Origin of the sequence: Citrobacter sp. ANG330 (assembly GCF_047467925.1) — a bacterium.
GTDB classification, from domain to species: domain Bacteria; phylum Pseudomonadota; class Gammaproteobacteria; order Enterobacterales; family Enterobacteriaceae; genus Citrobacter_A; species Citrobacter_A amalonaticus_G.
Map to the genome: position 1 here is coordinate 229,169 of NZ_JASJUI010000003.1, position 115,343 is coordinate 344,511.

Here is a 115,343-nt window from a genome sequence, read left to right on the forward strand (position 1 = left end):
GCCCGTCGCTCAACAGGCCGCGCACCATCCCCGACAGCGGTGCCTTGATTTCGGTTTCGCCAATCCAGGCAATCACCTCTCCCTCTTCCACCAGATCGCCTAATTTTACTCTGGCGCGCATGATGCCTGCGGCGGGTGCACGAATCACCCGTCGTGCGGTATGCCCCATGATATTGCCAGGTATCCCGGTATTTTCCTGCGCGCAACCGGCGTAAATCACCTGTCCCAGCCAGTGCCCACGATTCGTTTCAATCACTGCATGACAGTCTTCGCCCGCAGTAAACCCAGGGCCCAGCGCAATGGTCACGGGAGCCATATCTTTGCGCGTCCCCAGATTTTGTTTTGCCAGAATCGCATCCACCACGCAGACGGGTTTCAGTGCGTCAATCAGCGAACCTGCGGGATCGACCAGAATCGGGATAAAACCACGTTCGGCTAACGCCGCTGCTTCGGCCGACGAGGTGGCCAGCCGGGCCGTCACACCTTCCACGATCATTTCGCCATCAAAGACTGCCTGTGCGAACGCAACGCTGCGGCGAATGACGGTTGGTTTTTCCACTTCCAGCATGATCACTTTGAAACCGGCATGGAACAGTCGCAGCGCCACGCCGCTGGCGATATCTCCCGCGCCACGAATCACCACCCGCTGATGGCCGGACGGATGCGCGGCGCGCATCATCAGCCCGCCTGGCGCATTATTTTTGACCTGTAAGATCTCCGCCAGTACGCTGATGGCAATCTCCTGCGGGGTTTCGGCGCCAATGTTGTAACCCACCGGCGCATGCAGGCGGGCAATGTGCTCTTCACCGACGCCCTTCTCCCGCAACTGACGCATAAACAGCTGCACTTTGCGACGGCTTGCCAGCAAACCCAACCACGCGACAGGCTGCTCGATCAATTTGTCCAGCGCTTCCCGATCCTGATTGTTCGTCGCGATAAGCACAAAGTTGTCCGGACGGATCGCCAGCGCATCCACTGCCGCAGTAAAGGAATCGGCATGTAACAATTGCACCGAGGGAGGAAAAGCGTCCGGATTGACGCTCTCGCGATACACATCCGCCACCGCAATATCAAACCCTAACAGCGCCGCACTCTGGGCAATCGCCCGGTTCACATGCCCGCCGCCGATTAACACCAGTCGCGGGCGCAGGCCGTGCACGCTGATGAAAACCGACATCGCGCCGCCGCAATCCGAGCCGACGGCATCCGCGCCGTTGCGGGCCATCCGGCCATGAAACATGCGCGGCTTTCTCTCCTGTAACGCCAGCAGCGCCTCATCGATCACCTTGCGCTCCACCATGCCTCCGCCGATAGTCCCGACGATAGACCCATCCTGATGAACCAGCATCTGTGCCGAATGGCGGGGCGTGGAACCCCGGCTATCGACAATTTGCGCCAGCGCAAAGGGGCGGTTTTGCTCTTCAAGTTTTGCAGCCTCTGTGAAAATATTCATACAGACCTCAATGGATATCCTTTCAGTAACCCGGTGTCTCCGGCGTCGCTATCTCACAAATCTGCGCGCGATTGCGGGTGTCTCCTGTGCATTCCCCAGCCAGATAGCCTGCACATCACCGTCTGATAACGGCTGGATGAGCTCACTTTCATCAATGGCATTCTCAGATTGAGAAACACGATTGAGAAACCAGACGCGTCGGCTGGCTGGCGGGGCATTTTTAAAAGCCCCCTGTGGATGCTGAACCAGGCGAATAAGCGCCTTCAGCGATAAGGGAGCCCCTTCCGTCAGGCCTGTCATCCCGGCGAACTGCGGCCAGCGATGCACCAGCTTTGCCCCCACGCGTTTCCCCAGCAGGTGTCCCCCCATCACGGCAATCACGCAGCAACTGCTTTCAGGTATGCAAGGTTCGTGCTCATCTGGCGCTTTAAGCGGCATTCCACGGGCGCCGTCTGCCTCGACGAGAACCACGTCACATTCTGATCGTCTGGCTAAGGCATCGATGACGTCGGGTGAGAAACCACGCGCTTTTCCCAATGGCGCTTTCCACGACCGAAAGCAGGTTATGATGGGTTGCATTAATACGTGATACGGCAGCCCGGCGGGATCCCGACAGAAAAGGGTCGGCCAGGACTGATCAGGCAGAAACATATGCGTCGTCGTGGTGATAAATACCCGTCGACCGGATAACTGAAAGAGATGAGCGAGCCAGAAAAGCGTACTGGTTTTTCCACCCGCACCGACAATGGAAATAACCGTTGGTCGTTTCTGTGCACCTAAATCAAAGAATAAAGAAGTATCACCCAATATACTCATAAGCCTCTCTGAAGTGACACAACGTCTAATAGACATTATGGAATCGCCATGCCCGTCGTCGACTGTATAATTACTGCTGCTGGGTTATCATCCAGAATGGTAAAATGGAAAATGATGTTACCCTGGCGCGGGGGGACAATTCTTGATGCAAGTATCAAAAACGCGCTGCAATTCTGTAACAGAGTAATATTGGTTTCCGGTTACCGCGCCACGGAGATACATAATCGCTATGCACATCAGCCGAATATTATTATTACGTACAATCCGGATTATGCTCAGGGCTTATTTACGTCAATTAAAGCTGGCGCGGCCGCCGTGCACAGCGAGTACTGCTTCATCACGCACGGTGACATGCCTGAACTGAATAACGATATTTTCCGTAAAATCTGGGCATTACGCAACGATAACGCACTTATCCCTTGCTATCAGGGCCAACCCGGCCATCCTATATTACTTTCCAAAAAATGCCTGTTGCAGGCCATCTCGCAACCGGATGTCAGCAGTATGCGTCAGGCATTACTGCGCGGGAAACATAATATCATTGAAATAAACGATGCCCGAATCACTCTGGACATTGATACACCAGAGGATTTTATCAATGCGCAAAATCGACACAGATAAATAGTAAATACGGAGTTAAACGATTGCGTTCAAATATTCTCTGATTCATTTTTCACTTATCATAATGATAAGCGAACGCCATTTTTGAGAAAACAGAATGCGATGATGAAATACCTTATCGCAATACCTCTCCCGGCTGATTTCCATTCTCATTTAGCGTTTGTGAGATATTTCACAAAGCGGACTTAAGATTAGAAGCGCCTCACAAAATTATATTTTTATGGCTCTGCTTTGTCAGAGTGGTGCGAATGTTGCTCTATTTCTCCAAACCGCCGGTTTTATCAGTGCCGGTCAACCAATGACATTTATGAACACGCGCACCTTCCGGTTGTCTTGCCACGACCTGAAGGAAGCCGAGTCAAGCTAAGGAGAGGGGTATGGGGGATATAATGCGTCCGATTCCGTTTGAGGAACTTTTGACGCGCCTATTTGATGAATATCAACAGCAGCGCTCGATCTTTGGTATTCCTGAGCAGCAGTTCTATTCACCGGAAAAAGGCAAATCGATAAGCGTATTCGGTGAAACCTGTGCCACCCCCGTCGGCCCCGCCGCCGGCCCGCACACCCAGCTCGCACAAAATATCATCACCTCCTGGCTGACCGGAGGCCGGTTTATTGAACTCAAAACAGTGCAAATTCTCGATCGGCTCGAACTGGAAAAACCCTGTATTGATGCCGAAGATGAGTGCTTCAATACCGAATGGTCGACGGAATTTACCCTGCTGAAAGCATGGGATGAGTATCTTAAAGCCTGGTTCGCCCTGCATTTGCTGGAGCAACTGCTGCAACCATCAGGTACCGATACCGGTAAGTCGTTCATTTTTAATATGAGCGTCGGCTATAACCTTGACGGCATCAGGCAACCGCCCATGCAGGAGTTCATCAACAACATGATGGACGCTTCGGCGCATCCTAAATTTGCGCAGTACCGCGACACGCTACAGCGATGGCTGCACGATGAGACATTCCTCGCGCGCCACGGGTTGAACGACCATCGGGAACGTCTACAGGCGCTGCCGGGGCGCATTCCCGCAAAACTGGTGCAGGGCGTCACGCTCTCCACGATGCACGGTTGCCCACCGCACGAAATCGAAGCCATCTGCCGCTACATGCTGGAAGAAAAAGGGCTGAATACCTTTGTGAAGCTGAATCCGACGCTGCTGGGCTACTCACGCGTACGTGAAATTCTGGACAGCTGTGGCTTCGGTTATATCGGCTTAAAAGAGGAGTCATTTGAGCACGATCTTAAGCTCACCCAGGCGCTGGAAATGTTGCAGCGCTTAATGGCGCTGGCAAAAGAAAAGTCGCTGGGTTTTGGCGTAAAACTCACCAACACCCTTGGCACCGTCAATAACAAAGGTGCACTGCCCGGTGAAGAGATGTATATGTCTGGCAGGGCGCTGTTCCCACTTTCGATTAACGTGGCTGCGGTGCTTTCCCGGGCGTTTAACGGCCAATTACCCATCTCCTATTCCGGCGGCGCCAGCCAGTTGACCATCCGCGATATCTTTGACACCGGCATTCGTCCGATCACCATGGCGACCGACCTGTTAAAGCCAGGCGGTTACCTGCGACTCAGCGCCTGTATGCGCGAGCTGGAGTCCTCGGATGCGTGGGGAATGGCGCATGTCGATGTCGAACGTTTGAATCGACTGGCGGAAGAGGCCGTCACGATGGCCTACACCCAAAAACACTGGAAACCTGAAGAACGCATTGACGTAGCCGACAGCTTGCCGCTGACCGACTGCTACGTCGCCCCGTGTATTACGGCTTGCGCCATCAAACAGGACATTCCGGAGTATATTCGTCTGCTGGGCGAGCAGCGTTATGCCGACGCGCTGGAGCTTATCTATCAGCGAAACGCCCTTCCCGCAATCACCGGTCATATCTGCGATCACCAGTGCCAGTACAACTGTACCCGTCTGGACTATGACAGCGCCCTGAACATCCGTGAACTGAAAAAAGTGGCGCTGGAAAAGGGTTGGGATGAATACAAACAGCGCTGGCACAAACCTGCAGGCTCGGGCTCACGTCATCCGGTTGCAGTCATCGGAGCGGGCCCGGCCGGGCTTGCGGCTGGTTACTTCCTTGCTCGCGCCGGGCATCCAGTGACGCTATTTGAACGCGAAGCCAACGCGGGCGGCGTGGTGAAAAATATCATTCCTCAGTTCCGTATTCCGGCAGAACTCATCCAGCACGATATCGATTTTGTCGCCGATCACGGTGTGAAATTCGAATATGGCTGTGCGCCTGATCTGACCGTACAGGGCCTGAAAGATCAGGGGTTCTACTACGTACTGATCGCAACCGGTACGGATAAAAACAGCGGCGTGAAGCTCGACGGCGATAACCCCAACATCTGGAAATCGCTACCTTTCCTGCGTGAATATAACCAGGGAACTGCGTTGACGCTCGGTAAGCATGTGGCGATCGTCGGCGCAGGCAACACGGCGATGGACTGTGCCCGTGCGGCACTGCGCGTGCCGGGCGTGGAAAACGTCACCGTGGTCTACCGTCGTTCGCTGCAGGAGATGCCCGCCTGGCGGGAAGAGTATGAAGAGGCCCTGCACGATGGGGTTAAGTTCCGTTTCCTCAACAATCCGGAACGTTTTGATGCGGATGGCACACTCACCCTGCGCGTCATGACGCTCGGGGAGCCGGATGAGAAAGGACGACGCCGTCCGGTAGAAACCGACGAAACGCTGACTTTGCACATCGATAGTCTGATTACCGCCATTGGCGAACAGCAGGATACCGAAGCACTGAATGCAATGGGCATTCCGCTGGACAGCAAAGGCTGGCCAGAGGTGAATCACAACGGCGAAACCCGCCTCACCGACGTGTTCATGATTGGCGACGTCCAGCGTGGCCCTTCATCCATTGTTGCTGCTATCGGCTCTGCGCGTCGGGCCACGGATACCATCCTCTGGCGGGAAAATATTCGCTCCCACCATGACGATAAACGCTGGAATAACGTCAGCCCCGCTGAAATCTATCAGCGCAAAGGCGAGATCGCGGTCGCGAAGGTCGATAAAGACGACCGCGACGCCTTTGTCGCCCAGGAAGCGGCCCGCTGCCTTGAATGCAACTATGTCTGCAGCAAATGCGTGGATGTCTGTCCGAACCGCGCCAATGTGTCGATTCCCGTTCCGGGCTTCCAGAACCGCTTCCAGACGCTGCACCTGGATGCTTACTGCAACGAATGCGGTAACTGCGCTCAATTCTGCCCATGGCAGGGCAAGCCGTATAAAGACAAAGTCACGCTCTTTAGCCTGTCACAGGATTTCGACAACAGCAGCAACCCGGGTTTCCTGGTGGAAGACGATTGGGTCAGGGTCCGGCTGAATGACCAAAGCTGGGTGTTAAACATCAGCCATGATGGGCAGTTCACCAGCATCCCGCCGGAGCTGGATGACATGTGTCGCATCATCAGCTATGTCCATCAGCATCACTCTTACCTGTTAGGTCGCGTGGAGGTGTAATCATGTTGATTCTGAAAAATGTCACCGCCGTACAACTTCATCCGGCCAGCGTGCGCGAAGGGGTGGATATTGCTATCGATAAAGATGTCATTGTTGAGGTGGGCGATGCCCTGACGCAGCGCTACCCGCAGGCGCAGTGGAAAGAGATGCATGGGCGAATCGTGATGCCGGGTCTGGTCTGTGCGCATAACCATTTTTACTCTGGTTTATCGCGCGGGATCCAGGCCAATATCGCCCCCAGCCCGGACTTTATCTCAACGTTGAAAAACCTGTGGTGGCGTCTGGATCGTGCTCTGGATGAAGAATCACTCTACTACAGCGGACTGATTTGCTCACTGGAAGCGATTAAAAGCGGATGCTCTGCGGTTATCGATCACCATGCTTCACCTGGCTACATCCAGGGGTCGCTCTCTACGCTGCGTTCAGCCTTTTTAAAAGTCGGTCTGCGGGCGATGACCTGCTTTGAAACCACCGACCGTAACGAAGGAATCAAAGAGCTACAGGCAGGCGTCGAAGAGAATATCCGCTTCGCCCGTCAGATAGACCACGCGCGGGAGAGTGGTAGCGAGCCGTACCTGGTGGAAGCGCACATTGGCGCGCATGCTCCGTTTACCGTACCCGATGCCGGCCTGGAGATGCTACGTGAGGCCATCAACGCCACCGGGCGCGGGCTGCATATTCATGCGGCAGAGGACAGCTACGATGTCTCACATAGCCATCATCTGTACGGAAAAGACCTGCTGGTCAGGTTGGCGGAATACGGCCTCATCGATCGTAAAACGCTGGTGGCACACGGCCTCTACCTGTCTGCGGAAGATATCGCTTTGCTGAATCAGCAAGATGCCTTCCTGGTACACAACGCCCGCTCCAACATGAATAACCATGTGGGTTACAACCACCACCTGACTCACATTCGCAACCTGGCGTTGGGGACGGATGGCATTGGCTCCGACATGTTTGAAGAGATGAAATTTGCCTTCTTCAAACATCGCGACGCGGGCGGTCCTCTGTGGCCTGACAGCTTTGCGAAAGCGCTGGCGAACGGCAACGAACTATTGCATCGCAACTTTGGGGAAAACTTCGGCCAACTGCAAGCCGGTTATAAAGCCGATTTAACCCTCCTCGACTATTCGTCGCCGACGCCGCTGATCGCTGAAAACGTTGCCGGGCATATCGCTTTCGGTCTCGGTTCAGGCAGCGTGCACAGCGTGATGGTGAATGGCGTGATGGTGTATGAAGACCGTCAGTTCACTTTCGATACCGATTCCATTTATGCGCAGGCCCGAAAAGCCGCCGCCAACATGTGGCGGCGAATGGATGCGCTGGCATAGCCCATACCCTCTCCTGAACGGGAGAGGGAGTGATGAGGAATGATGATGATTGAACAATTTTTCAGGCCCGACTCCGTTGACCAGGCGCTGGAACTCAAGCGCCGTTATCAGGACGACGCCGTCTGGTTTGCCGGGGGCAGCAAACTCAACGCGACGCCAACGCGTACTCACAAGCAGATTGCCATTTCACTGCAGGATCTGGAACTGGAGTGGATCGACTGGGACAATGGCGCATTGCGTATTGGGGCGATGACCCGCCTGCAACCGTTGCATGACGCCCGCTATCTTCCGGCGGCACTGCGTGAGGCAATAGGCTTTATCTACTCCCGCCATCTTCGCAACCAGTCGACTCTCGGCGGCGAGATTGCCGCACAGCAGCAAGAGTCCGTGTTACTCCCCGTCCTGCTGGCGCTGGATGCCCAACTGGTGTGTGGTGATGGTGAAACCCTGTCGCTGGAAAACTATCTCGCCGATCCCCGCGATCGCCTGCTCACCGAAATTATCATTAAAGATCCCTTCCGCCCTTGCGCCACGCGCAAAGTGAGCCGTTCACAGGCCGGATTAACCGTCGTGACGGCGGCGGTCGCGTTAACAGAAAACGGTGGCATTTGCATCGCGCTGGACGGCGTGGCGGACAAAGCACTGCGCCTGCATGATGTGGAAACACAATCGCGAGAAGGTACACAACTGGAACAGGCGGTCGCAAACGCCATATTCCCACAGGATGATATTCGGGGCAGCGCGGCCTATAAGCGCTACATTACCGGCGTGGTTGTCGCCGATCTGTATGCCGACTGTCTGATGGCCGGGGAGGACGTTGTATGATGATTCACTTCACATTGAACGGCATGGTCCGTGAAATGAAGATTAACCCGGGCGAAAACGTACAAAAGCTGCTGTTTAACCTGGGCATGCACTCCGTGCGCAACAGTGACGACGGATTCGGTTTCGCCGGTTCGGACGCGATTCTCTATAACGGTCGCATCGTTAATGCCTCATTACTGATTGCCGCGCAGTTAGATCACGCGGAGATCCGCACCAGCGAATCACTCGGTAAATGGAATGCGTTGAGCCTGGTACAACAGGCGATGGTGGATGTCGGCGTCGTGCAGTCCGGTTATAACGATCCGGCCGCCGCATTGATCATCACCGATCTGCTGGAACGCATCGCGATTCCTGACCGTGAAGAGATTGACGATGCGTTGTCCGGTCTGTTCAGTCGTGATGCGGGCTGGCAGCAATATTATCAGGTGGTCGAACTGGCGGTGGCGCGTAAAAACGATCCACAAGCCCGTATGACTGTCGCTCCCACTTTCCGCGACGATCTCGCGGTGATTGGTAAACCCTGGCCAAAAACCGATGCGGCCAAAATGGTCCAGGCCAAACCCTGCTATGTGGAAGACCGTATCACCCCTGACGCCTGCGTCATTAAAATGCTGCGCAGTCCGCACGCCCATGCGTTGATCACTCATCTCGACGTCAGCAAAGCCGAAGCCTTGCCCGGCGTGATTCACGTGATCACCCACCGTAACTGTCCCGACATCTACTATACGCCCGGTGGGCAGAGCGCGCCGGAACCCTCCCCGCTTGACCGCCGTATGTTCGGCAAAAAAATGCGCCATGTCGGCGATCGTGTTGCCGCTGTGGTGGCAGAGAGCGAAGAGATTGCGCTGGCCGCGCTCAAACTTATCGATGTGAAATATGATGTGCTTAAGCCGGTATTGTCGATTGACGAAGCGATGGCGGACGATGCGCCGGTTGTACACGATGAACCGGTAGTATACGTCGCAGGCGCACCGCAGACGCTGGAAGAAGATAACCGTCATGCCGCCCAACGTGGCGAACACATGGTCATCAACTTCCCGATTGGTTCACGCCCGCGGAAAAATATCGCCGCCAGCATTCATGGTCATATCGGCGATATGGAGAAAGGTTTTGCCGAAGCGGATGTGATCATCGAGCGCACTTATCACTCCACACAGGCGCAGCAGTGTCCGGCAGAGCCTCACATCTGTTTTACCCGCATGGACGGCGATCGGCTGATCATTCACGCCTCAACCCAGGTGCCGTGGCACCTTCGCCGCCAGGTCGCCCGTCTCGTCGGCATGAAGCAGCACAAAGTCCACGTCATTAAGGAGCGCGTCGGCGGTGGCTTTGGTTCTAAGCAGGACATCCTGCTGGAAGAAGTCTGCGCATGGGCGACCTGCGTGACCGGACGCCCGGTCTATTTCCGCTATACCCGTGAAGAGGAGTTTATTGCCAACACTTCGCGTCACGTTGCGAAAGTCACGGTCAAACTTGGCGCGAAAAAAGATGGTCGCCTGACGGCGGTCAAAATGGACTTCCGCGCCAATACTGGCCCTTACGGCAACCATTCGTTAACCGTGCCGAGCAACGGCCCGGCGCTCTCGTTACCGCTGTACCCATGCGACAACGTCGATTTCCAGGTCACCACATACTACAGCAACATCTGCCCCACGGGAGCGTATCAGGGCTATGGCGCGCCAAAAGGCACTTTTGCGATGACGATGGCGTTAGCCGAACTTGCCGAACAGCTGCAAATTGACCAACTGGAGATCATCGAACGCAACCGGGTTCACGAAGGACAGGAACTCAAAATACTCGGCGCGATCGGCGAAGGGAAAGCGCCAACCTCCGTTCCTTCCGCTGCCAGCTGCGCGCTGGAAGCGATCCTGCGCCAGGGACGAGAGATGATCGACTGGTCTTCACCCAAACCACAGGACGGTGACTGGCGTACCGGTCGTGGGGTCGCCATTATTATGCAGAAATCAGGGATCCCGGACATCGATCAGGCCAACTGTATGATCAAACTGGAATCCGATGGCACCTTCATCGTCCACTCCGGCGGCGCAGACATCGGCACCGGGCTGGATACGGTTGTCACTAAACTGACGGCAGAAGTACTGCACTGTGCGCCAGAGGAGGTGCATGTCATCTCCGGTGATACGGATCATGCGCTTTTCGACAAAGGCGCTTACGCCTCATCCGGCACCTGCTTCTCGGGGAACGCGGCGCGTAAGGCAGCAGAAAACCTGCGCGAGAAAATCCTCTTTCACGGTGCGCAGATGCTGGGAGAACCCGTTGCTGATGTTCAACTGGCAGCGCCTGGCGTTGTACGCGGCAAACAGGGCGAAGTGAGTTACGGTGAAATTGCGCATAAAGCGGAGACGGGAACCGGTTTTGGCACGCTGGTCGCCACGGCCAGTTATATCACCGCAGACTTCGCTTTCCCGTATGGCGCGAACTTCGCCGAAGTCGCAGTCAATACCCGAACCGGTGAAATCCGTCTCGATAAGTTCTACGCGCTGCTGGACTGCGGCACACCGGTCAACCCGGAACTCGCACTCGGGCAAATCTACGGTGCGTCAATGCGGGCCATCGGCCATAGTCTGAGCGAAGAGATCCTCTATGATGCCGAAGGCCATCCGCTGACCCGCGATCTGCGCAGTTACGGCGCGCCCAAAATTGGCGACATCCCCCGGGATTTTCGTGCCGTGCTGGTGCCAAGCGACGATAAGGTTGGTCCCTTTGGCGCCAAATCGATCTCTGAAATTGGCGTTAACGGCGCGGCACCGGCCATTGCTACCGCCATTCATGATGCCTGTGGCGTATGGTTACGCGAATGGCATTTCACACCGGAGAAAATACTGACCGCGCTGGAAAAAGTGTAACGACGTGGGCTGCTCAGGCGGCCCGCATTCATGACTCAATAACGATTAAATGCCGTCTGCGGAAATGAGATAAGCCGTTCTCAGGGCAACCTGCGCCTCAAATTCGCAGAATTTAATTCTGCTGATTCAGATGATCAAATTTACTTATTAAGGAGTGAAGGGATGTCTGATATATCACGTGCAGGCTCAGATCTGATTTACGAACTGGAGGATCGCCCTCCCTTTCATCAGTCTATTATCGGCGCGATCACCCACCTGCTGGCTATCTTTGTCCCCATGGTCACGCCCGCATTAATTGTCGGCACTGCGCTACAGCTGTCAGCGGAAACCACCGCCTATCTGGTCTCAATGGCGATGATTGCCTCTGGCATCGGCACCTGGCTGCAGGTCAATCGCTATGGCATGGTCGGTTCCGGCTTACTCTCGATTCAGTCGGTCAACTTTTCGTTTGTCACGGTGATGATTGCACTGGGTAGCGGGATGAAAAACGATGGATTCCACGAAGAGTTGATCATGTCATCGCTGCTCGGCGTTTCATTTGTCGGGGCATTTCTGGTGGTGGGATCGTCTTTCATTCTGCCTTACCTGCGCAGAGTCATCACGCCGACCGTCAGCGGCATTGTGGTGCTGATGATTGGTCTTAGTCTGATTAAAGTCGGGATCATCGATTTTGGCGGCGGCTTTGCGGCAAAAAGCAGCGGCACCTACGGCAATTACGAGAATATCGGCGTCGGATTGCTGGTGCTGATCGTGGTGATCGGTTTTAACTGCTGTCGCAGTCCATTACTGAGAATGGGCGGCATCGCCATCGGGCTGTGCGTGGGTTATATCGTCTCTCTGTGCCTGGGCATGGTGGATTTCAGCAGTATGCGCAATCTGCCGTGGGTCACCATCCCGACCCCCTTTAAGTACGGTTTCCAGTTCAACTTTCATCACTTTCTGGTGGTTGGGACCATTTATCTGCTTAGCGTGCTGGAAGCCGTCGGCGATATTACCGCGACCGCGATGGTGTCCAGACGCCCCATTCAGGGGGATGAATACCAGTCACGCCTGAAGGGCGGCGTGCTGGCCGATGGGCTGGTCTCCGTCATTGCTTCTGCGGTGGGTTCACTGCCATTGACGACCTTTGCGCAAAACAACGGCGTTATCCAGATGACCGGCGTCGCCTCTCGCTATATCGGCCGCACCATCGCCGTCATGCTGGTGCTGCTTGGACTGTTTCCAATGATTGGCGGTTTCTTTACCACCATTCCTTCGGCGGTGCTGGGGGGCGCGATGACGCTAATGTTCTCGATGATCGCAATCGCCGGGATCCGCATCATCATCACCAACGGGCTTAAGCGCCGTGAAACGCTGATTGTCGCCACCTCGTTGGGGCTGGGTCTGGGCGTCTCCTATGACCCGGAAATATTCAAAATCCTGCCGGCCTCAATTTATGTGTTGGTGGAAAACCCCATCTGCGCGGGCGGTCTGACCGCCATTCTACTGAATATCATTCTCCCAGGAGGCTACCGGCCTGAAGAAGTACTGCCGGGCATCGTCTCCCCGGAGGAAACGGATTAACGGTAAAGGAGTTTACGATGTCTGGAGAACACACGTTGAAAGCGGTGCGCGGCAGCTTTATTGATGTCACCCGCACTGTCGAAAACCCGGAAGAGATCGCCTCAGCGCTGCGATTTTTGGAAGACGGATTGCTGTTGATTCGCCAGGGAAAAGTCGAATGGTTTGGTGAGTGGGAAGCGGGAAAACACCGGATCCCTGACGCCATCCGTGTCCGTGACTATCGCGGAAAACTGGTCGTGCCGGGATTCGTTGATACGCATATCCACTACCCGCAGAGCGAAATGGTCGGTGCCTATGGCGAGCAGTTGCTGGAATGGCTGAATAAGCACACCTTCCCGACTGAAAGACGCTATGAGGATCTGGAATACGCGCGCGAGATGTCAGCTTTTTTCATCAAGCAACTGCTGCGTAATGGCACCACCAGCGCGCTGGTTTTCGGCACGGTGCATCCGCAGTCCGTGGATGCGCTCTTTGAAGCCGCCAGCCATATCAATATGCGCATGATCGCCGGCAAAGTGATGATGGACCGTAACGCGCCGGATTACCTTCTGGACGACGCCGAGAGCAGCTATCTGCAAAGTAAGGCGTTGATTGAGCGCTGGCATAATAATGGCCGTCTGCTGTACGCCATCACGCCGCGCTTTGCCCCGACCTCCTCTCCGCAGCAGATGGCGATGGCGCAGCGTCTACGGGAAGAATATCCCGATACCTGGGTACATACCCATCTTTGTGAAAACAAAGACGAAATCGCCTGGGTTAAGGAACTCTATCCTGAACATGACGGCTATCTGGATGTGTACCACCAGTACGGACTGACCGGCAAAAATTGCGTCTTCGCCCACTGCGTCCATCTGGAAGAGAAAGAGTGGGATCGCCTGAGTGAAACTCGCTCCAGCATCGCCTTTTGTCCGACCTCTAACCTCTACCTCGGCAGCGGTTTGTTCAACCTGCAAAAAGCCTGGCGCAAGAAAATCAACGTTGGTATGGGGACCGATATCGGCGCCGGCACCACCTTCAACATGCTGCAAACGCTGAACGAAGCCTACAAAGTGGTGCAACTGCAGGGTTACCGACTCTCGGCCTACGAAGCATTTTACCTGGCGACGCTCGGCGGCGCGAAGGCGCTCGGCCTCGACAATCTGATTGGCAACTTTATGCCGGGCAAAGAGGCGGACTTTGTGGTGCTGGAACCGACGGCGACGCCGCTGCAGCAACTGCGCTATGACAACTCAACATCCCTGGTCGACAAATTATTCGTGATGATGACGCTGGGCGACGATCGCTCAATATACCGCACTTACGTCGACGGGCGTCTGGTGTACGAACGGACCTGACAGAACGCTAACATCCTGCTGAGGACATCATTATGTCTGGAGATATTCTGCAAACCCCCGGCGCGTCGAAACCACGCGGCGCGCTGGATAACTACTTCAAGATTACGGCGCGTGGCAGTACCGTGCGCCAGGAGATACTGGCCGGGCTGACCACCTTTCTGGCGATGGTCTATTCGGTCATTGTCGTGCCCGGAATGCTGGGAAAAGCGGGGTTCCCGCCCGCCGCCGTCTTTGTCGCTACCTGTCTTGTCGCAGGCTTCGGCTCACTGTTGATGGGACTGTGGGCCAACCTGCCGATGGCGATCGGCTGCGCCATTTCGCTGACCGCCTTTACCGCATTCAGCCTGGTGCTGGGACAGCAGATTTCGATTCCTGTCGCCCTCGGCGCGGTTTTCCTGATGGGGGTCATTTTTACCGCTATCTCGGTCACCGGCGTCCGGACCTGGATCCTGCGAAACTTACCCATGGGCATCGCGCATGGTACTGGGATTGGCATCGGGTTGTTCCTGTTGCTGATCGCGGCGAACGGCGTCGGCATGGTGATTAAAAACCCGCTGGAAGGGCTTCCGGTTGCACTCGGTGCATTTACCTCTTTTCCGGTTCTGATGAGTCTGCTGGGACTGGCGGTCATCTTCGGGCTGGAGAAATGCCGCGTTCCAGGCGGGATCCTGCTGGTGATTATCGCCATCTCGATTATCGGTTTGATATTTGACCCTGCCGTCAAATATCACGGCCTGGTCGCCATGCCCAGCCTGAGCGGTGAAGATGGTAAGTCTCTGATTTTCAGCCTTGATATTATGGGTGCCCTACAGCCTGCGGTGCTGCCCAGCGTACTGGCGCTGGTGATGACGGCGGTATTTGATGCCACCGGGACCATCCGCGCCGTCGCCGGACAGGCGAATCTGCTGGATAAGGACAATCAGATCATCAACGGCGGTAAAGCGCTGACCAGCGACTCCATTAGTTCTGTCTTTTCCGGACTGGTGGGTGCGGCACCGGCTGCCGTCTATATTGAATCCGCTGCGGGTACCGCCGCCGGAGGGAAAACGGGGCTGACCGCCACCGTGGTTGGCTGTTTGTTCCTGCTTATCCTGTTCTTATCGCCTCTCTCTTACCTGATCCCAGGCTATGCGACGGCGCCCGCCCTTATGTATGTCGGTTTGCTGATGCTCAGTAACGTCTCAAAACTGGATTTCAATGACTTTATCGATGCGATGGCCGGCCTGGTCTGCGCGGTCTTTATCGTCCTGACATGTAACATTGTCACCGGCATTATGCTCGGTTTCGTGACGCTGGTTGTCGGTCGCGTTTTTGCCCGGGAATGGCAGAAGCTGAATGTCGGTACCGTCATCATTACCGTCGCGCTGGTGGCGTTTTACGCCGGCGGATGGGCTATTTAAGCGAGGCTCCGCGCAAGTGCGCGGAGTTGCTCTATCGGGCTCGCCCTTCAGGAGAAAACGCATGAGCGCCATAGATTCCCAACTTCCTACGCCGTCGGGGCAAGGCCATGCCACCGATGAGGTTGACCGCCTGTTATCACCCGGAAAACTGGTTGTACTTGGCTTACAGCATGTGCTGGTTATGTACGCGGGCGCAGTCGCTGTCCCCCTGATGATTGGCGACAGGCTTGGCCTCAGTAAAGAAGCCATTGCGCTGTTAATCAGCTCTGATCTTTTCTGCTGTGGGATCGTTACCCTGCTGCAATGTATTGGCATCGGCCGCTTTATGGGGATTCGCCTGCCCGTGATTATGTCGGTGACGTTTGCCGCGGTGACGCCGATGATTGCGATCGGCATCAATCCCGATATCGGTCTGCTCGGGATTTTTGGCTCGACCATCGCTGCAGGGGTGATCACCACACTCCTGGCACCGCTTGTCGGTCGCCTGATGCCCCTATTTCCGCCGCTGGTAACGGGCGTGGTGATCACCTCGATTGGACTGAGCATCATTCAGGTGGGCGTTGACTGGGCCGCAGGCGGGAAAGGCAATCCTGAGTATGGGAATCCGGTCTATTTAGGGATTTCATTTGCGGTCTTAATCTTTATTCTATTAATCACCCGATTTGCTAAAGGCTTCATGTCCAACGTCGCGGTGCTGCTGGGGATCATCTTTGGCTTTGCGCTCTCATGGATGATGAATGAGGTGAATTTGTCAGGCCTGCACGATGCCTCGTGGTTCGCGATTGTCACACCGATGGCCTTCGGCACGCCCGTTTTTGATCCGGTGTCGATTCTGACCATGACGGCGGTGTTAATCATTGTGTTTATTGAATCGATGGGCATGTTCCTGGCGCTCGGCGAAATCGTCGGTCGCAAACTCTCATCGCAGGATATCATTCGCGGCCTGCGCGTGGATGGCGTCGGGACAATGGTTGGCGGACTGTTCAACAGCTTTCCCCATACCTCGTTTTCCCAAAACGTTGGCCTGGTCAGCGTCACGCGCGTGCACAGTCGCTGGGTCTGCATCGCCTCTGGCGTCATCTTAATTTTGTTTGGCATGGTGCCGAAAATGGCGGTTCTGGTCGCCTCCATTCCGCAGTTTGTCCTCGGCGGCGCGGGTCTGGTGATGTTTGGCATGGTACTGGCTACCGGGATCCGCATTCTCTCGCGCTGCAATTACACCACGAACCGTTACAACCTCTACATTGTGGCCATCAGCCTGGGCGTCGGCATGACACCGACGTTATCGCATGATTTTTTCTCTCGCCTGCCTGCCGTTCTCCAGCCGCTCCTGCACAGCGGCATTATGCTGGCCACCTTCAGCGCAGTCGTACTGAATCTGTTTTTCAATGGCTACCACCATCATACCGGGCTGGTGCAGGAATCCGTCTCGGATAAAAACCTGAAGGTCAGAACGGTGCGAATGTGGTTGCTGATGCGCAAGCTGAAAAAAAATCAGCAGGATGAATAGCATGAACCTCTTTTGGCGCTGCCTGATTGCCCTTCTGTTGCTTATGCTGATGTCGATACCCGCCATTTCTGACGGCATTGCGCTGGGTATCGAAAGTCGCTTCCAGTTTATGCTGCTGTTTTTCTAAAATCGCCCCCGCTCACGACATCCGTACCGCAAGATGCGGATGTCACATTCCTGCGTTAAACGCTCCCTGAGCTAATCATTATGTCGTGAGATCTCATATACTGGTGTGTGCTTAAGATTTACAGTGAGACATTATGCGACAGGAACACGTCATTTTGCTGGATGCACAGGACACCCCTTCCGGCACGCTGGAAAAATACACCGCCCATACCGTCAACACGCCACTGCATCTCGCCTTTTCCTCCTGGCTGTTCAATGCAGAAGGACAGTTTTTGGTGACTCGCCGTTCACTGGTGAAAAAAGCGTGGCCGGGCGTCTGGACAAACTCGGTTTGCGGCCACCCTCAACGAGGTGAGAGCCACGAAGAGGCCATTATCCGCCGCTGCCGTTATGAGCTGGGTGTGGAAATTGCCAGCCTGACTCCCGTCTACCCGACATTCCGCTACCGGGCAACCGATCCCAGTGGGATCGTCGAGAATGAGGTTTGCCCGGTCTATGCTGCACGGGTGACCAGTGAACTGCAGGTCAATCGCGATGAAGTGATGGATTATCAGTGGAGCGATCTGGAGGCGGTTTTACGCACAATTGACGCGACGCCGTGGGCTTTCAGTCCGTGGATGGTGATGCAGGCGTCAAACGATACGGCGCGAGCGTCACTCCTTAACTTTAGCCGTCAGAAATAAAAAACCCGGCATGTCATGACATGCCGGGTTTTTTATTAGCAGTCGCCGTGAAGCTTATTTCACCGGACGCATCGCCGGGAACAGGATCACGTCACGGATAGTGTGGCTGTTGGTAAACAGCATCACCATACGGTCGATACCAATGCCCAGACCTGCCGTCGGCGGCAGACCGTGCTCCAGCGCAGTAACATAGTCTTCGTCGAAGAACATCGCTTCGTCATCGCCCGCCGCTTTCGCGTCAACCTGATCCTGGAAGCGTTGCGCCTGATCTTCCGCATCGTTCAGCTCGCTGAAACCGTTACCGATCTCACGACCGCCAATGAAGAATTCAAAGCGATCGGTGATTTCCGGGTTCACGTCATTACGACGCGCCAGCGGAGACACTTCTGCCGGGTATTCAGTGATGAAGGTCGGCTGGATCAGATGCGCTTCGGCCACTTCTTCGAAGATTTCAGTCACGATACGGCCCAGGCCCCAGCTCTTCTCAACCTTGATACCGATGGATTCAGCAATCGCTTTGGCAGAGTCGAAGTTATCCAGGTCGGCCATTTCGGTTTCCGGACGGTATTTCTTGATCGCCTCGCGCATAGTCAGTTTTTCAAACGGCTTGCCGAAGTCGAACACTTCATCGCCGTAAGGCACTTCGGTTTTACCCAGCACATCCTGCGCCAGCGTACGGAACAGAGACTCGGTCAGTTCGATCAGATCTTTGTAATCCGCATAAGCCATGTAGAGTTCCATCATGGTGAACTCTGGGTTATGACGCACGGAGATCCCTTCGTTACGGAAGTTACGGTTGATCTCGAACACGCGCTCGAAGCCGCCAACCACCAGACGTTTCAGGTACAGTTCCGGTGCAATACGCAGATACATGTCCAGATCCAGCGCATTGTGATGGGTGATGAACGGACGCGCAGACGCGCCGCCCGGGATCACCTGCATCATCGGGGTTTCAACTTCCATAAAGCCGCGACCGACCATGAACTGACGGATACCAGCCAGGATCTGCGAGCGCACTTTAAAGGTGTTGCGGGATTCATCGTTAGAAATGAGATCCAGGTAGCGCTGACGATAGCGCGCTTCCTGATCCTGCAAACCGTGGAATTTATCCGGCAGCGGACGCAGCGCTTTGGTCAGCAGACGCAATTCGGTGCAGTGGATAGACAGTTCACCGGTTTTGGTCTTGAACAGTTTTCCTTTCGCACCGAGGATGTCGCCGAGGTCCCATTTTTTGAATTGCTCGTTGTAAACGCCTTCCGGCAAATCGTCACGGGCAACGTACAGCTGGATACGGCCGCCAACGTCCTGCAACGTCACAAAGGAGGCTTTCCCCATGATACGACGAGTCATCATGCGGCCGGCAACGGACACTTCGATGTTCAGCGCTTCCAGCTCTTCATTCTCTTTCGCATCGAAGTCAGCGTGCAGTTGGTCTGAGGTATGATCGCGACGGAAATCGTTCGGGAAAGCGATACCCTGCTCGCGCAAGCCAGCCAGCTTCTCACGGCGCGTTTTCAGTTCGTTGTTAAGATCGGCTACCGCGTCAGTGCCCTGTGCGTGTTGTTCAGACATGTTGGTTCCTCATAACCCTGCTTTCAAACTTGCTTCGATAAATTGATCCAGGCTGCCATCCAGCACCGCCTGCGTGTTGCGGGTTTCTACCCCGGTACGCAAGTCTTTAATGCGGGAGTCATCAAGGACGTAAGAACGAATCTGGCTTCCCCAGCCGATGTCGGATTTAGTGTCTTCCATCGCCTGCTTCTCAGCGTTTTTCTTCTGCATTTCCAGTTCATAAAGCTTCGCTTTCATCTGCTTCATGGCCTGGTCTTTGTTCTTGTGCTGGGAACGGTCATTCTGGCACTGCGTCACAATCCCGGTCGGGATGTGGGTAATACGCACCGCAGATTCAGTACGGTTAACGTGCTGACCGCCCGCACCGGATGCGCGATACACGTCGATACGCAGGTCCGCCGGGTTGATTTCGATATCAATATCGTCATCCACTTCCGGATAAACGAACGCGGAGCTAAACGAGGTATGGCGACGACCGCCGGAGTCGAACGGGCTCTTACGTACCAGACGATGCACGCCGGTTTCCGTACGCAGCCAGCCATAGGCATATTCGCCAGAAATCTTAATGGTCACGGACTTGATCCCGGCCACTTCCCCTTCTGACTCTTCAATAATTTCGGTCTTGAAGCCGCGTGCTTCTGCCCAGCGCAGATACATACGCTCCAGCATGCTTGCCCAGTCCTGCGCTTCCGTACCGCCGGAACCGGCCTGGATATCGAGGTAGCAATCGGCGCTGTCATATTCGCCGGAGAACATACGACGAAACTCCAGTTGCGCCAGTTTTTCGTCAAGCGTATCGAGTTCCGCAACGGCTTCGTTAAAGGTTTCTTCGTCATCGGCTTCGACAGCCAGATCCAGCAGGCCAGAAACATCTTCCAGACCCTGAGACATTTGGTCGAGGGTATCGACAATCGCTTCAAGCGAGGAACGCTCTTTACCCAGCGCCTGTGCGCGTTCGGGTTCGTTCCAGACGTCCGGCTGTTCCAGCTCGGCGTTTACTTCTTCCAGACGCTCTTTCTTGGCATCGTAGTCAAAGATACCCCCTAAGAACGTCGGAGCGCTCCGTGAGGTCCTGAATGCGGTTTTTTACCGGATTAATTTCAAACATGGTCTGATTTCTTTTATTAGGCTTGTCAAAATGCGGTGATAAGAGCGGGATTGTACCCAATCCACGCCCTTTTTTATAGCGATTACTGACGCTAAATTGGCCAGATATTGTCGATGATTAGCTGAAGTGAACGGTTACCGCGAAACTCGTTAATATCCAGTTTGTAGGCCAGTTCAACTTCGCGCACGCCGTTATCCGGCCAGCAGGTGGTGTCAACGTTAAAAGCGATGCCGTCTAACAGCGGACCGCCGCCGACAGGTTCTACCATCACTTTCAAGTGCCGCTCGCCGACCAGGCGCTGCTGAAGGAGACGAAAACGCCCGTCAAACAGCGGTTCCGGGAACATCTGCCCCCACGGACCGGCATCACGTAGCAGTTGCGCGACCTCCATCGTCATCTCCGCCGCGCTTAGCGGACCGTCAGAGACGACCTCCCCCTGTAACAGCGAGGGATCCAGCCATTCAGTGACCAGCTCGCCAAAGCGCTGCTGAAACAGCTCGAATTTCGCCTCTTCCAGCGACAGCCCTGCTGCCATCGCATGGCCGCCGAATTTAATTATCAGCCCAGGATGCAGCGTATCCAGCCGCTCCAGCGCATCACGCATGTGCAGCCCCTGAATGGAACGCCCGGAACCTTTCAGCGTGCCGTCGCCTGCCGGTGCAAAAGCGATCACCGGACGGTGAAAACGCTCTTTAATGCGCGAGGCGAGAATTCCGACCACCCCCTGATGCCACTGTGGATGATACATTGCCAGACCACCGGGCAACGTATCGCCGCTGCGTTCAAGCTTTTCGCACAGGGTCAGCGCTTCGGCCTGCATTCCCTGCTCAATCTCTTTACGCGTCTGGTTCAGCGCATCCAGCTCGTTTGCCAGTACCCGCGCTTCGCCGATGTTGTCGCACAGCAGCAGCGCTACGCCCACGGACATATCATCCAGCCTTCCGGCTGCGTTAAGACGCGGGCCAAGCGCAAAGCCTAAGTCACTGGCGGCCAGCTTGAGCGGATCGCGATTGGCAATCTCCAGCAGCGCCTTGATCCCCGGACGGCACTTGCCTGCCCGGATGCGGCTTAGGCCCTGCCAGGTCAAAATGCGGTTATTAGTATCGAGCGGTACCACGTCCGCGACGGTGCCCAGCGCTACCAGATCAAGCAGATCTGCCAGGTTCGGCGGCGCAATGCCACGTTCTTCAAACCAGCCCTTATCACGCAGGAAGGTACGCAGGGCAAGCATCAGATAAAACGCCACGCCGACACCGGCCAGCGATTTCGACGGGAAATCACAGTCAGGCAGATTCGGGTTGATGATGGCCTCGGCGGCTGGCAGCGTCTCCCCTGGCAGGTGGTGATCGGTCACCACCACCGGGATCCCCAACGCCCTGGCGTGATCCACACCGGCATGCGAGGAGATACCGTTATCAACGGTGATAATCAGTTGCGCGCCACGCGCATGGGCCTGATCGACCACTTCCGGACTTAAGCCGTAACCATCCTCAAAGCGGTTGGGCACGAGGTAGCTGATGTTATCGCAGCCCAGGGCACGCATACCCAGCACGCTCAGGGCGGTACTGGTTGCGCCGTCCGCATCAAAGTCGCCGACCACGATGATGCGCGTCCCCTCGCGAAAGGCGTTATAGAGGATTTCGACGGCTTTTTCGACGCCGCTCAGCTGCTGCCAGGGCAGCATGCCTTTGACGCTGCGCTCGAGATCCTGGGCGCTACGCACACCACGGCTGGCATACAAACGGCGCAACAGCGGCGAAAGGTCAGCGGGCAAGTCTGCCGACTCATCGACTTCCCGCCGACGAAGTTGTATCTGTTGTTTCACGCGAATTACTTACCACTGGTCTGTTTTTGGTGCTCGTCAAGAAACGCTTTCATCTCTTTCGGCCCCTGATAACCCGGAACGACATAACCGTTGCTCAGCACAATCGCCGGGGTACCGCTTACGCCAAATTGCACGCCCAGCGCATAGTGATCCGCGATGTTCACCTTGCAGGTCGCCGCTTTCACGCCTTTACCTGCCATCGCGTCATCAAAGGCGGCGTTCTTATCTTTTGCACACCAGATGGACTTCATATCCTGCTCAGCCTGGCTTTCCAGTCCCTGACGCGGGAAAGCAAGGTAGCGCACGGTGATGCCCAGCGCGTTGTAGTCCTTCATCTCTTCATGCAGCTTATGGCAGTAGCCGCAGGTGATATCGGTAAAGACGGTGATAACGTGTTTTTCCTGCGGCGCTTTATAGACAATCATTTCGTTTTCCAGCGCGTTCAGGTGTTTCATCAGCAGCTGATTGGTTACGTTGACCGGCGTCGTGCCGCTGACATCGTACATCGGCCCCTGAATGATGTGTTTACCGTCTTCCGTCACATACAGCACGCCGCTGTTGGTCAGCACCGTTTTCATCCCGGCTACCGGGGCGGGCTGGATATCCGTGCTTTGCACGCCCAGTTTCGTCAGCGACTGACGAATGGCGGCATCGTCGGCGTGTGCCAGGCCGGAAAACGCAGTGGCCAGCAGGGTAAACAGCATAAAACCTTTTTTCATAACCTTTCCTGTTCGCTCAGCATTCACGCTCTTGGGTGATGCTGTTGATGAAGTTGACGCAAGCGCGCTGTCGCAACATGAGTATAAATCTGCGTGGTGGAGAGATCGCTGTGTCCCAGCAACATCTGCACCACGCGCAAATCGGCGCCATGATTGAGCAAATGCGTGGCAAATGCGTGGCGTAAAACGTGCGGTGACAGCTTTTCACTGTCGATTCCCGCTAACACGGCATAGTGCTTGATGCGGTGCCAGAACGTCTGGCGCGTCATCTGCTGAGCGCGCTGGCTGGGGAACAGCACGTCAATCGACACACCGTTCAGCAGCCACGGACGCCCGTGTTCCAGGTACGTCTCCAGCCAGTACACCGCCTCTTCGCCCAATGGCACGAGACGCTCTTTATTGCCTTTACCAATCACCCGAACCACACCCTGACGCAGACTGACATCGCTCATCGTCAGCCCAACCAGTTCAGAGACGCGCAGACCGGTGGCGTACAATATCTCAAGCATCGCTTTATCGCGTAACTCCAGCGGTTGGTCAACCACGGGCGCCTGTAATAACCGCTCAATCTGCGCTTCACTGAGATCTTTCGGCAGGCGCTGCGGGAGTTTTGGCGATGCCAGCGTCGCGCTGGGATCGTCTGTGCGGACCTTCTCGCGGTAAAGATGCTGAAAAAACCGCCGCACCGCACTCAACAGTCGCGCAGTACTGGTGGCTTTATACCCACCGTCCATTCGCTCGGCAAGCAGAGCCTGTAGATCATCGCTTTGTGCAGTTTCCAGCGATATCTGTCGATGCGCGAGCCACTCCACTAACATGGTCAAATCGCGGCGATAGGCGCTCAGCGTATTTTCCGCCAGGTTTTTCTCCAGCCAGAGCGCATCAAGGAATTGTTCGATGCGTGCAAGATCCTGTTCCACATCTGCCTCTTTGATTCTGCAATCCGCCATTATGACTCAATGATACGGGTTTCTGGTACACTACGCGCAAAGTCATAGCAAGTATTGAGACGTTTACGCGATGAATATTGGTCTTTTTTACGGCTCCAGCACCTGTTACACCGAGATGGCTGCGGAGAAAATTCGCGACATTATCGGCCCTGAACTGGTGACACTGCATAATCTGAAAGATGATGCCCCGGCCCTGATGGAGCAGTACGATGTGCTCATCTTAGGCATTCCCACCTGGGATTTCGGTGAAATTCAGGAGGACTGGGAAACCGTCTGGGATCAACTGGACGAACTCAACCTCGACGGCAAAATTATCGCGCTTTACGGTATGGGCGACCAGTTAGGCTACGGCGAATGGTTCCTTGACGCACTGGGTATGCTGCATGACAAACTGTCGACTAAAGGCGTCAAATTCGTCGGTTACTGGCCTACCGAAGGCTACGAGTTCACCAGCCCTAAACCGGTCATTGCCGATGGGCAATTGTTCGTCGGTCTCGCACTGGATGAAACCAATCAATACGATCTCAGCGATGCGCGCATTCAGGCGTGGTGCGAACAAATTCTTGCTGAAATGGCAGAGCATTATTCCTGATACCCGTTTTGCCGGATGGCGGCGTGAACGCCTTATCCGGCCTACACGACGCACCGAATCGTAGGCACTGCGCACCATCAGGCATTCGTCGGCGTTATCCCTGCTTCGCCTGTTGCAGCATCAACCGCCGTAGATCCCGCCACTCGGCGTCATCCATACTGTCCGCCGCCAGCCATAAATGCTGGCGTTTACCGTTATCAGCACGCAAACGCAGCATCATGCCGGTTTTGATCATCCATGGTGCGCTGACGATAAGCCAGTCCTGCCCTTGCCAACGCAGCCGTCCGTCCATCAGAAGTTTGACCTCCCCCTGGCGGGCGTTAATCCGCCGCTGGCTGCGGACACAGTCAAACACCACCAGCGAAAGCAGTATCAACCACAGCGGCGTATAACTCAGCGGCCATGGCATTAAAAGAATAACGGCGGCCACCAGCCCATGCAGAAGGAGGGATAGCCACTGCGCGCGCCATGAGACGCGGAGATCAGATTGCCACAGGACCACGATCCCGATTCCGTGTCTGGATGAGTCTTACCATCTGCTCCAGTTCAGCATCTGCCGGTTTACCGTGATTCATCAACCAGTTGAATAAATCCGGGTCATCACACTCCAGCAGACGAATGAAAATACGTTTTTCATCATCGCTCAACGTGTCATATTCATGTTCAAAGAACGGCATGATAGAAATATCAAGTTCACGCATACCGCGTCGGCATGCCCAGTGAATACGTGCTTTATTGTTAATATCCATGTTTTTCATCCTGTCTCACTCAAATGAACTCCCCGGCTATTGTAACGTGTTTTTCCTTCTGTATTGCGGGAATATCCATAACCCCAGGCGCGATCGCTAATTAAATCCCCAATAAGTCAATGGGTTCATCTTTTCTGGATGCCGCCTCGCAATCTCTATAATAAGGCACAAATGGGACTATCAAAGCGCTTGCATTGGGCAATAGCTCTTTTACCATTAGTCATTATCACTGCGTTAAGCAAATCAGGACATATTTATGGCATTTACTCCCTTTCCACCTCGCCAGCCATCTGCTTCATCGCGGTTGCCCATGACGCTGATGACGTTAGATGACTGGGCGCTGGCGACGATTACCGGCGCTGACAGCGAGAAGTATATCCAGGGCCAGGTAACGGCTGACGTGAGTCTTCTGACCGAACACCAGCACGTGCTGGCTGCCCATTGCGACGCCAAAGGCAAGATGTGGAGCAACCTGCGACTGTTCCGCGACGGCGACGGTTTTGCCTGGATTGAGCGTCGTAGTCTGCGTGACGCGCAGGTGACGGAACTGAAAAAATACGCCGTGTTCTCGAAAGTGGCGATTGCCCCGAACGACGAACGCGTGCTGCTGGGCGTGGCGGGTTTCCAGGCGCGTGCCGCACTGGCGAATCTGTTTAGTGAACTGCCTGACAGCGAAAAGCCCGTCACACGTGAAGGGGCTTCCACTCTGCTGTGGTTTGAACATCCGGTAGAACGCTTCCTGTTGGTTACCGATGTGACAACCGCGGAAACCATCACTGAAAAACTGCGTGGCGAAGCCGAACTGAACAACAGCCAGCAGTGGCTGGCACTGGACATTGAAGCGGGTCTTCCGGTGATTGATGCGGCTAACAGCGCGCAGTTTATTCCGCAGGCAACCAACCTTCAGGCACTCGGCGGTATCAGCTTTAAGAAAGGCTGCTATACCGGACAGGAAATGGTGGCGCGAGCGAAATTCCGCGGGGCGAACAAACGTGCGTTGTGGTCTCTGGTGGGGAAAGCCAGTCGTGTACCACAAGCGGGTGACGATCTTGAGATGAAAATGGGCGAGAACTGGCGTCGTACTGGCACCGTCCTCGCGGCAGTGCAACTGGACGATGGTCAGCTACGGGTACAAGTGGTGATGAACAACGATATGGAGGCCGACAGCGTATTCCGCGTGCGTGACGATGCCAACACGTTGCACATCGAACCGCTGCCCTATTCACTGGAAGAGTAATTCATCAGCGCCTGATGGCGCTTCGCTTATCAGGCCTACAAAGATGTGCCTGTAGGCCGGATAAGACGTTTACGTTGCCATCCGGCATCTCTCACCTGATAAGGCCTGGGGGAAAGTCCTCCCGGGCCTGATAAGGCGTCAAAGCATCACATCACGCCTGTCCGACGTACAAATAGATAGCGAGGAAGTGGCACACGCTGCCGCCCAGCACAAACCCGTGCCAGATAGCATGGTTATAAGGGATGCGTTTACACACGTAGAAAATCACCCCCAGCGAATACACCACGCCGCCGACGGCCAGTAGCGTTACGCCGCCCGCCGCCAGTTTGATCGCCAGTTGATACACCACTATCAGCGACAGCCAGCCCATTGTCAGATAGGTCACCAGCGACAGCACCTTAAACCGGTGGGCGATTGTCAGTTTGAATAAAACACCGAGCAGCGCCAGACTCCAGATAACGATCATTAACCCACGCGCCAGCGGTGAATCCAGCCCCACCAGCAGAAACGGCGTATAGGTCCCGGCTATAAGCAGGTAGATTGCGCAGTGGTCGAATTTTTTCAGCCAAATCTTTGCCTGCTGATGTGGGATGGCGTGATACAGGGTCGACGCCAGAAACAGCAGGATCATGCTGCCGCCGTACAGACTGTAGCTGGTAATCGCCGTTACGCTGGCATTCATATCCACCGCCTGCACCAGTAACAACACCAGACCGACGATCCCAAACACCAGCCCGATACCGTGACTGATGCTGTTGGCGATTTCCTCTGCCAGTGAATATCCCTGTGCGATTAATGGCTTCTGAACCATAGCTTACTCCGGAGAAACGAACACGTTCGTGATTGCGCTTCTAGCGTAACTGAGAATGGTTCCAGTGAACACCTGTTAGCTAAAATAAATATCACATTCAAACTAATCTTTATAAATCAAAATGTTGAAATGCATTTTTCAACTAACAGTTGTTCGTTTAATTCAAAGACATTTAAAATCAATCACATAAAATTGAGACTGATTCGGGTAAATCTCGTTGATCACGCATTTAAGTTCATCCAGCGTCATGTTTTCCTGCTGCGCGTGTTTTTCCGTTAGCGTGTCGAGCGTGACGGTAGACGTTCCCAGCACCTCTATCGTGCAGAAATAGCCGTCGTCCTCAAAACGCCCTACCCGCAGAATGTCACCGGCCCTGAAGTGAGATTCAGACTCATCGCGAATGGTGATCGTTTTACGTCCTGCCAGAATGTCGTCCTGGAAGCGCTGAAAAAAAGTAATGTCATTTGGCTGCATGTTATTATTCCCTGTAGGTAAAATCTGATGAGTGAGTATTGTCATTGTGAGTATGTTCTCCCACGCCGCCATCGCCAGTCTCAACAACATTGAGATGCTGGTCTATAACTATGTCATCAAAAACCGTGACAAAGTCATGTATATGACCATCCGGGAGCTCGCTGAAGCGGCGGGCGTGTCAACTACTACCGTACTACGCTTCTGTCGCAAGCTTAACTGCGAAGGCTACTCTGAATTTCGCGTTCGCTTTAAATTATATTTAGAGCAGAATGAACCGCAACAGGCGAATTTTGGCGCCAGCGAGATTATCAGTTTTTTTAAAAGCGTGAATAACGATGAATTTGATCACTTACTCGATCAGGCGGTGGATATTATTTTATCGTCTGAGCGGATTATTTTTGTGGGCGCAGGGACATCGGGAGCCTTAGCAAAATATGGTGCTCGCTTTTTCTCAAACGTCGGGAAATTCAGTAACCATATTGATGACCCTTATTTCCCGGTGACTAACGACATGGCACGTAATGCACTGGCGATCGTGTTATCAGTCTCTGGCGAAACCGAAGAAATTCTGCGGTTTGCCAGCCAGTTCAGCCTGCATAACTGCAAAGTGCTTTCGATTACCAGCCATGAACATTCACGCCTTGCGAAACTGGCGGACTTTAATCTCTCCTGGCATGTACCGCAAACTCGTATTGCCGGCGTGTACGATATCACGACGCAAATCCCCGTTATTTATATTCTCGAGTCCCTCGGGCGAAAGCTGGCGAAAAAATTAGCGTAAAAAACAGCATGTTTTTTAGCGGTAACAAATTACCGTTTGGCTATTTTGTTATATCGTGACATTTACCTTTCCTTTGTTAGACTCAACTCAATTTGTATTTATTTGAGATGACGCAACGATGAAAAAACTCACCTTACCGAAAGATTTTCTCTGGGGCGGCGCAGTCGCTGCTCATCAGGTTGAAGGCGGCTGGAATAAAGGCGGCAAAGGCCCCAGTATTTGTGACGTTCTGACCGGCGGCGCGCACGGCGTGCCCCGCGAAATCACCCAGGAAGTGATACCCGGGAAATATTACCCGAACCACGAAGCGGTCGACTTTTATGGTCACTACAAAGAGGACATCCGGCTCTTTGCCGAAATGGGTTTCAAATGTTTCCGCACGTCCATCGCCTGGACCCGCATCTTCCCACAGGGTGACGAAACGCAGCCAAACGAAGAAGGGCTGAAATTCTACGATGATATGTTCGATGAGTTGCTCAAGTACAACATCGAACCGGTCATTACCCTTTCTCACTTTGAAATGCCCCTGCACCTGGTGCAGCAGTACGGAGGCTGGACGAATCGCAAGGTCGTTGATTTCTTCGTTCATTTTGCTGAAGTGGTGTTTGAACGTTATAAGCATAAGGTCAAATACTGGATGACCTTCAATGAAATCAATAACCAGCGCAACTGGCGTGCCCCGCTGTTTGGCTATTGCTGCTCTGGTGTCGTCTATACCGAGCACGAAAACCCGGTAGAGACCATGTACCAGGTGCTGCACCACCAGTTTGTTGCCAGCGCGTTAGCCGTGAAGGCGGCGCGTCGCATCAATCCGGAGATGAAAGTCGGCTGTATGCTGGCAATGGTCGCGCTGTATCCGTTCTCCTGTAAACCCGAGGACGTCATGTTCGCCCAGGAATCCATGCGCGAGCGCTATGTTTTCACCGACGTTCAGTTGCGCGGTTACTACCCGTCCTATGTCCTCAACGAGTGGGAGCGCCGTGGCTTTAACATCAAGATGGAAGACGGCGATACCGCTATTCTGCGCGAAGGAACCTGTGATTACCTCGGCTTCAGCTATTACATGACCAACGCGGTAAAAGCCGAAGGTGGCAGCGGTGATGCCATTTCGGGTTTCGAAGGTAGCGTACCGAATCCGCACGTCAAGGCTTCCGACTGGGGCTGGCAGATTGACCCGGTTGGCCTGCGCTATGCGCTGTGTGAACTGTACGAGCGTTATCAGAAGCCACTGTTCATCGTGGAAAACGGCTTTGGCGCATACGACAAAGTGGAAGAAGACGGCAGCATTAACGATGACTATCGCATTGACTATCTGCGTGCCCACGTGGAAGAGATGATCAAAGCGGTGACGTACGATGGCGTGGATCTGATGGGTTACACCCCGTGGGGTTGTATTGACTGCGTCTCTTTCACCACCGGCCAGTACAGCAAACGCTATGGCTTTATCTATGTGAACAAGCATGATGACGGCACGGGTGACATGTCACGTTCCCGTAAGAAAAGCTTCGACTGGTATAAAGCGGTGATCGCCAGCAACGGCGAGGTTCTGTAAGTTTTTGCCGGATGACAGCGTAAACGCTTTCTCCGGCCTACGCTCCCCATCCCTAAGATCATGTAGGCCGGGTAAGGCGAAGCCGCCACCCGGCGCTTATTTCCCGCCCGCCAGTTCCAGAAAACTGCCCGTAACATATGACGCTTTCTCGCTCAGCAACCAGACAATGGCCTGTGCCACCTCTTCCGGCTGTCCGCCGCGCTGCATCGGTAACATCGACTTCACGCGATCCACCCGTCCAGGCTCACCACCCGAAGCATGGATTTCCGTGTAAATAAGACCGGGCCGCACACCGTTGACCCGTATCCCCTGCGCTGCCACTTCCAGCGCCAGGCCGGTAGTCAGTGAGTCCACGGCCCCTTTCGACGCCGCATAATCAATATATTCCCCCGGAGCGCCCAGACGTGATGCCGCTGACGATACGTTCACAATCGCCCCGCCGTGACCACCGTGTTTGTGCGACATCCGCTTGACCGCTTCGCGGCAGCAGAGGAAATAGCCCGTCACATTGGTCGCCAGCACGCGGTTAATCCGCTCGGCAGAGAGATGTTCAATCGTGCTTTGTTCAAACAATATTCCGGCATTATTGACCAGCGCCACCAGTGGCTCATTTTCACGATCGATCGCGTCGAACATTGCCACGACCTGCGTTTCATCACTGATGTCAGCACGCAGCGTAAAGGCTTTTCCGCCAGCGGCGACAATAGTGTTCACCACCTCGGTGGCAGCCCGAATATTGTGATGAAAGTTGACGGCAACCGTGTAACCTTCCTGTGCCAACTGTAGGGCCGTCGCGCGCCCAATGCCACGACTGCCGCCAGTAACCAGTGCGATTCCCATAGCGTTCTCCCGATATGAAAAAAGCCGGGTGGAGGCTTCTCCTTACCCGGCCTACAAATGATTTGCTACCGTGGAAAAATTACTGGTATTCGCTCATCGGCACACAGGAGCAGAACAGGTTACGGTCGCCGTAAACGTCATCAAGACGCTTCACAGTTGGCCAGTACTTGTTCGCTACACCCGCCGGGAAGACCGCCACTTCACGGCTGTAACCGTGATTCCACTCCGCCACCAGCTCATTCTGGGTGTGCGGCGCGTTAACCAGCGGGTTATCTTCCAGCGTCCATTCGCCGTTCTGTACGCGAGCGATTTCCGCACGGATCGCCAGCATCGCATTAATAAAGCGATCCAGTTCCACTTTGCTTTCCGATTCCGTCGGTTCAACCATCAGCGTACCCGCAACCGGGAACGACATGGTCGGCGCATGGAAACCGTAGTCAATGAGGCGCTTGGCAATATCCAGTTCACTGATGCCGGTCTCTTCTTTCAGCGGACGGATATCGAGAATACACTCATGCGCCACGCGCCCGTCACGACCGGTATACAGGACCGGGAACGCGTCTTTCAGACGGCTGGCAATGTAGTTGGCATTCAGAATCGCCACCTGGCTTGCCTGTTTCAGCCCTTCCGCGCCCATCATGCGGATATACATCCAGCTGATCGGCAGAATCGATGCGCTACCGAATGGTGCAGCAGAGACGGCGCCCTGGCGAGTCAGCATCCCTTCAATCTGTACTACGCTGTGTCCCGGAACAAACGGGGCCAGATGTGATTTCACGCCAATCGGTCCCATGCCTGGGCCACCGCCGCCGTGTGGAATGCAGAAGGTTTTATGCAGGTTAAGGTGCGAAACGTCAGCACCAATAAAGCCCGGAGAGGTGATGCCCACCTGAGCGTTCATGTTTGCGCCGTCGAGGTACACCTGACCACCAAACTGATGCACAATCTCGCACACTTCGCGGATCGTCTCTTCGTACACACCGTGGGTAGACGGATAGGTCACCATGATGCAAGAGAGGTTTTCGCCCGCCTGAGCGGCTTTCTCACGCAGATCGCCGAGATCGATATTCCCGTTCTTATCGCAGGCCACAACCACTACCTGCATTCCCGCCATCTGGGCCGATGCCGGGTTAGTCCCGTGCGCAGAAGCCGGGATCAGGCAGATATCGCGATGCCCTTCATTGCGGCTTTCATGATAATGACGGATCGCCAGCAGGCCCGCGTATTCCCCCTGCGCACCGGAGTTCGGCTGCATACAGACGGCGTCGTAACCGGTCAGTTTAACCAGCCACTCAGAAAGCTGATCGATCATCTGATGGTAACCTTCAGCCTGTTCTGGCGGGCAGAACGGATGCAGTTCAGCAAATTCCGGCCAGGTGATCGGGATCATCTCCGCTGCGGCGTTCAGCTTCATGGTGCAGGAACCCAGCGGGATCATCGCCTGATTCAGCGCCAGATCTTTACGCTCCAGCGAGTGCATGTAGCGCATCATCTCGGTTTCGCTGTGATAACGATTGAACACCGGATGGCTCAGGATGGCATCATCGCGCAGCATGCTTTCCTGAATGGAGCGGCTGTCGTGCGCCACTTCTTTATCCAGCGCGTCAATGTTCAGACCGTGGCTGTCGCCCAACAGCACCGTAAAGAGTTGCAGGACGTTTTCACGGGTGGTGGTTTCGTCGAGCGTGATACCTACAGCGTTATGAATATCGCTACGCAGGTTGATTTCTGCCGCTTGCGCACGCGCCAGCACCGCCGCCTTGTCTGCAACGTCCACACACAGCGTGTCGAAGTAATGAGCATGACGCAGTTTCAGCCCTTTTTGTTGCAGGCCCGCTGCCAGGATATCGGTCAGACGGTGAATACGATTCGCAATACGTTTCAGGTCAACCGGGCCATGATAAACGGCATACAGGCTGGCGATATTGGCCAGCAGCACCTGTGAGGTACAAATGTTGGAGTTCGCTTTCTCGCGGCGAATATGCTGTTCGCGCGTCTGCATCGCCATGCGCAGCGCGGTATTGCCCGCCGCATCTTTCGATACGCCGATAATACGGCCTGGCATGGAGCGTTTGAATTCATCTTTCGCGGCAAAGAATGCCGCGTGCGGGCCGCCATAACCCATCGGTACGCCAAAGCGTTGAGCAGAGCCGAAAACAATGTCCGCGCCCTGTTTGCCCGGTGCGGTTAACAGCACCAGCGCCATAAAATCGGCGGCTACGCTGACGATCACTTTGCGTGATTTCAGTTCGCTAATCAGCGCACTGTAGTCATGGACTTCACCGGTGGTGCCCACCTGCTGTAACAGCACGCCAAACACATCCTGGTGATCCAGCACTTTCGCTGCATCATCGACAATCACGTCAAAACCGAAGGTTTCAGCACGGGTACGCACGACGTCCAGCGTTTGCGGATGCACATCTGAAGCCACAAAGAAGCGATTCGCGTTTTTCAGTTTGCTGACGCGCTTCGCCATTGCCATCGCTTCTGCGGCCGCGGTGGCTTCATCCAGCAGTGAGGCTGAGGCCATATCCAGCCCGGTCAAATCCAGCGTCACCTGCTGGAAGTTCAGCAGCGCTTCCAGACGCCCCTGAGACACTTCCGGCTGATAGGGCGTATACGCGGTGTACCAGCCTGGGTTTTCCAGCATGTTGCGCAGGATTACCGGCGGCAACTGCACCGCGGTGTAACCCATGCCAATGTAAGACGTAAAGCGCTTGTTACGCCCGGCGATGGCTTTTAATTCTGCCAGCGCAGCGTATTCGGTTGCCGCCTCGCCCACCTGCGGCGGTGTTGCGAGCTGAATGTCTTTCGGCACAATCTGGCCGATCAGCGCGTTTAACGACCCGGCGCCAACGGCATTCAGCATCTCTTGCTGTTGCGTGGCGTCAGGTCCGATGTGGCGTTCAATGAAAGCGCCGCTGTTTTCAAGCTGGCTTAACGTCTGTGTCATGGGCGATGGTTCCTGAAACGTGCAGTGAATCGTAGTGATCTGTTGCGCTATTACCCGGCGGCACTAACGCTTACCGGGCCTGCGTTGACCTGTAGGCCGGATAAGCGCAGCGCCATCCGGCACAACATTATTCGTCTTCCAGTAATGCTTCGTACGCGGTGGCATCCAGCAGAGAGTCCAGTTCGCTTTCATCGCTGGCTTTGATTTTGAAGATCCAGCCGCTGCCGTACGGCTCGCTGTTCACCTGTTCCGGGGAGTCACTCAGCGTGTCGTTAACGGCCACGATTTCACCGCTAATCGGCGCGTAGATATCAGAAGCGGCTTTGACGGACTCAGCAACCGCGCAGTCGTCGCCCGCGCTAACGGTCGAGCCAACTTCCGGCAGGTCGACGAAAACCATGTCGCCCAACAGTTCCTGAGCGTGTTCAGTAATACCAACGGTGTAAGAGCCGTCAGTTTCTTTGCGCAGCCATTCGTGTTCTTTGCTGTATTTCAGTTCTGCGGGTACGTTGCTCATTAGTCAATCTCCAGAAAAGGATGAATCACGCAACGGCTTTGCCGTTACGCACAAAAACAGGTTTAGTTACTTTTACCGGCATTTCGCGGTTACGAATTTGCACAATCGCCGTTTCGCCAATTCCCTCAGGGACGCGCGCCAGCGCGATGCTGTAGCCCAGCGTCGGTGAGAATGTCCCGCTGGTGATGACGCCTTCCTGCTGATTGCCCTGGGCATCGGTGAAACGTACCGGCAGTTCGTTGCGCAGCACGCCTTTTTCGGTCATGACCAGACCAACCAACTGTTCGTGGCCTTTTTCACGCTGTGCTTCCAGTGCTTCACGACCGATAAAGTCGCGATCGGCCGGTTCCCAGGCAATAGTCCAGCCCATGTTGGCCGCCAGCGGAGAAATTCCCTCGTCCATCTCCTGACCATACAGGTTCATCCCCGCTTCCAGACGCAGCGTATCACGCGCGCCCAGGCCACACGGTTGCACGCCCGCTTCCACCAGCGCACGCCAGAAATCCGCCGCCTTTTCATTCGGCATTGCAATTTCGTAGCCTGCTTCACCGGTATAGCCGGTCGTGGCAATAAACAGGTCGCCCGCCTGCACGCCGAAGAATGGCTTCATACCTTCAACGGCTTTGCGCTGCTCGTCAGTAAACAGGGATGCCGCCTTCGCCTGCGCGTTTGGCCCCTGCACCGCAATCAGCGACAGATCGTCACGTACCGTAATGTCGATGGCGTAAGGTTCAGCGTGTTGGGTAATCCAGGAGAGGTCTTTTTCACGGGTGGCGGAGTTGACAACAAGGCGGAAGAAGTCTTCGGTAAAGTAATAAACAATCAGGTCATCTATTACGCCGCCCGACGCGTTGAGCATACCGGAGTAGAGCGCTTTACCGGTTTTGGTCAGCTTAGCCACGTCGTTCGCCAGCAGATAACGCAAGAACTCCCGGGTGCGGCTGCCGTGAAGATCAACAATGGTCATATGCGACACATCAAACATCCCGGCATCGGTGCGCACGGCATGGTGTTCATCAAGCTGAGAACCATAATGCAACGGCATCATCCAGCCGTGGAAATCGACCATGCGCGCGCCGCATAGCGTGTGTTGTTCGTACAAAGGAGTCTGTTGAGCCATCTTGTCCTCATTGAATAAGCGGGGCTGACCACCCTTTCATGGCAAAAATTATCGCCATGAAACCCGGCATCGGTGCCACTGATGAGCCCCGACGCAAACGTTCTCTTTGCCTCTGAACTTACCACCGAACCCCCTGCTAAACCATAAGACAGAATTAACCATCACATTAGCTTATGACCAAAAATCGAAAAAACACCGTCAGCATAAAAACCCGTACTTAAGGTGAACCACAACGGTAAATGATAAGTTTTTTCACATATCTGGCGCAGGCAACCGAATATTACGCTGAAAAAATGTCAAAACTGAGGTTATGCAAAATCAAAGACATTAGAAAATATAATGCGAAAAGAAGAGTGAAATTAGTTTATTTCAAATGAGGCAAGCCTCCCGGCGAAGAGGCCGGGAGAAGGAAATGTGACGGGTTTCAAATTCTTTAAAAAGAGGGGGAAAGGTTAGCGAAGCCAATCAGGCAGATCGTTTAATCCCATTGCCTGACGGAGAAGTTGCGGTTTTACACCCGGGAGAGTATCAGCCAGTTTCAGCCCTATATCACGCAGCAGTTTTTTCGCCGGATTTGTCCCCGCAAACAGCTCGCGGAACCCCTGCATCCCCGCCAGCATCATCGCGGCGCTGTGCTTACGACTACGCTCATAGCGACGCAAATAAAGGTACTGGCCGATATCTTTGCCCTGACGATGCAGACGTTTGAGTTCATCCACCAGTTCTGCTGCATCCATAAAGCCGAGGTTTACGCCCTGTCCGGCCAGCGGATGGATGGTATGCGCGGCGTCGCCCACCAGCGCCAGCCGATGTGCGGCAAACTGACGCGCATAGCGGCCTGTTAGCGGAAACACCTGGCGTTCGCTCTCCACCCGACACAGTCCCAGACGATTATCAAACGCAATGTTCAGCGCCTGATTAAACTGCTCATCGCTTGCCTGCTGCATCCGCTCCGCCTCTTCCGGAGAGAGTGACCAGACGATAGAACACAAATGCGGATCGCTGAGCGGCAGGAAGGCCAGAATACCTTCACCATGAAACGCCTGACGGGCAACGGCACCGTGCGCTTCTTCAGTGCGAATGGTCGCCACCAGCGCATGATGATGGTAATCCCAGAAGGTCAGCGGAATATCCGCTTTGTTGCGTAACCACGAGTTTGCCCCATCGGCACCAATCACCAGACGCGCCGTAAGCATTGCGCCATCTTTCAGCGTCAGGAAAGCGTCGTTTTCTCCCCACGCCACCTGTTGCAATTCGGCGGGCGCCATCAGCGTGATATCGGAGGATTGCTGCGCTTTTTGCCACAGCGCGTAATGAATAACCGCGTTCTCCACGATATGGCCCAGATGGCTGTAGCCCATACTTTGGTCATCAAATTCGATGCGGCCAAAGCTGTCCTGATCCCACACTTCCATCCCGTGATAACAACTGACGCGACGAGCCACAATATCTGACCAGACGCCGAGGCGGGTAAGCAGTTTTTCACTGGCGGCATTGATCGCCGACACGCGAAGCGCAGGTTCTGCGTCCGCTGCCAACGGCTGAGGTTCACGCTGTTCGAGCACGGCGACACGTAAACCGCTGCCCTGCAGTCCACACGCGACTGCCAGGCCTACCATGCCTCCACCGACGATTGCTACATCAACACTTTGCACTGTTTACTCCTGGAAATCGGAAACCGCCATCAGGCGTGATGTTCGTATAAATGCCGGATGGCGCTTCGCCTGTCCGGTCTGGAGAGCGGTTTACCGCGCCACCCAACCTAACGTCCGCTGCGCAAACGCGTTGCGGGCGGGCGGGAATAACGCCATCGCCATCAGTCCGACGTTGCGCCCGGCGACCAGCGGTCCCCAGCGGTTGGCGAACAAATGGACCAGACTGTCCGTGACGCCGACCGTGCTCTGGCGATCCCCCTGACGCCGCTGCTGATAGCGCGAGAGCACGGCGTAGTCGCCGACATCCCCGCCCGTCGCCTGCGCTGCTGTGAGCGTTTCGGCGAGACTCATAACATCGCGCAGCCCAAGGTTAAAACCTTGCCCGGCAATAGGATGCAGCGTTTGCGCCGCGTTGCCCACCAGTACGGTACGGTGCGTGAACGCCTTCGTTGCTGTAGTGAGCGAAAGCGGATATACGCTGCGTTTACCCGCTTGCGTGATGCGTCCAAGCCGCCAACCGAACGCCGTCTGGAGTTCATGGCAGAATCGTTCATCTGACCAACTCAGAATCTCCTCGCGTTGTTCCAGCGGATGACACCACACCAGTGAACAGCGACCTTCCGACATCGGCAGCATCGCCAGCGGCCCATGCGCCGTAAAACGCTCGAAAGCCCGGCCGTTGTGCGCAACAGAGGTTGAAACATTGGCGATCGCCGCCAGTTGCCCGTAAGGCTCCTGCTGCCAGTCAACGCCACAGGCGGTGGCCAGCGCAGAACGCGTACCGTCCGCCGCAACCAGCACGCGTCCGGTAATCGTTTCCCCCGTCTCGAGCGTGACGTCCACCTGGTCTTCGGTGCGCGACACGCTGGCAACCCGATCAGGGCAGTGCAACGTGACGCCAGGCGCTTTTCGCAACAGAGCAAACAGGCGTAGCCCCACGTCATGCAGTTCGACGACCTGCCCCAGCGCCGGAATGCGATAGTCCTCAGCGTCGAGCGTCACAAATCCTGCATGCCCCCGATCGCTGACGTGGACGGTATTAATCGCAGTGGCACAATCGGCAATTGCCTGCCATACGCCAATGCGCGCCAGTTGTTGGCAGGTCCCTGCCGCCAGCGCAATCGCCCGGGCATCAAACCCGGGATGACTGTCCGCTTCAGGTGCGGTTGCTTCAATCAGATGAACAGGCAGTGTTCCCTGACTCAACCGGGAAATGGCCAGCGCCAGCGTCGCGCCCACCATGCCACCGCCAACAATGATTACGCTCATGCTTTTTTCGCCGCCGCCATTAACGCTTCAATCTCATCCGCCTTTTTCACCACGCCAGCGGTCAGGTTTTCGTTGCCGTTTTCGGTGATCAGAATGTCATCTTCAATACGGATCCCGATCCCCCGATACGCCTCCGGCACATCGGCATCTGGCGCTATATACAATCCGGGTTCAACGGTAATGACCATTCCCGGTTCGAGGATACGGGAACGATCCTGTCCGTATTCACCGACATCATGAACATCCAGCCCCAGCCAGTGGCTCAGACCATGCATGAAGAATGGGCGATGCGCGTTATCGGCGATCAGTTCATCCACTTCGCCTTGCAAAATCCCCAGCTTCACCAGCCCGGTAATCATAATACGCACGACTTCACCGGTGACTTCCTGAATCGAGGTACCCGGGCGATAAAGTTTCAGGCTGGTTTCCAGCGATTCCAGCACGATGTCATAGATTTCACGCTGCGCCGGGGTAAATTTGCCATTTACCGGGAACGTTCGGGTGATATCCCCCGCATAGCCTTTGTATTCACAGCCTGCATCAATCAGCACCAAATCGCCGTCGCGCAGTTCACTTTCATTTTCGGTGTAATGCAGAATACAGCCGTTTTCACCGCTGCCCACAATGGTGTTGTAGGACGGATAGCGCGCGCCGTGGCGAGTAAATTCGTGGTGAATTTCGCCTTCCAGATGATACTCAAACATCCCCGGACGGCATTTTTCCATCGCCCGGGTATGCGCGAGTGCCGTAATTTCTCCGGCGCGACGCATCACCGCAATCTCTTCCGGTGACTTAAACAGGCGCATTTCATGCACCATCGGACGCCAGTCAATCAGGGTTGCTGGCGCCTTCAGGTTCTGGCGCGAACCTTTGCGCAGTTTTTCCAGCGCGTTGAAAACAATCTCATCCGCATACGCGTACTCGCCTTGGGCGTGATACACCACGTCAAGACCGTTAAGTAGTTGAAAAAGCTGTTGATTGATTTCACTGAAGGCCAGCGCGCGATCCACCGCCAGTTTTTCCGGCGCGGCATCTTGTCCCAGACGACGACCAAACCATATTTCCGCAGTCAGATCGCGAACGCGGTTAAACACCACGCTGTGGTTATGCGTATCGTCGCTTTTAATCAGTACCAGTACGGCCTCCGGCTCGTTAAAACCGGTGAAATACCAGAAATCGCTGCTCTGGCGATAGGGGTATTCACTGTCCGCGCTGCGTGTCACTTCCGGCGCGGCAAAAATCAGCGCGGCGCTGCCTGGCTGCATTTGCGCAAGCAGTGCCTGGCGACGACGTTGGTATTCCTGCGGTGTCATGACGTGGCCTCCATGATCGTTTTATTTTTTAGTGTAGGGTCGGTTTACGCACTTCTGGTGCGGTCGGCGGCTGACGAGTGAAGGTATCGTGACACAATAGCGCAGCGACACGTACATACTCGATGATCTCTTCGAGCGACATCTCCAGCTCTTCCTGATCTTCATCTTCGTCATAGCCAAGCTGGGCAATGTTACGCAAATCGTCGATGGCTTCGCCCGTTTCGCCGGTCACTTTATCAAGTTTTGGCTGCGATACGCCGAGGCCAAGCAGGAAGTGGTTAACCCATCCCGCCAGCGCATCCGCGCGATCGAAAACGCTCACGTCATCGCCTTCCGGCAGATAAAGCTGAAAAAGAAAACCGTCATCTTCCAGCGCATCGCTGGTCGCGGAGTGCATTTTACGCAGTGCCTGAGCCAGTTCATGACCGAAAGCCAGCCCTTCGTTCGTCAGGTCATGAAGCAGGGGCTGCCAGGAACTGTCGTTATTGCCGCCGCAAATCATCCCGCTGATCAAACCGTGCATTTCCGCCGGGGTTAATCCGGCCCCTTGTTGGTTCAAATACTGGTTCATTTCACTGTAACCAGGCATTTCGTTCTGTATAGACATAAGCATTCGTCATCAAAGGGAGGATATTCATGGTATGCTACCACTTTGGACCCTGGTGAACCAGAATAGGGCTTGTATCTTCACATCAGGGTAGCTATAGTGTCGCCCCTTCGCGGACCCAGGGTCTGGAGACGAAGGCAGCGCAGTCAATCAGCAGGAAGGTGGCATGTCTGCACAACCCGTCGATATCCAAATATTTGGCCGTTCACTGCGTGTGAATTGCCCGCCTGAACAAAGGGATGCGTTGAATCAGGCTGCGGACGATCTGAATCAGCGGTTGCAAGATCTGAAAGTTCGCACTAGAGTCACAAATACTGAGCAACTGGTATTCATTGCTGCACTGAATATTAGTTACGAACTGGCTCAGGAAAAAGCGAAGACCCGCGACTACGCGGCGAGCATGGAACAACGTATTCGGATGCTCCAACAGACCATTGAACAGGCACTGCTTGATCAGGGTCGCATAACCGAAAAAACGAGCCAAAACTTTGAATAACACTTTTCGGTTTACTATGGTAGAGTGACCGTGAAGACAAAATTTCTCTGAGATGTTTGCAAGCGGGCCAGTCCCCTGAGCCGATATTTCATACCACAAGAATGTGGCGATCCATGGTTGGTGAGCATGCTCGGTCCGTCCGAGAAGCCTTAAAACTGTGACGACGCATTCACCTTGAACCAAGGGTTCAAGGGTTACAGCCTGCGGCGGCATCTCGGAGATTCTCCTTCTACCTGGCGACAGCCATGACATTACTTTCTGAACTCCCTTTATCACGACAATCCATTCGCCAGATGATTAGGCAACGCCGTCGTGAACTCACAACTTCGCAGCAAATCACCTTCGGCCAGCAGGCAGCAACACGCATGCTTGCGTACCCTCCCGTAGTGATGGCCCACACGGTCGCCGTGTTTTTGTCATTTGATGGCGAACTTGATACCCAACCCCTGATCGAGCAACTCTGGCATGCGGGGAAACGCGTTTATCTCCCGGTACTTCATCCGTTTAGCCCCGGCAATTTGCTGTTTCTGCATTATCACCCGCACAATGAACTGATCACCAATCGGTTGAAGATCCGGGAGCCTAAACTTGATGTTCGCGATGTCCTGCCGCTTTCGCAACTGGACGTGCTGGTCACGCCGTTGGTGGCGTTTGATGAGTACGGTCAGCGTTTAGGGATGGGCGGCGGATTCTACGATCGCACTCTCCAGAACTGGCAACAGCATGGCCTGACGCCCGTAGGGTATGCCCACGACTGTCAGCATGTGGAGAAATTGCCGGTAGAAGAATGGGATGTTCCGTTACCGGCCGTCGTGACGCCGTCAAAATTGTGGGAGTGGTAAGCGCTTCTTTGCTGATTGACACCGCCGTTTTTTTGACCTAAATTTCCTCGGTAAGGGTGAGGGAGGCGAACCTCCCTCCTGCGTTTTCGCTGTTAATATGCTGGGTAGGCGATGATTAACAGGATAAGCAGCATGATGACATAACTCATCATCGTCCCTTTCCTTTTTAGAGCCCCTGCTTCGGTAGGGGCTTTCCCGTTTCAGCGCTGTGCTGCGCCTCTATCGTAAATTCCTTTTGTTGATGTACAACGCGTAGCGAAGCCTTTAATCATTAATTACGGCAAGGCTCGAAAACAGGATGTATGCGTTACAAAAGGGGATGGTGATGTCGGGAAAACGAAGGGAGAAAGGAAGAAATGACGGGCAGACTCAGAGCCTGCCCGCATCGGTAAGAATCAGTACAGCAGGCGCGCGCGAATGGTGCCTGGAATAGCCTTCATCGCCAACAGCGCTTTCTCGGCGACATCTTCATCGGCTTCAATATCGATAACGACATAACCCATTTGTGCTGAAGTCTGGAGATACTGCGCCGCAATGTTCACGCCCTGCTCAGCAAAAATCTGGTTCAGTGCGGTCAGTACGCCTGGACGGTTTTCGTGGATATGCATCAGGCGACGTCCACCGTGCAGCGGCAGCGACACTTCCGGAAAGTTAACCGCGGAAAGCGTAGAACCGTTATCGGAATACTTCGTCAGTTTACCCGCCACTTCCAGACCGATGTTTTCTTGCGCTTCCTGAGTGGAACCGCCGATATGCGGCGTCAGGATCACGTTATCAAAGTCGCACAGCGGCGAAGTGAACGGATCGCTGTTGGTTGCCGGCTCGGTCGGGAACACGTCGATTGCCGCCCCTGCCAGGTGTTTGGTCGCCAGCGCATCGCACAGCGCCGGAATATCTACCACGGTGCCGCGTGCGGCGTTGATCAGCAACGACCCCGGCTTCATTAGCGCAATCTCTTTGGCGCCCATCATGTTTTTCGTGGAGGCGTTTTCCGGCACATGCAGGCTGATTACGTCGCTCATGTTGAGCAGTTCGGAAAGATGCTGAACCTGAGTGGCGTTACCCAGCGGCAGTTTGTTTTCAATATCGTAGAAGTAAACGTGCATCCCCAGTGATTCCGCGAGAATACCCAACTGGGTCCCGATATGACCATAGCCAATGATACCGAGTCGTTTACCACGCGCTTCAAACGAACCGGCGGCCAGTTTATTCCATACGCCGCGGTGCGCTTTGGCGTTTGCTTCCGGTACACCGCGCAGCAGCAGTAGCAGTTCACCAATCACCAGTTCCGCCACGGAACGGGTATTTGAGAACGGCGCGTTAAACACCGGAATCCCGCGTTTTGCCGCCGCCGTCAAATCAACCTGGTTGGTGCCGATGCAGAAACACCCAATCGCCACCAGTTTTTCCGCCGCGTTGATGACGTCTTCTGTCAGATTGGTACGGGATCGCAGGCCAATAAAATGGGCATCACGGATGGACTCTTTCAGCTGTTCAGCATCCAGCGCCCCTTTGTGAAATTCGATGTTGGTATAACCTGCCGCACGAAGGCTATCCAGCGCCTTTTGATGCACGCCTTCAACCAGCAGAAACTTAATCTTGTCTTTCTCCAGCGATACCTTTGCCATTTCCCGACCCTGTTTTTATGCAATCTGATGTTGTGTGTGTGGATTTGCATCCGCCTTTCAACATATCAAAAAAAATTATTGCGGCAATATGAACGTTTGCGTCGACGTGTTGACGAAACCGCATTCAGGGAGAAATGCCAGAGGAAAATGCTGGGGATAAGTTTTTCTTTGGAGAGATCGGCAGGGCAATAATCAAAACGTGATACATGTCACCAAATTTGCCCTGCAAAAAAATTTTAACAGGGGAAACGATCCCCTGGTCAGATCATTTGACGATGGTTTTAACACCATCCGCGGTACCGATTAGCGCCACGTCCGCGCCACGGTTGGCAAACAGGCCGACAGTCACCACGCCAGGAATCGCATTGATAGCATTTTCCATCGCCACCGGGTCGAGGATCTCCATACCGTGCACATCGAGGATCACGTTGCCATTGTCGGTGACCACGCCCTGACGGTATTCCGGACGACCGCCCAGTTTGACTAACTGGCGGGCAACCGCGCTGCGCGCCATTGGGATCACTTCTACCGGCAGAGGGAAGTTACCCAGGATATCCACTTCTTTGGACGCATCGGCGATGCAGATGAATTTCTTCGCAACGGAAGCGATGATTTTTTCACGGGTCAGCGCCGCGCCGCCGCCTTTAATCATCTGCATGTGGCCGTTAATTTCATCCGCGCCATCAACGTAAACGCCGAGGCTATCCACTTCGTTGAGGTCAAACACAGGGATACCGAGGCTTTTGAGTTTTTCGGTAGAGGCGTCTGAGCTGGAAACTGCCCCTTCAATCTGACCTTTCATGGTGCCCAGTGCGTCAATAAAGTGCGCGGCGGTTGAGCCGGTTCCCACGCCCACAATGGTGCCCGGTTGTACATACTGAAGCGCCGCCCATCCTACTGCTTTTTTCAGTTCATCCTGCGTCATGATCGTCTCGCCTGTGTAGAGAAAATTTCAGGCGCATTATAGACCATTGCGCGGAAAAATCTTCCCGCCGCGCTCGCAGGCCGCGGATTTCGTCTTTACCCAATGCAAATTTATGTCATAGTGCAGAACACGCAAAAATTTCAGGAGTACGCCAGAGCAATGAAACGTCCGGACTACAGAACACTACAGGCACTGGATGCGGTTATACGTGAACGCGGGTTTGAACGCGCGGCGCAGAAGCTGTGCATCACCCAATCTGCCGTTTCGCAACGCATTAAGCAGCTTGAGAATATGTTCGGACAACCGCTACTGGTCCGCACCGTTCCGCCGCGTCCGACGGAGCAGGGGCAAAAGCTGCTGGCGCTGCTTCGTCAGGTTGAGCTGCTGGAAGAGGAGTGGCTGGGCGATGAACAAACGGGCTCTACGCCGCTGTTGCTGTCGTTGGCGGTCAACGCCGACAGCCTGGCGACCTGGCTGCTGCCCGCACTCGCGCCGGTACTGGCCGACTCCCCTATTCGTCTCAATTTGCAGGTGGAAGATGAAACCCGTACCCAGGAACGGTTGCGTCGTGGCGAAGTGGTCGGGGCGGTGAGTATTCAGCATCAGGCGCTACCCAGCTGCCTGGTGGATAAACTTGGCGCGCTCGATTATCTGTTTGTCGGTTCGAAAGCGTTTGCCGACCGTTATTTCCCGAACGGCGTTACCCGCTCCGCGTTGCTGAAAGCCCCTGCGGTGGCGTTTGATCACCTGGACGATATGCACCAGGCCTTCCTGCAACAGAACTTTGATCTGCCGCCGGGCAGCGTTCCGTGTCACATCGTTAATTCGTCAGAAGCCTTTGTGCAACTGGCGCGTCAGGGCACCACCTGTTGCATGATCCCACACCTGCAGATTGAAAAAGAACTGGATAGCGGTGAGTTAATCGACCTGACGCCAGGCCTGTTTCAGCGTCGGATGCTCTACTGGCATCGGTTTGCGCCAGAAAGCCGCATGATGCGCAACGTGACCGACGCGCTGTTAGCCTACGGTCACAAGGTGCTGCGCCAGGACTGACCGTTTACGCCCCTGCATAAAAATGCCTGAGCTCATCAAACTGCAAGGCAAATTCGATGTAGCTCATGAGCGCGGGGGAATTCAGCTTACGGCTGGGATACACCAGCCACAGATCGTTGCCTGCCACCGTCCATTCCGCCAGCACCGGGATCAGATCGCCCTTTTCAATTTTATCTTCCAGCATGAACGCCGGCAGCAGCGTGACGCCAGCGCCAGCGATGGCGCTTTCGCGGGCATAGACCAGATTATCCGTCAGATGTACGCGCTCGGGCATGTACTGATAGTCTTCATCACCGCGATGAAATAACCACTCAGCCCAGGCTTTATGCGCGATGCAATGGTGTTCGACCAGTTGACGAGGATGGTTCAGCGGCGCAAAACGTGACAGATAATCCGGAGATGCCAGCAGGTAGCGCGGGCAATGACCGATCATGCGTCCAATCAATGACGAGTCCTGCGGCTTGCCGGTGCGCAACGCGACGTCAAAACTGCTCTCCACCAGATCCAGCACCTGGTCGCAGATACTGACATCCAGCGAGACATCCGGATAATGCTGCTGAAAGCGGGTGTTCAGGCGCGCTAACAGCGTCGCGCCAATGCCAGCCGGCGACGTGATGCGCAAACGTCCGCTGGGGTTGTCGCGCAGGCGCTGAACCGCATATTCTGCGCGTTCGCTGGCTGCGAGTATTTCCCGACAATGCACCAGATAATGTTCACCGGCGTAGGTCAGGTTAAGTTTGCGGGTGGTACGATTGAGAAGGCGAATACCGACATGTTGCTCAAGCTGACTGATGCGCTGGCTGACGCTCGACTTCGGCAACCCCGCCTTTTGCGCGGCAACGGTAAAGCTGCCGTGTTCGGCAACCAGGGCAAACAGCGCCATATCCTGCAAATGCTTAAACATCGCGTTCACCCCTGGGCGAGGATCACCCCTGCTCACCCATCATCTCTTTGACCAGCTCAACGCAGCGCAGGAAACGGCCATCGTAATCCGCCTCTTCAACATGCACGAAGTCGATATTGTTTTCGCGCAACATCTCCACCAGCAGCGTCTGAAATTCTTTGCGATCCACTGAGCTACCAAGGCTGCGCAGACCGTCCGCCACCCACGGCGTGTTATTTTCCAGCAAGATCACCAGGTCAAAGCGGTATTCATCGATCAACGCCTGCACAAACGGATGTTCTCGCCCTTCGTACTTTTTGCAAAAGGCCTGAGTCGTGACAAAGTCGGTGTCGACAAACGCCACTTTATTGGCGTACTTCACTGCAAAATCAATATACTGCGCATGACCGAGCGCGATTTTATCGTAGTCGGAATACTGCAGTGCCATCTCATCACCACCCAGATGAGAAAAGACATAATCCCGACCATATTCCCACGCACTGGTGGTATTGAAGATATTCGCCAGCTTATTGACCAGCGTCGACTTTCCGCTCGACTCGCCGCCCAGCACCGCCACGGTGCGCACGAAGAACGGTTTTACTTCCGTCGGAATATATTCCCAGTAGCGGAAGGGGTTTTCACGGATTTGCGCGCCGCTGATGCTCATAAAGGTCCGTTTCGGGTCGATGAGCACCGTTTCGATTCCCAAATGTTCCAGGTACTGCGGCGCATCGGCTTCCTCAGAGGTGTAGATCCAGTTTGGCGCAATCCCCTTCTCCGCCATGAACGTCTTTATGCCCTTGCTCCAGACGTCCCAGCCGTGGGGATACGGCTCCATCCCCTCTTCGTTGAAGGCATGAATGCGGATATTTTTCTGGTACTTGAACGTCTGCAACAGCCAGCGAAGGCGATCCGAAACCGTCGGTTGCTGGGACATGGCGCTGTCTTCAAACAGCGCGCGGTCACGCGTATCGTCATAGCCCATGATGATATGCAACTCGTCCACCTGGCTACAGGCGCGCTGAATCAGATAGATATGACCGGTGTGCAACGGATAAAATTTACCGAACACCACACCGATATTTTTCTGCTGGCGGGGAAACTCCAGCCCCAGAAAACGGTGCAACGCCTCCAGCTTTTGCGCGCTGGGGCTTTTGATCTTGGCATTGAGGAGCTGACTGAGATAGCCCTTGGTCATTCCACTGGCATCCGCCACTTGTTGCAGGGTACAGCCCTTTTGCTTGATCGCGGTTTTCAGATAATCAAATGACGACATGGGTAACCTCCGTTTCACTCATTATAAGTCGTCAAACACGTTTAACGCATCCGCCAGCTTCTTCACACCAAAAACCTGCATCCCTTCCGGCGTTTTTTTCGGCACGTTGGCCGCCGGAACAATCGCGCGACGGAAACCATGTTTTGCGGCCTCGGAAATACGCTCCTGACCACTCGGCACCGGGCGAATCTCGCCTGCCAGCCCGACCTCGCCAAACACCACCAGGTCCTGCGGCAGCGGTCTGTCGCGCAGACTGGAAACCATCGCCAGCAGCAGCGCCAGGTCCGCGCTGGTTTCCGTAACTTTCACGCCGCCGACCACGTTAACGAACACGTCCTGATCGGCCATTTGCAGACCGCCGTGACGGTGCAGCACCGCCAACAGAATCGCCAGACGGTTCTGCTCCAGCCCCACCGCGACGCGACGCGGGTTGGCCATCATCGAGTGATCGACCAGCGCCTGGATCTCCACCAGCAAGGGACGCGTGCCTTCCCAGACCACCATCACCGAACTGCCGGAGGTGACCTCATCGCCACGGCTCAGGAAGATTGCCGAAGGGTTGCTCACTTCGCGCAACCCCTGTTCGGTCATCGCGAAGACGCCCAGTTCATTCACTGCGCCAAAACGGTTTTTGTGGCTGCGCAGGGTGCGAAAACGGGAGTCAGCATCGCCATCCAGCAATACCGAACAGTCGATGCAGTGCTCAAGTACTTTGGGCCCGGCCAGCGAGCCGTCTTTGGTGACGTGACCTACCATCACAATCGCCACACCGCGCGTTTTGGCAAAGCGTGTCAGATAAGCCGCCGTTTCACGCACCTGCGCCACGCTGCCGGGTGATGACTGGATATCCGCCATGTGCATCACCTGAATGGAGTCGATCACCATCAGCTTCGGCTGCTCTTCTTCGGCGATCAGGCAAATCTGCTCAATGCTGGTTTCCGAAAGCATGTTGAGATTGTTGGTTGGCAGGCCAAGACGATGGGCGCGCATCGCCACCTGTTGCAGGGACTCTTCCCCGGTGACATACAGGGTTTTCATCTGCTCCGCGAGCTTGCACAGCGTCTGCAACAACAGCGTAGATTTGCCCGCGCCGGGGTTACCGCCGATCAGAATCGCGCTGCCGGGAACGACGCCGCCGCCCAGCACGCGGTCAAACTCTTTAAAACCGGTGGAAAAACGCGGCAGCTCTTCCAGGCTGATATCCGAAAGCTTCTGAACTTTTGCAACGCCAGCGCTCCCGGCATAACCACTCAGTCGCTCATTACGCGCCACCGTCGGCGATGCAGCCAGGCGCACCTCTGTGATGGTGTTCCACGCATGACAGGCGCTGCATTGCCCCTGCCAGCGCGGATAATCCGCCCCGCATTCATTACACACAAAGGCGCGTTTTGGAGCTTTTGCCACGGTTTACCTCGTTATCTCTGTACCGCCTGTGTGCCGGATGGCGGCTGCGCCTTATCCGGCCTACACCTTAAAATACCAGCCGGTATCTCAATTATTTCTGGTTCATGCTGCCTGAGAGAATGCAGAACACCCCCATCAGGTCAGCGTGACGGATAGTAATCTCCGTCTTTTCATTCACTTTCGGTTTGGCATGGTACGCAATCCCCAGCCCCGCCGTTTTGATCATCGGCAGATCGTTGGCGCCATCGCCAATCGCCACCGTCTGCGCGACAGGAATTTCATACTCCTGCGCCAGTCGGGTCAGCGTTTTGGCCTTATACTGTGCATCGACGATATCGCCAATCACGTTGCCGGTAAACTTGCCGTCCATGATCTCCAGTTCGTTCGCCACTGCCGCCGTTAGCCGCAGTTTCTCACGCAGATACTCGGCAAAGAAGGTAAAGCCGCCGGAGGCGATCGCCACCTTCCAGCCCAGCGTTTCCAGCTTCAGCACCAGTTGCGTCAGGCCAGGCATCAGCGGCAGGCTTTCCCGCACCTGATGCAGAATATTGGCATCCGCACCTTTCAGCGTCGCCACACGACTGCGCAGGCTGGCGGTGAAGTCGAGTTCGCCGCGCATTGCGCGTTCGGTCACTTCCGCCACCATGTCGCCGGTCCCGGCCAGTTTGGCGATCTCATCAATGCATTCGATCTGAATGGCGGTGGAATCCATATCCATCACCAGCAGGCCGGGCGTGCGCAGATGCGGAATTTTCCCCAGCGGCGCGACGTCCAGTTGCGCATCATGCGCCAGCTTGGTTGCGCGTGGCGTCAGTGAACCCGCGAGACGAATCACCTGATAGTCTTCAACACACCAGGCCGCGACAATCACCATCGCCGCCCCCAGTTTACTCTGATACTGGGTCAGGCGTTGTTTATCCAGCCCGCGTCCATACAGCAACCAGCCGCTACGTCCTGCGTGATAATCCAGTGGCATCACCTCGTCACCACTTAAAGAGAGGGGCAAACCTGGCCATAAAGAGACATCTTCAGGCAAATCGCACCAGGTAATGTTAGGCATTAAAGCTCCTGTAAAATCGTTCGGGCCGGGAAGGTTCACGGGGAAAATAACGCATGAGGCTACCCTGTAACCATCGCTTCTGGCAACATTAAGCCTCAAATTTTCAGCAGGTGGAATATGGCTCGCGCAAAACTGAAATTCCGACTTCATCGTGCAGTGATTGTATTGTTCTGTCTCGCACTGCTTGTCGCGCTCATGCAGGGCGCCTCCTGGTTCAGTCAAAACCACCAGCGACAGCGTAATCCGCAGCTTGAAGAGCTGGCTCGCACGCTGGCGCATCAGGTCACGCTGAACATCGCGCCGCTGATGCGTACCGAAACACCTGACGAAAAACGCATCAAAACCATTTTGCAGGCGTTAACGAAGGAAAGCCGTATTCTTGACGCCGGTGTCTATGATGAGCAGGGCGACATGATTGCCCGCGCAGGCGAAAGTGTAAATGTCCGCGACCGTCTGGCGCTGGACGGTAAAAAAGCGGGCGGCTATTTCAACCAGCAGATTGTCGAACCCATTCAGGGGAAAAATGGTCCGCTGGGCTATCTGCGCCTGACGCTGGATACGCATACTTTAGCCACCGAAGCGAAACAGGTGGACAACACCACCAACATTTTACGCCTGATGCTGCTGCTCTCACTGGCCATTGGCGTGGTGCTGACCCGCACCCTGCTGCAGGGTAAACGTACCCGCTGGCAACAATCGCCCTTCCTGCTCACCGCCAACAAGTCGGTGCCAGAAGAGGAAGAGAGCGAGAAAAAAGAGTAACTCATTACAGGAAAGGAAAACTGACATGTCGACGCTTCGCCTGCTTATTTCTGACTCTTATGACCCCTGGTTTAACCTGGCGGTCGAAGAGTGTATTTTCCGTCAGATGCCCGCCACCCAGCGCGTTCTGTTTTTATGGCGCAATGCCGATACGGTCGTTATTGGGCGTGCGCAAAACCCGTGGAAAGAGTGTAATACCCGGCGAATGGAAGAGGACAACGTGCGCCTGGCGCGTCGCAGCAGCGGAGGCGGCGCGGTGTTCCACGATCTCGGCAATACCTGTTTCACCTTTATGGCCGGGAAGCCGGAATACGATAAGACGATTTCAACCTCCATTGTCCTGAATGCGCTCAATGCGCTGGGTGTGACGGCAGACGCTTCCGGGCGCAACGATCTGGTGGTGAAAACGCCAGACGGCGACAGGAAGGTCTCCGGCTCTGCCTATCGCGAAACCAAAGATCGCGGTTTTCATCACGGCACATTGCTGCTGAACGCCGATCTCAGCCGACTGGCAAACTACCTGAATCCGGATAAAAAGAAGCTGGCAGCCAAAGGCATTACCTCCGTACGCTCGCGCGTGGCGAATCTCACCGAACTGTTGCCGGGCATCACCCATGACCAGGTGTGTGCGGCGGTGACCGAGGCCTTTTTTGCCCACTATGGCGAACGCGTTGACGCGGAGGTGATCTCCCCTGACAACACCCCCGATCTGCCAAACTTCGCCGAAACCTTCGCCCGTCAGAGCAGTTGGGAGTGGAATTTCGGCCAGGCGCCGGCCTTCTCGCATCTGCTGGATGAACGTTTTACCTGGGGGGGCGTCGAACTGCACTTTGATGTTGAGAAAGGGCATATCACCCGTGCGCAGGTCTTTACCGACAGCCTTAATCCGGCACCGTTAGAAGCACTGGCCGTACGTCTTCAGGGCTGCCTTTATCGTGCCGTCGTCGTACAGCAGGAGTGCGAATCTTTGATAAGGGATTTTCCGGAGCAGGAGAAAGAGTTGCGGGAATTATCGGCGTGGATTGCGCAGGCGGTGCGCTGATAAAAAGCCCGCTGACGCTACGCTCAGCGGGCCTGTAAAACCGTAGGCCGGGTCAGGCTAAGCCGCTCCCCGGCACACCAGGTCTTACGCTTTATCGCCCAGCAGAACGGATTCCAGCGCGATTTTGATCATGTCGTTGAACGTGGTTTGACGCTCAGCAGCCGTCGTCTGCTCGTGAGTACGGATGTGGTCAGACACGGTGCAGATGGTCAGCGCTTTCGCCCCAAACTCTGCTGCCACACCGTAAATACCCGCCGCTTCCATTTCTACGCCCAGGATGCCGTACTTTTCCATCACGTCGAACATTTCGCCGTCCGGAGAGTAGAACAGATCCGCAGAGAACAGGTTGCCAACGCGCGCGTCCACGCCCAGCGCTTTCGCCGCGTCAACCGCGTCACGTACCATGCCGAAATCTGCAATCGCAGCGAAATCATGGTCTTTGAAACGAATGCGGTTCACTTTGGAATCGGTGCAGGCGCCCATACCAATTACCACGTCACGCAGTTTTACGTCCGGACGCACAGCACCACAGGAGCCGACGCGAATGATTTTTTTCACGCCGAAATCGGTGATCAGCTCTTTGGTGTAGATGGAGCAGGACGGGATCCCCATACCGTGACCCATCACGGAGATCTTACGGCCTTTGTAAGTCCCGGTGAAACCCAACATGCCGCGAACGTTGTTTACTTCGCGCACATCTTCAAGAAAAGTTTCAGCAATGTGCTTTGCACGCAGCGGGTCGCCCGGCATCAATACGACGTCAGCGAAATCACCCATTTCTGCATTAATGTGAGGAGTTGCCATCTTCAGTTCCTTTTGCATTGTTGTTTTTGCCGGGTGGCGGCGGTGCTTTACCCGGCCTACAAACGGTGTGTCGTAGGCCGGATAAGGGTAGCGTCATCCGGCAATTGCATTACAGCATGTTTTTACCGTATTCCATCGGCGACGTGCCAAAATACGACGCGAGAGTCTGACCAATATCCGCAAAGGTTTCGCGGTGGCCTAACGATCCTGGTTTCACTTTAGGCCCGTACACCAGCACCGGAATGTGTTCACGGGTGTGATCCGTACCGGTCCAGCTCGGGTCGCAGCCGTGGTCAGCGGTCAGGATCAGAATGTCATCCTCGCCCACCAGTTCCATCAGCTCCGGCAGACGGCGGTCGAACAGTTCCAGACCAGCCGCATAACCGGCGATATCACGACGGTGCCCCCATGAAGAGTCGAAATCCACGAAGTTGGTGAAGACAATCGTCTTATCGCCGGCTTCTTTCATCTCTTTAATGGTGGCGTCAAACAGCGCGTCCAGCCCCGTGGCTTTCACTTTTTTGGTGATGCCGCAGTTGGCGTAGATGTCCGCGATTTTACCCACGGACACCACATGGCCGCCCTTCTCATCGACCAGTTTCTGCAACACGGTCGGCGCTGGCGGTTCAACAGCCAGATCGTGACGGTTGCCGGTACGCTGGAAGTTACCCGCTTTATCGCCAATAAACGGACGCGCGATAACGCGGCCGATGTTGTAACCCCCTTCGGTCAGCTCTTCACGGGCGATCTCGCACAGCTCGTAGAGTTTATCCAGACCAAACGTCTCTTCGTGGCAGGCAATCTGGAATACGGAGTCAGCGGAGGTATAGAAAATCGGTTTACCGGTTTTCATGTGCTCTTCACCCAACTGATCCAGAATCACCGTACCGGAAGAGTGGCAGTTACCGAGGTAACCCGGCAGGTTTGCGCGTTTCACCAGCTTATCCAGCAGTTCCTGCGGGAAGCTGTTTTCGTGGTCGCTGAAATAGCCCCAGTCGAACAGAACCGGCACACCGGCGATTTCCCAGTGACCCGACGGCGTATCTTTACCGGAAGAGAGCTCATGCGCCCAGGCCCAGGCGCCAATCACTTGTGCGTTAGCGTCCATACCGGCTGCGATTTTGCCGGTGGAGCCTTCGTGCGCTTTCACCAGCCCCAGACGGGTGAGGTTTGGCAGATTCAGTGGGCCTTTACGACCATTGTCAGCTTCGCCTTTGGCACAGGCTTCAGCGATGTGCCCCATGGTGTCGGAACCGACGTCGCCAAAGCGATCTGCGTCTTCCGTTGCACCAATACCAAAGGAGTCCAGCACCATAATAAATGCACGTTTCATCTTGTTCTCCATTCATCTGCGCTGCAAAAAAGCGATCAGATCAGTATATAGCTATTCGGTGATTCGACGATAGACCGTTGGTGTGCTTTCAGGCGCTTTATCGTCAAGGATAATTGCCGCTTTGACAGCTTTCGCCGCCTCCTGCCAACTGGCTTCATCTTTCGCGTGGATTACCGCCAGCGGCTGCTTGCCGTCTACGCTGTCACCAAGACGCGCCATATCGGTAAAGCCGACGCTGTAATCAATGGTATCCGACGCCTGGCGACGACCGCCGCCCATCGACACCACCGCCATGCCCAGCGCACGGGTATCCATCGCGCTGACGAACCCTTCGCTATCAGCATAAACCGCTTTACTGAGCATTGCCGTCGGCAGGTATTTCGCGTAGTTCTCTACAAAGTCGGTCGGACCTTTCTGGGCGGCAACCATACGTCCAAAGACCTCAGCCGCTTTACCGTTATCCAGTACCGCCTGCAGTTTTGCACGCGCGTCAGCGTCGTCTTTCGCCAGGTTGCCGGAGATCAGCATTTCAACACACAGCGCCATCGTTACGTCGAACAGACGTGGGTTGCGGTATTCGCCGGTCAGGAACTGCACCGCTTCGCGCACTTCCACGGCGTTACCGGCGCTTGACGCCAGCACCTGATTCATATCAGTCAACAGTGCGGTGGTGCGTACGCCAGCACCGTTCGCCACGCCCACAATGGCTTCCGCCAGCGCTTCAGAAAGCTCATAGGTTGGCATAAACGCGCCGCTGCCGACTTTCACGTCCATAACCAGCGCATCCAGCCCTTCCGCCAGTTTTTTCGCCAGAATGGAGCCAGTGATAAGCGGAATGGAATCCACCGTCGCGGTGATGTCGCGGGTGGCATAAAAACGTTTGTCCGCCGGTGCGAGCGAGCTGGTTTGCCCGATGATCGCCACACCCACGTCCTTAATGATTTCACGGAAACGGTTGTCGTCCGGGAAGATATCGAACCCCGGAATTGCTTCAAGCTTATCGAGCGTACCACCGGTATGCCCCAGTCCGCGTCCCGAGATCATCGGGATGTAGCCGCCACAGGCAGCGACCATTGGGCCAAGCATCAGCGACGTCACATCGCCCACGCCGCCAGTGGAGTGTTTATCGACGATAGGGCCGTTCAGATTCAGACTTTTCCAGTCCAGTACGGTTCCTGAATCCCGCATTGCCATGGTCAGCGAAACGCGTTCTGGCATCGTCATATCGTGGAAGAAAATGGTCATCGCCAGGGCGGCGATTTGCCCTTCAGAGACAGTGTTGTCACGAATTCCGTTGATAAAGAAACGAATTTCTTCATCGCTCAGCGCATGACCATCACGTTTTTTACGAATAATTTCTTGTGCGAGAAACACGGTAACCCCCTGAGGGAAAAGGAAGAAGGTCAGTCGCAGGCCGGATAAGCTGCGCGCCATCCGGCGCTACAGGAAAAATGCCGGATGGCGGCAAAAACCTTATCCGGCCTACAGGTTAATCAAAAGTCATTAGTAGCTGCTTGCGCTCTTACCGTCGCCGTGCCCCAGCGCCTTCAGCAGGCTTGCCAGCAGGCTGGATGCCCCAAAACGGTAATGACGAGAATCCGCCCAGTCCGCGCCGAACAGTTCGTCAGCGATAGCGAGGAACTGCTGAGCATCTTCGGCGGTACGCACGCCGCCCGCCGGTTTGAAGCCCACGGTTTTCGATACGCCCATGTCACGAATCACTTCCATCATGATGCGCGCGCTTTCCGGCGTGGCGTTCACCGGTACTTTACCGGTTGAGGTTTTAATGAAATCCGCCCCGGCTTTGATAGAGATTTCAGAAGCTTTACGAATAAGCTGCTCTTCTTTCAGTTCGCCGGTTTCGATGATCACTTTCAGCAGCACGTTTGCCGCCGCGCACGCGTCTTTACAGGCTTTCACCAGGTCGAAACCGACCTGTTCGTTACCGGCCATCAGCGCACGGTACGGGAAGACCACGTCCACTTCGTCCGCCCCGTAGGCAATTGCCGCACGGGTTTCCGCCAGCGCGATCTCAATATCGTCGTTACCGTGCGGGAAGTTGGTCACCGTTGCAATACGGATGTCCGGTGTGCCCTGCTCTTTCAGCGTTTTACGCGCAATCGGGATAAAACGAGGATAGATGCAGACTGCTGCGGTGTTGCCAACCGGGGTTTTCGCCTGATGACACAGCGCGATCACTTTTTCATTGGTGTCGTCGTCATTCAGGGTGGTCAGGTCCATCAGTTTCAGTGCGCGCAGGCTGCTTGCAGTTAAATCGCTCATAACATTCTCCAACGGCATCGCCGTATTAAATTCTCACCTTGCGAGTCTGTTAGTATTCTAACATCGACTCACCATTACACTTCGATATACATCACAGTTAATGAAAACTACGTACAAATTTGCATTACTGTAATGAGATTAACTTCAAATAATCGCCCTTTTCTGCCGATTTCTTCTCCACTCAGGCGCATCAGGATCAAAGTGCCAACAGCGCATCTTTCTACAATGGCATCATGATTTTCGGCCGATAAAGGAATCCCGATGCCTACGCCCCATGAAACCGCGCTGCAACAACGTTGCCAGCAAATCGTCACCAGCTCACTCCTCAGTCCGGAGCAGAAACGCCATTTTCTGGCGCTGGAAGCAGAAAACAACCTGCCTTACCCTGCGCTACCCGCCGGGGCGCGCCAGGCGCTGGACGACGGGGTTATCTGCGATATGTTCGAAGGTCACGCGCCGTATAAACCGCGCTACGTGCTTCCTGATTACGCGCGTTTTCTGGCTAACGGTTCAGCCTGGCTGGAACTGGAAGGGGCAAAAGATCTGGATGACGCGCTGTCCCTGTTGACTATCCTGTACCATCACGTGCCTTCCGTCACATCGATGCCGGTTTACCTGGGGCAACTGGATACGCTGCTGCAACCATATGTGAAAATTCTAACACAAGAAGCGATCGATATTCGAATAAAACGTTTCTGGCGTTATCTCGACAGAACGCTGCCTGACGCTTTTATGCATGCCAACATTGGCCCCGCCGATACTCCCATCACCCGGGCTATTTTACGTGCCGATGCAGAATTAAAGCAGGTTGCGCCTAACCTAACCTTTATTTATGACCCGGAAATCACGCCCGACGATCTGCTACTGGACGTGGCGAAAAACATTTGTGAATGCAGCAAGCCGCATATTTCTAACGGCCCTGTAAATGATAAAATTTTCACAAAAGGTCGCTATGGCATCGTCAGTTGTTACAACTCTCTGCCGCTCGCCGGCGGCGGCAGCACGCTGGTTCGCCTCAATCTGAAAGCTATTGCCGAGCGCAGCACCTCTGTCTATGACTTCTTTAACCGCACCCTGCCGTACTACTGCCAGCAGCAAATCGCCATCATCGATGCGCGATGTGAGTTCCTCTATGAGAAATCACATTTCTTTGAGAATAGCTTCCTGGTGCAGGAAGGTCTGATCGATCCACAGCGTTTTGTGCCAATGTTCGGTATGTATGGTCTGGCGGAAGCCGTCAATCTGCTGTGTGAAAAGGCCGGAATGAATGCACGCTACGGTAAAGAGGAGACGGCAAACGATCTGGGGTATCGCATCAGCGCCCAGTTGGCTGATTTTGTTGAAAACACCCCAGTGAAATACGGCTGGAAAAACCGCGCCATGCTACACGCCCAGTCGGGAATCAGTTCGGATACCGGCACCACCCCAGGCGCACGTTTGCCCTATGGCGATGAACCGGATCCGATCACCCATCTGCAAGCCGTCGCCCCCCATCACGCCTATTATCAGTCTGGAATCAGTGACATTCTGACGCTCGATGAAACCATCAAGCGTAACCCGCAGGCGCTGGTGCAACTCTGTCTGGGCGCGTTCAAAGCGGGAATGCGCGAGTTTACCGCTAACGTCAGCGGTAACGATCTGGTCCGCGTCACGGGATACATGGTGCGCCTGTCGGATCTGGAAAAATATCGTGCTGAAGGCTCACGAACCAATACCACCTGGCTGGGTGAAGAGGCCGCGCGAAATACGCATATTCTGGAACGTCAACCTCGTGTCGTCAGTCATGAACAGCAGATGCGCTTTCGTTAGTCAGGTTATTCCTTTCTCCTGCGTGGACGGGCCGGGCAGTCGTCTGGCCCTGTTTCTGCAAGGGTGCAATCTGCGCTGTAAGAATTGCCACAACCCGTGGACGATGGGACGCTGCAATCACTGTGGCGAATGCGTCCCGCAGTGCCCGCATCAGGCGTTGAGTTTCAGTGCAGGGAAAGTTATCTGGCAGGCTGACGTATGCGAGCAGTGCGATACCTGTTTGCAGATGTGCTCGCAGCAGGCAACGCCGATGTCGCAAACAATGAGCGTGGAAGAGGTGTTGCGTCAGCTCCGCAAAGCCTCGCTGTTTATTGAAGGAATCACCGTCAGCGGCGGCGAAGCCACCACGCAGTTGCCTTTCATTGTGGACTTATTTACGGCTATTAAGGCCGATGCGCAGCTTCAGTCGCTCACCTGCCTGGTCGATAGTAATGGCCTGTTGAGCGAAACCGGCTGGGAAAAGTTGCTGCCGGTTTGCGATGGTGTGATGCTTGATCTCAAAGCCTGGGACAGTACGTGCCATATAGCGCTCACCGGACGGGATAATGAGCAAATCAAACGCAGTATTACGCTGCTGTCACAGCGGGGAAAACTGACGGAACTGAGGTTGCTGGTGATCCCCGGGCAGGTGGATTATCTGCAACACATTGATGCGCTGGCGACGTTCATCAGGCAACTGGGCGATGTTCCGGTGCGACTGAACGCCTTTCACGCCCACGGCGCTTACGGCGAAGCAAGAAGCTGGCCTGGCGCGACGCCGGAGGATGTGGCGCAACTGGCCAATGCGTTACAAGAACGCGGTGTGAATCGTCTTATTTTCCCGGCGTTATACCTTTAGCCGCCCAGATTGAACAGCGTCGTCGAATTCCGGTACAGCGCGTCAGCAATCCGCTCCGCGGGTTCCGGGCGTAATTCGCATAACGCTTCGAACACTCTTGCCGCCTGCTCCGGGCGGTTTGGCTGCCCCTGAAAACCATTGAGCGGCATATCCGGCGCGTCTGTCTCCAGCAGCAATGCCTCCAGCGGCAGTTGCGCTATCACATCGCGGGTTTTGCGGGCGCGCGGGTAGGTGATCGTGCCACCGACGCCGATTTTGTATCCCAGTTGTACAAAGCGTTCGGCCTGTTGCAGGCTGCCAGCAAATCCATGAACCACGCCGGTACGCGGCAAATCATGACGTTTAAGATGCATCGCCAGCTTGTCGTGTGTGCGCCGGGAATGGAGAATCACCGGGAGCTCGAACCGTTTTGCCAGCGTCAATTGCGCTTGCAGAAACCGCTCCTGCTTAGCAAATTGCGGATCGTCGCGATACAGATCCAGGCCTACTTCACCAATAGCGACCACCTTTGCCGGACGCTGTTCCAGCGCCTGTCGCAGCCGTTCGAGATGATCTTCCGTATGCTGTTCAATCACAATTGGATGTAAACCGAGCGCGGCATAGAGAGGCGAAAAGCGTTCCGCCAACGCCAGCACGCGGGCAAAGTTTGCCGCTTCCGTTGCCGGAATCACGATTTTCTCCACGCCTGCCGCGCCTGCCTGTTGCAGACTGTCTGCTTCCTCCCCGATAAAAGGTGGAAAATCAAAGTGACAGTGGGTGTCGATAAAGCGAAAACTCACGCCAGATCCTCATTACTGAATGTCGTATCGTTAGCCTGCGGTGCATCACTTACCGCCGCCACATGGACATCGTTGGCGACCGGTGCCGGAGGAACCACCACCGGCGTCGGGGTGACGATCTGTGGCAGGTGTCGCAGTAACGGCGGTTCCGCCGCCAGCAGTTTTCCCACGGTCGCCAGGAAGTAACGCCCGCACAGCCGGCCAATTTTATAGTCTTCGCGCAGCGCTGGAATGCGGCTTCCCAGCGCCATACTTTTCAGCGGCTTCGGCGGGTAGATCTCAAAGATCCTTAGCTTGCCCGGCGGTTTTTCAATAAAGCGCTGAATTTCCGTATAGCTGGTCTCATGGTGTTGAACCAGATTGACCAGCGACTGCAGGCTACTTTCACTCAACCAGCGCTCCATTCGTTTAAACCACTGCGGGGTGTAGTACATTTGCGAAGGCACAGTACGGATGACCACCAGCGTTTTCGCCCCCTGCTTCACGGCTTCACGAACCGGGATCGCATCACTGATGCCGCCGTCGAGGTAATTAATCCCCTCCAGCGACACACCGCTACGATAAAAGCCAGGAATTGCGCTGGTCGCCCGGATCAAATCAAGCCAGTTTTGCTTCGTCGGCGAGAAATAGCCCGGCGTATAATCATCGCCCCGACAGGCGCACATGTAGAAATTTTTACCCGTCTCGAACAGGTGGGCGGCGGTGTCCATTTGCAGTGGCATCTGGCTGGCCGTCGCTTCCACCAGCCAGTCGAGGTCGATCAGATTCCCACCGCGCACAAAGCGTACCGGATCAAAGAATTCACGTTTGGTGGTATAGCGCATGATAACTTTGCGCCCATAACCTGGCTGGTTGCACAGATAGGCTGAGAGATTTTGTGCGCCCGCAGAAGTACCGTAGTAGAGATCGAAGGGATTAAACTGCGCACGCATGAATTCATCCAGCACACCGGCCGTAAAGATCCCTCGCTGTCCACCGCCTTCACAGACGAGTGCCAGACGACCAGGTTTGAACGTTCTTAATGCTAGCGGCGCAATATTGCCGAGCGTAACGGGTATACGCTGCCCCACCTCTGCCTTCCTGTTTTTATTCTGTGATGTGCCAAAGTAACGCAAATTCGCGACGGCTAAAACAGAAAAAGCCAGTCCAATGGACTGGCTTGGTAGCGATATAGCGTTACAGATTACACGCTAGGGTCGTTTACGGCCCATAAACAGGCTGACCAGGAACAGAATGATCCCGACGACGAAGACAATTTTCGCCGCGCCCGCAGCAGTACCAGCCAGTCCACCAAATCCCAGTGCGGCGGCAATTAACGCGATAACCAGAAATATAATGCCCCAACGAAACATAAGCTTCTCCTTTACCATAGTTAATGTCGACCGCTTGTTATGAGCGCTCAGGCTACTCATTCGCGATATTTTTAGTGTGGTGCACATTACGCCCCCCGACAAATGTCAGGGGGTGGAATACAAAGAATTACTGAGCTTTCAGGTCGTTTTTGACGCTTTTCACACCATCAACCGCTTTTGCGATACTTTCAGCGCGTTCAATTTGCGCCTGTGAATCGACGGTGCCGGAAAGCTGGACCACACCATCGGTCGTTTCAACTTTCACTTTTCGGGACGGGACGATGTCATCTGCCAGCAGTTTTGCTTTCACTTCGCTGGTCGTGGCGGTGTCACCGGCATATCCTTTCACGGAGCTTTCTTTGCTGTCACGAACGTGAAGTTTGTCGCTAACGGACGTGACGCCTTCAACACCTTTCGCGACTTTTACCGCTTCTTCCGCCTGCGCCTGGCTCTCAACGAAGCCACTCAGCGTCACCACTTTCTGTTCGGTTTTAACGGAAATATCGGTGCTCTTAATGCTTTCATGATCCACCAGTGCCGCTTTTACCTTTGCAGTAATGGCGCTGTCATCCATGAAATTACCGACTTTATTCATAGAGCTATCGACTTTTTGCCCTGCACTTTCAGTACCGGACTGCGCTTTATCCGTCGTTGCGTTTTCTGCATAGGCAGAACCCGTAGCAACAGCAGAGGTCAACATCACGGCCAGCAGAGTTTTAGAAATCTTAAGTCTTGTCATAGTCATCGATTTAGTCCTGTTTGGTTTGCTCGTAATTTGAGCTCAGGCAACCCAGGGTTGCATTGCTGAATGGGGTGAGACACTCACCCAGTTCAGAAGTCAATGGCAGCGGTCACAATCACAAGCGTGATGATGATGCTCTTGCCGCAGCCCTTCCGAGTCAGTTATTAATATGGCGACTACAATAAACATCAGCGTTAAGTACTTAAATTCACGCATTGAACGGTATTTAAAGCCGACATTTATGTCATCACTTTGTTAAATATAGATCACAATTTCGAAATCGCTCGTCGGGTTGCGCAAAAAACAGGCAGTCATAAGCAAAACAGAGGGATTTAAGAACATTCCGCAAGGGGCTAAAAAGGCAGGAAAAGTCGCAGAGCGCAGCGGATGCCGCGCTCTGCAGGGCGATTAGTGTTCGCGGGTTTTGCGGAACTGAACGTCAGGGTAACGTTCTTGCGTCAGGTTGAGGTTCACCATCGTCGGCGCGATGTAGGTCAGGTTATCACCGCCATCGAGCGCCAGTTGAACTTCGTTCTTACGCTTAAACTCTTCGAATTTCTTCGCGTCAGCGCATTCCACCCAACGCGCTGTCGCCACGTTGACGGACTCATAAATAGCCTCAACGTTGTACTCACTCTTCAGGCGGGCAACGACCACGTCGAACTGCAGCACACCAACCGCGCCCACAATCAGATCGTTGTTGGCAATCGGACGGAACACCTGTACCGCACCTTCTTCGGAAAGCTGTACCAGACCTTTCAGCAACTGCTTCTGCTTCAGCGGATCTTTCAGACGAATGCGGCGGAACAGTTCAGGCGCAAAGTTCGGGATGCCGGTGAACTTCATCATTTCACCCTGAGTAAAGGTGTCGCCAATCTGGATAGTGCCGTGGTTGTGCAAACCGAGGATATCGCCCGGGTAAGCTTCTTCGACATGCGAACGGTCACCGGCCATAAAGGTCAGTGCGTCAGAGATCACCACGTCTTTACCGATACGGACCTGACGCATCTTCATGCCTTTTTCGTACTTGCCGGAAACAACGCGCATGAATGCCACGCGGTCACGGTGTTTCGGGTCCATGTTGGCCTGAATTTTAAAGACGAAGCCGGTGAACTTCTCTTCTTCCGCTTCCACCACGCGCGTATCGGTTTTGCGCGGCATTGGCGCTGGCGCCCACTCCACCAGACCATCCAGCATATGGTCAACGCCGAAGTTACCCAGCGCGGTACCAAAGAAGACCGGGGTGATTTCACCCGCCAGGAACAGCTCTTTATCAAACTCGTTAGAGGCGCCCTTCACCAGTTCCAGCTCGTCGCGCAATTGTTGCGCCAGATCGTCGCCCACGGCCGCGTCGAGATCCGGGTTATCCAGCCCTTTTACAATGCGCACTTCCTGGATGGTATGGCCTTTACCGGTCTGATACAGATAGGTTTCATCTTTATAAAGATGGTAAACGCCTTTGAACAGCTTCCCGCAGCCAATCGGCCAGGTAATCGGCGCACAGCCAATTTTCAGCTCGTTCTCGACTTCGTCCAGTAATTCCATCGGGTCCCGGATATCGCGGTCGAGTTTGTTCATAAAAGTGAGGATCGGCGTATCACGAAGACGGGTGACTTCCATCAGCTTACGGGTACGATCCTCGACGCCTTTTGCGGCGTCGATCACCATCAGACAGCAGTCAACCGCCGTCAGGGTACGATAGGTATCTTCGGAGAAGTCTTCGTGCCCGGGGGTGTCGAGTAGGTTAACCAGGCAGTTGTGATACGGAAATTGCATCACGGAGGTGGTAATGGAGATCCCACGCTGCTTTTCCATTTCCATCCAGTCCGATTTCGCATGCTGACTGGAACCACGGCCTTTTACCGTACCGGCAGTCTGGATCGCCTGTCCGAACAATAACACCTTCTCAGTGATGGTGGTTTTACCCGCATCCGGGTGAGAAATAATGGCAAAAGTGCGGCGCTTGGCCACCTCCTGCAAATAAGGAGACAACGTCATAGTTCATTCTTCTTGAGTAAACGCGGCATCGCACCGCGCATGTTGAATACGAAAAATTGCGGCTATTTTACCCATCAGCGGGGGGGAGGCAATCAGTGTTTACACAGGAGTTGCTCCAGTTCGGCTAATGACGATACGGTCCAGGTCGGCTCGATGCCTTCCGGCTGCTCGTGATGATGGGCATTCAGCCAGCAGGTGGACAGCCCGGCGTTGATGCCGCCGAGAATATCGGACGCAGCGGTATCACCGACCATCAGTACGCGAGAACGATCGGGATTGCCCGCCTGCGCAAGCGCGTAGTCAAAAATCTTCGGATCCGGCTTTGCCACGCCCACTTCTTCGGAAATGACCAGCAAATCAAAGTAGTCGCGAAGCCCCGTGCGTTCCAGACGGATTTGCTGCAACGAGGTGAAACCATTGGTAATGATGCCAATTTTAGCTTTGCCGCGAATCGCATTGAGCAGTGAAACCGCACCCGGCAACGGCGCGCAAATTTCGGCCATCGCATTCATAAAGGCATCGTTAAGCGAGCCCGGCTCAACCTTTAACCGTTCTGCCCAGTTCTGGAAACGGGCATGTTGAAGCTGTAATGAGGTGATCGCGCCGTTTTGGTAGTCCACCCACAGCGGTTTATTCACAGCCTGGTAGTCCTGAAAATCTTCAGCGGTAAAGGTGATGCTGTAGTCAAGAAACATCCGCTGTAAGCCAGTAAACGAGTCAAACGTGAACAGCGTTTCGTCGGCATCAAAGAAAATCCAGTCCCACTTCATCATTACACCTTCTTTTACATACTGATTGGCAGAGCCATTATGATGGCGTCCTCACGACCGTCAGCGGTCGGATAGTAATTGCGGCGAATCGTTGCCTCGTTGAAGCCTAAGCTTTCATACAGTGCGATGGCGGCAACGTTGGAGGCGCGAACCTCCAGCCACAGCGTCAGGACGCCGCGTTTTTCTAACTCATCAATGAGATGTTCAAGCAGCGCTTTCCCTAATCCCCGGCGCTGAAAGTCGGGATCAACGGCAATATTGAACAGCGTAGCTTCATCCAGCACCACCTGCGTAATCGCAAAGGCCGCCATTCTCCCGTCTACCGTGAATTGATAGTTCAGATAGCGTTCCCCCTGATTACTGGCGAAAGTCTGTTCGCTCCAGGGAAAAGCATGGGCGCGCTTTTCAATCTGAAAGGCGGCGGATAAATCACTCTGATTGAGGGAAGAAATCGTGTTCATGTGTGCAGATTTGTTGCCATAGTGCGGCGCGTGCCGTTGGGTTTACCCGTAATTCATCAAATTCAGGCGTGGCAATCTGCGCGCCTTCCAGCGTCAGCGGCGCGTCAGTGCCCAGCCGCCAACTGTTGCAGCTACTGCCCTCTGGCAGCATCGCAACGCGTTCTGGCGTCACCTGTAAAACCTGATCGGGACTGAGGGTTAATGCGCGCAGAATATCGCTGACCAGAGGTTCGGTCAGCGGCGGCAGTGTTTCGCCTACCATTACCAGACGGACATGTGCGGGAATGGAAATTGCTACCTCTCCCTGCAACGCGCCGGGGCGACGCAGCGACCACTGGGTAATGCCCAGTTGCTGTAACTGCCAGTCTCGTCGGGTTGTCATAGCGAATCGCTCCTGTATTCAGGGGCGCAAATATAGCAAATTAGTCGAATAGACGCCATCAAACGTCTATAATCGCCCGCTGTATGAATTAAGGAGTTTTCCATGTCTGCTTTTACCCCGGCAAGTGAAGTCTTGCTGCGCCACAGTGATGATTTCGAACAAAGCCGTATTCTGTTTGCCGGAGACTTGCAGGATGACCTGCCCGCACGCTTTGAAAGCGCTGACCGCCGCGTGCATACCCAACAATTCCACCACTGGCAGGTGCTGAGCCGCCAGATGGGCGACAACGCACGCTTCAGCCTTGTCGCACAAGCGCAAGACGTGGCTGACTGCGACACCTTTATCTACTACTGGCCGAAAAACAAACCAGAAGCCCAGTTCCAGTTGATGAACATTCTGTCGCTGCTTCCCGTGGGAACCGACATTTTCGTGGTCGGTGAAAACCGCAGTGGCGTACGGAGCGCCGAGCAAATGCTGGCGGAATACGCCCCGCTGAATAAAATCGACAGCGCACGTCGTTGCGGCCTGTATCACGGTCGTCTGGAAATGCAGCCGACGTTTGATGCCGATAAATTTTGGGGCGAGTACAACGTTGACAGGCTGACGATCAAAACCTTACCGGGCGTCTTCAGCCGCGATGGTCTGGATGTCGGCAGCCAGTTGCTGCTTTCCACCCTGACGCCGCATACCAAAGGCAAAGTGCTGGACGTCGGCTGTGGCGCAGGCGTGCTTTCTGTCGCGCTGGCCAGCCATTCGCCGAAAGTGCGTTTGACGCTCTGCGACGTCGCCGCACCAGCGGTGGAAGCCAGCAGCGCAACGCTTGCGGCAAACGGTATTGAAGGTGAGGTTTTTGCCAGCAATGTCTTTTCTGACGTGACAGGCCGCTTTGACATGATCATCTCCAACCCACCGTTCCACGACGGGATGCAGACCAGCCTGGACGCCGCGCAAACTCTGATTCGCGGCGCGGTACGTCATCTTAACAGCGGCGGCGAATTGCGCATTGTCGCTAACGCCTTCCTGCCATATCCACAGGTGCTGGATGAGACGTTTGGTTTCCACGAGGTCATTGCCCAGACCGGGCGCTTCAAGGTTTATCGCACCATCATGACCCGCCAGGCCAAAAAAGCCTAATTGTTATAACGGCCATGTGAATGGCCGTTGAGAGGGATGACAAACCTCATCCCGATACCGGACAAGAAGAGATCACCTCACTATAAACAAGGAAAATCAACTCATTGATTTTCGGCTGATAACCACAAAGAAGGAAAAACGGCCATGTGAATGGCCGTTTTTGCAGCAATCATCGCCATCCCGCGTAATTAACTATTGACGAAAAGCTGAAAACCACTAGAATGCGCCTCCGTGGTAGCGATTCTTTTTAAGAATCGATGGTATGCGAAGGTGGCGGAATTGGTAGACGCGCTAGCTTCAGGTGTTAGTGTCCTTACGGACGTGGGGGTTCAAGTCCCCCCCCTCGCACCATAAACCACGTTGATATTGCTCGCACTGGGCGAAGGTGGCGGAATTGGTAGACGCGCTAGCTTCAGGTGTTAGTGTTCTTACGGACGTGGGGGTTCAAGTCCCCCCCCTCGCACCAACGAGGCGATATCAAAAAATAAGATGACTGTGCGAAGGTGGCGGAATTGGTAGACGCGCTAGCTTCAGGTGTTAGTGTCCTTACGGACGTGGGGGTTCAAGTCCCCCCCCTCGCACCAATTATCTTATCTTCCTCACCTGCGTATTTCCTGTTATTCATCCCTGATTCCCGTTCATCATCACCAGCATCATCCCGCCGATCAACACAACACATGATGGTAACAGCACAAAGTGCCGTAATTGTTTGTGATAGAGCATCGCTGGTGTCAACAACAAGCCGAATACAATAATGGTCTTCCATGCCCCGAGGGAAAGATCGGCAAACGCCAGCCCGGCAATCACGATCCCCGGCAGCAAGACTCCCCAGCCACTACCCAGCGCCCGTTGCAACATGGTTTCACCTCTCACATTGATAATGATAACCAATATCATATGATAAATTTTCTCATTTGTCAGCAACCCATACACCACTTACATGAGCTTTACTTAAGCAATGATGACACGAATTATTTAAGGTGATAAATTGCACAGCGGTAAACATAGAGACACAATAATCTGAACTTATGCGAGCACCTTCTCGCCCATTATTTGTGTGACCTGAACTGTGTAATTGTTAGATAAATAATGAAGTTAAGATATGACTGCACAATCCTTGCAAACTCTGCGCACAAAAAAATACCAACTCTCTCTGCGACTCTTTTTGTTTCTCAACGCTATTTCCGCGTTGTTTGCCGTAGCCTTTCCGATCTATCCCAATAAAACCCTCTCCACACCAGGAGTCCTCATCCTTGTGCTGAGTACTGCGTTACTGACATGGCATGTAAGGTATGCAAAGAAGCGGATTAATCTCCATGCCATCTCGATACTCTTTGGTGGGTTATGGGCAGCACACATTACGCTGAAATACCTGGCTCAGCAGAATCCTGATAATTCTTTTTTGCTGATTGCACTGTTGACGGTGTTATTTATAGGCTCTATTGCTTTTGCCAATAATATCATTGCATTTACCCTTCATTCGCTACCGTCCTTGTTGGCCTGCTTATGGTTAAACGGCAGCGAAAACGGTCTGCGGCTACTTTTTTTTATGGCTCTGCCCATGGTCGGTATCGCAATCCAGCATGTGATTCAAAAACGTTACGATGATTTCGCCCAACAATTAATGTTCAAATTACTCGCCGAAAAAGAGACGCTGACGGACCTCAGCATGCTTGATCCATTAACGGGCTTGTACAATCGACGCGGGCTCCAGCATAAGCTGAAAGCCGTGCTGGAACTGGACACGCATGAGCATTACGTTTTACTGATCGACATCGACCACTTTAAAGCCTACAACGATCACTACGGGCATATGATGGGCGATCAGGCGCTGATCCGCGTATCCGCCGCGATCCGCAATGCCGTGCGTTCACGCGATGTTGTCGCCCGTTTTGGCGGTGAAGAGTTTATGGTGTTACTGACGGCGAGTGACCCGCAGGCAGCCCGTACGGCGGCTGAACGCATCCGACAGAACGTTTACGATCTTAAAATTCCCCATATATTCAATGAAAGTGTCGCGACTCATGTCACGATCAGTATCGGTATTGCACCTCTGGAGGGAAGAGATGTGGAAGCGGCGATTCTTCATGCCGATCAGGCGCTCTATAAAGCGAAGGATCAGGGTCGCAACCATATTTTAGTCAGTGGTGATCCGGGTATCGCCTGACAAACCACGGCGCATTCGTGCGCCGTTCAATGCCAGACAAACAAAGATCTTGCTATCGGTTATGTCTATCGCTAGGATTGGAAATCATTATCATTTAGATTTCTATCCAGATTATGGCCTACCGTTCCGCACCGATCATTGACGATGTCATCTGGCGAGGGCCTCTCCAGCCGCAGATGCCCTCGCTGGCTGAGGCCGTGCGCGCAACCCTGGCTCAGACGCGTGAGCATCTGCTGGATTTCATCCGTCTGGATGAACCAGCTCCGCAGAGCGCGATGACACTGGCGCAATGGCGTCGTCCCAGTGAACTCAAGTCTTTGCTGGCAATTTACTCCGATCATATTTATCGCAACCACCCTACACAACCGCGCGAAAATAAACCGCTAATCTCGCTATGGGCGCAGTGGTATATCGGTTTGATGGTGCCCCCGTTGATGCTTGCTCTGCTCACGCAGGAGGCGGCAATGGATGTCTCACCTGAACATGTTCACGTTGAGTTTCACGAAACGGGACGTGCCGCCTGCTTCTGGATTGACGTCCACCAGGATCTACTGACGACAACACAATCACCGCAGGCGCGCATGGAAACACTGGTTAAGCAGGCACTGATGCCAGTCATTCAGGTGCTTGAAGCGACCGGCGAGATCAACGGTAAACTTATCTGGAGCAATACCGGCTATCTGATTAACTGGTATCTCACCGAGATGAAACCGCTGCTGGGGGAAGAGTTGTTGAATACGCTACGCCAGGTCTGCTTCTTTGAAAAGCAGTTGTCCTGTGGTGCTGACAACCCGCTCTGGCGCACCGTCGTCCCTCGAGAAGGGATTCTGGTGCGCAGAACATGCTGTCAGCGCTATCGCCTGCCAGACGTTCAGCAATGTGGTGACTGTACGCTGAAGTAATCTGGGGGAACGCCCCCCAGAAGATTACAACGCAATCTGTTCGTTTTCCGCGTCTGAACGCTGTGCCTCTTCAGCCTCTTGTTCCAGCAACTGCTTCTCGTACACTTTAAAGAACGGGAAGTAGATGACCGCTGAAACCATAGCCAGAAGAACCACCAGAATCGCCGCGCGATAATCCCAGCCTAATGCCCACGCCGCACCGACCGGCGCTGGCGCGGTCCACGGCACCACTGAAATCACGCGACCAATCAGATCCAGTTTCATCGCCGCCCAGGCCAACACAGCATTCACCATCGGTGCCAGCAGAAAAGGAATAAAGAACACCGGGTTCATGACAATGGGCGTACCGAAAATCACTGGCTCGTTAATGTTGAAAATACTGGGTACTACGCTCAGCCGGCCTATTGAGCGCAGATGCACGGAACGACTGCGCAGATAGCAAATCACGAGCCCCATCGTCGCACCCGACCCACCGATCACGATGAAGAATGTCCAGAATGCCTCCATGAAAATATGCGGTAATGGTGCCCCTTGCGCCAGCGCTGTCTGATTCATGCCAAGGTTGGTCAGCCAGAACATTTGCAGCATTCCGGAAACGATCGCCGCACCGTGGATACCTGCAAACCACAACAGATGGCCAATCAGTACCGCCAGTAAAATCGCTGGCAGAGAGTCGGCAGCCGACACCAATGGTTTAAAGATGGACATAATGGCTTGCGGGATGAGCATATCGAACTGTGCCTGAATCAACAGACTGAGCGGATACAACGTCAGTACCACAACCAGCACCGGGATCAGCAGATCGAATGAGTTTTTAATCATCGGCGGTACCTGTTCAGGTAACCGTATGCCAATGTTATGCGCCTTCAGAAAGCGCATCATCTCTACGCAGTAAATCGCCACCAGTATCGCCGTAAAAATCCCGGTTCCGCCGAGGCTATCTACGGGTAACGTGCCTTTTGTTTTAGGCGCCGCCACCAGTAAAAAAGCCATGATCGATAACATAGCGCACATGAAAGGATCCAACTGATGCGATTTCGCGTAATGTTTTCCGAGGTTATAGGCGATGGCTGCACAAATGTAGATCGACATGATCCCCATGGTCATATCAAAAGGGGTGAGGATCTGCCCTTCAAATTGCTTCGCCAGATCCAGCCAGGCCCGGGCAAATCCCCAGGTAGTATCCGGCGAAAATGGAGGATAGGCAAAAACCAGCAGAAAAGATCCGACAATCATAAAAGGCATGGCAGAGATAAAGCCATCACGAATAGCCATAACATGACGCTGTGAAGAAATGCGCCCGGCAATCGGACTCACATAGTTTTCAACAAACCGGAAAATCACATTAAAGACTGCATGGTTGGTAGATTTCATAAGTGGCTCTTTTTATGTGATACAGAGGAAGTGACAGCTCCAGTATTAATCGCTCTTTCACAGACTGCAACCGGTTACGGTAACCGGTTTCCGTGATTGTGAAGAGGATCGAAAAATCGCCCATGTTGCTGGTTTGTTACATTAAAATATTTACAGTACAGGACGACTTATGCCAAATTACGCCAGCAGTTTTCTGAAGCGTTGGGATTAAAAAAAAGCGTCAGGAGAATCGAATGAGTTTGCAATCGGTACGGCAATTTCTGGCCGAACATGCCCCGGATATTGAAATCATTGAATTAGGTCAAAGCACCGCGACGGTGGAACTGGCGGCAAAAGCACATAACGTCCAGCCAGGACAGATAGCGAAAACCCTTTCGCTGAAGGTTAAGGACGCCATCATCCTGATCGTCGCCAAAGGCGATGCAAGACTGGATAATAAGAAACTTAAAAGCACTTTCGGTGCCAAAGCGCGCATGTTAAGCAGTGATGAGGTCGTCAATGCGACGGGACATCCCGTTGGCGGGGTCTGCCCTTTCGGACTGGAAACCCCGTTGCCCGTGTATTGTGACATCTCTTTACGAGCGTTTACCGAAGTGCTTCCTGCTGCCGGCGCTATCGATAGCGCAGTGCGTATTGCACCAGAGCGCATGGCTGAACTGACTTCTGCTATCTGGGTTGATGTGTGCCAGTAAACGTCCGTTACTGACTATTGCGGTGATTAAAGTAAAATATCCGCCGCATGCAGTAAACCAGCGTCAGAGTTCACCCCCAGCTTCGACATCACATTAAACTTATGCGCCCGAATGGTTTTAATATTCCGCGCCAGTTCAGTCGCAATTTGCGGCATTGAGTAACCGCAGGACATAAAGCGCAAAATCTCACGCTCTGTCGGGCTCAGCATGCGACTCTGATTAAGATACCAAAGATTGCTGTTGCTTTCGTTGATCCGCCTCGCGCCGCTTAATGCCGTAAATAATGCCTCTTGTAGCGCAGGAAGCGGGGCTTCTTTGCTCAGTACGCCATCTAGCGGAAAGGGCGACAGTACGCTGATTAAACGCGCTTCAACATCATCATCCGCAATAACCAGACGACGCATGCCGGGATAGTTTTCGGCAAGCTCAGTCAGACTCATTAACCCTACTCGCCGGTATTTTCGGATAGAAGATAGCGAAAAAATAACGGCAGAAAAAACAGTCGTCTTCATCGCCTGTTGAAAATCATCCAGCGTCAAATAAAGATGCAGGTTATATTGATTGTCAGGGGTTGCGTTAAATAGATTCTGAATACCAATACCACTCATAACACATTTTTCTATGAGTGCGACGTTTCGCGTACAGTGTCTGTGTTCCATTCTGCGGCCTCTCCATATACTGAAGGTAAGTTCAGTTCTCTTGCTCCCTGAGAACTGTTAATCCATGCGTACATTTCCGCATTACTGTGTATTGATAACCGGCGCATAGCGCTGTTTTTCTGGGCACTGATGGTTTTATTACTTTTTTTAAGTAACGCAGCAATCTGGTTAATCCCCCAACCTTTCCCTAACAGGCGCAGTACTTTTCGCTCTGATAGCGTCAAGAGAATAGTGTGGGAACTAAACTCCAGATGTTCGAACTGGGTAGGTGACAACAACATTTTACTGATTTTGTCAGGATTTTTATGCCCGGAACGAATGGTTCTGACCAGACTCTCAATCGGTTCAATATCCGATAACAACGTACTTGAGGGGCGCATCAATAATTCGACTGCCTGTGCGTAATACGCCCGCGATACCAGAAAAACCCAATGAACATCCCGGTATTGAGAAAGAAGTGTATAGAACTGCTCACAGACAGTTCGCGGCTGATGACATTCACCGGTTAAATCCACGATCGCCAATTCCGCCCGACGCAGTTGCAGTGGCGTGAGTTCTTCTACAACACCGCAAGTGGTGAGTTCATACTCCGGGAAATGCTGTTGCATAACCCCATGGAGCCCCGCTTGTATCACAGGGACTTTACTGATGACTATTCCGTTTTTGCAGCATCCTGGCAACATATATCCTCCATATCCATATTAATTAATCTATCTGTTATTAATGAATCGCACTTGAATTAACACATACAGCCATGCAATACAAAAAATAAAACAATAGACAATATGAATTGTTTATCCCTGGTGTTTATACTCTAATTCTGTATGACGCGGTTATACAACTATCGCGGGGTATAATACAAGTCGATATTGTCGATATGTACTCCGCATTCCAGAACAAGATATTAAGCATTCTTTTTTTATATATGAATTTTTTATTTATCCAATTCTGGACAAGCTATTTTTTAATTAATTCCCGGTATGCCTTCGGAGACAACGCAGAATGCCTTTTAAAGAAACGGGAAAAGTAGGTGACATCGCTGAATCCCAGATAGTCGGAGATCTGGCTGATAGTCATGCTGGTATATTGCAGACTGCGTTTCGCTTCAAGTATCAACCGCTGATGCAATACGTTTAATGCACTGCAATGATGGAACTCACGGCATAGTTGGTTCAGATAATTGGTTGAAAGGCCGATGCGCTGGGCGTATTCAGCAAGAGGAAGATGCTCGCGATAGTGGCTCTCAACCTGCCGGGCAAAAAGGCGTATTGCGCTACGACGGCGCGCCAGAGTGTCTTTCGGTTGCTTAGCTGGCCTGCTCTGCCGACGAAGCCAGACCAGAAGCGCGCTCAGCAATGAAAACAACATCATTTCCCGCGCCTCACTATCGGTCTGATACTCTTTTTGTAAGGCGGAAAAAAGCGTGCGGATGTGGCTGCGAGACTGAGCCACCGGCACGCACTGTGGGGTATTGAGCAATGGCAACGGCTGTGGAAACTGAGACTCCAGGCGGCCAATCAGCGGCAACGCCAGAGAAAGAACGTAGCCCTGGGTGCCGGGTGAAAAACGAAAGCCGTGGACACAAAGCGCAGGGACGACCTGAATACAGGCATCGCGCATGACCGTGGTCTGTCCCTCGATTTCAATTATTGCTTCGCCCCGATGCAAATAAAGCAACTGGACAATCTCAGCATGCTGATGCACCCGAATATGCCATTCATACAGACTGCTGCGCTGATGAATCGACTCGCAGTGCAGCAGATCGGGCGTTGGCCATCCCTGTTGTTCACCATACAGTTTGAAAACAGGAATAATTTCAGCCTGTTGCATTGTTTTCCCTCATCGCTTGCCCACCTCTTCGTAAGGCAGCCCGACGTAATTCTCCGCAATCGTCGTCAGTCCGGCCCTTGAGCCCAGATAGTACTGTCGATCTGCCTCCTGCATCTTGCGATCAAAATCGCTCTTTTCCTGAAAATCATGTAGCAGGTGTGTCATAAACCAACTGAATCGTTCCCCTTTCCATACGCGGTTAAGAGCCAGACGGGAATAGGTCGCCAGCAGATCGCTGCGCCCGTGCTGATAGTATTGCGTCAAAATACGCCATAAATAGTTGACGTCGGACGCGGCCAGATTCAGTCCTTTTGCTCCGGTCGGCGGAACGATATGCGCTGCATCACCGACCAGAAAGAGCTTGCCGTACTGCATCGGCTCCACCACGTAACTACGCAACGGCGCGATGCTTTTCTCAAGTGAGTGACCAGTCACTAACTTCGAGGCCAGTTCATCAGGGAGCCGCCTTTTCAGCTCGCCCCAGAAGCGCTCATCGCTCCAGGACTCCACCTGCTCGCTGAGCGGGACCTGCAAATAGTAGCGGCTTCTGGTTAGTGAGCGCTGACTACAAAGTACAAACCCGCGCTCATGATGTGCATAAATTAACTCAGGATTGACTGGCGGTGTATCGGCCAGCAGCCCAAGCCAGCCAAATGGCCAGATACTTTCGTACTCACGGATAAGGTCACGAGGAATACTTTGTCGGGAAACACCGTGGAATCCATCGCACCCGGCAATGAAATCGCACTCAAGTCGGCACTTCTCTCCCTCTTTCTCAAACGTGACTGACGGATGGTCACTTTTGGCATCGTGAATCTCAACCTGCTGGACGCCATAAATCGTGGGGGCCCCACAATTGTTGCGCGCCTGCATCAGGTCCCGTGTAACTTCCGTTTGTCCGTAAACCATGACGCTTTTGCCACCGGTCAATTCGCTCAGCGCGACGGGAATGCGTTTGCCATCAAAAATAAACTCAACGCCATGATGTACCAGGCCTTCGCTGTCCATACGCTGCGCTACACCAGCTTCCCGCAAAAGCGAAACGGTCCCACTCTCGAGGATCCCCGCGCGGATGCGCCCCAGCACATACTCCGGCGTTTGTCGTTCGATGATGACAGTGCGGATCCCCGCTTGATGCAACAACTGCCCCAGCAGTAGCCCGGAAGGTCCAGCCCCAATAATCGCGACCTGAGTTTTCATCACATTCCTCACCTGCATAGTTGATTATTTGTTTAATCAATGTTGAATAAAAGTTTCAAATTGCATTTTTGATAAGCAGGAACAGAAAAAGAAGGTCCGAATGCGGGTAAAAATTGCACTTTTCACCGATTTGGCAAAAGTGTGGAGTCGTTCAAATTCTGGCAATCATAAAGCAGACGTTTTTTTCAACAGAAAGATTGATCTCAGCCGGAGCCAAAAAATGCATGCTTCGTGATACAAAGGAGTCTTTCGTTATTCGACAGTACGCAACGCGTCTTTTCAGCCAGGGCGAGTCATGCAAGAAGAGCAGTCATTTCAGCGAATGGTGACACGGTTATGCATTCAGTGTGGACTTTTTTTACTGCAACACGGCGCGGAGAGCGCGCTAGTTGATGAACTCTCCACCCGACTCGGGCTGGCATTGGGGATGGACAGCGTTGAAAGCGCTATCTCCTCCAATGCTATTGTTCTGACCACTATTAAAGACGGGCAGTGTCTGACCTCCACGCGAAAAAACCAGGATCGCGGCATTAATATGCATGTGGTCACTGAGGTGCAGCACATCGTCATCCTCGCCGAACACAAGCTGCTGGATTACAAAGGCGTCGAGAAGCGTTTCAGTCAGGTCAGGCCCCTGCGCTATCCGCGCTGGCTGGTTGCGTTGATGGTCGGTCTCTCCTGCGCCTGCTTCTGTAAGCTGAATAACGGCGGTTGGGACGGCGCGGTGATTACCTTTTTTGCCAGCATGGTGGCGATGTATATTCGTCAAATCCTGGCGCATCGCCATTTGCATCCACAGATCAACTTTTGCGTCACGGCTTTTGTCGCGACCACCATTTCCGGGCTGATGTTACATCTTCCCGCCTTTAGCCAGACGCCCACGGTGGCGATGGCCGCCAGTGTCCTGCTGTTGGTTCCCGGCTTTCCGCTGATCAATGCGGTGGCGGATATGTTTAAAGGACACATCAATACCGGTCTGGCACGCTGGGCGATCGCCAGCCTGCTGACGCTCGCAACCTGCGTGGGCGTGGTCATGGCGCTGACACTTTGGGGGCTTCGCGGATGGGTATAATCGATTTCATTCTCGCGCTGATGCAGGACATGCTGCTTTCCGCGATCCCCGCACTGGGATTTGCGATGGTCTTTAACGTCCCCCACCGCGCCCTGCCCTGGTGCGCGCTGCTCGGTGCGCTTGGTCACGGTTCGCGCATGGTGATGATGACCGCCGGGTTCAATATTGAATGGTCAACGTTTGTCGCCTCGCTGCTTGTCGGCAGCATCGGCATCCAATGGTCTCGCTGGTATCTGGCGCACCCGAAAGTGTTTACCGTTGCGGCGGTGATCCCGATGTTCCCTGGAATTTCAGCCTACACAGCAATGATCTCTGCAGTAAAAATCAGCCACTTTGGCTATAGCGAACCGTTGATGATTACATTGCTGACCAATTTCCTGAAAGCCTCGTCAATTGTGGGCGCGCTTTCGATCGGACTCTCCGTGCCAGGCCTTTGGCTCTACCGAAAACGCCCACGCGTTTAATCGCCGCGGCAGGCGCATCCCTGCCGCTCCTCCTCTACGGTGTGTTACTATAGAAACAGTGTCCCTTCTCGGTTGTAGTCGGTATTGAGAAACGTTATGTCATCCAGAATTTTGACCCCGGACGTCATTGGTATTGACGCCTTATTACACGATCACCAGACGGTGCTGGCGAAGTCTGAAGCTGGCGCGGTGGCGGTGTTTGCCAACAACGCCCCTGCCTTTTACGTACTGACCCCCGCTCGCCTGGCACAACTGCTGGCGCTCGAAGAAAAGCTCGCCCGCCCCGGGAGCGATGTGACGCTGGATGCACAGTTTTATGAGGAACCACAGCCAGTGCCGGTCGCCGTACCGCTGGGGAAATTCGCCATGTATCCAGCCTGGCAACCGGACGCCGACTTCCAGCGTCAGGCTGCGCTGTGGGGTGTCGCGTTAAGAGAACCGGTCACCGCTGAAGAACTGGCTTCGTTCGTGACCTACTGGCAAGCGGAAGGCAAACTGTTTCATCACGTGCAGTGGCAGCAAAAACTGGCGCGCAGCGTGCAGATCGGCCGCGCAAGCAACGGCGGCCTGCCGAAGCGCGATGTGAACACGGTCAGCGAACCAGATAATCAAATTCCACCGGGTTTTAGAGGTTAACCATGAAAAACGTTGGCGATCTGATGAAACGCCTGCAAAAAATGATGCCCGCCCATATCGAACCGGCGTTCAAAACGGGTGAAGAGCTACTGGCCTGGCAGAAGGAGCAAGGTGAAATTCGTGCCGCCGCGCTGGCTCGTGAAAACCGGGCGATGAAAATGCAGCGTACTTTTAACCGTTCCGGCATCCGTCCGCTACATCAAAACTGCTCATTCGATAATTATCATGTGGAATGTGAAGGCCAGATGAATGCGTTGAGCAAAGCGCGACAGTATGTGGAAGAGTTCGATGGCAATATCGCCAGCTTTATCTTCTCCGGCAAACCAGGAACGGGGAAAAACCACCTCGCCGCGGCAATCTGCAACGAGCTACTGCTGCGCGGGAAGTCAGTGCTGATTATCACCGTGGCGGACATCATGTCGGCGATGAAAGAGACGTTCAGCAATCGTGAAACCAGCGAAGAGCAGTTGCTGAACGATCTGAGCAATGTTGATCTGCTGGTCATTGACGAGATCGGCGTGCAAACCGAATCGCGCTATGAAAAGGTGATCATCAACCAGATCGTCGATCGTCGTTCCTCCTCAAAGCGCCCCACTGGCATGCTCACCAACAGTAATATGGAAGAAATGACCAAACTGCTGGGCGAACGCGTGATGGATCGCATGCGGCTGGGTAACAGCCTGTGGGTGATCTTCAACTGGGACAGCTTCCGCAGTCGGGTAACCGGCAAAGAGTATTAAGACCATTCTTAGACTGAGCGGCGCTATACACCGACGAAGGTCTATACACGAGTAATCACAATGAAAACGACAAAACGTTTGCTGTGCTGCGCGATCGCGGCCAGCGCCTGCTTCGCAGCTAATACTTTCGCCGCCTCATGGCAGGACTCTCTCACCAGCGCAGCCAGCGAACTGAGCAAGCAGAGCACCACCTCGTCGCAAAGCGGGACATCGCTCTCTTCCCTGACCAGCCTGCTCAATGGCGGCAATCAGGCGCTGAGTGCGAACAATATGAATAACGCCGCCGGGATTTTGCAGTACTGCGCGAAGCAGAAGCTGGCGTCCGTTACTGATGCAGAAAATGTGAAAAATCAGGTACTGGATAAGCTTGGTCTCGGCGCGACCGAGCAAAAGCAGGACACCAACTATCTGGACGGTATTCAGGGCCTGCTCAATACCAAAGACGGTCAGCAGCTTAACCTGAATAATATCGGCAGTACGCCGCTCGCAGAAAAAGTGAAGACGAAAGCCTGCGATCTGGTACTCAAACAGGGTATGAACTTTATTTCCTGATCCCCGACGCCGCGTTTTGGCCGTTTTCCACCCTGCGCGGCGCGTCCCCTCCCTTTTCGTTCTTCTCTTTTACCCACGCCAGGTATGACGGGAAGTGACGACGATCAAAAAAGCCTATTTCTAAACTAATTCTGAATAACAAGGTAATTAAATGTCACTAGAATTGCAGCTAAGTGACAACCCCATTACATTGTACTTTTCCGTAAACGCTGAGCTGCCAGTTGAACGCCTGGTTTAGAGCCTTATCACAAGGCTGTTTGTGAGGATCGTCCGTTGTCTGAGTTACTCTCCATCGCGCTGTTTCTTGCCTCTGTACTGATTTATGCCTGCAAAGCGGGTCGCAACACCTGGTGGTTTGCCGCCAACCTGACGGTGCTGGGACTTTTTGTGATTCTGAATATCACGCTGTTCGCCAGCGACTATTTCACAGGTGATGGAATTAACGATGCCGTACTCTACACGTTGACGAACAGTCTGACAGGGGCCGGTGTCGGCAAATACATTCTGCCGGGCATTGGCATTGCGTTAGCGCTTGTGGCGGTCTTTGGTACGCTGGGCTGGGTACTGCGTCGTCGCCGTCATCATCCTCATCATTTTGGTTACAGCCTGCTGGCACTGCTGCTGGCGCTGGGTTCCGTCGATGCCAGTCCGGCATTTCGTCAGATCAGCGAACTGGTCAAATCCCAGACCCGCGACGGCGATCCCGATTTCGCGGCCTACTATAAAGAGCCGGCGAAAAGCATCCCCAACCCGAAGCTGAACCTGGTGTACATCTACGGTGAAAGCCTGGAACGTACCTATTTCGATAATGAAGCCTTTCCGGAACTCACTCCGGAACTCGGCGCGTTGAAAAACGAAGGCATGGATTTCAGCCACACCCAGCAGTTACCGGGTACGGATTACACCATTGCCGGGATGGTCGCCTCTCAGTGCGGCATTCCGCTGTTCGCACCGTTTGAAGGCAACGCGTCGGCATCGGTTTCCAGTTTCTTCCCGCAGAATATCTGCCTCGGGGATATCCTGAAAAACTCCGGCTATCAGAACCACTTTGTGCAGGGGGCAAACCTGCGTTTTGCCGGGAAAGACGTGTTCCTGAAGTCCCACGGTTTCGATTATCTGTATGGCGCCGAAGAGTTAAAAAGCGTCGTCGCCGATCCGAATTACCGCAATGACTGGGGCTTCTATGACGACACGGTACTGGATGAAGCGTGGAAGAAGTTCGAAGAGCTCTCCCGTTCCGGTCAGCGTTTTTCGTTGTTTACCCTGACCGTCGATACCCATCATCCGGATGGTTTTATCTCGCGCACCTGCAGCCGCAAACGCTATGATTTCGACGGTAAACCCAACCAGTCCTTTAGCGCTGTCAGTTGTAGTCAGGAAAATATTGCGGCGTTTATCAATAAAATCAAAGCCTCACCGTGGTTCAAAGATACCGTGATTGTGGTCTCTTCGGACCATCTGGCGATGAACAACAGCGCATGGAAATACCTGAACAAACAGGATCGCAACAACCTGTTCTTCGTGATACGCGGGGACAAACCGCAGCAGGAGACGCTGGCAGTCAAACGTAACACGATGGATAACGGCGCCACGGTGCTGGATATTCTCGGTGGTGATAACTTTATCGGTCTGGGGCGCAGCAGCCTGTCGGGCCAGTCGATGTCGGAAGTGTTCCTCAACAGCAAAGAAAAGATCCTCGCCATGAAGCCGGATATCATTCGCCTGTGGAACTTCCCGAAAGAGATGAAAGATTTCACCGTCGACCGGGATAAAAATATGATCGCTTTCTCCGGCAGCCATTTCCGTCTGCCGTTACTGCTGCGGGTGTCGGATAAGCGCGTCGAGCCACTCCCGGAAAGCGAATACTCCGCCCCGCTGCGCTTTCAGCTTGCCGATTTTGCCCCGCGCGATAACTTCGTCTGGGTCGATCGCTGCTATAAGATGGGTCAGCTGTGGTCGCCGGAACTGGCGCTCTCAACCGACTGGTGCGTCTCGCAGGGTCAGCTTGGCGGCGAGCAAACCGTCCAGCATGTTGATAAAGCACAGTGGAAAGGTAAGACGGCCTTTAAAGACACGGTGATCGACATGGAACGCTACAAAGGCAACGTCGATACACTGAAAATCGTCGATAACGACATCCGCTATAAAGCCGACAGCTTTGTCTTCAACGTGGCAGGCGCGCCGGAAGAGGTGAAGCAGTTCAGCGGGATTTCTCGTCCGGAATCCTGGGGACGCTGGTCTAACGCGCAACTGGCGGAAGAGGTGAAGATCGAGTACAAACAGCCGCTGCCGAAAAAATTCGACCTGGTGATCACCGCGAAAGCCTTCGGCGACAATGCGAATCGTCCCATTCCGGTGCGCGTGGGCAAAGAAGAGCAGACGCTGGTGTTAGGTCACGATGTCACCACCACCACGCTGCATTTCGACAACCCGACGGAGGCGGATACGCTGGTGATTGTCCCTCCTGCGCCAGTCCCGACCAACGAAGGCAACATCCTCGGCCACTCACCGCGTAAGCTGGGGATCGGCATGGTTGAAATCAAAGTGGTCAGCGCTCAGGGCTGACCACCGACAATAAAAAAAACAGCGCCCAACACCACTCCGGGCGCTGCATGGCAATCGTCAGAACGTAATCACCCCTTTGATCAACGCCCGGTTGTTAATCACATCCTGTTCAAAGATCTCCGCAAGCTGGCTGAACGGATAGCGATGCGTGAGCATCATTTCAGCGCTCAATTTGCCTTCCGCCATCAGCCGTCCGACCTTCGCAAAATCCTCCGGCGTGGCATTACGGCTGCCCATCATGGTGGTCTCTTTCTTGTGAAACTCCGGGTCAGAGAACTGTAAATCGCCTTTGAACAGCCCGACAAAAACGATGGTGCCGCCGTGGCGGATCAGGTTAACGCTATTGTTCATGGCATGCTGGTTACCGGTCGCATCGAGCACTTTTTGCGCCAGTGAACCGTCAAATTGTGCCCGCAGTTGAGCCTCAAAATCTGCAGCAGAGGGATCCACCACCGGCAGGCCGAGACGAGAAGCAACGTGTTCGCGACGCGCCGCACTGGTATCGGCCACCACCACCTGCGCCCCCTCCGCTTTGGCAATAGCCGCCGCCCCGATCCCAATTGGCCCGGCCCCAACGACCAGCACCTGCTCACCGGGCGCGATAGCGGCACGGCGTACCGCATGCGCGCTAATCGCATAAGGCTCGATCAGCGCCGCAGCCTGAGGATCAATCCCTTCCGCCGACAACAGGTTGGTTGCCGGCACGCTGAGATACTCGCTAAACCCTCCGTCCTGATGTACGCCGATCACCGAGATTTTCTCGCAGCAGTTCGTTCGCCCTCCCAGGCATGCAGGACACTGCTGACACGCAACATAAGGGATCACCGCCACCTGCTGACCCACGTTAAATTGTGTGACCTTCTCGCCGAGCGTCACAATATCCCCACATATTTCATGGCCTAACACGCGTGGATAACTAAAAAAAGGTTGATTACCTCCCCAGGCATGAATATCGGTACCACAAATACCGACAGACTTAATTTTAATTAATACTTCCTTTTTATCCGGAATCGGTATGTCGCGTATCTCATGAATTAATTTCCTGGGTTCCTGGCAAATCAACATATTCATTGTGGACATCGTTATGCGCTCCTGTTTCTTTGTTGCTTCAGATATTGATGAAAATAGAAATAGCCGCGTAACGAGAAAGCTAATTTGTGAAACCCTGCGCATTAAAATGTTTTAAATCGGGTTTTAATGCAGTCAAAAGGAGATCCCAATGAGCCGTTCGCAAAATTTACGTCACAATGTCATTAACCAGGTGATCGATGATATGGCGCGCGGCCATCTTCCTTCCCCGTTGCCGTCGCAAAGCGCATTAGCCGAGATGTACAACATCAGTCGCACCACCGTACGCCATATGCTGAATCACCTCAGCGAGTGCGGCGTATTAACCCAGGTCGGTAACGACCACGTCATTACCCGAAGCCCTGAACATGATGATGGTTTTGCCTGTACCACGGCCTCCATGGCGGAGCAGAGCCGTATTTTTGAGCAGGCGTTTTATACGATGATTAACCAACGCCAGCTTCGTGCTGGCGAGACGTTTTCAGAACTTCAACTGGCCAGATCGGCAGGCGTCAGCCCGGTGGTAGTACGAGAATACCTATTAAAATTTGGACGTTACGATCTCATTCAGAGCGAGAAGCGCGGCCAGTGGAGCATGAAAAAGTTCGATCAGTCCTATGCCGAACAGCTTTTTGAGCTACGTGAGATGCTGGAAACCCATGCGCTACAGCACTTTCTCAATCTGCCGGATGACGATCCGCGCTGGCTGCAGGCCAAAATGCTGCTGGAACGCCACCGTACGCTGCGCGACAGCGTCGGCAGCAACTTTCGTATGTTCTCCCTGCTGGACCGTGATTTTCACGCGCTGTTGCTCTCTGCTGCCAATAATATATTTTTCAATCAATCACTTGAGATTATTTCAGTTATCTTCCATTTCCATTACCAGTGGGATGAACGCGATCTTAAACAACGCAATATCATCGCCATTGATGAACACATGACCATCCTCAGCGCGCTGATTTGCCGCAGCGACCTCGATGCGCTTCTTGCACTGCGTAACCATCTGAATACGGCGAAACAATCGATGATTCGCTCTATCCGGCAAGAAAATGAGTAAATTAAAAACACATTAAAAACAACAAACCTTTAGCAAGAGCACGAATTCATACAACACATACAGCACCATGATGACTTTCTGCTTACTTTCTGATTAGGCAGGATTCACTCTGATTTTTTCCGCCAGTACAAAAGTGAGTTTTATTCGTTGACCCCTGGGAGCAAGTAGAAAATGAACAAGATAATAGCCGTGCTGATTACTGTTTGTACTTTTTTTCTGCCATTCACCATTCAGGCTAAACCGCTTTCTATTAAAGTCGCATATGAGAATAATCCAGGCGAGCCATTAGATGTGGTGATGCGCTACTGGGCTGACATTCTGAATAAAAAAAGTAATGGAGAAATAACGCTGGTTCTCTATCCCAGCTCACAGCTAGGGTCAAAACAAGATGTGACTGAACAAGCCATGATGGGAATGAACGTCATCACGCTCACCGATGTGGCTTTCCTCGCCGATTATGAACCTGATTTAGGTATTTTGTTTGGACCTTATCTGACTGACGATCCGCAGAAACTCTTCAAAATTTATGAGAGCGACTGGTTTCGCCAAAAAAATGAAGACCTGAAGAAAAAAGGGATTCATGTGGTGATGAACAATTATCTGTACGGCACCCGTCAGATTATTTCTAAAAAACCGATTCGCAAAGTGGAAGATCTGGCGGGGATGAAAATCCGCGTACCGAATAACGTGATGCAAATTAAAGCCATTCAGGCGATGGGCGCCACGCCAACCCCGATGCCACTGGGTGAAGTTTACCCTGCACTGACTCAGGGCGTCATTGATGGCGTTGAAAACCCAATTTCTGTTCTGCAAGGGCAAAAACTGTTTGAGCAGGCGAAATATCTGTCGATGGTCAATTACCTGACCAACACCTCGGTATGGATTGGCGGTGAAGCCTTTTTCAGTACGCTCTCCCCTGAGCAACTGGAGTTGATTCATTCAACGGGTTATGAAGCGGGTCTCTACAGCCAGAAATTAACGATTGAACGCGACGCGGAAATGCTGAAGGCCATGGAAGCAGAAGGTGTCGAAGTCATTTACCCGGATACCGAAGCCTTCCGTCAGAAAGCCCGCAACGTTTATACGCAATTCCCGGAGTGGACGCCGGGCTTGTATGAAACCATTCAACAGCAACTGCAATAAATACAGGCACAGATCGCTCGAAGCCTTTTTCTCTCAAGGCCAGGGCGACTCTCTGAAGGAGGATTAATGCGTTTCTTTGGCAAGCTTGTAGAACTGGGCGCAGCGCTGGCATTGTTTATCCTGGTGATCATGACCATTGCAGCCGTGTTCATGCGTTATTTTATTGGACAACCCATTCAGTGGACTGAGGAAGTGTCTGGATTGCTGATGATTTGGGTGGTGATGTTGGGTGGCGTAGTCGCTGAACGTGACCGGGCGCATCTGACTATTCCTTTTGTCGTCGATATGCTCCCACATAAAGTCAAACGCATTATTGCTTCGCTGGTTGCCGTGCTTTCCATTGGGTTGCTGGTTTATATGGCCTGGCTGGGTTATCGACTGGCGGAAATGGCGCAGTATAAGGTCACGCAAATATTAAAAGTGTCTTGGTTCTGGATTGATGTCGCTGTTCCGGTCGGTACCCTGGCAACGGCAGTTTACACGCTCTACTGGTTAATTAATGACGTTAAACAGGGTGATGTTGGCGAGGAAAAACAATGAGCTGGTTATTAATTATTCCACTAATGATCGTGTGCTTATTTCTGAATATTCGTGTGTATCTGGCAATGTTTATCGGCATTATTGCCTATTTCCTCTTCTTTTCCACGGTTCCGATTGAAATTGCGGTTCAGCGGTTGATTGCGCCAACCCAAAGCCCGTCCCTGCTGGCAATCCCCTTCTTTATCTTGTTGGGTACGCTGATGAGTTATACCGGGATTGCAGAACGTATCCTGCAGGTGGCGAATATTCTGGTCGGTAAAATGCGGGGTGGACTCGGGGTCGCCAATATTCTGGTCAGCACCATGATGGGAGGAGTCAGCGCCTCAAACCTGGCCGACGCAGCGATGCTGTCGCGCATGATGGTTCCCGAGATGGAGCGTAAAGGCTACAACCGCGCCTTTGCGGCGGCGATCACCGCCGGGGGTTCGCTTGTCACGCCGATCATCCCGCCGGGGATTGCCCTGATTATTTATGGTCTGGTGGCAGATGTCTCCATCGGGAAAATGTTCATGGCCGGTCTGATTCCGGGTCTGCTCTGTGCGGTGTTGTTAATGTTTACGGTTTATCTGGTTGCCCGTAAAACCAACGCGAAACCCTCACGCGACACCTGGCCTACCGGTAAGGAAGCGCTCTTCTCGCTTGGGCAGGCATGGCCCGCGCTGTTTTTGATATTTGCCGTCGTAGGAGGGATTCGCGCCAACATCTTCACCCCAACAGAAGCCGGTGCGGCAGCGGTACTCATCGTGTTGATTATCGGTTTCTTCATTTATCGTCAAATGACTCTCGGCCATGTTGTGAAAGCCCTGGGAGAAACGGCGCGGGCAACGGCATCGGTCATGTTAGTGATCATGGCAAGCGCCGCACTCGGTTGGATCTTCTCAATGGAACATGCCGGCGTCGCGGTGGCGAACTTTGTTACGACGCTGACAGAAAACAAATACATATTCCTGTTAATTATCAATATTCTTTTGCTAACACTGGGGATGTTTCTTGAAGGGAATGCCATTCTGTTGATCCTGGTTCCCTTGCTTAAACCTGTCGTGGCGCATTTTGGTATCGACCCGGTACATTTCGGTATCATCATGATTTTCAACCTTTCTATTGGCGCCTTCACGCCGCCGGTTGGCACCGTCATGTTACTGGTCTGCAATATTACGCAGGTTTCCGTCGGACAGTTTTTCCGCCAGTCTCTGCCGTTACTGGGTACTTTGTTACTCATGCTGATGTTGGTGACCTACATACCGGCTATTTCGTTATTTCTCGTCTGACCTGTTAACCCCATCATGTCCCCGGTCGCGGGGACTTTTCCCTGCGACCGGACAGCGCGTTATACTGCCCTCATTGTCACCTCATTTCCGGTATCGTTATGCACATTACGGTTCGCCCCACCACTCTGGCAGACGTTGCCGTTCTGCCTGCAATTGAACGCTCAGCAGGGCAGCGTTTTTTAGATGTGCCGGATCTGGCATGGATTGCAGACGATCATATTGTCAGCGCGGAACTGCACCGGGAATATGCCGCTAAAGGATTGAGTTGGCTGGCGCTGGTTGACGATCGGCCCGTTGGATTTCTGCTTGGCGAGGCGATGGGGGCATCGCTGTATATTGCTGAATTTTCGCTGCACCGGGCGTGGCAGGGGAAAGGAATTGGTCGCCAGCTAATCAACACGGTTGCGGATTGGGCGCGTGAGCAAGGCTTCACCTCCCTGACGCTCACCACGTTTCGCCATGTCGCCTGGAATGCACCGCTGTATCAACATCTGGGATTTGAAATACTGGAAGATGGCGCGTTGCCGCCGGCATTACGCCAGAAGCGAGAGGAAGAAACGGCGCATGGCATGGCGTTTGAATCGCGTTGTGCCATGCGCCTGAGGCTTAATTAAAACGTTTCCCAGTTATCCCCGGTCTCCGCAATAGCGGCTTTACGCGGCTGAACCGTTGTGGAAACGGACTTCACGCTCGCAACGTCACGCGCACGCTGCTGTTCCTGTTGGATGCGGAACACGGCAACGGCCTGTGTCAGACGGCTGGCCTGCTCTTCCAGCGCAGCGGCGGCGGCGGCAGACTCTTCCACCAGCGAGGCGTTCTGCTGGGTCACGCGATCCATTTCCGCCACGGCCAGACCGACCTGGTCGATCCCACGGCTCTGTTCATCAGACGCAGAGGCGATTTCTCCCATGATGTCGGTCACGCGTGTGACCGCATTCACGATTTCATCCATCGTTTCGCCGGCGCTTTCAACCAGCGTAGAACCGACGTCAACACGGCTTACGGAGTCTTCAATCAGGGTCTTGATCTCGCGCGCGGCCTGCGCACTGCGCTGCGCTAGGTTACGAACTTCACCGGCAACCACCGCAAAGCCGCGTCCCTGTTCACCTGCTCGCGCCGCTTCTACTGCTGCGTTCAGCGCCAGAATATTAGTCTGGAAGGCAATGCCGTCGATCACGCTGATAATGTCAGCAATTTTCTGCGAACTGGAGGCGATATCGCGCATGGTTTGCACCACGTTATCCACCACTTTCCCGCCTTTCTGCGCCGTTTCGGACGCGCTCAGCGCCAGATGGCTGGCCTGACGGGCGTTTTCGGCGTTCTGCTTAACGGTAGCGGTCAACTCTTCCATGCTCGCCGCCGTCTCTTCCAGAGAGGCCGCCTGCTGCTCGGTACGGGAAGAGAGATCGTTGTTACCCATCGCGATTTCGCTGGCGCCGCTGTAAATGGCGTTCGCGCCGTTACGCACGTCGCCCACGGTACGCACCAGTTCACCCTGCATGTGGCGCAGGCTTTCCGCCAGTTGGCCCATTTCATTGGTGCCTTCGACATCAATCCGCTTCACCAGATCGCCGCTGGCAATATGACGAATGCTCGCGATCAGGCGGTTCATTGGCGCGATCAGCGACAGTTTGATGCCAAACCAGACGGCAATAATAACCACCAGCACTGCCAACAACACGCTGCCCAGAACCCACATCGCCTGGCTGTAAGAGCTGTTGTTGTCCTCTACCGCCAGGTCATACAGACGGTCGTTCTGTTGCAAATAGTTCACATACTGCTTCTCAAAACCATCCTGATACCCCTGGGTTGGCTGATCGAAAAACTCGTTGATCTTCCCGGCCCCCAGCAACTGGATCAGTTCGGCTAACGCATTGTGATAGATATCGTAATTGCGCTTGATTTCCGCTGACGCCGCTTCGCTTTGACGTGGGTCACGCGGTAACGCTTCATAGTCCGCCCAGTTTTTCTCTGCCTGTTTCAGGGAAACGCTGGCAATCTGCATCAGCTCCGCAACGGTTGCGCCGCTGCCGATATTGTTCTGATCCATCATGTAGCGGATACCCGCACGGTTAAGGGTATTACGCGTTTGCAGCAGAGCCACCCAACTGCCGTTCAGCGTAGACTGCTGCTGACGAATGGTTTGCAGTACGGTGAAATTCTCTTTGTCATTTTTCAATGCGTTAAAGAACAAACCGCCCGAAGTGAGTTGTAAAAGGCCAAATAAAGCCAGAACCAGCAATAAGCTGGTCACAATCTTGATACGTTTTAACATGTTTTCTCTTTCCGCTAGACAGATACTCTGGTTGTCGGCCTGGAACGAGAAAACTTTACGCAATCGCGAGGTGTATCACAGGAAATTTGTTCAATTAACTGGCAAAAAAAGCGATGACCCACTACCCGAACGGGAATCAGGCGAGGATGCCTCGCCCTTTCTGCCTTATCTCAGCGCGGAAATGTCATCAAACAGCGAACGGGTAATCGTCACCCCTTCCAGCCGCGATTTCTCCCGCGTACTGAAACGTCTTTCTCCCGGCAGTCGCGCTCCCTGCTCCTGCATCGCGGCAAACAGCGTTTCTGCGCGCTCCAGATGGCGATGCGCCTCATCCCCAAGGAACCGGGATGGGTCAAGCGCCAGAATCAGTTCGCCGCCGTACGGCAGACCGCCTGCCCCCTCATCCCAGGCCAGCGATTCCGCACTGGTCATGTCCCCGATGAGCGGCCCTGCCAGCAGTTCAACCATTGCCGCAAACGCCGAGCCTTTGTGACCACCAAAGGTCAACATCGCGCCATTTAATACCGCCTGCGGATCGGTTGACGGTTGCCCTTCGCTGTCGATACCCCACCCTTCCGGAATCGCTTTTCCAGCCCGCTGATGCAACTGGATCTCGCCGCGCGCCGCCGCACTGGTCGCCATATCAAAAATGTAAGGCGGCTTGCCGTTGCGCGGCCAGCCAAAGGCGATCGGGTTGGTACCAAACAGCGGACGCGTACCGCCGGCCGGTGCAACCCAGGCGTGGCTTGGCGTGCAGGCATACCCCACCAGTCCGGCGTCCGTCAGTGGTTCAATATCCGCAAACAACGCGGAAAAGTGCACGCAACGGTTGATCGCTAACGCCGCAATCCCGCACGTTTTAGCTTTACAGATGAGCAGTGGCAACGCCTGCTCATAGGCCACGAGGGAGAACGCGCCGCCCGCGTCCGCTTTAACAATAGCGGGTGCCTGATCGGAAATCTGCGGACGTGCATCAGCGGAGACTTTTCCTTTACGCAAGGTTTCGACTATTCCCAGCAAGCGCCATAGCCCGTGAGACGCGCAGCCGTCGCGCTCGCCCGCCGTCACATTACGCGCGATAGCATCCGCATGCTCCGCACTAAAGCCGTTGCTGCTCAGCACCTCACGCGCCAGCATGTAAGCCTCAGATAAAGTGAGGTTTACTGTTTCCATGTTGTTCTCCTTATGATGTTGTCGGCAATAAGCGTAGTCGGTATTCGCCCCTGGTTGGCGGATTTTTCTTTGTGATCTCAGTCACATAATATTCGCCACCCGGCGTTCCTCTTTACCGCTTACTGACACTTCTGACCGCTTAACTCCCCATTTGACCGCTCACTTATTTACCTTACTTTACACGCGCGACTCTCTGGCAAGATCGTCATCAGCATAGCAGTCAAATTACCTCTTCAAACGCAACCCAAACCAAACGGCTTCGGCCAATTATTCATCTTATAAAACCAGGTTTTACTATGGATACGAAAAAGATATTCAAGCACATACCCTGGGTGATCCTCGGGATCATCGGGGCATTCTGCCTCTCGGTTGTCGCCTTACGCCGGGGTGAACACGTCAGCGCCCTGTGGATCGTGGTCGCTTCCGTGTCGGTATATCTGGTGGCTTATCGCTACTACAGCCTGTACATCGCCCAGAAGGTGATGAAGCTTGACCCTACACGTTCTACCCCCGCGGTCATCAATAACGATGGCCTGAACTACGTTCCGACCAACCGCTACGTGCTGTTCGGGCACCACTTTGCCGCGATCGCGGGCGCTGGTCCGCTGGTCGGTCCGGTTCTGGCCGCGCAGATGGGTTACCTGCCTGGTACCCTGTGGCTGCTGGCGGGTGTTGTGCTGGCGGGTGCGGTCCAGGACTTCATGGTGCTGTTTATCTCTTCTCGCCGTAACGGCGCGTCGCTTGGCGAGATGATTAAAGAAGAGATGGGCTCCGTGCCGGGGACAATTGCCCTGTTTGGCTGCTTCTTAATTATGATCATCATCCTCGCGGTTCTGGCGCTGATCGTCGTAAAAGCGCTGGCCGAAAGTCCGTGGGGGGTCTTCACCGTTTGCTCTACCGTACCTATCGCGCTGTTCATGGGGATCTACATGCGCTTCCTGCGTCCGGGACGTGTGGGTGAAGTGTCGGTGATTGGTATTGTTCTGCTGGTGGCGTCAATTTATTTCGGCGGCGTGATTGCTCACGACCCGTACTGGGGCCCGGCGCTGACCTTTAAAGACACCACCATTACCTTTGCGCTGATCGGCTATGCGTTCGTTTCTGCACTGCTGCCGGTGTGGCTGATCCTCGCTCCGCGCGACTATCTGGCCACCTTCCTGAAAATCGGCGTTATCGTCGGCCTGGCGCTGGGTATCGTTGTCCTCAACCCAGAGCTGAAAATGCCGGCCATGACGCAGTACATCGACGGTACTGGTCCACTGTGGAAAGGTGCGCTGTTCCCGTTCCTGTTCATTACCATCGCTTGTGGTGCGGTCTCTGGCTTCCACGCGCTGATCTCTTCCGGTACTACGCCGAAACTGCTGGCCTGTGAAACTGACGCTCGCTTTATCGGTTACGGTGCGATGCTGATGGAGTCTTTCGTGGCGATCATGGCGCTGGTTGCAGCCTCCATTATCGAACCGGGTCTCTACTTTGCGATGAACACCCCACCGGCAGGCCTGGGCATTACCATGCCGAACCTGCATGAAATGGGTGGCGAAAACGCGCCGCTGATTATGGCGCAACTGAAAGATGTGACCGCACATGCGGCAGCAACCGTCAGCTCCTGGGGCTTCGTCATTTCACCTGAGCAGATCCTGCAAACGGCGAAAGACATCGGCGAACCGTCTGTTCTGAACCGTGCCGGTGGCGCGCCAACACTGGCAGTCGGTATTGCGCACGTGTTCCATAAAGTGCTGCCGATGGCGGACATGGGCTTCTGGTACCACTTCGGTATTCTGTTTGAAGCACTGTTCATCCTCACCGCGCTGGATGCCGGTACCCGTTCTGGACGCTTTATGCTGCAGGACCTGCTGGGTAACTTCGTTCCGTTCCTGAAGAAGACCGACTCTCTGGTTGCCGGTATCATCGGTACGGCGGGCTGCGTGGGTCTGTGGGGCTACCTGCTGTATCAGGGCGTGGTCGATCCGCTGGGCGGCGTGAAGAGCCTGTGGCCGCTGTTCGGTATCTCTAACCAGATGCTGGCAGCCGTGGCGCTGGTTCTCGGTACCGTCGTTCTGATCAAAATGCAGCGCACCAAATACATCTGGGTAACCGTTATCCCTGCGGTATGGCTGCTCATCTGCACCACCTGGGCGCTGGGTCTGAAACTGTTCAGCTCCAACCCGCAGATGGAAGGCTTCTTCTACATGGCTAACCAGTACAAAGAGAAGATTGCCAACGGCGGCGAACTGACCGCTCAGCAGATTGCCAACATGAACCACATCGTTGTGAACAACTACACCAACGCAGGCCTGAGTATTCTGTTCCTGGTGGTGGTGTACAGCATCATCTTCTACGGTTTCAAAACCTGGATGAGTGTCCGCAATGTGGATAAACGTACCGATAAAGAAACGCCGTACGTTCCGGTTCCTGAAGGCGGCGTGAAGACCTCTTCACATCACTAAACCTGATGCCGGGTAGTGCTCCGCTTACCCGGCCTACAGTCTGTCATTAACGTAGGCCGGATAAGGCGAAAGCCGCCATCCGGCTTTAATCATTCACGGGACGGCACAATGTTTGGTAACTTAGGTCAGGCAAAAAAATATCTCGGCCAGGCGGCGAAGATGTTGATAGGTATTCCCGACTACGATAACTATGTCGAGCATATGCAAACCAACCATCCGGACAAGCCGTACATGAGCTATGAAGAATTCTTCCGTGAGCGCCAGCAGGCGCGCTACGGCGGCGACGGTAAAGGCGGCATGCGCTGCTGTTAGAAGGAGAAGTGAATGACCCCGATTGCAGTCACCCTACTCACCGGTTTTCTTGGCGCAGGTAAAACTACCCTGCTGCGCCACATCCTCAACGAAGAACACGGCTACAAGATTGCCGTTATCGAAAACGAATTCGGCGAAGTCTCCGTGGACGATCAGCTGATTGGCGATCGCGCCACGCAGATCAAAACCCTGACCAATGGCTGCATCTGCTGTACACGTTCGAACGAACTGGAGGATGCGCTGTTAGACCTGCTCGACAACCTCGATAAGGGCAATATCAGCTTCGATCGCCTGGTGATTGAATGCACCGGCATGGCGGACCCAGGCCCGATTATTCAGACCTTTTTCGCCCATGAAGTCATTTGCCAGCGTTATCTGCTGGACGGCGTGATTGCGCTGGTTGATGCGGTCCACGCCGACGATCAGATGAATCAGTTCACGATCGCCCAGTCGCAGGTCGGCTATGCCGATCGCATCCTGCTGACCAAAACCGACGTGGCGGGTGACAGTGAGAAATTGCGGGAACGTCTGGCGCGCATCAACGCCCGCGCCCCGGTTTATACCGTGACACACGGGGATATTGATCTCTCTCTGCTGTTCGACACTAACGGCTTTATGCTGGAAGAGAATGTCGTCAGCGCCAGACCGCGCTTCCATTTTATTGCTGATAAGCAAAACGATATCTCTTCTATTGTGGTGGAACTGGATTACCCGGTGGATATCGGCGACGTCTCCCGCGTGATGGAAAACCTGTTGCTGGAATCCGCAGAAAAACTGTTGCGTTACAAAGGCATGCTGTGGATTGAAGGCGAACCGAACCGTCTGCTGTTCCAGGGCGTGCAGCGCCTGTACAGCGCCGACTGGGACCGCCCGTGGGGCGACGAACAACCTCACAGCACGCTGGTGTTTATCGGCATTCAGCTGCCGGAAGACGAAATCAGAGCCGCCTTTGCGGGGCTGAAGAAGTAATTTTTTTGCCCGATGGCGCTACGCTTATCGGGCCTACGGTTTTTCCCCTGGCCGCTGCCATCCTGCACTCACTCCACTACAAATCGTGTCGCCGCAAAGCAGTTCAGTATCCGGTGGACCAGAAAAACCATCGTCAGCGTTGTCAGCAGCGCGACGGTGACCGAGGTGATGCGGTACAGATCGCTGAACACCAGGTCACTGTTCGGGTGCAGGTTCTGGCCGAACATAATGCCAATGGTGGTGATACTGGCGAAACCCACGCCTGCGCCCACTTTTTCCATCACGTGCAGGCGGGCGCTAAAGGCCAGTCCGAGACCGATCAGCGGCATCATCAACAGCATATGGTTACTGAAATCATAAATCAGTAACTGCACCACCAGAATATAGAGACAGGCCAGTACCACACCGACGACGCGCCAGAGAGAACTCAGGACCGCGCCGCGATAGTGCATCGGAAAGAGGATCAAAATCCCCGCCATCAGCGCCGACAGCGAATCGCTCAGATCGCAGATCTGGAAGATCACAAAGATCATCGTCGCCACGGTGCCGGAAAGCAGCGATTCGTGCCGAATTCGGGCATCGTCTTTCTCAATGCGCGGCGGCGGTTGACGCGGTTCCACGTCGGGGATCAGATAGTGGAGCAGCCCGCTCAGCGCCACCGCCATCACGCAGGCTTCCATGTTGGAAAACATCAGCGTGTGCCAGTCTGTGGCGGGATAGCTCATAAAGTTGAGCATCGTGCTCTGGCAGACCACACCCATTGACCCCAGCAGAAACAGCGGTCCCTTGCTCATAAAGCGAAAGCGCATCACGTACAGGCCAAACACCACCAGCGTCATTATCACCGGCCACTGCGAGAGATAACCCACAATCAGCACCATTTCGACGCAGTTCACCGCCGCACTGAACACAAACTGCCTCGCCACGTGGCGATTAAACACCGGTACCAGCGACATCAGCATCAGCGGATAGACCACGAAAAACACGCCGTACTGGACATTGTAAAAAGTCGAAATGCTTAGCGCGATCGTCCCGGCTATGGCTATCCGTACGGTCTGGCGGAAATCATTGGCCGTGTAGACGATGTTGTCATGCGGCGTAAAGACGCGGGCCAGAGTGTTAATAGATGCGAGGGCGTTAATAAACATAGTGCAGCCAACTGACCAGATGGATTTGCGCACCGGCAAAGGTACGGGCAAACGGGCCTTCACTGTTATACAACTGCACCGTGGCGCGGGCACCGGTTGGCAACGGTTTGTCCACTGGCTCATTCAGCGTCACGTGAATACGCATCCGTTGTGCATCACGCACCCAACGCGTGGATTGTTCCGGTTGCGACAGCTGACCGTTGACCTCTTCCTGTCCGGCGAGTATCCCCGCATCGCTGCTGGTCACGCGCGCACGGAACACTTTGCCTGGCAGGGCATCAAATACCACCGCTGCATCGGTATTCACGCGGGTATGACGCAGGCTTTTCTCGCGAAAATCGGCCACGATATCCGTCTGATTGCTGACCAGAGCCAGCAGTGGCGTGGCGGCAGTGGCATAAAGCCCGGCGTTAAGCTGGAGATTACTCACCGTCCCGTCCGTCTCCGCATACACTTTTGTCCACGCCAGATTCAACTGCGCCTCTTCCAGTGCATTGCGGTATTTTTGCAGCGTCACATTACGCTCATCATCACGCTCGCCGCGTTGAATCAGCAGATTCTGGATGTTGGCCTGCAGGGCGTTAACCGACTGTTGGCTGGTCTGCCAGGTGGTCCGGACTTTGTCGAGATCCGCCTGCGAGACGTTCTGCATCGCACTCAGGCGCTGGTAGCGATCAAACGTCAGCTTGTCATTACGGGCGGTGTATTCGGCGGTACGCAGGTTCGCCCGGGCGGACGCAATCTGTGCATCCAGTTGCTGGTTACTGAGTTTTGCCTGGGCACAGGCGATTTGCGCGGCTTCGACTTTATTAATAAATGGCGTGGGATCCAGCTCGTAAAGCAGATCGCCTTTTTTTACCGGGCTGTTGTTGTGCACATAGACATGCGAGACGTATCCGGAAACGCGTGATGAGACGGGCGTGACCGTACGCATCACCGTGGAGTCCGGCGTCAGCGGGATCCAGATATCGGCAACGATAAACCAGGCGAATATCGCGAGAAATGCGGCAATACTCACCCTTACCCAACGGGCAAACTTCTGTTCTGGGGTCATCATAGTTTTTAGTGTTGATTATCTTCTTCGCGGATTGTCCGCAAATTGCAGGCGATTACATTTAAGGTGGCGCTGAAGGAAGCGAGATCCGCTTCAGGAATGGTTCGCGTGACACGATGTTGATAGGCTTCAATCACCCGGTTTAGCTCTTCCAGCCGGGCGCGCCCTTTCGCAGTCAGCATCAGCAGGCGAATGCGTTTGTCATATGGCGATGTCGAACGCACCAGATAGCCCTGATTTTCCAGCTGTGTGAGAGTGCGCATCAGTGGTGGCAGTTCAATGCCCTGCACCTGTGCCAGTTCGCTGACCGAGACGTTATCACCCAACTGATACAGTTGCATCAGCACCGTCCAGCTTGACTGCGTCAGGCCGGTATCAGTGATAGCCGCGTCAATAATGGCACGCCATTGACGCACGACCATCGCCATACGCATTCCCATCGGACGGCGGGCAAACAGCTCATCTTCAGTCATATCTCGTCCCCCTCTTAGCGAAAGGGGAAAATAATACTTATCCTGATAAGTATCAAGAAACATACTGTCAGGAAGCATAAATTGATAAATATCCTGAATGTAAAAAAGGCCGGAGGGGTTCAACCACCAGCCTCAGACTACTGCAGTAACGCTAGTCGATCTGATCCCGGCGTAATCCAAGATCTTTGAGCCGCTCATCACTCATCTGTTGCAGGATCCGTCGGGTTTGCGCCTGCAGATGCCATTTTTTAAACGCTCGCCAGATCAGCACAAAACCAATAAACGGCTGCTTTGCTTTGTTTTCATGAAATTCCATACCCACCCCCTCTCATACCAGAGCCTGTATTTTGGCGGTTTACGGGCGGGACAATACAGATTCAAAAACATCTTTTATTTAACATACAGATCAGCTAAAACAGTTTCTGCATTGCACATTTTGCAACTGTCTGTACTGGTTTTTATATCTGTATGGCATCTTCGAGGGATACAGCATGACGCGTTACCAACATCTGGCCAATCTGCTGGCTGAGCGCATTCAACAAGGGCTGTATCGCCACGGTGAGAAACTGCCATCGGTACGCAGCCTGAGCCAGGAGCATGGTGTCAGCATCAGCACCGTCCAGCAGGCGTACCTGGTACTGGAATCATTGCAACTCATCACACCGCAGCCCCGTTCAGGTTACTTTGTCGCGCCACAAAAAGCGCAGCCGCCGATCCCGCCAATGTCGCGTCCGGTTCAGCGTCCGGTTGAATTTACGCAGTGGGACCAGGTCATGAACATGCTGGCGGGTCATAGTGATGATTCGATCATTTCATTCAGCAGCGGAATTCCTGATGTCAGCCAACCCAGCCTGAAACCGCTCTGGCGAGAACTTAGCCGGGTGGCACAACATAACCAAAACGCAGTACTCGGCTATGATGATTTGCCCGGTTGCCTGAGCCTGCGCAAACAAATCGCCCGTCTGATGCTGGATGGTGGCTCAGTTCTGACCGCAGACGACATTATCATCACGAATGGTTGTCAAAGCTCATTGTCGTTGTCGCTACTGGCAATATGCAAACCGGGCGACATTATCGCTGTCGAATCACCGGCCTACTACGGCACATTACATCTACTGCGTGGGCTTAATCTAAAAGTTATTGAAATTCCAACAGATCCAGATAGCGGGATCAGCATCGAAGCCCTGGAACTCGCCGTTGAACAGTGGCCAATAAAAGGCATTATCCTTGTGCCTGCGTGTAATAATCCGCTGGGATTTATCATGCCGGATGCGCGCAAGCGAGCCGTTCTGGCGCTCGCCCAACGCCACGATATCGTGATATTTGAAGATGATGTGTATGGCGAACTGGCAACGGAGTATCCGCGCCCACGAACCATCCACTCCTGGGATATCGACGGTCGGGTTGTATTGTGCAGCTCCTTTACCAAAACTGTCGCTCCCGGCCTGCGTGTCGGCTGGGTCGTTCCCGGTCGCTACCATGACAAATTACTGCATATGAAGTATTCCGCCAGTGGCACCGGTGTTCCGGCGACACAGTTAGCCGCAGCAGCGTTTGTCCGGGAAGGTCACTATCATCGCCACGTCCGACGCATGCGCCAGATCTATCAACGCAATATGGAAATTTATACCTGCTGGGTGCGGGAATATTTTCCCTGCGGGATCTGCGTAACACGCCCAAAAGGCGGTTTTATGTTGTGGGTAGAACTGCCAGAGCAGGTCGATATGGTTTGTGTCGCCAGACAGCTCTGTCGTCTGAAAATTCAGGTCGCGCCGGGTTCACTGTTTTCCGCCTCCGGAAAGTACCGCAACTGCGTGCGCATAAACTGCGCGCTTGCGCCCAACGACAAGCATCAGGAAGTGATGCAGAAGCTGGGCGAAGCGATCAAGGTTGCGATGGCGTAAACATTCGACTTCCCGGACGGCCTGAACGCTACACCGTGTATTCAGTGAATCACACTCTGCATCTCTTGTGCGGAAAGTCCGGTAAGTCTTTGCACCGTCTCCTGCTCTATCCCCTCCGTCAGCATCCGTTGAGCGATTCGTCGCGCCGCGTTGAGCTGGCCTTCAGCCAGACCTTCTTGTTTTCCTTCCTGTTTTCCTTGTTGAATACCTTCTCGCATCCCTTTTCTAAGAATCGCATTACGAAATCTCTCTGTGATGGTCATTAATTTCTCCTTATGTTGGGGGACTCGCTCAGCCACCTTTTCCAGGAAACCAATGAAGCGGGGCGTATGCCCATGCCGTATTAGTAAATAATTAAACAGCGCTTTCAATTGCCTGTCATTAGCGCAACCGGTAACAAGCAACACGGCAAGTCGTTCCACAAGCCCCATCAGATCGCGCTGACGAATATGTTTTTGAATAAGCTCCAGCAGTGCTATCCGACGATGCTGCATAATCTCGTCGTCCGGTATGACTGTAATGTCCACCAAAGGAAAAGCGGCGGTATATAACTGGCGCGCCAGATCGGGATCGGAAAATTTATCCAGCCAGTTGAGTGAAAAGGGATAGGGGCTATCAGCGCCGTGATAAAAGAGCATCGGAACCACCAGTGGTAACCGCATGTGACCCGCGTCCAGATGTTGTTGCATCGCCGCCAGCGCATAACGCAGTAGCCGGAATGCCATATGAACATCCGGCGTACTCTGATGTTCAATGACAACATAGATGTAGCCATCCCCTTCTACTGTTTTTAATGACCACAACACATCTGAATAATACGCACGAAGATCCTCTTCGATGAAACTGGTGGGTTCAAGCTTCAGCGTTTGCAGGTCACACAAATTACGAAGACCGATGGGAAGATGAATATCCAGAAAATCCCGGGCAGTGTCCGGGTGGCGTAAGAACGTTTTAAATACAGCATCATGCGGTGTGGTAGTCGAAGAGGTCTTCATGGCGACGTCACCCAGGAGGAGAAAATGCGACAGTAGCGCGACGGGTTTCACTTCTCATCTGTGACTATTTACCTTTGCGAGACGCTTCCGGCAGTAAATCTCTTCCTTTGCAACCGATACATTTTCACGGAATGGGGTGCACAGAAGCGCCACATCCCTTCACAACAATGCTTTTTCTCGCAAGGCCTGTGGTGATATAACACATCATCACTTCGCAGGAGGCGCTGACCGTGACCCAAACCCGAAATATTCCGCAATCGTTCTGGCGCGATGAACGGCTTGCTTGGCTGGAGCTGCGCAGCACCTGGCGCAGCCATCAGGCGTATAAGCGTCATCATCATCCGCAGCTCTCTATTGGGGCCATTCTGGAAGGTGAAACCTGCTGTGTCAGCGATGGTAAAGAATACCGTCTGCAGGTGGGCGATCTGATTGTGATCCCACCGCATGTGCCGCATAGCTGTAATCCGGTCGATGGGCAGTTTCGCAGCTACCATATGCTCTACCTGGACGCGGACTGGTGTGTTGCTCAGTTGCCCGAACAGACGGCTCACGCGCCGCTTTTCGCTCCGACCCCGGTGATCCGCAACCCACAACGCTTTCAGCACTTTCTGGAGCTTGTTGCATTAATGAAAAAACGGCAACTCGCGCCGCTGGTCGACGCCGCGCGTCTGCTGTTGCGCACGCTCCCCTTGCAGACAGGGAATCCGCCGCATTCGCGCGCGCTCAGTCAGTCTCTGAAAGAACGATTGCAGAGTAATTTGCTTTCGCCTCCCTCGCTTGATGACATCGCGCAAGAGTTTGGTATACGTAAAGAGACGCTAATCCGTATCTTTAAGCAGGACACCGGCCTGACGCCGGGCAGTTATCTGAACATTGCACGGATCGATTTTGCCAGGGCGCGACTGCGCGCCGGAGACGATATCGCTGACGTCGGCTATCAGAGCGGCTTTGCCGACCAGAGCCATTTCCACCGCACCTTTGTCAGCTATACCGCCGCCACGCCGCGTCAGTATGCACGGGGGCGATCAATATCAGACAATAATTAGCGTTTCACCGGGCGTAGCGTGAACTCAGGTTTGCACACTGAGGTCACTATGGAACCGTTGTCTGTACTCTTTCCCCCCGCGTTTCCCGCCCTGGCGCTGGCGCATTTTGTGGCGCTGCTTAGCCCAGGACCAGATTTCTTTTTACTGGTGGGCTACGCCGTTCGCTACCGACTGCGCGGCAGTGCCGGGCTGTGTCTGGGGATCGCCGCCGGTAATGGGATCTATATCCTGCTGGCGATTGCCGGTTGGGGGATCCTCCGGCATCATCCCCTGCTCTTCACGTTGATCGCACTGTCAGGCGCACTCTATTTACTGTGGATCGGCAGCCTGCTGCTACGCAGTCGTGCGCAAACGCTGACGGGCGAAGATGCCAAGGCCACGTGTCCGGAATGGGGCAAACAGGTGCTTCTGGGGCTGGGCTCATCGCTACTCAACCCGAAAAACGCGCTGTTCTATCTGGCGCTGATGACCGCTCTGCTTGGCCCATCAGTGACGCTGTTGCAGCAGGCCGTCAGCGGGATCTGGATGACCTGCGTCGTGCTGTGCTGGGATCTGCTGATTGTCATGGGGATTGGCCTGCCGTTTATCCAGCGACGGCTAAGCCACGGGATCGTGTGGATCGAACGCCTCGCCGGGGTCGTATTGATCGCCTTTGGCTGCGGGATCGTCTGGCGCTTACTCTTCCCGTAGTCTATTGAGTTACTGAATGAATTCAGCCATTTCTATTGACTAACATCAAATTATAATGACACTTAAGGTGTATATTTTCCGTTCAACTTACTTTTCCCGAGGTGTGATGTGCTGATAACCATCTGTAATCGCTACACATTCTGACAAGCGTCAGAATGTGTTCCTCTGTCTGTGATTCCCATGGGCAGTGCTTTTGATTACATGAAATTCAGTACATCTGCAGTCTGCTGTTCTCTCTTTTCTGCCTGATGTCCCTGTGACAGTATTGAATTTCGTTGTTCCCGTTAAGGGGTTCTCCACATGGAGTTCGTTTTGTATGCAATGGATTATTGAGTTTTTCAAGCGGCACGCCACGACGCTGTTCTTTCCGATGGCGCTGATTCTGTACGATTTTGCCGCCTACCTGTCGACGGACCTGATTCAACCAGGCATCATCAACGTCGTGAGAGAGTTTGATGCCGATGTCAGTCTGGCGCCGGCGGCAGTCAGCCTCTATCTCGCCGGTGGGATGGTGTTGCAATGGCTGCTGGGGCCACTTTCTGACCGGATCGGTCGGCGTCCGGTACTGGTCACCGGGGCGCTTATTTTTACCCTTGCCTGTACCGCCACTCTGTTCACCACTTCCATGACGCAGTTCCTGGTGGCGCGCGTGGTGCAGGGCACCAGCATCTGCTTTATCGCAACCGTCGGCTACGTCACGGTGCAGGAGGCGTTCGGGCAAACGAAAGCCATCAAGCTGATGGCGATCATCACCTCTATCGTGCTGGTGGCGCCGATCATCGGCCCGCTTTCCGGCGCGGCGCTGATGCACTTCGTCCACTGGAAGGTACTGTTCGCCATTATTGCGGTGATGGGTTTTATCGCCTTTATGGGCCTGTTGCTGGCGATGCCAGAAACGGTCAAGCGCGGTGCCGTGCCGTTTAGCGCGATCGGCGTCGTCCGTGATTTCCGCGATGTCTTTCGCAACCGCATATTCCTCTTTGGCGTCGCCACGATCTCGCTGAGTTACATCCCGATGATGAGCTGGGTCGCCGTTTCCCCGGTGATCCTGATCGACGCGGGTGGCATGACGTCCTCCGAGTTCGCCTGGGTGCAGGTTCCGGTGTTTGGTGCGGTGATCGTCGCCAACATGATCGTTGCGCGTTTTGTGAAAGATCCGACTGACCCGCGTTTTATCTGGCGTGCAGTGCCCATTCAGCTCAGTGGCCTGTTTGTCCTGATTGCCGGAAACCTGCTCTGGCCTCATGTGTGGCTGTGGTCGGTGCTGGGGACCAGCCTCTACGCGTTTGGTATCGGGCTTATCTTCCCGACGCTGTTTCGCTTCTCGCTGTTTACCAACAACCTGCCGAAAGGCACCGTGTCGGCCTCGCTGAACATGGTGATCCTGACGGTGATGGCCGTTTCCGTCGAAATCGGCCGCGGATTGTGGTTTAACGGCGGTCGGATCCCGTTTCACCTGCTGGCGGTGATCGCGGGAGTGGCGGTGGTATTCATGTTGAAAGGGTTGTTAGTGCGGGTGCGTCAGTATGACGCAACGGACGTGGTAACGCAGAAATAAATACAGGCCCCGCCATGCGGGGCCTCAGACTGTTGACAAAGAAGGATAAAACGTGGTTTTTCCTTCTTTGTGATTATCAGCCGAAAATCAATCAATTGATTTTCCTGGTTTTTAATGAGGTGATCTCTGCTTGTCCAGTGTTGTGATGAGGTTTGTCATCGCTCTCAGGCCCCGCCATGCGGGGCCTGTAACGTGTTACGCGATACGGGCAAATCCGGCGTCAAGGTCGGCAATCAAATCGCCGACATCTTCCAGGCCGATATGCACCCTCACCAGCGTCCCGCTGAAATCGACATCCCCGGCCGGGCGAATGCTGTTCAACTCTTCCGGTTGGTTCGCCAGAATCAGCGACTCAAACCCGCCCCATGAGTAAGCCATGTGGAACAGCGAGAAGTTATCGAGGAAGTTCGCTAACTGTTCATCTGTCAGTCGCTTTTTCAGCACAAACGAGAACAGACCGGAACTGCCGCTGAAATCACGCGTGAAATATTCGTGCCCCGGACACTCCGGCAACGCCGGATGGTTCACTCGCGCCACCTCCGCACGTGCCGACAGCCAGCGCGCAATCTGAATGCTGCTCTCCTGGTGCTGCTTCAGACGCACCGACAGCGTACGCAGGCCGCGACTGCCGTTATACGCGGTATCAGCATCCAGCGTTTGCCCCATCAGATACGAGTTTTCACGCAGCTGATCCCAGCAACGAGCGTTGGAGACCGCCGTTCCCAGCATGCCGTCAGAGTGACCAATCGTGTACTTGGTGCCGGCCTGAATCGAGATATCCACGCCGTAGTCCAGTGCCTTAAACAGCACGCCAGCCGCCCAGGTATTGTCGATCATAATGACGATCTCCGGGTTCACCGCACGGATCGCCTTCACCATTCCCGGCACATCCTGCACTTCCATGGTGATTGAACTCGGTGATTCCAGAAACACCACTTTGGTTTCCGGGCGGATCAGATCGACAATCCCGGCGCCGATCATCGGATCGTAGTACGTCGTTTCGACGTTGAATTTGCTCAGGATCTTATTGCAGAAATCCTGTGTTGGTTCATATGCCGCCCCGGTCATCAGCAGATGATCGCCACGCTGTACAAACGCAAGGATCGCGTTCGTCACCGCCGCCGCACCGCACGGGTAGAGTGCGCAGCCGACGCCGCCTTCCAGTTCACTCATCGCCTTCTGGAACGCGAAGTGGGTATACGTGCCGCGACGACCGTAAAACAGCTCGCCATTTGCGCGATTGGCGGTAGCGAATTTTTTGTCCTTCACGGTATCAAATACCAGCGAAGAGGCACGCTGAATAACCGGGTTTACCGCGCCCTGGGTATAACGTTTATCGCGTCCGGCGATGACCAACTGGGTTTCGAGCTTCACTGAATCTTTCATGCTTTTTTATCCTTAATCCGTGCGTTAAACCTCGGCGACCGTAGCCGTCGCATTCATCTCTGCATTCACCGACTTTTTCCCGGAGAAGCGCTCTACAATTTGTGCCGCATTCAAATCATGAATCACGTTAATCAGCGTCGCCGGGGCATCGGTAATCGTGCCCAGCACCACTAGCATGGGGATCGTTTCCATTGGCAGTCCCAGCGTGGTGACGATAAAAATCTCACCGAGGAACGCCCCGCCCGGTACGCCGCCGACGATAATCGCGGAAAGCACGGCGATCAGCATGGTCAGGAAGAAGGTTTCCATGGTGAACGGAATCCCCAGTACCGAGCAGATAAAGACGATCTTCAGCGCCGCGATCATCGCCACGCCCCCTTTGTTCAGGTTGACCAGCAGCGGGATCGAGACATCGACAACTTCCGGGTTAATTCCCATCGCTTTGCCTGCACGCAGGGTCACCGGCAGCGTTCCCAACGAAGAACAGGTGCCCAGCGCCGTTACAGAAGGCTCAATGGCGTGACGCCAGAAGGCCTTCACCGCCGGTACGCCACCGCCAATGTAAGAGTAAAGAATAGAGCCGAAAATGTAGTAAACCAGCGTGGCGACCATGAACAGACCAATCGCCCGGGCAAAGGTGAGCAACAGTGCGGAGTCCTGGCTGGCCATCGTGGCCGCAAAATAACAACCGAGCCCCACCGGCGCGACCTTCATGATGATCGACACAATCTTCATAATGACGGTGTTGGCATCTTCCAGCAGCGAGGCAATGCGTTTACCCGCCTGTTCTGACTGACCAATCGCGATCCCGGCGATGATCGCCATCACGATCAGGGCGAGGATATTCGACTTTGAAAACAGTCCAATAAAGTCGTTGGTGGTGATCATGCTGACAAAATCCATCTTGCCGCTGCCCGCCTGTACGGACTGCGAGAGATCGATGGTGACTCCCTGCGCCGGGTTGTACCACAGGGCTAACGCCACGATACCGGCTGCGGGAATAAACGCCATTGCGATGGAAACGATAAAGATAATCGCCATAATCCGCCCTAAACGTTTCAGGTCGGTCATGCTGGCAATCGAGGACATTACGCTGATTCCCACCAGCGGAACGATAATCATAAATAACAGGTTCAGGAAGATCTGACCTATCGGCTGAAGTTTACTGGCGAACGTGGGAGCGTAAATCCCTAATAAACCACCTGCAACCAGAGCAAGTAATAAAATAATTGACGATTTGTAGGGTTCGAGTCGTGTCCACATAATCGGTACCTTTTATAAGAATGGAATTAAATGAGAGTAAATTCACAATTTGGCGACGTTCTGTATTTGCCTCCTTACTATTTGTGACGCAACTCACTTAAGTTGTTATTTTTTCATTTTGTGCGTAGGTCGTTTCCTGTGATTCAATAGTTACATGTTTCAAAACCCAATGTAACGGCTTATTCGTACCGTTTTTGCAAATCACTTGTGAGTAAAAGGAAACAATGAGCACACCCATTTCTCTCAAGCATTTAGAGTTTTTTGTCCGCATAGTGGACTGCGGAGGATTATCTGAAGCCGCGGTACAACTTAACGTGTCACCGTCGGCGGTCAGTAAAAGTCTGGCGGCAATGGAGGATACGCTGGGGACAACATTAATTAAGCGCACCACCCGCAGTATTACGCTGACCGACGCCGGGCAATATTTATTTAACCGGGCCAATAAGCTACTGAAAGAATTCGATGAAACGCTTAATACCACCTCCGGTTATTATCACAACCCGCAAGGCGAATTACGCATTACCTGCTCGATTGCCTTCGGCTATTCCCGACTGGTCAATCTGGTGGACAAATATCGCACCCAGTACCCGGATGTGAATCTGTATATCGATCTCAACGATAACTTCGTCAATCTGAACGACACGGATTTCGATATCGCCCTGCGCATCTCCACCGCCCCGCCGCAAAACTATGCCACGCGTAAACTGGTGCCGATCCGCTGGGCATACTGCGCCTCTCCCGGCTATCTCGCAAAGAAAGGGATGCCGTTGCGTCGTACGGATCTGGTGAATCATGACTGTCTGGTTTACCCCGGTCTGACACCGATTCTGAAGGTTGCCGACGAGCAGGATCGCCTGCATCAGTTGAAACTGCATATGCCGATCCAGGCGAACAGCAGTCTGGTCCTGCTGAAGTCGGTGCTGGAAGATCAGGGCGTGGCCTATCTGCCCACCTATCTGATTGGCGATCATATTCAGAAAGAAGAGATCACCCCACTGATGCTCGACGGCACTATCACCTGCGAAACGCACACCCTTTATGCGCTCTATTTCCCCAGCAAATACAGCAACCCAAAGGTACGATCGTTTATCGATTTTCTGGTCGCGGAGTTAGGAACGCTACCGGCGTGGGACAACTGGATCCCCGGCTGATCGCCGGTTGTTTTTGCACGATCCCCTCGTCTGGCTCTATCCTTACCCTATGAATAAAATCGCTGAACTCAAACGCGCCAAACTGTTGGCGCTTTCGTTACTGCTGATCGCTGCCACGACGTTTGTCATCACCCTCTTCCTGCCTCCTGGTTTTTGGGTCAGCGGGATCAAAGCCATTGCCGAGGCGGCGATGGTCGGTGCGCTGGCGGACTGGTTCGCGGTGGTGGCCCTGTTTCGCCGCGTTCCTCTCCCGTTCATTTCACGGCATACGGCGATTATTCCCCGCAATAAAGATCGTATCGGCGAGAACCTGGGGCAGTTTGTGCAGGAGAAATTCCTCGACACCCAGTCCCTGGTCGCGCTGATCCGCCGCCATGAGCCCGCGTTGCTGATTGGCAATTGGTTCAGCCGGCCAGAAAACGCCCAGCGGATCGGGCAGCATCTGCTGCAGATCATGAGCGGCTTTCTGGAACTGACCGACGATGCCCGTATCCAGCGCCTGCTCAAGCGTGCGGTACACAAAGCGATTGATAAGGTCGATCTCTCCGGCACCAGCGCCCTGATGCTGGAAAGCATGACCAAAAACGATCGCCATCAGGTACTGCTCGATACGCTGATCGCCCAGTTGATCGCCCTCCTCCAGCGCGACAGTTCGAGGATCTTTATCGCCCGGCAAATCGTCCACTGGCTGGAGACCGAGCATCCGCTGAAGGCTAAAATTCTGCCTACCGAATGGCTGGGCGAGCACAGCGCGGAGTTGGTGTCTGAGGCGGTGAACTCGCTGCTTGACGACATCAGCCACGATCGTGCGCATCAAATCCGCCACGCCTTCGATCGCGCCACTTTCAGGCTTATCGACAAACTGAAAAACGATCCGGAGATGGCGAACCGGGCAGAAAGTATCAAGGCATACCTGAAAGAAGATGAAGCCTTTAACCGCTATCTCGGCGAGCTATGGGCAGATTTGCGTCAGTGGCTGAAGAACGATATCAACGCCGAGGATTCCCGTGTGAAACAACGAATCGCCCATGCCGGACAGTGGTTTGGTGAAACACTGATCGCCGACGACGCACTGCGCACCTCGCTCAACGGGCATCTGGAACAAGCGGCTCATCGTGTAGCGCCGGAGTTTGCCGCCTTCCTGACCCGCCACATCAGCGACACGGTGAAAAGCTGGGACGCCCGCGATATGTCGCGACAGATTGAACTTAACATCGGTAAAGATTTGCAGTTTATCCGCGTCAACGGCACGCTGGTGGGCGGAACGATCGGGCTGGTCTTATATCTGTTGTCGCAACTTCCCTCACTGCTGCCCACGCTGTCCACTTTTTAAGGAGAAAAAATGGCTGACATTACCCTGTCCCCGGCGGAGCGCGATGGTTTGCGTGAAGCGCTCAGTGACTACTGCCGGGATCATTTCGAACTGGAACTGGAACAGTTTGACGCCGAGTTTTTTATTGATTTCATTAGCGAAAAATTGGGCCCGGCGTACTACAACGCCGGCATTGAAGAGGCGATTCGTACCCATCTCGCGTGGAGCGAGCGCATCCAGGAAGAGATGGATCTGAAGAAGATTTTATAGTGCCTTACCTGGCGGGAGATCAATAATCCACACTTATGGCATGGTTATAATGCGACCACTTTTAACATCTCCCGTGTCACGGGGAAGGAAAATCCATGTCGCTCATCACCGATCTACCCGCCATTTTCGACCAGTTCTCTGAAGCCCGCCAGAAAGGCTTTCTCACCGTAATGGATCTCAAAGAGCAGGGTATCCCGCTGGTGGGAACCTATTGCACTTTCATGCCGCAGGAGATCCCGATGGCGGCAGGGGCTGTGGTGGTCTCATTGTGCTCAACGTCCGACGAAACCATCGAAGAGGCCGAGAAAGATCTGCCGCGCAACCTCTGCCCGCTGATCAAAAGCAGCTACGGCTTCGGCAAAACCGACAAATGCCCCTATTTCTACTTTTCCGATCTGGTGGTGGGCGAAACCACCTGCGACGGCAAAAAGAAAATGTACGAGTACATGGCAGAGTTCAAGGCGGTACACGTCATGCAACTGCCCAACAGCAGCCAGGATGCCGCCTCACGCGCACTCTGGAAAGCCGAAATTCTGCGCCTGCAACAGGCTGTGGAAGCGCGCTTTGGGACACCGGTAACCGAAGCGGCGCTGCGTGACGCCATTGTCCTCAAAAACCGTGAACGCCGCGCGCTGGCGAATTTCTATCGTCTCGGGCAGCTAAATCCCCCTGCATTGAGCGGCAGCGATATCCTGAAAGTGGTGTATGGCGCGACCTTCCGCTTTGATAAAGAAGCCCTTATCGACGAACTGAACAGCATGACCGAACAGGTACGTCAGGCGTGGCAGGACGGTAAACGTCTGGACGCGCGTCCGCGTATTCTGATCACCGGCTGCCCGATTGGCGGCGCGGCAGAAAAAGTGGTGCGTGCGATTGAAGAAAACGGCGGCTGGGTAGTGGGATACGAAAACTGTACCGGCGCGAAGGCGACCGAGCAGTGCGTCGCGGAAACTGGCGACATATACGAGGCGCTCACCGACAAATATCTCGCCATCGGCTGTTCGTGCATCTCTCCGAACGATCAGCGCCTGACGCTGCTCAGTCAAATGGTGGAAGAGTACCAGGCAGACGGCGTAGTGGACGTGATTTTGCAGGCCTGTCATACCTATGCCGTTGAGTCACTGGCCATTAAGCGCCATCTCCGTCAGCAGCATAACCTTCCCTACATCGCTATTGAAACCGACTACTCCACTTCAGATATCGGCCAGCTCAGCACCCGCGTCGCGGCCTTTATCGAAATGCTGTAAGGAGCAGGTGTGACCTATTCGATAGGGATTGATTCCGGCTCAACGGCAACCAAAGGCATTTTACTGGCAGACGGCGTGATTCAGCGCCGCTTTCTGTGCCCGACGCCATTCCGCCCTGCCGATGCCATCCGCGAAGCCTGGGATATTCTTACACAAGATCTGGAAGTGCGGCCCTACCTGACCTTGACCGGATACGGCCGCCAGTTGGTTGATTTTGCCGACAAGCAGGTGACAGAAATCTCCTGCCACGGACTCGGCGCACGGCTGCTTGCGCCAGCCACCCGTACGGTCATTGACATTGGCGGGCAGGACAGCAAAGTGATCCAACTGGATGACGACGGTAACCTTACCGACTTCCTGATGAATGACAAATGCGCGGCAGGCACCGGGCGCTTTCTGGAGGTTATCTCGCGAACGCTTGGCGCCAGCGTGGAGCAACTCGATACCCTCACTGCCGGCGTCGCGCCGCACGCCATCAGCAGCATGTGTACCGTTTTTGCCGAATCCGAAGTGATAAGCCTGCGCTCTGCGGGTATCGCCCCGGAAGCGATCCTTGCGGGCGTGATCAACGCCATGGCGCGGCGCAGCGCCAACTTCATCGGTCGACTCTCTTCAGGTGGGCCTCTGCTGTTTACCGGCGGCGTCAGCCACTGCGCAGCATTTGCCCGCATGCTGGAAGGCCATGTCGGCATCCCGGTACACACCCACCCGGACGCGCAGTTTGCCGGCGCTATTGGCGCGGCGCTGATTGGCCAACGGCAGAGAACACGCAGATGACGGAGTATCTGTTTTTGTTTCACTCGACGGTGGGCGTGATCCAGACCCGTAAAGCGTTGCAGGCGACAGGGATGAACTTTCGGGTTGCAGACATCCCCCGCGAGTTACGAGGCGGATGTGGGCTGTGCATTTACCTGCATTGCCCGCCAGGAGACGTTGAGCGGTGGGTAATCCCTGGCCACACCGAGTCGATCTACCGCCTGGAGTCGGGCAACTGGCAATGTGTGGTAACCTGCGATGCGTCAGCACGCTGATCCGCGAAACCAGGATAAATTTCACGATGCAATTATCATCCGTTTAAGGATTCATTAAGATTAATCTTTATACTTTCTCCCTTAATGTCTTTGATTTTATTTAAGGAAGAATAATGAGATTGTCCGCCCGATATCTGAATTCACCTCTGCGAATCATGTTTCTTCTTACTTTACTCATTGCGGGGGCGAGTTATGTCATATCGGGTAGCGCCGTACCCGACAATGACAATAACTCCCTTGCCGATTATCGCGTGACGATAGACGGCAAACAGATCGCCGGCGTGAAAAAAAACATCTCCTCACTCACCTGGTCCGATAAAAGCGATACGCTGTTCAGTACCATCAATAAACCCGCCGCGATTATTGAATTGAGCAAGCAGGGGCAATTGTTGCGCACCATTCCACTCGATTTTATTCACGATCTGGAGACCATCGAATCTATCGGTGACGACACGTTTGTCATCAGCGATGAAAGTGATTATTCCATTTACGTGATTACCCTCAATGCGCAGTCGCAAGTCAACATCGTCAAAAAGTTGCAGCTTGATCTGTATGAAACCCCGACCAACAGCGGCTTTGAGGGACTCGCCTGGTCGCGTGAAAAAGAGACATTCTGGTTTTTCAAAGAAAAAAAACCGATTGGGATCTACAAGGTAACGGGGCTGCTCAATAACAACAATTTAACGATTGCCAAAGATACGGCCCTGCAACAAGAACTTAATATCAAGGATATTTCCGGCGCAGAATTTAATGCGCATAACAACAGTCTGCTGATCCTTTCTCACGAATCGCGCATGCTCAAAGAGGTCAAAACCAACGGCAACGTTATTGGCACCATGACGCTGACTGCAGGCCACCACGGCCTGACGCGCACTCTACAACAGGCTGAAGGGATCGCAATGGATAATCAGGGATCGCTGTTTGTCGTTGCCGAGCCTAACCTGTTTTATCGCTTCACGCCGGGTAGCGCACAATAATTCCTCCGTTGCCTTACCCATTTGTTATAAATTTGTTACTCTCGCATTTCTCACCTGACGAATAACAATGGGAACGGCATGAGCCAGCAACCGCACATCGCAGACCGGTATTCTCTGAGCACCGCCCTCTTTGGAATGACAGTACTCGCACTGGGCATGGGAATTGGCCGTTTTCTCTATACCCCAATGCTGCCGGTGCTGCTGGCTGAGGGACGCTTTACGTTTTCCGAACTGTCGTGGATAGCCAGCGTCAACTATGCGGGATACCTGGTTGGCAGTCTGTTGTTCTCCTTCGGCCTTTTTCATCTGCCTGGCCGTTTACGCCCCATGCTGTTGAGTTCAGCGGTGGCGACCGGCGGACTGATCCTCGCGATGGCGCTGTTCTCTAACCCCATGGTGGTGATGCTGGTGCGCTTTCTGGCGGGCGTCGCCAGCGCCGGGATGCTGATTTTTGGCTCGACGCTGGTGCTGCAACATACCCGCCATCCTTTTGTCATTGCCTCGCTGTTTTCTGGCGTCGGCGTCGGGATCGCACTGGGTAACGAGTACGTAATTGCAGGTCTGCACTTTGCGCTCTCCTCCCACGCGTTATGGATCGGGGCGGCGGCCTTCTCTGCCGTGCTGGCGATTCTGCTGGCGCTGCTGCTTCCGTCCCACGCCCACGCACTGCCTGCCGCCGCCCAGACAAAAAGCGAGCCGCAGCCGATGACCTGGTGGCTGCTGGCGTTGCTCTACGGGCTGGCGGGATTTGGTTACATCATCGTCGCGACCTATTTGCCGCTGATGGCAAAAGAGGCGGGTTCGCCGCTGCTGACGGTCCATCTGTGGACGCTGGTTGGCGTCTCGATTGTGCCGGGCTGCTTCGCCTGGCTGTGGGCGGCGAAACGCTGGGGAGTGTTGCAATGTCTGACGGCAAACCTGGTAATTCAGGCTACCTGTGTGCTTTTGACGCTCGCCAGCAGCTCTTCGCTGTTATTGGTGCTAAGTAGCGTGGGTTTTGGCGCGACGTTCATGGGCACGACGTCGCTGGTGATGACCCTCGCGCGCCAGCTTATTGCACCGGGAAACCTCAATCTGCTGGGGTTTGTCACGCTAACCTATGGCATCGGGCAGATCCTGGGGCCGCTGTTAACCACGCTATTAGGCAGCGGCACGCAGGCCATTACCGATGCCACGCTGTGCGGCACGCTGGCGTTATTTATCGCCGCGACGATCAGCGCCCTGCAATTCTATAAGCAAAAGCGTTTGTTGGCGTGCCGTATCAACGAAACGCGTTAATCATAATGCGGGGAACCTGGTGAACCCACTCCAGTAATTCGTTAAGCAGCGAAGCCGTGACAATGTTACTGGTCGCCGGGGTTGGCCAGGGAAAAAACGTCACGCAGAGCTCCCACGTCATGAGCGAAAGGGTCATTACGACCAGAGACAACCCCAATGTGGTGACGGTAATACATGCCATGAGGCGCCAGAGTGGGAAAAATATCATCCTGTAAAACCCGCCCACACTTATTCACGGCTGCCTTCGTGGGCCGTGCGATGCAGCATGAGCGCTTCGGCAATAATGTCCTGTTTGCTTTTACGCGTTTCTAATGCCAGCTCCCGAACGTAGTCCCAAAGCGTCGTCTCAACACGGGCACTTAACAGCACCATATCTTTAGAACGGGTTCCTCTGGCTTTGCGGGTATCGGGATAATCACGGGAAGGCATCGTCTGCTCCTGAAGGCTATGTCGTCTTAACTTGGAGGAATATGCAGTTGGTCGAATAACAAGTCAACGCACAAGATTTCATCAATCGGGTGATAAGAATGTTAAGAAAACGCCTTAAAATGGAACATCGTTTCAAGTGAAAGATGACCTTTAGCAGACTAATGATGTCAGGGTTTATTTACACGCCAGGATTACTTCAGTGCATTTCAGCCCACCATTCCCTCTGCCAAATATCCACCACAATTAGTGAAAATTCCTATTCGCCAATAAGTTACTTCTGCGATAAATGTTTACTTTCAGGACAATAACTGCTTTTTTTGAGCGAGTTACGGCGATCTCTTTCAATATTTTTCGCGAAAATGGCTTATCTTCTTTATCTTCAGATGTCTTACCACTGCCACAGCAAACGCAGTAAAAGTAAACAAGTCGTAAATAAGGACATTTTTTAACGACGCAAATTAAGTGTGCCTTAATTGATATCAATCAATTTTTAAAGCGGGAATTTGCCAGCTTTTGGTAAGAATCTGATGAAGCGCACAAATAGCAGCTACCTTTGTACACTAAATTTTACGCCACCAGACATGCATGTCATTCGCTGAAGCTATTGACTTCGCTTTTCATCGCCAGACTTCCAGCATGACTGAACCAAAGTTATTCCAGTACATCCCCGAAATATCATTTGCAAAGACCACCAGCTCACCGCTGCGGGGTGCAATCCAGCCGTTATTGAGCCGGGCGCCATCGCCAATCACAAACATAGTATCGGTTGATTTGTCGATAGTACCAATCAGGGTAAACCAGGTCGCAGGTTCGTGGCGGCAACGCAGCCAGATTCTGGCAAAATTCAGATAGTCGACGCTATAACCATTCGCGTCACAGCAATGGCTCATATCGCACCACTTCCCGGTGACATGAAAGAAATACCTGACGCCCTGCTCAACAAACAGATCCGTTTCAGCCCATTTATCGCGTGAGCGAATTTGAGTGCGCTTCACCCGTCGTGAAGCCAGTGGCGGAACGCTCATTCGATCGACCATACATCATCACCTTTGCGCAAACACAGTTTTGCCGGCCGCCAAAGGCCGCCCTGATAAAACGATGACGAACAGGAGGGGTAACACTAATTTTTATGAACTCTGCGGCTACGCTCCATAACAGGAAAGTTGTAGTCAGCGCATGCCGTTTCATACCTTTCATTGACCTGATGCGATCGCGCCTACCAATGTTCCGTCCAACGTGCGGGTAAGCCCATGCTCTTACCCGCACAACACCACACAAGTTACCGGTAATTGACCTTCATATTTTTCGATAACGGTTCAATGACCGTGGAGACCAGAATAAAGCACAGCACACAGAATCCGGTCATCGCCATGAATACCGCATCCCAGTTGTACGCATCCAGAATAATGCCCACAATCAGCGGCATACACATACCACCCAGTTGCCCGCCCATGTTGATCACGCTGTAAGCGATCGGATAAATCTCTTTATTCGCCCGTCCCATCGCGTAGACCGAATAGGCCGAATAGCCCAGCGACAGCATCAGCCCCAGCAGAAACAGCATCAGCGACAGAACGATCTTGCTTTCTGGCGCATAAACCAGTGAATACATGGTGAAAATCGTCGCCCCGGCGCTAAGCAACATCAGCGGTTTACGACGCTTGTTCAGCACCCGGTCAGAGAGCACACCGCCTATAAAGTTGCCCATGACCGTTCCGAGAAACGGTGCGGCCGCCAGCGCGGCAGAACTCGTCAGATCGAATCCGCGCTCGGTGATCAGATACTTAGGTAGCCAGGACATCAGTACGCTGACGATCCCCACCATCGAGAAATATCCCAGCGCAACGCCGTAAATATCCCAGCAGCGGAAGACCTGCTTTGAACAGGAGAGTTCTTCAACCTGCTTTGTGCGAATCAACTTGTCGAGCCAGCAGTAATTGAACTCAGGAGCGACCGGTGCGGCGGTTTCCTGAGCTGTCGCCGGAAGCTGTTCTTCGCGGATGTAAGCGACCTCTTGCTCATTCACGAAGCGGCTCTCTTCCGGCTTATTGCGAACCATCAGATACCAGAAGATCGCCAACAGCAGGCCCGGAATGGCGAAGAAGACAAAGATATAGCGCCATCCCCAGACGGTGATTATCCAGGCGCACAGCGGCGGAACGATCAGCGGACCAAACTTGGAGCCTGCCAGAAACAGCCCGGTCGCTGTCCCTTTTTCCTTCGGGGGAAACCACTGGTTGATCGTCACCGTCGAGCCAATAACCACCGGTGACTCACAGACGCCCACCATAAAACGCAAGATCTTCAGCAGGAAA

General features: G+C 54.0%; 109 protein-coding genes, 3 tRNA genes and 1 other RNA gene (2 of these 113 running past the window's edge). 56 read left to right on the forward strand and 57 right to left on the reverse strand.

The window, feature by feature from the left end:
* Together yqeB and yqeC are read right to left on the reverse strand one after the other, a co-directional pair.
* Positions 1-1,453: the 5' portion of a selenium-dependent molybdenum cofactor biosynthesis protein YqeB gene (gene yqeB, locus QNN88_RS09405; protein WP_414239985.1), read on the reverse strand. Its footprint begins 173 nt before the window's first position; 1,453 of the gene's 1,626 nt are visible here — the first part of the coding sequence; the start codon lies at positions 1,451-1,453; its stop codon lies beyond the left edge, outside the window.
* 48 nt (positions 1,454-1,501) lie between these two features.
* Positions 1,502-2,269, reverse strand: a complete 768-nt coding sequence (yqeC, locus tag QNN88_RS09410) for a selenium cofactor biosynthesis protein YqeC (RefSeq protein WP_414239986.1) — start codon at positions 2,267-2,269, stop codon at positions 1,502-1,504.
* 48 nt (positions 2,270-2,317) lie between these two features.
* On the opposite strand from yqeC, the gene mocA reads away from it, so the two are divergent.
* The 11 genes from mocA to idi all read left to right on the forward strand — a co-directional run bounded on the left by mocA (position 2,318) and on the right by idi (position 18,011).
* Positions 2,318-2,890, forward strand: a complete 573-nt coding sequence (gene mocA, locus QNN88_RS09415; protein WP_414239987.1) for a molybdenum cofactor cytidylyltransferase — start codon at positions 2,318-2,320, stop codon at positions 2,888-2,890.
* Between the two features lie 377 nt (positions 2,891-3,267).
* Entirely contained in the window at positions 3,268-6,372 is a 3,105-nt protein-coding gene (ygfK, locus tag QNN88_RS09420) for a putative selenate reductase subunit YgfK (protein ID WP_414239988.1), read from the forward strand.
* A 2-nt stretch (positions 6,373-6,374) separates the two neighbouring features.
* Positions 6,375-7,703: a putative aminohydrolase SsnA gene (gene ssnA / locus QNN88_RS09425; RefSeq protein WP_414239989.1), complete on the forward strand. Its 1,329-nt coding sequence runs from the start codon at positions 6,375-6,377 to the stop codon at positions 7,701-7,703.
* A 45-nt stretch (positions 7,704-7,748) separates the two neighbouring features.
* The gene (ygfM, locus tag QNN88_RS09430) at positions 7,749-8,528 is read left to right on the forward strand and encodes a molybdopterin-dependent oxidoreductase FAD-binding subunit (protein WP_414240229.1); all 780 of its coding nucleotides are present in this window, start codon (positions 7,749-7,751) and stop codon (positions 8,526-8,528) included.
* Complete coding sequence (locus QNN88_RS09435; protein ID WP_414239990.1) at positions 8,525-11,395, forward strand: molybdopterin-dependent oxidoreductase Mo/Fe-S-binding subunit; 2,871 nt, start codon at positions 8,525-8,527, stop codon at positions 11,393-11,395. Before ygfM ends, QNN88_RS09435 begins: the two co-directional genes overlap by 4 nt.
* A 162-nt stretch (positions 11,396-11,557) precedes the next feature.
* A complete protein-coding gene (locus QNN88_RS09440) occupies positions 11,558-12,958 on the forward strand; it encodes a nucleobase:cation symporter-2 family protein (protein ID WP_285923447.1) in 1,401 nt (466 codons plus the stop codon).
* Positions 12,959-12,975: 17 nt separating this feature from the next.
* Positions 12,976-14,292, forward strand: a complete 1,317-nt coding sequence (gene guaD, locus QNN88_RS09445) for a guanine deaminase (protein ID WP_414239991.1) — start codon at positions 12,976-12,978, stop codon at positions 14,290-14,292.
* Between the two features lie 32 nt (positions 14,293-14,324).
* A complete protein-coding gene (gene ghxQ, locus QNN88_RS09450) occupies positions 14,325-15,692 on the forward strand; it encodes a guanine/hypoxanthine transporter GhxQ (protein WP_414239992.1) in 1,368 nt (455 codons plus the stop codon).
* 61 nt (positions 15,693-15,753) lie between these two features.
* Positions 15,754-17,202: a nucleobase:cation symporter-2 family protein gene (locus tag QNN88_RS09455; RefSeq protein ID WP_414239993.1), complete on the forward strand. Its 1,449-nt coding sequence runs from the start codon at positions 15,754-15,756 to the stop codon at positions 17,200-17,202.
* A gap of 1 nt (position 17,203) precedes the next feature.
* Positions 17,204-17,329: a hypothetical protein gene (locus QNN88_RS09460; RefSeq protein ID WP_414239994.1), complete on the forward strand. Its 126-nt coding sequence runs from the start codon at positions 17,204-17,206 to the stop codon at positions 17,327-17,329.
* Between the two features lie 133 nt (positions 17,330-17,462).
* Positions 17,463-18,011, forward strand: coding sequence for an isopentenyl-diphosphate Delta-isomerase (gene idi, locus QNN88_RS09465; RefSeq protein WP_414239995.1), 549 nt, complete (start codon positions 17,463-17,465; stop codon positions 18,009-18,011).
* Positions 18,012-18,065: 54 nt separating this feature from the next.
* On the opposite strand, the gene lysS is transcribed toward idi, so the two are convergent.
* From lysS to xerD, 5 genes are all read right to left on the reverse strand, one after another.
* On the reverse strand, positions 18,066-19,583 hold the full coding sequence (gene lysS / locus QNN88_RS09470) for a lysine--tRNA ligase (protein WP_414239996.1): 1,518 nt from the start codon (positions 19,581-19,583) through the stop codon (positions 18,066-18,068).
* A gap of 9 nt (positions 19,584-19,592) precedes the next feature.
* Positions 19,593-20,691, reverse strand: a protein-coding gene (gene prfB / locus QNN88_RS09475; protein ID WP_099433741.1) for a peptide chain release factor 2 whose coding sequence is annotated in 2 segments (ribosomal slippage) — positions 19,593-20,615 and positions 20,617-20,691 — 1,098 coding nt in all. Because the reading frame shifts where the segments join, the coding sequence is not laid out codon by codon here.
* A gap of 91 nt (positions 20,692-20,782) precedes the next feature.
* Positions 20,783-22,516 carry a single-stranded-DNA-specific exonuclease RecJ gene (recJ, locus tag QNN88_RS09480; protein WP_414239997.1) on the reverse strand — a complete coding sequence of 578 codons (1,734 nt, stop codon included), beginning with the start codon at positions 22,514-22,516 and terminating at the stop codon, positions 20,783-20,785.
* Positions 22,517-22,521: 5 nt separating this feature from the next.
* Complete coding sequence (gene dsbC, locus QNN88_RS09485; protein ID WP_414239998.1) at positions 22,522-23,235, reverse strand: bifunctional protein-disulfide isomerase/oxidoreductase DsbC; 714 nt, start codon at positions 23,233-23,235, stop codon at positions 22,522-22,524.
* 23 nt (positions 23,236-23,258) lie between these two features.
* A complete protein-coding gene (gene xerD / locus QNN88_RS09490; RefSeq protein WP_414239999.1) occupies positions 23,259-24,155 on the reverse strand; it encodes a site-specific tyrosine recombinase XerD in 897 nt (298 codons plus the stop codon).
* 100 nt (positions 24,156-24,255) lie between these two features.
* Between xerD and fldB the strand changes: the two genes are divergently transcribed.
* Positions 24,256-24,777 carry a flavodoxin FldB gene (fldB, locus tag QNN88_RS09495; protein WP_414240000.1) on the forward strand — a complete coding sequence of 174 codons (522 nt, stop codon included), beginning with the start codon at positions 24,256-24,258 and terminating at the stop codon, positions 24,775-24,777.
* 94 nt (positions 24,778-24,871) lie between these two features.
* On the opposite strand, the gene QNN88_RS09500 is transcribed toward fldB, so the two are convergent.
* Positions 24,872-25,279: a protein YgfX gene (locus QNN88_RS09500; RefSeq protein WP_414240001.1), complete on the reverse strand. Its 408-nt coding sequence runs from the start codon at positions 25,277-25,279 to the stop codon at positions 24,872-24,874.
* Positions 25,260-25,526, reverse strand: a complete 267-nt coding sequence (gene sdhE, locus QNN88_RS09505; protein WP_042322123.1) for an FAD assembly factor SdhE — start codon at positions 25,524-25,526, stop codon at positions 25,260-25,262. Before sdhE ends, QNN88_RS09500 begins: the two co-directional genes overlap by 20 nt.
* 256 nt (positions 25,527-25,782) lie before the next feature.
* Between sdhE and ygfZ the strand changes: the two genes are divergently transcribed.
* Entirely contained in the window at positions 25,783-26,763 is a 981-nt protein-coding gene (ygfZ, locus tag QNN88_RS09510; protein ID WP_414240002.1) for a tRNA-modifying protein YgfZ, read from the forward strand.
* A 151-nt stretch (positions 26,764-26,914) separates the two neighbouring features.
* On the opposite strand, the gene trhA is transcribed toward ygfZ, so the two are convergent.
* Entirely contained in the window at positions 26,915-27,574 is a 660-nt protein-coding gene (trhA, locus tag QNN88_RS09515; RefSeq protein WP_414240003.1) for a PAQR family membrane homeostasis protein TrhA, read from the reverse strand.
* Positions 27,575-27,736: 162 nt separating this feature from the next.
* Positions 27,737-28,048: a N(4)-acetylcytidine aminohydrolase gene (yqfB, locus tag QNN88_RS09520; protein WP_414240004.1), complete on the reverse strand. Its 312-nt coding sequence runs from the start codon at positions 28,046-28,048 to the stop codon at positions 27,737-27,739.
* 52 nt (positions 28,049-28,100) lie between these two features.
* On the opposite strand from yqfB, the gene QNN88_RS09525 reads away from it, so the two are divergent.
* Both QNN88_RS09525 and bglA read left to right on the forward strand, forming a co-directional pair.
* Entirely contained in the window at positions 28,101-28,829 is a 729-nt protein-coding gene (locus QNN88_RS09525; RefSeq protein WP_414240230.1) for a MurR/RpiR family transcriptional regulator, read from the forward strand.
* A 118-nt stretch (positions 28,830-28,947) separates the two neighbouring features.
* Positions 28,948-30,381, forward strand: coding sequence for a 6-phospho-beta-glucosidase BglA (gene bglA / locus QNN88_RS09530; RefSeq protein WP_414240005.1), 1,434 nt, complete (start codon positions 28,948-28,950; stop codon positions 30,379-30,381).
* A 96-nt stretch (positions 30,382-30,477) separates the two neighbouring features.
* Here bglA and QNN88_RS09535 read toward each other — a convergent pair whose 3' ends face one another.
* From QNN88_RS09535 to QNN88_RS09570, 8 genes are all read right to left on the reverse strand, one after another.
* Complete coding sequence (locus tag QNN88_RS09535; protein WP_414240006.1) at positions 30,478-31,221, reverse strand: SDR family oxidoreductase; 744 nt, start codon at positions 31,219-31,221, stop codon at positions 30,478-30,480.
* A 79-nt stretch (positions 31,222-31,300) separates the two neighbouring features.
* The gene (gene gcvP / locus QNN88_RS09540; RefSeq protein ID WP_414240007.1) at positions 31,301-34,174 is read right to left on the reverse strand and encodes an aminomethyl-transferring glycine dehydrogenase; all 2,874 of its coding nucleotides are present in this window, start codon (positions 34,172-34,174) and stop codon (positions 31,301-31,303) included.
* Between the two features lie 127 nt (positions 34,175-34,301).
* The gene (gene gcvH / locus QNN88_RS09545; protein ID WP_414240008.1) at positions 34,302-34,691 is read right to left on the reverse strand and encodes a glycine cleavage system protein GcvH; all 390 of its coding nucleotides are present in this window, start codon (positions 34,689-34,691) and stop codon (positions 34,302-34,304) included.
* A gap of 25 nt (positions 34,692-34,716) precedes the next feature.
* The gene (gcvT, locus tag QNN88_RS09550; protein WP_414240009.1) at positions 34,717-35,811 is read right to left on the reverse strand and encodes a glycine cleavage system aminomethyltransferase GcvT; all 1,095 of its coding nucleotides are present in this window, start codon (positions 35,809-35,811) and stop codon (positions 34,717-34,719) included.
* Between the two features lie 452 nt (positions 35,812-36,263).
* Positions 36,264-37,466 (reverse strand): FAD-dependent 2-octaprenylphenol hydroxylase, encoded by a 1,203-nt coding sequence (ubiI, locus tag QNN88_RS09555; protein WP_414240010.1) that lies wholly within the window; start codon positions 37,464-37,466, stop codon positions 36,264-36,266.
* Positions 37,467-37,556: 90 nt separating this feature from the next.
* A complete protein-coding gene (gene ubiH / locus QNN88_RS09560) occupies positions 37,557-38,735 on the reverse strand; it encodes a 2-octaprenyl-6-methoxyphenyl hydroxylase (protein WP_414240011.1) in 1,179 nt (392 codons plus the stop codon).
* Complete coding sequence (gene pepP, locus QNN88_RS09565) at positions 38,732-40,048, reverse strand: Xaa-Pro aminopeptidase (RefSeq protein ID WP_414240012.1); 1,317 nt, start codon at positions 40,046-40,048, stop codon at positions 38,732-38,734. Before pepP ends, ubiH begins: the two co-directional genes overlap by 4 nt.
* Before the next feature lie 28 nt (positions 40,049-40,076).
* Entirely contained in the window at positions 40,077-40,655 is a 579-nt protein-coding gene (locus tag QNN88_RS09570; RefSeq protein WP_414240013.1) for a YecA family protein, read from the reverse strand.
* 166 nt (positions 40,656-40,821) lie between these two features.
* On the opposite strand from QNN88_RS09570, the gene zapA reads away from it, so the two are divergent.
* The 3 genes from zapA (at position 40,822) to QNN88_RS09585 (ending at position 41,993) form a co-directional block, all read left to right on the forward strand.
* Positions 40,822-41,151: a cell division protein ZapA gene (zapA, locus tag QNN88_RS09575; protein WP_222167689.1), complete on the forward strand. Its 330-nt coding sequence runs from the start codon at positions 40,822-40,824 to the stop codon at positions 41,149-41,151.
* A gap of 41 nt (positions 41,152-41,192) precedes the next feature.
* Positions 41,193-41,376: non-coding RNA, 6S RNA (gene ssrS, locus QNN88_RS09580), on the forward strand.
* 20 nt (positions 41,377-41,396) lie between these two features.
* Positions 41,397-41,993: a 5-formyltetrahydrofolate cyclo-ligase gene (locus QNN88_RS09585; RefSeq protein ID WP_414240014.1), complete on the forward strand. Its 597-nt coding sequence runs from the start codon at positions 41,397-41,399 to the stop codon at positions 41,991-41,993.
* Positions 41,994-42,388: 395 nt separating this feature from the next.
* Here QNN88_RS09585 and serA read toward each other — a convergent pair whose 3' ends face one another.
* Positions 42,389-43,621, reverse strand: a complete 1,233-nt coding sequence (serA, locus tag QNN88_RS09590; protein WP_414240015.1) for a phosphoglycerate dehydrogenase — start codon at positions 43,619-43,621, stop codon at positions 42,389-42,391.
* A gap of 265 nt (positions 43,622-43,886) precedes the next feature.
* Positions 43,887-44,546, reverse strand: a complete 660-nt coding sequence (gene rpiA, locus QNN88_RS09595; RefSeq protein WP_042322083.1) for a ribose-5-phosphate isomerase RpiA — start codon at positions 44,544-44,546, stop codon at positions 43,887-43,889.
* 159 nt (positions 44,547-44,705) lie between these two features.
* On the opposite strand from rpiA, the gene argP reads away from it, so the two are divergent.
* Positions 44,706-45,599 (forward strand): DNA-binding transcriptional regulator ArgP, encoded by an 894-nt coding sequence (gene argP, locus QNN88_RS09600; protein WP_414240016.1) that lies wholly within the window; start codon positions 44,706-44,708, stop codon positions 45,597-45,599.
* Positions 45,600-45,603: 4 nt separating this feature from the next.
* Here argP and QNN88_RS09605 read toward each other — a convergent pair whose 3' ends face one another.
* The 4 genes from QNN88_RS09605 to serB all read right to left on the reverse strand — a co-directional run bounded on the left by QNN88_RS09605 (position 45,604) and on the right by serB (position 50,222).
* Complete coding sequence (locus QNN88_RS09605) at positions 45,604-46,503, reverse strand: LysR family transcriptional regulator (protein ID WP_414240017.1); 900 nt, start codon at positions 46,501-46,503, stop codon at positions 45,604-45,606.
* 22 nt (positions 46,504-46,525) lie between these two features.
* Entirely contained in the window at positions 46,526-47,758 is a 1,233-nt protein-coding gene (gene nadR / locus QNN88_RS09610; protein WP_414240018.1) for a multifunctional transcriptional regulator/nicotinamide-nucleotide adenylyltransferase/ribosylnicotinamide kinase NadR, read from the reverse strand.
* 21 nt (positions 47,759-47,779) lie between these two features.
* Complete coding sequence (gene radA / locus QNN88_RS09615; protein WP_042999346.1) at positions 47,780-49,162, reverse strand: DNA repair protein RadA; 1,383 nt, start codon at positions 49,160-49,162, stop codon at positions 47,780-47,782.
* A 91-nt stretch (positions 49,163-49,253) separates the two neighbouring features.
* Positions 49,254-50,222: a phosphoserine phosphatase gene (serB, locus tag QNN88_RS09620; RefSeq protein WP_414240019.1), complete on the reverse strand. Its 969-nt coding sequence runs from the start codon at positions 50,220-50,222 to the stop codon at positions 49,254-49,256.
* Positions 50,223-50,339: 117 nt separating this feature from the next.
* On the opposite strand from serB, the gene QNN88_RS09625 reads away from it, so the two are divergent.
* Complete coding sequence (locus QNN88_RS09625; RefSeq protein ID WP_414240020.1) at positions 50,340-50,984, forward strand: YtjB family periplasmic protein; 645 nt, start codon at positions 50,340-50,342, stop codon at positions 50,982-50,984.
* Between the two features lie 25 nt (positions 50,985-51,009).
* Positions 51,010-52,026: a lipoate--protein ligase LplA gene (gene lplA / locus QNN88_RS09630; RefSeq protein WP_414240021.1), complete on the forward strand. Its 1,017-nt coding sequence runs from the start codon at positions 51,010-51,012 to the stop codon at positions 52,024-52,026.
* Between the two features lie 84 nt (positions 52,027-52,110).
* Here the strand turns inward: lplA and deoD are convergent, their stop codons facing one another.
* The 4 genes from deoD to deoC form a co-directional block, all read right to left on the reverse strand.
* A complete protein-coding gene (deoD, locus tag QNN88_RS09635) occupies positions 52,111-52,830 on the reverse strand; it encodes a purine-nucleoside phosphorylase (RefSeq protein WP_042999343.1) in 720 nt (239 codons plus the stop codon).
* Between the two features lie 109 nt (positions 52,831-52,939).
* The gene (gene deoB / locus QNN88_RS09640) at positions 52,940-54,163 is read right to left on the reverse strand and encodes a phosphopentomutase (RefSeq protein ID WP_414240022.1); all 1,224 of its coding nucleotides are present in this window, start codon (positions 54,161-54,163) and stop codon (positions 52,940-52,942) included.
* A 51-nt stretch (positions 54,164-54,214) separates the two neighbouring features.
* Entirely contained in the window at positions 54,215-55,537 is a 1,323-nt protein-coding gene (gene deoA / locus QNN88_RS09645) for a thymidine phosphorylase (protein WP_414240231.1), read from the reverse strand.
* 129 nt (positions 55,538-55,666) lie between these two features.
* Positions 55,667-56,446: a deoxyribose-phosphate aldolase gene (deoC, locus tag QNN88_RS09650; RefSeq protein ID WP_044253966.1), complete on the reverse strand. Its 780-nt coding sequence runs from the start codon at positions 56,444-56,446 to the stop codon at positions 55,667-55,669.
* 261 nt (positions 56,447-56,707) lie between these two features.
* Here deoC and QNN88_RS09655 point away from each other — a divergent pair, with 261 nt between their 5' ends.
* Positions 56,708-58,255: a YjjI family glycine radical enzyme gene (locus QNN88_RS09655; RefSeq protein WP_414240023.1), complete on the forward strand. Its 1,548-nt coding sequence runs from the start codon at positions 56,708-56,710 to the stop codon at positions 58,253-58,255.
* Positions 58,230-59,093: a YjjW family glycine radical enzyme activase gene (locus QNN88_RS09660; RefSeq protein ID WP_414240024.1), complete on the forward strand. Its 864-nt coding sequence runs from the start codon at positions 58,230-58,232 to the stop codon at positions 59,091-59,093. Before QNN88_RS09655 ends, QNN88_RS09660 begins: the two co-directional genes overlap by 26 nt.
* Here the strand turns inward: QNN88_RS09660 and QNN88_RS09665 are convergent.
* The 8 genes from QNN88_RS09665 to QNN88_RS09700 all read right to left on the reverse strand — a co-directional run bounded on the left by QNN88_RS09665 (position 59,090) and on the right by QNN88_RS09700 (position 65,577).
* Positions 59,090-59,872 (reverse strand): metal-dependent hydrolase, encoded by a 783-nt coding sequence (locus QNN88_RS09665; protein WP_414240025.1) that lies wholly within the window; start codon positions 59,870-59,872, stop codon positions 59,090-59,092. The genes QNN88_RS09660 and QNN88_RS09665 overlap by 4 nt on opposite strands.
* A complete protein-coding gene (locus tag QNN88_RS09670; protein WP_414240026.1) occupies positions 59,869-60,942 on the reverse strand; it encodes a patatin-like phospholipase family protein in 1,074 nt (357 codons plus the stop codon). Before QNN88_RS09670 ends, QNN88_RS09665 begins: the two co-directional genes overlap by 4 nt.
* A gap of 120 nt (positions 60,943-61,062) precedes the next feature.
* Positions 61,063-61,224 (reverse strand): DUF1328 domain-containing protein, encoded by a 162-nt coding sequence (locus QNN88_RS09675; protein WP_000490275.1) that lies wholly within the window; start codon positions 61,222-61,224, stop codon positions 61,063-61,065.
* 127 nt (positions 61,225-61,351) lie between these two features.
* Complete coding sequence (gene osmY, locus QNN88_RS09680) at positions 61,352-61,969, reverse strand: molecular chaperone OsmY (RefSeq protein WP_414240027.1); 618 nt, start codon at positions 61,967-61,969, stop codon at positions 61,352-61,354.
* Positions 61,970-62,374: 405 nt separating this feature from the next.
* Positions 62,375-63,964, reverse strand: a complete 1,590-nt coding sequence (prfC, locus tag QNN88_RS09685; RefSeq protein WP_061075300.1) for a peptide chain release factor 3 — start codon at positions 63,962-63,964, stop codon at positions 62,375-62,377.
* 92 nt (positions 63,965-64,056) lie between these two features.
* Positions 64,057-64,734 carry a pyrimidine 5'-nucleotidase gene (gene yjjG, locus QNN88_RS09690; protein WP_414240232.1) on the reverse strand — a complete coding sequence of 226 codons (678 nt, stop codon included), beginning with the start codon at positions 64,732-64,734 and terminating at the stop codon, positions 64,057-64,059.
* A gap of 14 nt (positions 64,735-64,748) precedes the next feature.
* Positions 64,749-65,195, reverse strand: coding sequence for a ribosomal protein S18-alanine N-acetyltransferase (rimI, locus tag QNN88_RS09695; RefSeq protein ID WP_414240028.1), 447 nt, complete (start codon positions 65,193-65,195; stop codon positions 64,749-64,751).
* Positions 65,164-65,577, reverse strand: a complete 414-nt coding sequence (locus QNN88_RS09700) for a DNA polymerase III subunit psi (RefSeq protein WP_414240029.1) — start codon at positions 65,575-65,577, stop codon at positions 65,164-65,166. Before QNN88_RS09700 ends, rimI begins: the two co-directional genes overlap by 32 nt.
* Positions 65,578-65,679: 102 nt before the next feature.
* On the opposite strand from QNN88_RS09700, the gene rsmC reads away from it, so the two are divergent.
* The 4 genes from rsmC to QNN88_RS09720 all read left to right on the forward strand — a co-directional run bounded on the left by rsmC (position 65,680) and on the right by QNN88_RS09720 (position 67,295).
* On the forward strand, positions 65,680-66,711 hold the full coding sequence (rsmC, locus tag QNN88_RS09705; RefSeq protein WP_414240030.1) for a 16S rRNA (guanine(1207)-N(2))-methyltransferase RsmC: 1,032 nt from the start codon (positions 65,680-65,682) through the stop codon (positions 66,709-66,711).
* Positions 66,712-66,975: 264 nt separating this feature from the next.
* A tRNA-Leu gene (locus QNN88_RS09710) sits at positions 66,976-67,062 on the forward strand.
* Between the two features lie 28 nt (positions 67,063-67,090).
* Positions 67,091-67,177: transfer RNA gene (locus QNN88_RS09715), tRNA-Leu, on the forward strand.
* Between the two features lie 31 nt (positions 67,178-67,208).
* Positions 67,209-67,295 (forward strand) — tRNA-Leu (locus QNN88_RS09720).
* 37 nt (positions 67,296-67,332) lie between these two features.
* On the opposite strand, the gene QNN88_RS09725 is transcribed toward QNN88_RS09720, so the two are convergent.
* A complete protein-coding gene (locus QNN88_RS09725) occupies positions 67,333-67,569 on the reverse strand; it encodes a DUF1435 domain-containing protein (protein ID WP_414240031.1) in 237 nt (78 codons plus the stop codon).
* Positions 67,570-67,813: 244 nt separating this feature from the next.
* Here QNN88_RS09725 and QNN88_RS09730 point away from each other — a divergent pair, with 244 nt between their 5' ends.
* Both QNN88_RS09730 and fhuF read left to right on the forward strand, forming a co-directional pair.
* Positions 67,814-68,878, forward strand: coding sequence for a diguanylate cyclase (locus tag QNN88_RS09730; RefSeq protein ID WP_414240032.1), 1,065 nt, complete (start codon positions 67,814-67,816; stop codon positions 68,876-68,878).
* Positions 68,879-68,991: 113 nt separating this feature from the next.
* Positions 68,992-69,780 (forward strand): siderophore-iron reductase FhuF, encoded by a 789-nt coding sequence (gene fhuF, locus QNN88_RS09735; protein WP_414240033.1) that lies wholly within the window; start codon positions 68,992-68,994, stop codon positions 69,778-69,780.
* A gap of 24 nt (positions 69,781-69,804) precedes the next feature.
* On the opposite strand, the gene QNN88_RS09740 is transcribed toward fhuF, so the two are convergent.
* On the reverse strand, positions 69,805-71,154 hold the full coding sequence (locus QNN88_RS09740; protein ID WP_414240034.1) for a PTS sugar transporter subunit IIC: 1,350 nt from the start codon (positions 71,152-71,154) through the stop codon (positions 69,805-69,807).
* 233 nt (positions 71,155-71,387) lie between these two features.
* Here QNN88_RS09740 and QNN88_RS09745 point away from each other — a divergent pair, with 233 nt between their 5' ends.
* Complete coding sequence (locus QNN88_RS09745; RefSeq protein WP_414240035.1) at positions 71,388-71,846, forward strand: YbaK/EbsC family protein; 459 nt, start codon at positions 71,388-71,390, stop codon at positions 71,844-71,846.
* 26 nt (positions 71,847-71,872) lie between these two features.
* Here the strand turns inward: QNN88_RS09745 and bglJ are convergent, their stop codons facing one another.
* The 4 genes from bglJ to pobA all read right to left on the reverse strand — a co-directional run bounded on the left by bglJ (position 71,873) and on the right by pobA (position 75,535).
* Positions 71,873-72,505, reverse strand: a complete 633-nt coding sequence (gene bglJ / locus QNN88_RS09750) for a DNA-binding transcriptional activator BglJ (protein WP_414240036.1) — start codon at positions 72,503-72,505, stop codon at positions 71,873-71,875.
* Entirely contained in the window at positions 72,466-73,188 is a 723-nt protein-coding gene (locus QNN88_RS09755; protein WP_414240037.1) for a helix-turn-helix transcriptional regulator, read from the reverse strand. The genes bglJ and QNN88_RS09755 overlap by 40 nt, the downstream gene beginning before the upstream one ends.
* A gap of 274 nt (positions 73,189-73,462) precedes the next feature.
* A complete protein-coding gene (locus QNN88_RS09760) occupies positions 73,463-74,335 on the reverse strand; it encodes a helix-turn-helix domain-containing protein (RefSeq protein ID WP_414240038.1) in 873 nt (290 codons plus the stop codon).
* Positions 74,336-74,344: 9 nt separating this feature from the next.
* Positions 74,345-75,535, reverse strand: coding sequence for a 4-hydroxybenzoate 3-monooxygenase (gene pobA / locus QNN88_RS09765; RefSeq protein WP_414240039.1), 1,191 nt, complete (start codon positions 75,533-75,535; stop codon positions 74,345-74,347).
* A 295-nt stretch (positions 75,536-75,830) separates the two neighbouring features.
* Between pobA and QNN88_RS09770 the strand changes: the two genes are divergently transcribed.
* The 6 genes from QNN88_RS09770 to opgB all read left to right on the forward strand — a co-directional run bounded on the left by QNN88_RS09770 (position 75,831) and on the right by opgB (position 81,564).
* Positions 75,831-76,607 carry a threonine/serine ThrE exporter family protein gene (locus tag QNN88_RS09770; RefSeq protein WP_414240040.1) on the forward strand — a complete coding sequence of 259 codons (777 nt, stop codon included), beginning with the start codon at positions 75,831-75,833 and terminating at the stop codon, positions 76,605-76,607.
* Positions 76,598-77,071 (forward strand): threonine/serine exporter, encoded by a 474-nt coding sequence (locus QNN88_RS09775; RefSeq protein WP_414240041.1) that lies wholly within the window; start codon positions 76,598-76,600, stop codon positions 77,069-77,071. The genes QNN88_RS09770 and QNN88_RS09775 overlap by 10 nt, the downstream gene beginning before the upstream one ends.
* Positions 77,072-77,167: 96 nt before the next feature.
* Positions 77,168-77,707, forward strand: a complete 540-nt coding sequence (dnaT, locus tag QNN88_RS09780; protein ID WP_414240042.1) for a primosomal protein DnaT — start codon at positions 77,168-77,170, stop codon at positions 77,705-77,707.
* Positions 77,708-77,709: 2 nt separating this feature from the next.
* Positions 77,710-78,447, forward strand: coding sequence for a DNA replication protein DnaC (gene dnaC, locus QNN88_RS09785; protein WP_046401434.1), 738 nt, complete (start codon positions 77,710-77,712; stop codon positions 78,445-78,447).
* 60 nt (positions 78,448-78,507) lie between these two features.
* Positions 78,508-78,999 carry a DUF2501 domain-containing protein gene (locus tag QNN88_RS09790; protein ID WP_275224064.1) on the forward strand — a complete coding sequence of 164 codons (492 nt, stop codon included), beginning with the start codon at positions 78,508-78,510 and terminating at the stop codon, positions 78,997-78,999.
* 273 nt (positions 79,000-79,272) lie between these two features.
* Positions 79,273-81,564 carry a phosphatidylglycerol--membrane-oligosaccharide glycerophosphotransferase gene (gene opgB, locus QNN88_RS09795; RefSeq protein WP_414240043.1) on the forward strand — a complete coding sequence of 764 codons (2,292 nt, stop codon included), beginning with the start codon at positions 79,273-79,275 and terminating at the stop codon, positions 81,562-81,564.
* 57 nt (positions 81,565-81,621) lie between these two features.
* Here opgB and QNN88_RS09800 read toward each other — a convergent pair whose 3' ends face one another.
* Positions 81,622-82,644 carry a zinc-binding alcohol dehydrogenase family protein gene (locus tag QNN88_RS09800; protein WP_414240044.1) on the reverse strand — a complete coding sequence of 341 codons (1,023 nt, stop codon included), beginning with the start codon at positions 82,642-82,644 and terminating at the stop codon, positions 81,622-81,624.
* A 139-nt stretch (positions 82,645-82,783) separates the two neighbouring features.
* Between QNN88_RS09800 and QNN88_RS09805 the strand changes: the two genes are divergently transcribed.
* From QNN88_RS09805 to QNN88_RS09825, 5 genes are all read left to right on the forward strand, one after another.
* Positions 82,784-83,689: a GntR family transcriptional regulator gene (locus tag QNN88_RS09805; RefSeq protein ID WP_414240045.1), complete on the forward strand. Its 906-nt coding sequence runs from the start codon at positions 82,784-82,786 to the stop codon at positions 83,687-83,689.
* Positions 83,690-83,860: 171 nt separating this feature from the next.
* A complete protein-coding gene (locus QNN88_RS09810) occupies positions 83,861-84,832 on the forward strand; it encodes a C4-dicarboxylate TRAP transporter substrate-binding protein (RefSeq protein ID WP_414240046.1) in 972 nt (323 codons plus the stop codon).
* Between the two features lie 66 nt (positions 84,833-84,898).
* Positions 84,899-85,372: a TRAP transporter small permease gene (locus tag QNN88_RS09815; RefSeq protein ID WP_414240047.1), complete on the forward strand. Its 474-nt coding sequence runs from the start codon at positions 84,899-84,901 to the stop codon at positions 85,370-85,372.
* The gene (locus QNN88_RS09820) at positions 85,369-86,640 is read left to right on the forward strand and encodes a TRAP transporter large permease (RefSeq protein ID WP_044253891.1); all 1,272 of its coding nucleotides are present in this window, start codon (positions 85,369-85,371) and stop codon (positions 86,638-86,640) included. The genes QNN88_RS09815 and QNN88_RS09820 overlap by 4 nt, the downstream gene beginning before the upstream one ends.
* Positions 86,641-86,738: 98 nt before the next feature.
* On the forward strand, positions 86,739-87,254 hold the full coding sequence (locus QNN88_RS09825) for a GNAT family N-acetyltransferase (protein WP_414240048.1): 516 nt from the start codon (positions 86,739-86,741) through the stop codon (positions 87,252-87,254).
* Here the strand turns inward: QNN88_RS09825 and tsr are convergent.
* Complete coding sequence (tsr, locus tag QNN88_RS09830) at positions 87,251-88,915, reverse strand: methyl-accepting chemotaxis protein (protein ID WP_414240049.1); 1,665 nt, start codon at positions 88,913-88,915, stop codon at positions 87,251-87,253. The two genes, QNN88_RS09825 and tsr, sit on opposite strands and share 4 nt — an antisense overlap.
* Positions 88,916-89,080: 165 nt before the next feature.
* Positions 89,081-90,088, reverse strand: coding sequence for an Ldh family oxidoreductase (locus QNN88_RS09835; protein WP_414240050.1), 1,008 nt, complete (start codon positions 90,086-90,088; stop codon positions 89,081-89,083).
* Positions 90,089-90,384: 296 nt separating this feature from the next.
* On the opposite strand from QNN88_RS09835, the gene btsT reads away from it, so the two are divergent.
* From btsT to yjiA, 3 genes are all read left to right on the forward strand, one after another.
* Positions 90,385-92,535, forward strand: coding sequence for a pyruvate/proton symporter BtsT (gene btsT, locus QNN88_RS09840; RefSeq protein WP_414240051.1), 2,151 nt, complete (start codon positions 90,385-90,387; stop codon positions 92,533-92,535).
* A 108-nt stretch (positions 92,536-92,643) separates the two neighbouring features.
* The gene (locus QNN88_RS09845) at positions 92,644-92,847 is read left to right on the forward strand and encodes a YbdD/YjiX family protein (RefSeq protein WP_024130742.1); all 204 of its coding nucleotides are present in this window, start codon (positions 92,644-92,646) and stop codon (positions 92,845-92,847) included.
* 12 nt (positions 92,848-92,859) lie between these two features.
* Positions 92,860-93,816, forward strand: coding sequence for a GTPase (gene yjiA / locus QNN88_RS09850; protein WP_414240052.1), 957 nt, complete (start codon positions 92,860-92,862; stop codon positions 93,814-93,816).
* Between the two features lie 68 nt (positions 93,817-93,884).
* Here yjiA and QNN88_RS09855 read toward each other — a convergent pair whose 3' ends face one another.
* From QNN88_RS09855 to QNN88_RS09870, 4 genes are all read right to left on the reverse strand, one after another.
* Complete coding sequence (locus tag QNN88_RS09855) at positions 93,885-94,964, reverse strand: DUF2955 domain-containing protein (RefSeq protein ID WP_414240053.1); 1,080 nt, start codon at positions 94,962-94,964, stop codon at positions 93,885-93,887.
* Positions 94,954-96,021 carry an HlyD family secretion protein gene (locus QNN88_RS09860; RefSeq protein WP_414240054.1) on the reverse strand — a complete coding sequence of 356 codons (1,068 nt, stop codon included), beginning with the start codon at positions 96,019-96,021 and terminating at the stop codon, positions 94,954-94,956. The genes QNN88_RS09855 and QNN88_RS09860 overlap by 11 nt, the downstream gene beginning before the upstream one ends.
* A 5-nt stretch (positions 96,022-96,026) precedes the next feature.
* A complete protein-coding gene (locus tag QNN88_RS09865) occupies positions 96,027-96,491 on the reverse strand; it encodes a MarR family winged helix-turn-helix transcriptional regulator (protein ID WP_414240055.1) in 465 nt (154 codons plus the stop codon).
* A 151-nt stretch (positions 96,492-96,642) separates the two neighbouring features.
* Positions 96,643-96,807, reverse strand: coding sequence for a DUF1127 domain-containing protein (locus tag QNN88_RS09870; RefSeq protein ID WP_414240056.1), 165 nt, complete (start codon positions 96,805-96,807; stop codon positions 96,643-96,645).
* 175 nt (positions 96,808-96,982) lie between these two features.
* On the opposite strand from QNN88_RS09870, the gene QNN88_RS09875 reads away from it, so the two are divergent.
* Positions 96,983-98,395: a PLP-dependent aminotransferase family protein gene (locus QNN88_RS09875; protein ID WP_414240057.1), complete on the forward strand. Its 1,413-nt coding sequence runs from the start codon at positions 96,983-96,985 to the stop codon at positions 98,393-98,395.
* 41 nt (positions 98,396-98,436) lie between these two features.
* On the opposite strand, the gene QNN88_RS09880 is transcribed toward QNN88_RS09875, so the two are convergent.
* Positions 98,437-99,390 (reverse strand): Rpn family recombination-promoting nuclease/putative transposase, encoded by a 954-nt coding sequence (locus QNN88_RS09880; protein ID WP_414240058.1) that lies wholly within the window; start codon positions 99,388-99,390, stop codon positions 98,437-98,439.
* A gap of 230 nt (positions 99,391-99,620) precedes the next feature.
* On the opposite strand from QNN88_RS09880, the gene QNN88_RS09885 reads away from it, so the two are divergent.
* The 3 genes from QNN88_RS09885 (at position 99,621) to mdtM (ending at position 102,684) form a co-directional block, all read left to right on the forward strand.
* A complete protein-coding gene (locus QNN88_RS09885; RefSeq protein ID WP_414240059.1) occupies positions 99,621-100,436 on the forward strand; it encodes an AraC family transcriptional regulator in 816 nt (271 codons plus the stop codon).
* A 48-nt stretch (positions 100,437-100,484) separates the two neighbouring features.
* Positions 100,485-101,126 (forward strand): LysE family translocator, encoded by a 642-nt coding sequence (locus QNN88_RS09890; protein ID WP_414240060.1) that lies wholly within the window; start codon positions 100,485-100,487, stop codon positions 101,124-101,126.
* 325 nt (positions 101,127-101,451) lie between these two features.
* Complete coding sequence (gene mdtM / locus QNN88_RS09895; protein ID WP_414240233.1) at positions 101,452-102,684, forward strand: multidrug efflux MFS transporter MdtM; 1,233 nt, start codon at positions 101,452-101,454, stop codon at positions 102,682-102,684.
* A 195-nt stretch (positions 102,685-102,879) separates the two neighbouring features.
* Here the strand turns inward: mdtM and metC are convergent, their stop codons facing one another.
* On the reverse strand, positions 102,880-104,070 hold the full coding sequence (gene metC, locus QNN88_RS09900) for a cystathionine beta-lyase (RefSeq protein WP_414240061.1): 1,191 nt from the start codon (positions 104,068-104,070) through the stop codon (positions 102,880-102,882).
* Between the two features lie 24 nt (positions 104,071-104,094).
* Complete coding sequence (locus QNN88_RS09905) at positions 104,095-105,333, reverse strand: dicarboxylate/amino acid:cation symporter (RefSeq protein ID WP_414240062.1); 1,239 nt, start codon at positions 105,331-105,333, stop codon at positions 104,095-104,097.
* A 224-nt stretch (positions 105,334-105,557) separates the two neighbouring features.
* Here QNN88_RS09905 and QNN88_RS09910 point away from each other — a divergent pair, with 224 nt between their 5' ends.
* The 8 genes from QNN88_RS09910 (at position 105,558) to QNN88_RS09945 (ending at position 112,599) form a co-directional block, all read left to right on the forward strand.
* Positions 105,558-106,484 carry a LysR family transcriptional regulator gene (locus QNN88_RS09910; protein WP_414240063.1) on the forward strand — a complete coding sequence of 309 codons (927 nt, stop codon included), beginning with the start codon at positions 105,558-105,560 and terminating at the stop codon, positions 106,482-106,484.
* Between the two features lie 49 nt (positions 106,485-106,533).
* Complete coding sequence (locus QNN88_RS09915; RefSeq protein WP_414240064.1) at positions 106,534-107,817, forward strand: DUF445 domain-containing protein; 1,284 nt, start codon at positions 106,534-106,536, stop codon at positions 107,815-107,817.
* 9 nt (positions 107,818-107,826) lie between these two features.
* Complete coding sequence (locus QNN88_RS09920) at positions 107,827-108,066, forward strand: DUF2164 domain-containing protein (protein ID WP_414240065.1); 240 nt, start codon at positions 107,827-107,829, stop codon at positions 108,064-108,066.
* Positions 108,067-108,161: 95 nt separating this feature from the next.
* Positions 108,162-109,313 carry a double-cubane-cluster-containing anaerobic reductase gene (locus QNN88_RS09925; protein ID WP_414240066.1) on the forward strand — a complete coding sequence of 384 codons (1,152 nt, stop codon included), beginning with the start codon at positions 108,162-108,164 and terminating at the stop codon, positions 109,311-109,313.
* Between the two features lie 9 nt (positions 109,314-109,322).
* The gene (gene yjiL / locus QNN88_RS09930; protein ID WP_414240067.1) at positions 109,323-110,090 is read left to right on the forward strand and encodes a putative 2-hydroxyacyl-CoA dehydratase activator YjiL; all 768 of its coding nucleotides are present in this window, start codon (positions 109,323-109,325) and stop codon (positions 110,088-110,090) included.
* Positions 110,087-110,344 carry a DUF3343 domain-containing protein gene (locus QNN88_RS09935; protein ID WP_414240068.1) on the forward strand — a complete coding sequence of 86 codons (258 nt, stop codon included), beginning with the start codon at positions 110,087-110,089 and terminating at the stop codon, positions 110,342-110,344. Before yjiL ends, QNN88_RS09935 begins: the two co-directional genes overlap by 4 nt.
* 113 nt (positions 110,345-110,457) lie before the next feature.
* Entirely contained in the window at positions 110,458-111,321 is an 864-nt protein-coding gene (locus tag QNN88_RS09940; protein WP_414240069.1) for an SdiA-regulated domain-containing protein, read from the forward strand.
* 78 nt (positions 111,322-111,399) lie between these two features.
* Positions 111,400-112,599: an MFS transporter gene (locus QNN88_RS09945; protein WP_414240070.1), complete on the forward strand. Its 1,200-nt coding sequence runs from the start codon at positions 111,400-111,402 to the stop codon at positions 112,597-112,599.
* Here the strand turns inward: QNN88_RS09945 and QNN88_RS09950 are convergent.
* From QNN88_RS09950 to QNN88_RS09965, 4 genes are all read right to left on the reverse strand, one after another.
* The gene (locus tag QNN88_RS09950; RefSeq protein ID WP_414240071.1) at positions 112,583-112,780 is read right to left on the reverse strand and encodes a hypothetical protein; all 198 of its coding nucleotides are present in this window, start codon (positions 112,778-112,780) and stop codon (positions 112,583-112,585) included. The genes QNN88_RS09945 and QNN88_RS09950 overlap by 17 nt on opposite strands.
* 47 nt (positions 112,781-112,827) lie before the next feature.
* Positions 112,828-113,028 carry a hypothetical protein gene (locus tag QNN88_RS09955; RefSeq protein ID WP_414240072.1) on the reverse strand — a complete coding sequence of 67 codons (201 nt, stop codon included), beginning with the start codon at positions 113,026-113,028 and terminating at the stop codon, positions 112,828-112,830.
* A 617-nt stretch (positions 113,029-113,645) separates the two neighbouring features.
* Positions 113,646-114,065, reverse strand: coding sequence for a hypothetical protein (locus tag QNN88_RS09960; RefSeq protein WP_414240073.1), 420 nt, complete (start codon positions 114,063-114,065; stop codon positions 113,646-113,648).
* A gap of 242 nt (positions 114,066-114,307) precedes the next feature.
* Positions 114,308-115,343, reverse strand: partial view of an MFS transporter gene (locus QNN88_RS09965; protein ID WP_414240074.1) — the 3' portion only. It continues 314 nt past the right edge of the window; 1,036 of the gene's 1,350 nt are visible here — the last part of the coding sequence; its start codon lies beyond the right edge, outside the window — the gene reads right to left on this strand; it ends in the stop codon at positions 114,308-114,310.

Coding starts and splice junctions, on each gene's coding strand:
- yqeC (WP_414239986.1), bottom strand. CDS start 2,269: ATGAGTATATTGGGTGATACTTCTTTATTCTTTGATTTAGGTGCACAG.
- mocA (WP_414239987.1), top strand. CDS start 2,318: ATGCCCGTCGTCGACTGTATAATTACTGCTGCTGGGTTATCATCCAGA.
- ygfK (WP_414239988.1), top strand. CDS start 3,268: ATGGGGGATATAATGCGTCCGATTCCGTTTGAGGAACTTTTGACGCGC.
- ssnA (WP_414239989.1), top strand. CDS start 6,375: ATGTTGATTCTGAAAAATGTCACCGCCGTACAACTTCATCCGGCCAGC.
- ygfM (WP_414240229.1), top strand. CDS start 7,749: ATGATTGAACAATTTTTCAGGCCCGACTCCGTTGACCAGGCGCTGGAA.
- QNN88_RS09435 (WP_414239990.1), top strand. CDS start 8,525: ATGATGATTCACTTCACATTGAACGGCATGGTCCGTGAAATGAAGATT.
- QNN88_RS09440 (WP_285923447.1), top strand. CDS start 11,558: ATGTCTGATATATCACGTGCAGGCTCAGATCTGATTTACGAACTGGAG.
- guaD (WP_414239991.1), top strand. CDS start 12,976: ATGTCTGGAGAACACACGTTGAAAGCGGTGCGCGGCAGCTTTATTGAT.
- ghxQ (WP_414239992.1), top strand. CDS start 14,325: ATGTCTGGAGATATTCTGCAAACCCCCGGCGCGTCGAAACCACGCGGC.
- QNN88_RS09455 (WP_414239993.1), top strand. CDS start 15,754: ATGAGCGCCATAGATTCCCAACTTCCTACGCCGTCGGGGCAAGGCCAT.
- QNN88_RS09460 (WP_414239994.1), top strand. CDS start 17,204: ATGAACCTCTTTTGGCGCTGCCTGATTGCCCTTCTGTTGCTTATGCTG.
- idi (WP_414239995.1), top strand. CDS start 17,463: ATGCGACAGGAACACGTCATTTTGCTGGATGCACAGGACACCCCTTCC.
- lysS (WP_414239996.1), bottom strand. CDS start 19,583: ATGTCTGAACAACACGCACAGGGCACTGACGCGGTAGCCGATCTTAAC.
- dsbC (WP_414239998.1), bottom strand. CDS start 23,235: ATGAAAAAAGGTTTTATGCTGTTTACCCTGCTGGCCACTGCGTTTTCC.
- fldB (WP_414240000.1), top strand. CDS start 24,256: ATGAATATTGGTCTTTTTTACGGCTCCAGCACCTGTTACACCGAGATG.
- sdhE (WP_042322123.1), bottom strand. CDS start 25,526: ATGGATATTAACAATAAAGCACGTATTCACTGGGCATGCCGACGCGGT.
- ygfZ (WP_414240002.1), top strand. CDS start 25,783: ATGGCATTTACTCCCTTTCCACCTCGCCAGCCATCTGCTTCATCGCGG.
- trhA (WP_414240003.1), bottom strand. CDS start 27,574: ATGGTTCAGAAGCCATTAATCGCACAGGGATATTCACTGGCAGAGGAA.
- yqfB (WP_414240004.1), bottom strand. CDS start 28,048: ATGCAGCCAAATGACATTACTTTTTTTCAGCGCTTCCAGGACGACATT.
- QNN88_RS09525 (WP_414240230.1), top strand. CDS start 28,101: ATGTTCTCCCACGCCGCCATCGCCAGTCTCAACAACATTGAGATGCTG.
- bglA (WP_414240005.1), top strand. CDS start 28,948: ATGAAAAAACTCACCTTACCGAAAGATTTTCTCTGGGGCGGCGCAGTC.
- QNN88_RS09535 (WP_414240006.1), bottom strand. CDS start 31,221: ATGGGAATCGCACTGGTTACTGGCGGCAGTCGTGGCATTGGGCGCGCG.
- gcvP (WP_414240007.1), bottom strand. CDS start 34,174: ATGACACAGACGTTAAGCCAGCTTGAAAACAGCGGCGCTTTCATTGAA.
- gcvH (WP_414240008.1), bottom strand. CDS start 34,691: ATGAGCAACGTACCCGCAGAACTGAAATACAGCAAAGAACACGAATGG.
- gcvT (WP_414240009.1), bottom strand. CDS start 35,811: ATGGCTCAACAGACTCCTTTGTACGAACAACACACGCTATGCGGCGCG.
- ubiH (WP_414240011.1), bottom strand. CDS start 38,735: ATGAGCGTAATCATTGTTGGCGGTGGCATGGTGGGCGCGACGCTGGCG.
- pepP (WP_414240012.1), bottom strand. CDS start 40,048: ATGACACCGCAGGAATACCAACGTCGTCGCCAGGCACTGCTTGCGCAA.
- QNN88_RS09570 (WP_414240013.1), bottom strand. CDS start 40,655: ATGTCTATACAGAACGAAATGCCTGGTTACAGTGAAATGAACCAGTAT.
- zapA (WP_222167689.1), top strand. CDS start 40,822: ATGTCTGCACAACCCGTCGATATCCAAATATTTGGCCGTTCACTGCGT.
- QNN88_RS09585 (WP_414240014.1), top strand. CDS start 41,397: ATGACATTACTTTCTGAACTCCCTTTATCACGACAATCCATTCGCCAG.
- serA (WP_414240015.1), bottom strand. CDS start 43,621: ATGGCAAAGGTATCGCTGGAGAAAGACAAGATTAAGTTTCTGCTGGTT.
- rpiA (WP_042322083.1), bottom strand. CDS start 44,546: ATGACGCAGGATGAACTGAAAAAAGCAGTAGGATGGGCGGCGCTTCAG.
- argP (WP_414240016.1), top strand. CDS start 44,706: ATGAAACGTCCGGACTACAGAACACTACAGGCACTGGATGCGGTTATA.
- QNN88_RS09605 (WP_414240017.1), bottom strand. CDS start 46,503: ATGTTTAAGCATTTGCAGGATATGGCGCTGTTTGCCCTGGTTGCCGAA.
- nadR (WP_414240018.1), bottom strand. CDS start 47,758: ATGTCGTCATTTGATTATCTGAAAACCGCGATCAAGCAAAAGGGCTGT.
- serB (WP_414240019.1), bottom strand. CDS start 50,222: ATGCCTAACATTACCTGGTGCGATTTGCCTGAAGATGTCTCTTTATGG.
- QNN88_RS09625 (WP_414240020.1), top strand. CDS start 50,340: ATGGCTCGCGCAAAACTGAAATTCCGACTTCATCGTGCAGTGATTGTA.
- lplA (WP_414240021.1), top strand. CDS start 51,010: ATGTCGACGCTTCGCCTGCTTATTTCTGACTCTTATGACCCCTGGTTT.
- deoD (WP_042999343.1), bottom strand. CDS start 52,830: ATGGCAACTCCTCACATTAATGCAGAAATGGGTGATTTCGCTGACGTC.
- deoB (WP_414240022.1), bottom strand. CDS start 54,163: ATGAAACGTGCATTTATTATGGTGCTGGACTCCTTTGGTATTGGTGCA.
- deoC (WP_044253966.1), bottom strand. CDS start 56,446: ATGAGCGATTTAACTGCAAGCAGCCTGCGCGCACTGAAACTGATGGAC.
- QNN88_RS09655 (WP_414240023.1), top strand. CDS start 56,708: ATGCCTACGCCCCATGAAACCGCGCTGCAACAACGTTGCCAGCAAATC.
- QNN88_RS09660 (WP_414240024.1), top strand. CDS start 58,230: ATGAACAGCAGATGCGCTTTCGTTAGTCAGGTTATTCCTTTCTCCTGC.
- QNN88_RS09675 (WP_000490275.1), bottom strand. CDS start 61,224: ATGTTTCGTTGGGGCATTATATTTCTGGTTATCGCGTTAATTGCCGCC.
- osmY (WP_414240027.1), bottom strand. CDS start 61,969: ATGACTATGACAAGACTTAAGATTTCTAAAACTCTGCTGGCCGTGATG.
- prfC (WP_061075300.1), bottom strand. CDS start 63,964: ATGACGTTGTCTCCTTATTTGCAGGAGGTGGCCAAGCGCCGCACTTTT.
- yjjG (WP_414240232.1), bottom strand. CDS start 64,734: ATGAAGTGGGACTGGATTTTCTTTGATGCCGACGAAACGCTGTTCACG.
- rimI (WP_414240028.1), bottom strand. CDS start 65,195: ATGAACACGATTTCTTCCCTCAATCAGAGTGATTTATCCGCCGCCTTT.
- QNN88_RS09700 (WP_414240029.1), bottom strand. CDS start 65,577: ATGACAACCCGACGAGACTGGCAGTTACAGCAACTGGGCATTACCCAG.
- rsmC (WP_414240030.1), top strand. CDS start 65,680: ATGTCTGCTTTTACCCCGGCAAGTGAAGTCTTGCTGCGCCACAGTGAT.
- QNN88_RS09725 (WP_414240031.1), bottom strand. CDS start 67,569: ATGTTGCAACGGGCGCTGGGTAGTGGCTGGGGAGTCTTGCTGCCGGGG.
- QNN88_RS09730 (WP_414240032.1), top strand. CDS start 67,814: ATGACTGCACAATCCTTGCAAACTCTGCGCACAAAAAAATACCAACTC.
- fhuF (WP_414240033.1), top strand. CDS start 68,992: ATGGCCTACCGTTCCGCACCGATCATTGACGATGTCATCTGGCGAGGG.
- QNN88_RS09740 (WP_414240034.1), bottom strand. CDS start 71,154: ATGAAATCTACCAACCATGCAGTCTTTAATGTGATTTTCCGGTTTGTT.
- QNN88_RS09745 (WP_414240035.1), top strand. CDS start 71,388: ATGAGTTTGCAATCGGTACGGCAATTTCTGGCCGAACATGCCCCGGAT.
- bglJ (WP_414240036.1), bottom strand. CDS start 72,505: ATGGAACACAGACACTGTACGCGAAACGTCGCACTCATAGAAAAATGT.
- QNN88_RS09755 (WP_414240037.1), bottom strand. CDS start 73,188: ATGTTGCCAGGATGCTGCAAAAACGGAATAGTCATCAGTAAAGTCCCT.
- QNN88_RS09760 (WP_414240038.1), bottom strand. CDS start 74,335: ATGCAACAGGCTGAAATTATTCCTGTTTTCAAACTGTATGGTGAACAA.
- pobA (WP_414240039.1), bottom strand. CDS start 75,535: ATGAAAACTCAGGTCGCGATTATTGGGGCTGGACCTTCCGGGCTACTG.
- QNN88_RS09770 (WP_414240040.1), top strand. CDS start 75,831: ATGCAAGAAGAGCAGTCATTTCAGCGAATGGTGACACGGTTATGCATT.
- QNN88_RS09775 (WP_414240041.1), top strand. CDS start 76,598: ATGGGTATAATCGATTTCATTCTCGCGCTGATGCAGGACATGCTGCTT.
- dnaT (WP_414240042.1), top strand. CDS start 77,168: ATGTCATCCAGAATTTTGACCCCGGACGTCATTGGTATTGACGCCTTA.
- dnaC (WP_046401434.1), top strand. CDS start 77,710: ATGAAAAACGTTGGCGATCTGATGAAACGCCTGCAAAAAATGATGCCC.
- QNN88_RS09790 (WP_275224064.1), top strand. CDS start 78,508: ATGAAAACGACAAAACGTTTGCTGTGCTGCGCGATCGCGGCCAGCGCC.
- QNN88_RS09800 (WP_414240044.1), bottom strand. CDS start 82,644: ATGTCCACAATGAATATGTTGATTTGCCAGGAACCCAGGAAATTAATT.
- QNN88_RS09805 (WP_414240045.1), top strand. CDS start 82,784: ATGAGCCGTTCGCAAAATTTACGTCACAATGTCATTAACCAGGTGATC.
- QNN88_RS09810 (WP_414240046.1), top strand. CDS start 83,861: ATGAACAAGATAATAGCCGTGCTGATTACTGTTTGTACTTTTTTTCTG.
- QNN88_RS09815 (WP_414240047.1), top strand. CDS start 84,899: ATGCGTTTCTTTGGCAAGCTTGTAGAACTGGGCGCAGCGCTGGCATTG.
- QNN88_RS09820 (WP_044253891.1), top strand. CDS start 85,369: ATGAGCTGGTTATTAATTATTCCACTAATGATCGTGTGCTTATTTCTG.
- QNN88_RS09825 (WP_414240048.1), top strand. CDS start 86,739: ATGCACATTACGGTTCGCCCCACCACTCTGGCAGACGTTGCCGTTCTG.
- tsr (WP_414240049.1), bottom strand. CDS start 88,915: ATGTTAAAACGTATCAAGATTGTGACCAGCTTATTGCTGGTTCTGGCT.
- QNN88_RS09835 (WP_414240050.1), bottom strand. CDS start 90,088: ATGGAAACAGTAAACCTCACTTTATCTGAGGCTTACATGCTGGCGCGT.
- btsT (WP_414240051.1), top strand. CDS start 90,385: ATGGATACGAAAAAGATATTCAAGCACATACCCTGGGTGATCCTCGGG.
- QNN88_RS09845 (WP_024130742.1), top strand. CDS start 92,644: ATGTTTGGTAACTTAGGTCAGGCAAAAAAATATCTCGGCCAGGCGGCG.
- yjiA (WP_414240052.1), top strand. CDS start 92,860: ATGACCCCGATTGCAGTCACCCTACTCACCGGTTTTCTTGGCGCAGGT.
- QNN88_RS09855 (WP_414240053.1), bottom strand. CDS start 94,964: ATGTTTATTAACGCCCTCGCATCTATTAACACTCTGGCCCGCGTCTTT.
- QNN88_RS09860 (WP_414240054.1), bottom strand. CDS start 96,021: ATGATGACCCCAGAACAGAAGTTTGCCCGTTGGGTAAGGGTGAGTATT.
- QNN88_RS09865 (WP_414240055.1), bottom strand. CDS start 96,491: ATGACTGAAGATGAGCTGTTTGCCCGCCGTCCGATGGGAATGCGTATG.
- QNN88_RS09870 (WP_414240056.1), bottom strand. CDS start 96,807: ATGGAATTTCATGAAAACAAAGCAAAGCAGCCGTTTATTGGTTTTGTG.
- QNN88_RS09875 (WP_414240057.1), top strand. CDS start 96,983: ATGACGCGTTACCAACATCTGGCCAATCTGCTGGCTGAGCGCATTCAA.
- QNN88_RS09880 (WP_414240058.1), bottom strand. CDS start 99,390: ATGAAGACCTCTTCGACTACCACACCGCATGATGCTGTATTTAAAACG.
- QNN88_RS09890 (WP_414240060.1), top strand. CDS start 100,485: ATGGAACCGTTGTCTGTACTCTTTCCCCCCGCGTTTCCCGCCCTGGCG.
- metC (WP_414240061.1), bottom strand. CDS start 104,070: ATGAAAGATTCAGTGAAGCTCGAAACCCAGTTGGTCATCGCCGGACGC.
- QNN88_RS09905 (WP_414240062.1), bottom strand. CDS start 105,333: ATGTGGACACGACTCGAACCCTACAAATCGTCAATTATTTTATTACTT.
- QNN88_RS09910 (WP_414240063.1), top strand. CDS start 105,558: ATGAGCACACCCATTTCTCTCAAGCATTTAGAGTTTTTTGTCCGCATA.
- QNN88_RS09915 (WP_414240064.1), top strand. CDS start 106,534: ATGAATAAAATCGCTGAACTCAAACGCGCCAAACTGTTGGCGCTTTCG.
- QNN88_RS09920 (WP_414240065.1), top strand. CDS start 107,827: ATGGCTGACATTACCCTGTCCCCGGCGGAGCGCGATGGTTTGCGTGAA.
- QNN88_RS09925 (WP_414240066.1), top strand. CDS start 108,162: ATGTCGCTCATCACCGATCTACCCGCCATTTTCGACCAGTTCTCTGAA.
- QNN88_RS09935 (WP_414240068.1), top strand. CDS start 110,087: ATGACGGAGTATCTGTTTTTGTTTCACTCGACGGTGGGCGTGATCCAG.
- QNN88_RS09940 (WP_414240069.1), top strand. CDS start 110,458: ATGAGATTGTCCGCCCGATATCTGAATTCACCTCTGCGAATCATGTTT.
- QNN88_RS09945 (WP_414240070.1), top strand. CDS start 111,400: ATGAGCCAGCAACCGCACATCGCAGACCGGTATTCTCTGAGCACCGCC.
- QNN88_RS09950 (WP_414240071.1), bottom strand. CDS start 112,780: ATGGCATGTATTACCGTCACCACATTGGGGTTGTCTCTGGTCGTAATG.
- QNN88_RS09955 (WP_414240072.1), bottom strand. CDS start 113,028: ATGCCTTCCCGTGATTATCCCGATACCCGCAAAGCCAGAGGAACCCGT.
- QNN88_RS09960 (WP_414240073.1), bottom strand. CDS start 114,065: ATGGTCGATCGAATGAGCGTTCCGCCACTGGCTTCACGACGGGTGAAG.